The sequence below is a fragment of the Pasteurella sp. XG20 genome, from assembly GCF_018968665.1.
GTDB classification, from domain to species: domain Bacteria; phylum Pseudomonadota; class Gammaproteobacteria; order Enterobacterales; family Pasteurellaceae; genus Pasteurella; species Pasteurella multocida.
Window position 1 is genome coordinate 1,614,801 of the sequence record NZ_CP076656.1, and the last position, 115,343, is coordinate 1,730,143.

General features: G+C 39.5%; 120 protein-coding genes, 1 tRNA gene and 1 other annotated feature (2 of these 122 cut by a window edge). Of the genes, 72 read left to right on the top strand and 49 right to left on the bottom strand.

All coding sequences use genetic code 11. The features are described from left to right. Both rpmB and radC read right to left on the bottom strand, forming a co-directional pair. On the bottom strand, positions 1-189 hold the 5' portion of the coding sequence (gene rpmB / locus KPF51_RS07425) for a 50S ribosomal protein L28 (protein ID WP_005717521.1). It extends 48 nt beyond the left edge of the window; the window shows 189 of its 237 coding nt (coding positions 1-189); the start codon lies at positions 187-189; the stop codon falls past the left edge of the window. A 241-nt stretch (positions 190-430) separates the two neighbouring features. Further along, positions 431-1,105: a DNA repair protein RadC gene (gene radC / locus KPF51_RS07430; RefSeq protein ID WP_010907047.1), complete on the bottom strand. Its 675-nt coding sequence runs from the start codon at positions 1,103-1,105 to the stop codon at positions 431-433. 177 nt (positions 1,106-1,282) lie between these two features. On the opposite strand from radC, the gene coaBC reads away from it, so the two are divergent. The 6 genes from coaBC (at position 1,283) to KPF51_RS07460 (ending at position 5,368) form a co-directional block, all read left to right on the top strand. Then, the gene (gene coaBC / locus KPF51_RS07435) at positions 1,283-2,485 is read left to right on the top strand and encodes a bifunctional phosphopantothenoylcysteine decarboxylase/phosphopantothenate--cysteine ligase CoaBC (protein WP_010907048.1); all 1,203 of its coding nucleotides are present in this window, start codon (positions 1,283-1,285) and stop codon (positions 2,483-2,485) included. A gap of 15 nt (positions 2,486-2,500) precedes the next feature. Beyond that, complete coding sequence (gene dut / locus KPF51_RS07440; RefSeq protein WP_061405867.1) at positions 2,501-2,956, top strand: dUTP diphosphatase; 456 nt, start codon at positions 2,501-2,503, stop codon at positions 2,954-2,956. Positions 2,957-2,959: 3 nt separating this feature from the next. Further along, complete coding sequence (gene slmA / locus KPF51_RS07445; RefSeq protein ID WP_005723548.1) at positions 2,960-3,559, top strand: nucleoid occlusion factor SlmA; 600 nt, start codon at positions 2,960-2,962, stop codon at positions 3,557-3,559. 21 nt (positions 3,560-3,580) lie between these two features. Continuing rightward, positions 3,581-3,799 carry a YheU family protein gene (locus KPF51_RS07450; RefSeq protein WP_005733942.1) on the top strand — a complete coding sequence of 73 codons (219 nt, stop codon included), beginning with the start codon at positions 3,581-3,583 and terminating at the stop codon, positions 3,797-3,799. Between the two features lie 39 nt (positions 3,800-3,838). Further along, positions 3,839-4,480 (top strand): cAMP-activated global transcriptional regulator CRP, encoded by a 642-nt coding sequence (gene crp, locus KPF51_RS07455; RefSeq protein ID WP_005723550.1) that lies wholly within the window; start codon positions 3,839-3,841, stop codon positions 4,478-4,480. Between the two features lie 132 nt (positions 4,481-4,612). Then, a complete protein-coding gene (locus tag KPF51_RS07460; protein ID WP_005754684.1) occupies positions 4,613-5,368 on the top strand; it encodes a class I SAM-dependent methyltransferase in 756 nt (251 codons plus the stop codon). Between the two features lie 5 nt (positions 5,369-5,373). Here KPF51_RS07460 and recF read toward each other — a convergent pair whose 3' ends face one another. Genes recF through dnaA form a run of 3 tightly spaced genes read right to left on the bottom strand, consistent with a single transcriptional unit; the run spans position 5,374 to position 8,937 of the window. Then, entirely contained in the window at positions 5,374-6,450 is a 1,077-nt protein-coding gene (gene recF, locus KPF51_RS07465; protein ID WP_005751857.1) for a DNA replication/repair protein RecF, read from the bottom strand. A gap of 17 nt (positions 6,451-6,467) precedes the next feature. Further along, complete coding sequence (dnaN, locus tag KPF51_RS07470; RefSeq protein ID WP_005723553.1) at positions 6,468-7,568, bottom strand: DNA polymerase III subunit beta; 1,101 nt, start codon at positions 7,566-7,568, stop codon at positions 6,468-6,470. Positions 7,569-7,581: 13 nt separating this feature from the next. Next, a complete protein-coding gene (gene dnaA, locus KPF51_RS07475) occupies positions 7,582-8,937 on the bottom strand; it encodes a chromosomal replication initiator protein DnaA (RefSeq protein WP_005717536.1) in 1,356 nt (451 codons plus the stop codon). A gap of 324 nt (positions 8,938-9,261) precedes the next feature. Between dnaA and rpmH the strand changes: the two genes are divergently transcribed. From rpmH to mnmE, 5 genes are all read left to right on the top strand, one after another. Next, positions 9,262-9,396 (top strand): 50S ribosomal protein L34, encoded by a 135-nt coding sequence (gene rpmH, locus KPF51_RS07480; RefSeq protein ID WP_005539760.1) that lies wholly within the window; start codon positions 9,262-9,264, stop codon positions 9,394-9,396. Positions 9,397-9,413: 17 nt separating this feature from the next. Continuing rightward, positions 9,414-9,773 carry a ribonuclease P protein component gene (gene rnpA / locus KPF51_RS07485; protein WP_005717538.1) on the top strand — a complete coding sequence of 120 codons (360 nt, stop codon included), beginning with the start codon at positions 9,414-9,416 and terminating at the stop codon, positions 9,771-9,773. Next, positions 9,737-9,997 (top strand): membrane protein insertion efficiency factor YidD, encoded by a 261-nt coding sequence (gene yidD / locus KPF51_RS07490; RefSeq protein WP_005717539.1) that lies wholly within the window; start codon positions 9,737-9,739, stop codon positions 9,995-9,997. Before rnpA ends, yidD begins: the two co-directional genes overlap by 37 nt. Then, positions 9,997-11,622: a membrane protein insertase YidC gene (yidC, locus tag KPF51_RS07495; protein WP_064661144.1), complete on the top strand. Its 1,626-nt coding sequence runs from the start codon at positions 9,997-9,999 to the stop codon at positions 11,620-11,622. The genes yidD and yidC overlap by 1 nt, the downstream gene beginning before the upstream one ends. Before the next feature lie 79 nt (positions 11,623-11,701). Beyond that, positions 11,702-13,060, top strand: a complete 1,359-nt coding sequence (gene mnmE / locus KPF51_RS07500; protein ID WP_064661143.1) for a tRNA uridine-5-carboxymethylaminomethyl(34) synthesis GTPase MnmE — start codon at positions 11,702-11,704, stop codon at positions 13,058-13,060. 96 nt (positions 13,061-13,156) lie between these two features. On the opposite strand, the gene KPF51_RS07505 is transcribed toward mnmE, so the two are convergent. From KPF51_RS07505 to KPF51_RS07515, 3 genes are all read right to left on the bottom strand, one after another. Next, positions 13,157-14,548, bottom strand: a complete 1,392-nt coding sequence (locus KPF51_RS07505; protein ID WP_005751863.1) for a DASS family sodium-coupled anion symporter — start codon at positions 14,546-14,548, stop codon at positions 13,157-13,159. Positions 14,549-14,765: 217 nt separating this feature from the next. Continuing rightward, the gene (rraA, locus tag KPF51_RS07510; protein WP_005717542.1) at positions 14,766-15,266 is read right to left on the bottom strand and encodes a ribonuclease E activity regulator RraA; all 501 of its coding nucleotides are present in this window, start codon (positions 15,264-15,266) and stop codon (positions 14,766-14,768) included. A 50-nt stretch (positions 15,267-15,316) separates the two neighbouring features. Beyond that, positions 15,317-16,222: a 1,4-dihydroxy-2-naphthoate polyprenyltransferase gene (locus KPF51_RS07515; RefSeq protein WP_005717543.1), complete on the bottom strand. Its 906-nt coding sequence runs from the start codon at positions 16,220-16,222 to the stop codon at positions 15,317-15,319. Between the two features lie 101 nt (positions 16,223-16,323). Here KPF51_RS07515 and tsaA point away from each other — a divergent pair, with 101 nt between their 5' ends. Then, entirely contained in the window at positions 16,324-17,064 is a 741-nt protein-coding gene (gene tsaA / locus KPF51_RS07520; protein ID WP_061406421.1) for a tRNA (N6-threonylcarbamoyladenosine(37)-N6)-methyltransferase TrmO, read from the top strand. A 24-nt stretch (positions 17,065-17,088) separates the two neighbouring features. On the opposite strand, the gene KPF51_RS07525 is transcribed toward tsaA, so the two are convergent. Then, positions 17,089-17,460, bottom strand: a complete 372-nt coding sequence (locus tag KPF51_RS07525) for a YgiW/YdeI family stress tolerance OB fold protein (protein WP_005717547.1) — start codon at positions 17,458-17,460, stop codon at positions 17,089-17,091. A 196-nt stretch (positions 17,461-17,656) separates the two neighbouring features. Here KPF51_RS07525 and KPF51_RS07530 point away from each other — a divergent pair, with 196 nt between their 5' ends. Further along, the gene (locus tag KPF51_RS07530) at positions 17,657-18,502 is read left to right on the top strand and encodes a DUF817 domain-containing protein (protein ID WP_061406420.1); all 846 of its coding nucleotides are present in this window, start codon (positions 17,657-17,659) and stop codon (positions 18,500-18,502) included. A 57-nt stretch (positions 18,503-18,559) separates the two neighbouring features. On the opposite strand, the gene typA is transcribed toward KPF51_RS07530, so the two are convergent. After that, entirely contained in the window at positions 18,560-20,410 is a 1,851-nt protein-coding gene (gene typA / locus KPF51_RS07535; protein ID WP_005754702.1) for a translational GTPase TypA, read from the bottom strand. A gap of 213 nt (positions 20,411-20,623) precedes the next feature. Here typA and glnA point away from each other — a divergent pair, with 213 nt between their 5' ends. Together glnA and KPF51_RS07545 are read left to right on the top strand one after the other, a co-directional pair. Beyond that, positions 20,624-22,042, top strand: coding sequence for a glutamate--ammonia ligase (glnA, locus tag KPF51_RS07540; protein ID WP_005723562.1), 1,419 nt, complete (start codon positions 20,624-20,626; stop codon positions 22,040-22,042). A gap of 101 nt (positions 22,043-22,143) precedes the next feature. Then, positions 22,144-22,518, top strand: a complete 375-nt coding sequence (locus tag KPF51_RS07545) for an MliC family protein (RefSeq protein ID WP_061406419.1) — start codon at positions 22,144-22,146, stop codon at positions 22,516-22,518. Between the two features lie 141 nt (positions 22,519-22,659). On the opposite strand, the gene rplI is transcribed toward KPF51_RS07545, so the two are convergent. The 5 genes from rplI to lexA form a co-directional block, all read right to left on the bottom strand. Beyond that, positions 22,660-23,109 carry a 50S ribosomal protein L9 gene (gene rplI / locus KPF51_RS07550; RefSeq protein WP_005723564.1) on the bottom strand — a complete coding sequence of 150 codons (450 nt, stop codon included), beginning with the start codon at positions 23,107-23,109 and terminating at the stop codon, positions 22,660-22,662. A gap of 19 nt (positions 23,110-23,128) precedes the next feature. After that, positions 23,129-23,356: a 30S ribosomal protein S18 gene (rpsR, locus tag KPF51_RS07555; protein ID WP_005717555.1), complete on the bottom strand. Its 228-nt coding sequence runs from the start codon at positions 23,354-23,356 to the stop codon at positions 23,129-23,131. A 12-nt stretch (positions 23,357-23,368) separates the two neighbouring features. Continuing rightward, a complete protein-coding gene (priB, locus tag KPF51_RS07560; RefSeq protein ID WP_005717556.1) occupies positions 23,369-23,695 on the bottom strand; it encodes a primosomal replication protein N in 327 nt (108 codons plus the stop codon). Then, positions 23,682-24,059: a 30S ribosomal protein S6 gene (gene rpsF / locus KPF51_RS07565; protein WP_005717557.1), complete on the bottom strand. Its 378-nt coding sequence runs from the start codon at positions 24,057-24,059 to the stop codon at positions 23,682-23,684. The genes priB and rpsF overlap by 14 nt, the downstream gene beginning before the upstream one ends. A gap of 321 nt (positions 24,060-24,380) precedes the next feature. Next, positions 24,381-25,016, bottom strand: coding sequence for a transcriptional repressor LexA (lexA, locus tag KPF51_RS07570; RefSeq protein WP_010907058.1), 636 nt, complete (start codon positions 25,014-25,016; stop codon positions 24,381-24,383). A 453-nt stretch (positions 25,017-25,469) separates the two neighbouring features. Here lexA and plsB point away from each other — a divergent pair, with 453 nt between their 5' ends. Next, entirely contained in the window at positions 25,470-27,899 is a 2,430-nt protein-coding gene (gene plsB / locus KPF51_RS07575) for a glycerol-3-phosphate 1-O-acyltransferase PlsB (RefSeq protein WP_005723565.1), read from the top strand. A gap of 150 nt (positions 27,900-28,049) precedes the next feature. Here the strand turns inward: plsB and ffh are convergent, their stop codons facing one another. Next, the gene (ffh, locus tag KPF51_RS07580) at positions 28,050-29,426 is read right to left on the bottom strand and encodes a signal recognition particle protein (protein ID WP_005751874.1); all 1,377 of its coding nucleotides are present in this window, start codon (positions 29,424-29,426) and stop codon (positions 28,050-28,052) included. Positions 29,427-29,565: 139 nt separating this feature from the next. Here ffh and KPF51_RS07585 point away from each other — a divergent pair, with 139 nt between their 5' ends. The 6 genes from KPF51_RS07585 (at position 29,566) to KPF51_RS07610 (ending at position 34,203) form a co-directional block, all read left to right on the top strand. Continuing rightward, positions 29,566-30,369, top strand: coding sequence for an inner membrane protein YpjD (locus KPF51_RS07585; protein WP_005723566.1), 804 nt, complete (start codon positions 29,566-29,568; stop codon positions 30,367-30,369). Positions 30,370-30,470: 101 nt separating this feature from the next. Then, positions 30,471-31,730 (top strand): HlyC/CorC family transporter, encoded by a 1,260-nt coding sequence (locus KPF51_RS07590; protein ID WP_005717561.1) that lies wholly within the window; start codon positions 30,471-30,473, stop codon positions 31,728-31,730. Between the two features lie 230 nt (positions 31,731-31,960). Beyond that, positions 31,961-32,419: a TonB-system energizer ExbB gene (gene exbB / locus KPF51_RS07595; RefSeq protein ID WP_005717562.1), complete on the top strand. Its 459-nt coding sequence runs from the start codon at positions 31,961-31,963 to the stop codon at positions 32,417-32,419. A gap of 9 nt (positions 32,420-32,428) precedes the next feature. Further along, positions 32,429-32,818 carry a TonB system transport protein ExbD gene (exbD, locus tag KPF51_RS07600; RefSeq protein ID WP_005717563.1) on the top strand — a complete coding sequence of 130 codons (390 nt, stop codon included), beginning with the start codon at positions 32,429-32,431 and terminating at the stop codon, positions 32,816-32,818. Next, positions 32,815-33,573: an energy transducer TonB gene (locus KPF51_RS07605; protein WP_211599567.1), complete on the top strand. Its 759-nt coding sequence runs from the start codon at positions 32,815-32,817 to the stop codon at positions 33,571-33,573. Before exbD ends, KPF51_RS07605 begins: the two co-directional genes overlap by 4 nt. 159 nt (positions 33,574-33,732) lie before the next feature. Continuing rightward, positions 33,733-34,203 carry a hypothetical protein gene (locus KPF51_RS07610; RefSeq protein WP_005723572.1) on the top strand — a complete coding sequence of 157 codons (471 nt, stop codon included), beginning with the start codon at positions 33,733-33,735 and terminating at the stop codon, positions 34,201-34,203. A gap of 94 nt (positions 34,204-34,297) precedes the next feature. Here the strand turns inward: KPF51_RS07610 and KPF51_RS07615 are convergent, their stop codons facing one another. Further along, positions 34,298-35,068: a M48 family metallopeptidase gene (locus tag KPF51_RS07615; protein WP_005723574.1), complete on the bottom strand. Its 771-nt coding sequence runs from the start codon at positions 35,066-35,068 to the stop codon at positions 34,298-34,300. A 66-nt stretch (positions 35,069-35,134) separates the two neighbouring features. After that, positions 35,135-35,662: an inorganic diphosphatase gene (ppa, locus tag KPF51_RS07620; protein WP_005717569.1), complete on the bottom strand. Its 528-nt coding sequence runs from the start codon at positions 35,660-35,662 to the stop codon at positions 35,135-35,137. A 210-nt stretch (positions 35,663-35,872) separates the two neighbouring features. On the opposite strand from ppa, the gene mtr reads away from it, so the two are divergent. From mtr to KPF51_RS07770, 30 genes are all read left to right on the top strand, one after another. Continuing rightward, positions 35,873-37,129: a tryptophan permease gene (mtr, locus tag KPF51_RS07625; protein WP_005723575.1), complete on the top strand. Its 1,257-nt coding sequence runs from the start codon at positions 35,873-35,875 to the stop codon at positions 37,127-37,129. Positions 37,130-37,216: 87 nt separating this feature from the next. Continuing rightward, positions 37,217-38,866, top strand: a complete 1,650-nt coding sequence (gene ushA, locus KPF51_RS07630) for a bifunctional UDP-sugar hydrolase/5'-nucleotidase UshA (RefSeq protein WP_061406418.1) — start codon at positions 37,217-37,219, stop codon at positions 38,864-38,866. 1 nt (position 38,867) lies between these two features. Next, positions 38,868-39,623 carry a class I SAM-dependent methyltransferase gene (locus KPF51_RS07635; RefSeq protein ID WP_005723576.1) on the top strand — a complete coding sequence of 252 codons (756 nt, stop codon included), beginning with the start codon at positions 38,868-38,870 and terminating at the stop codon, positions 39,621-39,623. Between the two features lie 99 nt (positions 39,624-39,722). Beyond that, positions 39,723-39,852 (top strand) — a sequence feature (His leader region). 34 nt (positions 39,853-39,886) lie between these two features. Next, positions 39,887-40,786, top strand: coding sequence for an ATP phosphoribosyltransferase (hisG, locus tag KPF51_RS07640; RefSeq protein ID WP_005717575.1), 900 nt, complete (start codon positions 39,887-39,889; stop codon positions 40,784-40,786). Positions 40,787-40,790: 4 nt separating this feature from the next. After that, entirely contained in the window at positions 40,791-41,045 is a 255-nt protein-coding gene (locus KPF51_RS07645) for a hypothetical protein (protein ID WP_005717576.1), read from the top strand. Positions 41,046-41,069: 24 nt separating this feature from the next. After that, positions 41,070-41,693: a Vat family streptogramin A O-acetyltransferase gene (locus KPF51_RS07650; RefSeq protein WP_005723578.1), complete on the top strand. Its 624-nt coding sequence runs from the start codon at positions 41,070-41,072 to the stop codon at positions 41,691-41,693. Positions 41,694-41,706: 13 nt separating this feature from the next. Next, positions 41,707-42,987 carry a histidinol dehydrogenase gene (gene hisD, locus KPF51_RS07655; protein WP_061406417.1) on the top strand — a complete coding sequence of 427 codons (1,281 nt, stop codon included), beginning with the start codon at positions 41,707-41,709 and terminating at the stop codon, positions 42,985-42,987. Between the two features lie 28 nt (positions 42,988-43,015). Beyond that, positions 43,016-43,423, top strand: coding sequence for a GFA family protein (locus tag KPF51_RS07660; RefSeq protein WP_005725768.1), 408 nt, complete (start codon positions 43,016-43,018; stop codon positions 43,421-43,423). Positions 43,424-43,430: 7 nt separating this feature from the next. Continuing rightward, positions 43,431-43,982 (top strand): histidine phosphatase family protein, encoded by a 552-nt coding sequence (locus tag KPF51_RS07665; RefSeq protein WP_061406416.1) that lies wholly within the window; start codon positions 43,431-43,433, stop codon positions 43,980-43,982. Continuing rightward, positions 43,982-44,980, top strand: coding sequence for a virulence protein RhuM/Fic/DOC family protein (gene rhuM, locus KPF51_RS07670; RefSeq protein WP_005725622.1), 999 nt, complete (start codon positions 43,982-43,984; stop codon positions 44,978-44,980). The genes KPF51_RS07665 and rhuM overlap by 1 nt, the downstream gene beginning before the upstream one ends. Positions 44,981-44,993: 13 nt before the next feature. Further along, positions 44,994-46,049, top strand: a complete 1,056-nt coding sequence (gene hisC / locus KPF51_RS07675; RefSeq protein WP_061406415.1) for a histidinol-phosphate transaminase — start codon at positions 44,994-44,996, stop codon at positions 46,047-46,049. Positions 46,050-46,098: 49 nt separating this feature from the next. Further along, positions 46,099-47,190 carry a bifunctional histidinol-phosphatase/imidazoleglycerol-phosphate dehydratase HisB gene (hisB, locus tag KPF51_RS07680; protein WP_061406414.1) on the top strand — a complete coding sequence of 364 codons (1,092 nt, stop codon included), beginning with the start codon at positions 46,099-46,101 and terminating at the stop codon, positions 47,188-47,190. Positions 47,191-47,327: 137 nt separating this feature from the next. Beyond that, entirely contained in the window at positions 47,328-48,293 is a 966-nt protein-coding gene (locus KPF51_RS07685) for an HNH endonuclease (RefSeq protein ID WP_061406413.1), read from the top strand. Positions 48,294-48,316: 23 nt separating this feature from the next. Then, positions 48,317-48,913, top strand: coding sequence for an imidazole glycerol phosphate synthase subunit HisH (gene hisH / locus KPF51_RS07690; RefSeq protein ID WP_061406441.1), 597 nt, complete (start codon positions 48,317-48,319; stop codon positions 48,911-48,913). Between the two features lie 45 nt (positions 48,914-48,958). Beyond that, positions 48,959-49,708, top strand: a complete 750-nt coding sequence (hisA, locus tag KPF51_RS07695; RefSeq protein ID WP_005723659.1) for a 1-(5-phosphoribosyl)-5-[(5-phosphoribosylamino)methylideneamino]imidazole-4-carboxamide isomerase — start codon at positions 48,959-48,961, stop codon at positions 49,706-49,708. Next, the gene (gene hisF / locus KPF51_RS07700; protein WP_061406412.1) at positions 49,690-50,463 is read left to right on the top strand and encodes an imidazole glycerol phosphate synthase subunit HisF; all 774 of its coding nucleotides are present in this window, start codon (positions 49,690-49,692) and stop codon (positions 50,461-50,463) included. Before hisA ends, hisF begins: the two co-directional genes overlap by 19 nt. Positions 50,464-50,466: 3 nt before the next feature. Beyond that, positions 50,467-51,120, top strand: a complete 654-nt coding sequence (locus KPF51_RS07705) for a hypothetical protein (RefSeq protein WP_061406411.1) — start codon at positions 50,467-50,469, stop codon at positions 51,118-51,120. 3 nt (positions 51,121-51,123) lie between these two features. After that, the gene (locus KPF51_RS07710) at positions 51,124-51,768 is read left to right on the top strand and encodes a DUF2726 domain-containing protein (protein ID WP_231102467.1); all 645 of its coding nucleotides are present in this window, start codon (positions 51,124-51,126) and stop codon (positions 51,766-51,768) included. Further along, a complete protein-coding gene (gene hisIE / locus KPF51_RS07715) occupies positions 51,728-52,345 on the top strand; it encodes a bifunctional phosphoribosyl-AMP cyclohydrolase/phosphoribosyl-ATP diphosphatase HisIE (RefSeq protein WP_061406410.1) in 618 nt (205 codons plus the stop codon). The genes KPF51_RS07710 and hisIE overlap by 41 nt, the downstream gene beginning before the upstream one ends. 148 nt (positions 52,346-52,493) lie before the next feature. After that, positions 52,494-53,039, top strand: a complete 546-nt coding sequence (gene pyrR, locus KPF51_RS07720) for a bifunctional pyr operon transcriptional regulator/uracil phosphoribosyltransferase PyrR (RefSeq protein ID WP_005717592.1) — start codon at positions 52,494-52,496, stop codon at positions 53,037-53,039. Between the two features lie 70 nt (positions 53,040-53,109). Continuing rightward, positions 53,110-54,042 carry a peptidylprolyl isomerase gene (locus tag KPF51_RS07725; protein ID WP_005717593.1) on the top strand — a complete coding sequence of 311 codons (933 nt, stop codon included), beginning with the start codon at positions 53,110-53,112 and terminating at the stop codon, positions 54,040-54,042. Positions 54,043-54,144: 102 nt separating this feature from the next. Further along, positions 54,145-55,011, top strand: coding sequence for a 16S rRNA (adenine(1518)-N(6)/adenine(1519)-N(6))-dimethyltransferase RsmA (gene rsmA, locus KPF51_RS07730; RefSeq protein ID WP_005717594.1), 867 nt, complete (start codon positions 54,145-54,147; stop codon positions 55,009-55,011). A gap of 21 nt (positions 55,012-55,032) precedes the next feature. Further along, positions 55,033-55,860, top strand: a complete 828-nt coding sequence (gene apaH / locus KPF51_RS07735) for a bis(5'-nucleosyl)-tetraphosphatase (symmetrical) ApaH (protein WP_061406409.1) — start codon at positions 55,033-55,035, stop codon at positions 55,858-55,860. A gap of 120 nt (positions 55,861-55,980) precedes the next feature. Then, entirely contained in the window at positions 55,981-57,087 is a 1,107-nt protein-coding gene (locus tag KPF51_RS07740; RefSeq protein ID WP_061406408.1) for a transglutaminase-like domain-containing protein, read from the top strand. Further along, positions 57,059-57,412, top strand: coding sequence for a mercuric transporter MerT family protein (locus KPF51_RS07745; RefSeq protein WP_005751896.1), 354 nt, complete (start codon positions 57,059-57,061; stop codon positions 57,410-57,412). The genes KPF51_RS07740 and KPF51_RS07745 overlap by 29 nt, the downstream gene beginning before the upstream one ends. Before the next feature lie 9 nt (positions 57,413-57,421). Further along, positions 57,422-57,727 (top strand): heavy-metal-associated domain-containing protein, encoded by a 306-nt coding sequence (locus tag KPF51_RS07750; RefSeq protein WP_005723677.1) that lies wholly within the window; start codon positions 57,422-57,424, stop codon positions 57,725-57,727. A 254-nt stretch (positions 57,728-57,981) separates the two neighbouring features. After that, positions 57,982-60,564, top strand: coding sequence for a leucine--tRNA ligase (gene leuS / locus KPF51_RS07755; protein ID WP_061406407.1), 2,583 nt, complete (start codon positions 57,982-57,984; stop codon positions 60,562-60,564). 55 nt (positions 60,565-60,619) lie between these two features. Then, a complete protein-coding gene (gene lptE / locus KPF51_RS07760; RefSeq protein ID WP_005723681.1) occupies positions 60,620-61,123 on the top strand; it encodes an LPS assembly lipoprotein LptE in 504 nt (167 codons plus the stop codon). Further along, complete coding sequence (gene holA / locus KPF51_RS07765; RefSeq protein ID WP_025248564.1) at positions 61,123-62,202, top strand: DNA polymerase III subunit delta; 1,080 nt, start codon at positions 61,123-61,125, stop codon at positions 62,200-62,202. The genes lptE and holA overlap by 1 nt, the downstream gene beginning before the upstream one ends. A 128-nt stretch (positions 62,203-62,330) precedes the next feature. Continuing rightward, positions 62,331-62,597 (top strand): DUF5339 domain-containing protein, encoded by a 267-nt coding sequence (locus KPF51_RS07770; RefSeq protein WP_005717609.1) that lies wholly within the window; start codon positions 62,331-62,333, stop codon positions 62,595-62,597. A gap of 65 nt (positions 62,598-62,662) precedes the next feature. Here KPF51_RS07770 and mutT read toward each other — a convergent pair whose 3' ends face one another. The 3 genes from mutT to secM all read right to left on the bottom strand — a co-directional run bounded on the left by mutT (position 62,663) and on the right by secM (position 66,239). After that, positions 62,663-63,064 (bottom strand): 8-oxo-dGTP diphosphatase MutT, encoded by a 402-nt coding sequence (gene mutT / locus KPF51_RS07775; protein ID WP_005717611.1) that lies wholly within the window; start codon positions 63,062-63,064, stop codon positions 62,663-62,665. A gap of 92 nt (positions 63,065-63,156) precedes the next feature. Next, positions 63,157-65,844: a preprotein translocase subunit SecA gene (secA, locus tag KPF51_RS07780; protein ID WP_061406406.1), complete on the bottom strand. Its 2,688-nt coding sequence runs from the start codon at positions 65,842-65,844 to the stop codon at positions 63,157-63,159. 83 nt (positions 65,845-65,927) lie between these two features. Beyond that, entirely contained in the window at positions 65,928-66,239 is a 312-nt protein-coding gene (secM, locus tag KPF51_RS07785) for a secA translation cis-regulator SecM (protein ID WP_005723689.1), read from the bottom strand. A 92-nt stretch (positions 66,240-66,331) separates the two neighbouring features. Here secM and KPF51_RS07790 point away from each other — a divergent pair, with 92 nt between their 5' ends. Continuing rightward, a complete protein-coding gene (locus KPF51_RS07790; protein ID WP_005723691.1) occupies positions 66,332-66,637 on the top strand; it encodes a DUF721 domain-containing protein in 306 nt (101 codons plus the stop codon). 47 nt (positions 66,638-66,684) lie between these two features. Here KPF51_RS07790 and KPF51_RS07795 read toward each other — a convergent pair whose 3' ends face one another. The 8 genes from KPF51_RS07795 to KPF51_RS07830 form a co-directional block, all read right to left on the bottom strand. Continuing rightward, complete coding sequence (locus tag KPF51_RS07795; protein ID WP_005723696.1) at positions 66,685-67,590, bottom strand: Dam family site-specific DNA-(adenine-N6)-methyltransferase; 906 nt, start codon at positions 67,588-67,590, stop codon at positions 66,685-66,687. 3 nt (positions 67,591-67,593) lie between these two features. Beyond that, positions 67,594-68,682 carry a 3-dehydroquinate synthase gene (aroB, locus tag KPF51_RS07800; RefSeq protein WP_061406405.1) on the bottom strand — a complete coding sequence of 363 codons (1,089 nt, stop codon included), beginning with the start codon at positions 68,680-68,682 and terminating at the stop codon, positions 67,594-67,596. A gap of 16 nt (positions 68,683-68,698) precedes the next feature. After that, the gene (gene aroK, locus KPF51_RS07805) at positions 68,699-69,226 is read right to left on the bottom strand and encodes a shikimate kinase AroK (RefSeq protein ID WP_005717623.1); all 528 of its coding nucleotides are present in this window, start codon (positions 69,224-69,226) and stop codon (positions 68,699-68,701) included. A gap of 182 nt (positions 69,227-69,408) precedes the next feature. Beyond that, a complete protein-coding gene (gene pilQ / locus KPF51_RS07810; RefSeq protein WP_061406404.1) occupies positions 69,409-70,743 on the bottom strand; it encodes a type IV pilus secretin PilQ in 1,335 nt (444 codons plus the stop codon). Between the two features lie 9 nt (positions 70,744-70,752). Beyond that, positions 70,753-71,115, bottom strand: a complete 363-nt coding sequence (locus tag KPF51_RS07815) for a pilus assembly protein PilP (RefSeq protein ID WP_014668625.1) — start codon at positions 71,113-71,115, stop codon at positions 70,753-70,755. Between the two features lie 2 nt (positions 71,116-71,117). Continuing rightward, positions 71,118-71,642, bottom strand: a complete 525-nt coding sequence (locus tag KPF51_RS07820; RefSeq protein ID WP_061406403.1) for a hypothetical protein — start codon at positions 71,640-71,642, stop codon at positions 71,118-71,120. Further along, positions 71,642-72,157 carry a competence protein ComB gene (locus KPF51_RS07825; protein WP_064972571.1) on the bottom strand — a complete coding sequence of 172 codons (516 nt, stop codon included), beginning with the start codon at positions 72,155-72,157 and terminating at the stop codon, positions 71,642-71,644. The genes KPF51_RS07820 and KPF51_RS07825 overlap by 1 nt, the downstream gene beginning before the upstream one ends. A gap of 39 nt (positions 72,158-72,196) precedes the next feature. Next, positions 72,197-72,970, bottom strand: coding sequence for a pilus assembly protein PilM (locus KPF51_RS07830; protein WP_061406402.1), 774 nt, complete (start codon positions 72,968-72,970; stop codon positions 72,197-72,199). Positions 72,971-73,105: 135 nt separating this feature from the next. On the opposite strand from KPF51_RS07830, the gene KPF51_RS07835 reads away from it, so the two are divergent. Beyond that, positions 73,106-75,667 (top strand): penicillin-binding protein 1A, encoded by a 2,562-nt coding sequence (locus KPF51_RS07835; RefSeq protein WP_061406401.1) that lies wholly within the window; start codon positions 73,106-73,108, stop codon positions 75,665-75,667. A gap of 31 nt (positions 75,668-75,698) precedes the next feature. On the opposite strand, the gene KPF51_RS07840 is transcribed toward KPF51_RS07835, so the two are convergent. Continuing rightward, positions 75,699-77,111, bottom strand: coding sequence for a PLP-dependent aminotransferase family protein (locus tag KPF51_RS07840; protein ID WP_211599566.1), 1,413 nt, complete (start codon positions 77,109-77,111; stop codon positions 75,699-75,701). A gap of 110 nt (positions 77,112-77,221) precedes the next feature. Between KPF51_RS07840 and pdxS the strand changes: the two genes are divergently transcribed. The 6 genes from pdxS to KPF51_RS07870 all read left to right on the top strand — a co-directional run bounded on the left by pdxS (position 77,222) and on the right by KPF51_RS07870 (position 85,051). Further along, positions 77,222-78,109 carry a pyridoxal 5'-phosphate synthase lyase subunit PdxS gene (gene pdxS / locus KPF51_RS07845; protein WP_005717649.1) on the top strand — a complete coding sequence of 296 codons (888 nt, stop codon included), beginning with the start codon at positions 77,222-77,224 and terminating at the stop codon, positions 78,107-78,109. A 2-nt stretch (positions 78,110-78,111) separates the two neighbouring features. Then, on the top strand, positions 78,112-78,693 hold the full coding sequence (pdxT, locus tag KPF51_RS07850; RefSeq protein WP_005717651.1) for a pyridoxal 5'-phosphate synthase glutaminase subunit PdxT: 582 nt from the start codon (positions 78,112-78,114) through the stop codon (positions 78,691-78,693). Between the two features lie 160 nt (positions 78,694-78,853). Continuing rightward, the gene (locus tag KPF51_RS07855; protein ID WP_005723717.1) at positions 78,854-79,699 is read left to right on the top strand and encodes a 23S rRNA (adenine(2030)-N(6))-methyltransferase RlmJ; all 846 of its coding nucleotides are present in this window, start codon (positions 78,854-78,856) and stop codon (positions 79,697-79,699) included. 96 nt (positions 79,700-79,795) lie between these two features. Next, the gene (gene gorA, locus KPF51_RS07860; protein WP_061406399.1) at positions 79,796-81,151 is read left to right on the top strand and encodes a glutathione-disulfide reductase; all 1,356 of its coding nucleotides are present in this window, start codon (positions 79,796-79,798) and stop codon (positions 81,149-81,151) included. Positions 81,152-81,426: 275 nt separating this feature from the next. Continuing rightward, positions 81,427-81,786 (top strand): hypothetical protein, encoded by a 360-nt coding sequence (locus KPF51_RS07865; protein WP_061406398.1) that lies wholly within the window; start codon positions 81,427-81,429, stop codon positions 81,784-81,786. Positions 81,787-81,790: 4 nt separating this feature from the next. Continuing rightward, on the top strand, positions 81,791-85,051 hold the full coding sequence (locus KPF51_RS07870; RefSeq protein WP_130555679.1) for a hypothetical protein: 3,261 nt from the start codon (positions 81,791-81,793) through the stop codon (positions 85,049-85,051). A 234-nt stretch (positions 85,052-85,285) separates the two neighbouring features. Here the strand turns inward: KPF51_RS07870 and KPF51_RS07875 are convergent, their stop codons facing one another. Genes KPF51_RS07875 through tsaD form a run of 3 tightly spaced genes read right to left on the bottom strand, consistent with a single transcriptional unit; the run spans position 85,286 to position 87,154 of the window. Beyond that, a complete protein-coding gene (locus KPF51_RS07875) occupies positions 85,286-85,864 on the bottom strand; it encodes a thymidine kinase (protein WP_005717659.1) in 579 nt (192 codons plus the stop codon). Position 85,865: 1 nt separating this feature from the next. Beyond that, the gene (locus KPF51_RS07880; protein ID WP_005717662.1) at positions 85,866-86,102 is read right to left on the bottom strand and encodes a hypothetical protein; all 237 of its coding nucleotides are present in this window, start codon (positions 86,100-86,102) and stop codon (positions 85,866-85,868) included. A gap of 20 nt (positions 86,103-86,122) precedes the next feature. Beyond that, complete coding sequence (gene tsaD / locus KPF51_RS07885) at positions 86,123-87,154, bottom strand: tRNA (adenosine(37)-N6)-threonylcarbamoyltransferase complex transferase subunit TsaD (RefSeq protein WP_005723723.1); 1,032 nt, start codon at positions 87,152-87,154, stop codon at positions 86,123-86,125. 218 nt (positions 87,155-87,372) lie between these two features. On the opposite strand from tsaD, the gene rpsU reads away from it, so the two are divergent. The 3 genes from rpsU (at position 87,373) to rpoD (ending at position 91,396) form a co-directional block, all read left to right on the top strand. Then, positions 87,373-87,588: a 30S ribosomal protein S21 gene (gene rpsU / locus KPF51_RS07890; protein WP_005717672.1), complete on the top strand. Its 216-nt coding sequence runs from the start codon at positions 87,373-87,375 to the stop codon at positions 87,586-87,588. A gap of 115 nt (positions 87,589-87,703) precedes the next feature. Then, on the top strand, positions 87,704-89,452 hold the full coding sequence (gene dnaG / locus KPF51_RS07895; protein WP_005723726.1) for a DNA primase: 1,749 nt from the start codon (positions 87,704-87,706) through the stop codon (positions 89,450-89,452). Positions 89,453-89,527: 75 nt separating this feature from the next. Next, a complete protein-coding gene (gene rpoD / locus KPF51_RS07900; protein ID WP_064702832.1) occupies positions 89,528-91,396 on the top strand; it encodes an RNA polymerase sigma factor RpoD in 1,869 nt (622 codons plus the stop codon). Between the two features lie 95 nt (positions 91,397-91,491). Here the strand turns inward: rpoD and tkt are convergent, their stop codons facing one another. The 13 genes from tkt to KPF51_RS07965 all read right to left on the bottom strand — a co-directional run bounded on the left by tkt (position 91,492) and on the right by KPF51_RS07965 (position 104,214). Beyond that, entirely contained in the window at positions 91,492-93,498 is a 2,007-nt protein-coding gene (gene tkt, locus KPF51_RS07905; protein WP_015702702.1) for a transketolase, read from the bottom strand. A 27-nt stretch (positions 93,499-93,525) separates the two neighbouring features. After that, a complete protein-coding gene (gene tal / locus KPF51_RS07910) occupies positions 93,526-94,476 on the bottom strand; it encodes a transaldolase (protein WP_005724498.1) in 951 nt (316 codons plus the stop codon). A gap of 17 nt (positions 94,477-94,493) precedes the next feature. Beyond that, positions 94,494-95,543 carry a triose-phosphate isomerase gene (tpiA, locus tag KPF51_RS07915; protein WP_064661089.1) on the bottom strand — a complete coding sequence of 350 codons (1,050 nt, stop codon included), beginning with the start codon at positions 95,541-95,543 and terminating at the stop codon, positions 94,494-94,496. A 12-nt stretch (positions 95,544-95,555) separates the two neighbouring features. Then, the gene (locus tag KPF51_RS07920) at positions 95,556-96,227 is read right to left on the bottom strand and encodes a cyclase family protein (RefSeq protein WP_064661090.1); all 672 of its coding nucleotides are present in this window, start codon (positions 96,225-96,227) and stop codon (positions 95,556-95,558) included. A 10-nt stretch (positions 96,228-96,237) separates the two neighbouring features. Beyond that, on the bottom strand, positions 96,238-97,530 hold the full coding sequence (locus KPF51_RS07925) for a TRAP transporter large permease (RefSeq protein WP_005752182.1): 1,293 nt from the start codon (positions 97,528-97,530) through the stop codon (positions 96,238-96,240). Beyond that, positions 97,530-98,006 (bottom strand): TRAP transporter small permease, encoded by a 477-nt coding sequence (locus KPF51_RS07930; protein ID WP_005718519.1) that lies wholly within the window; start codon positions 98,004-98,006, stop codon positions 97,530-97,532. The genes KPF51_RS07925 and KPF51_RS07930 overlap by 1 nt, the downstream gene beginning before the upstream one ends. A gap of 53 nt (positions 98,007-98,059) precedes the next feature. After that, entirely contained in the window at positions 98,060-99,037 is a 978-nt protein-coding gene (locus tag KPF51_RS07935) for a TRAP transporter substrate-binding protein (RefSeq protein WP_005718520.1), read from the bottom strand. A gap of 48 nt (positions 99,038-99,085) precedes the next feature. Beyond that, entirely contained in the window at positions 99,086-99,541 is a 456-nt protein-coding gene (gene rpiB, locus KPF51_RS07940; RefSeq protein WP_005718521.1) for a ribose 5-phosphate isomerase B, read from the bottom strand. 21 nt (positions 99,542-99,562) lie between these two features. After that, positions 99,563-100,516, bottom strand: a complete 954-nt coding sequence (locus tag KPF51_RS07945) for a sugar-binding transcriptional regulator (RefSeq protein ID WP_005718523.1) — start codon at positions 100,514-100,516, stop codon at positions 99,563-99,565. Next, a complete protein-coding gene (locus tag KPF51_RS07950; RefSeq protein ID WP_005752183.1) occupies positions 100,509-101,369 on the bottom strand; it encodes a sugar phosphate isomerase/epimerase in 861 nt (286 codons plus the stop codon). Before KPF51_RS07950 ends, KPF51_RS07945 begins: the two co-directional genes overlap by 8 nt. A gap of 178 nt (positions 101,370-101,547) precedes the next feature. Continuing rightward, positions 101,548-102,174, bottom strand: coding sequence for a dihydroxyacetone kinase subunit DhaL (dhaL, locus tag KPF51_RS07955; RefSeq protein ID WP_005757839.1), 627 nt, complete (start codon positions 102,172-102,174; stop codon positions 101,548-101,550). Between the two features lies 1 nt (position 102,175). Continuing rightward, positions 102,176-103,180, bottom strand: a complete 1,005-nt coding sequence (locus KPF51_RS07960) for a dihydroxyacetone kinase subunit DhaK (RefSeq protein ID WP_005718532.1) — start codon at positions 103,178-103,180, stop codon at positions 102,176-102,178. 20 nt (positions 103,181-103,200) lie between these two features. Further along, entirely contained in the window at positions 103,201-104,214 is a 1,014-nt protein-coding gene (locus KPF51_RS07965; protein WP_005718533.1) for a 4-hydroxythreonine-4-phosphate dehydrogenase PdxA, read from the bottom strand. Positions 104,215-104,566: 352 nt separating this feature from the next. Here KPF51_RS07965 and KPF51_RS07970 point away from each other — a divergent pair, with 352 nt between their 5' ends. The 5 genes from KPF51_RS07970 to KPF51_RS07990 all read left to right on the top strand — a co-directional run bounded on the left by KPF51_RS07970 (position 104,567) and on the right by KPF51_RS07990 (position 108,533). After that, positions 104,567-105,556, top strand: coding sequence for a TRAP transporter substrate-binding protein (locus tag KPF51_RS07970; protein ID WP_211599565.1), 990 nt, complete (start codon positions 104,567-104,569; stop codon positions 105,554-105,556). Positions 105,557-105,579: 23 nt separating this feature from the next. Next, positions 105,580-106,140, top strand: a complete 561-nt coding sequence (locus KPF51_RS07975; RefSeq protein ID WP_005724517.1) for a TRAP transporter small permease — start codon at positions 105,580-105,582, stop codon at positions 106,138-106,140. Then, complete coding sequence (locus tag KPF51_RS07980) at positions 106,137-107,417, top strand: TRAP transporter large permease (RefSeq protein WP_005752188.1); 1,281 nt, start codon at positions 106,137-106,139, stop codon at positions 107,415-107,417. The genes KPF51_RS07975 and KPF51_RS07980 overlap by 4 nt, the downstream gene beginning before the upstream one ends. A gap of 300 nt (positions 107,418-107,717) precedes the next feature. Next, positions 107,718-107,794, top strand: a tRNA-Ile gene (locus KPF51_RS07985). A gap of 475 nt (positions 107,795-108,269) precedes the next feature. Next, the gene (locus tag KPF51_RS07990) at positions 108,270-108,533 is read left to right on the top strand and encodes a GlsB/YeaQ/YmgE family stress response membrane protein (protein ID WP_005718542.1); all 264 of its coding nucleotides are present in this window, start codon (positions 108,270-108,272) and stop codon (positions 108,531-108,533) included. A gap of 83 nt (positions 108,534-108,616) precedes the next feature. On the opposite strand, the gene KPF51_RS07995 is transcribed toward KPF51_RS07990, so the two are convergent. Both KPF51_RS07995 and serB read right to left on the bottom strand, forming a co-directional pair. Next, positions 108,617-109,108: a YajQ family cyclic di-GMP-binding protein gene (locus tag KPF51_RS07995; protein ID WP_005718544.1), complete on the bottom strand. Its 492-nt coding sequence runs from the start codon at positions 109,106-109,108 to the stop codon at positions 108,617-108,619. A 6-nt stretch (positions 109,109-109,114) separates the two neighbouring features. After that, on the bottom strand, positions 109,115-110,077 hold the full coding sequence (gene serB, locus KPF51_RS08000; RefSeq protein ID WP_005724518.1) for a phosphoserine phosphatase: 963 nt from the start codon (positions 110,075-110,077) through the stop codon (positions 109,115-109,117). 79 nt (positions 110,078-110,156) lie between these two features. Here serB and KPF51_RS08005 point away from each other — a divergent pair, with 79 nt between their 5' ends. After that, positions 110,157-110,837 (top strand): YtjB family periplasmic protein, encoded by a 681-nt coding sequence (locus KPF51_RS08005; protein ID WP_005755258.1) that lies wholly within the window; start codon positions 110,157-110,159, stop codon positions 110,835-110,837. Between the two features lie 56 nt (positions 110,838-110,893). Here the strand turns inward: KPF51_RS08005 and rpsT are convergent, their stop codons facing one another. Continuing rightward, positions 110,894-111,157, bottom strand: a complete 264-nt coding sequence (rpsT, locus tag KPF51_RS08010) for a 30S ribosomal protein S20 (RefSeq protein WP_005718552.1) — start codon at positions 111,155-111,157, stop codon at positions 110,894-110,896. A gap of 311 nt (positions 111,158-111,468) precedes the next feature. Here rpsT and murJ point away from each other — a divergent pair, with 311 nt between their 5' ends. The 3 genes from murJ to ileS form a co-directional block, all read left to right on the top strand. Beyond that, entirely contained in the window at positions 111,469-113,043 is a 1,575-nt protein-coding gene (murJ, locus tag KPF51_RS08015; RefSeq protein ID WP_005757846.1) for a murein biosynthesis integral membrane protein MurJ, read from the top strand. Positions 113,044-113,131: 88 nt separating this feature from the next. Next, on the top strand, positions 113,132-114,067 hold the full coding sequence (gene ribF / locus KPF51_RS08020; protein WP_010907278.1) for a bifunctional riboflavin kinase/FAD synthetase: 936 nt from the start codon (positions 113,132-113,134) through the stop codon (positions 114,065-114,067). A 33-nt stretch (positions 114,068-114,100) separates the two neighbouring features. Continuing rightward, positions 114,101-115,343: the beginning of an isoleucine--tRNA ligase gene (gene ileS, locus KPF51_RS08025; protein ID WP_061406390.1), read on the top strand. Its footprint extends 1,556 nt past the window's final position; the window shows 1,243 of its 2,799 coding nt (coding positions 1-1,243); the start codon lies at positions 114,101-114,103; its stop codon lies beyond the right edge, outside the window.

The window sequence follows — 115,343 nt, forward strand, 5'->3', positions numbered from 1 at the left end:
GCCTTTTTTATCGATAATACGCATACCTTTCGCTGTTAAGCGTAAAGTTACGAAACGTTTTTCGCTCTCAACCCAGAAACGGTGAGTGTGAAGGTTTGGTAGAAAACGACGCTTAGTCGCGTTCATTGCGTGCGAACGGTTGTTACCAACTGCTGGACGCTTGCCTGTTACTTGACAGACTCTAGACATATTAATCTCCAATAAATCAAATATAAGCTCGAGCTTAGGGTTCGGATTACATTAAAACGGTGTCAATATCGACTTTATGCGTTTTAAACGCAACCTCGTCAGGTCGCTGTAACCGACCCGCATACTATATTAAAGGTGGTGAATTATACTCACTTTATCTTTTATTCTCAAGCCTAAATACCACATTTCAACAAATAAATGTAAAAATTTTCGCCAAGGAATTGAATGGTAACAAAAAACCTTATAGGAGTCTATTTTCTGCAAACGAATAGTAACAGCCTTTCCCTATAACAAAATGATCCAAAATTCGGATTTCAACTAACTCAGCAGCTGCTTGGATTTTTGTGGTAACCATTTTATCCGAGGCACTTGGTTCGGGGTTTCCAGAAGGGTGATTGTGAGCTAAAATTAACGCCGCCGCATTACAAAAAAGTGCACTTTTTATAATTTCTCTCGGGTGAATCGTTGTACAATTAATCGTCCCTAAAAACATTTCTTCTTGTTTAATCAAGCGATGCTGATTATCTAAAAAAAGGACCTGAAAAATTTCTCGTTCCTTATTTTCCAATGTCGCTTGTAAGTAAAATCGCACATTTTCAGAATTCTTAAATGCTTGTGTTAATTTTAATTCTTCTTGTAGATAGCGTTTACTCATTTCAGTACAGGCTTGTAATTGAATAAATTGCGTTATCCCTAATCCTTTCAGCTGACAAAACTCAGTTTGTGTGGCTGACATTAATCCTCTTAATGAATGGAAATGCTGTAAAACGTGTCGCGAAAGTTGCATAACGGAGCAGCCTTTTATCCCTGTTCTTAAAAAAATCGCTAGCAATTCTTCATCAGTTAAAGCCGGTGCACCAAAACGCAATAATTTTTCACGTGGCATCAAACTCAGGCTTTCTACTTGATTCTGCATGATATCATCCTCTTAGTTATCACATAACGCATTAAATTACTGATATCGCTTATCAAGGAAAACGATCACACACGACTCTGGAAATAAGATCGCAAAAATACCATTCTTTCTTGGCAAAAATTACAGTAAAATAAGGCTTTTGTTGGTTTGAATAAAAATTAAGCGCGAGGATTCATCATGCACCCCCTTCAATCAAAACGTATCGTTGTCGGTATTACTGGTGGCATTGCTGCTTATAAATCCATCGAATTAATCCGCTTATTACGCAAAAATCAGGCTGATGTACGCGTAGTGCTCACTCCGGCTGCTGCAGAATTCGTTACTCCTTTAACGTTACAAGCCATCTCAGGCAATGCCGTGGCTCAGTCTCTCTTGGATCCCCAAGCTGAATTAGCGATGGGACACATTGAATTAGCCAAATGGGCAGAAGCCATTGTGATTGCACCAGCAAGTGCAGATTTTCTCGCCCGTTTAACCGTTGGTATGGCAAATGATCTGCTTTCTACTCTTTGTTTAGCAACCAAAGCCCCCCTTTTACTCGCTCCGGCGATGAATCAGCAAATGTTTGCTCAAGCGATAACGCAGAAAAATCTGAGTGCTCTAGTTCAACGTGGTTACCATGTTGTCGGTCCTAATGCAGGTGAGCAAGCTTGTGGGGATGTTGGTTTAGGACGTATGTCTGAACCTTCTGAAATTTATACCGCACTTTGTGAGTTATTCCATACTCAACAAGATTTAGTGGGATTAAAAGTGGCGATTACCGCAGGTCCAACGCAAGAAGCCATTGATCCAGTTCGTTATATTAGTAATCACAGTTCTGGAAAAATGGGCTTTGCGATTGCCGAAGCCTTTGCTGAACGTGGAGCAACAGTCACATTAATCTCAGGTCCGGTCAATTTAGCAACACCCGAGAAAGTCCAGCGCATCAATGTCATTTCTGCTCAAGACATGCATCAGCAAGCGCTCAAAAGTGCGGTCGAAAATCAGATATTTATTGGCTGTGCTGCCGTAGCAGATTATCGTGTTGCTGAGATCGCGACGCAAAAAATCAAAAAAGCAGGAGATGAAATCAACCTGACATTAGTTAAAAATCCTGACATTATTGCAGATGTTGGGCATTTAGCGGTACAACGTCCATTTACGGTAGGTTTCGCAGCGGAAACTCAACATGTTGAGCAGTACGCACAAGACAAACTACAACGTAAAAAGCTGGATATGATTTGTGCGAATGATGTATCAGGTGGACAAGTCTTCGGGCAAGATCAAAATAGCCTGCATCTCTTTTGGCACAATGGCAGCACAAAATTAGCATTAGAGAGTAAAAAAACATTAGCCAAACAATTAGTTAATCAAATTATTGCGCGTTACCGCCAATCTTAAACAATAGGACAAAGAATGAAAAAAATTGATGTCAAAATTCTCGATCAACGTATTGGAACAGAATTCCCTTTGCCAACATATGCAACCGAAGGGTCCGCGGGCTTAGATTTAAGAGCATTAATTGATGCGCCAATGACTGTAGAAGCGGGACAAACCGTGTTAATTCCAACAGGTTTATCTCTTTATATTGCCGATCCTACGCTGGCGGCCGTTATTTTGCCTCGTTCAGGTTTAGGTCATAAACATGGCATCGTTTTAGGTAATTTAGTCGGTTTAATTGACTCGGATTATCAAGGTCCATTAATGGTTTCGCTGTGGAACCGTAGCACTGAGCCATTTAAAGTGGAAGTAGGTGATCGTATTGCCCAATTAGTGTTTGTGCCTGTCGTGCAAACTGAGTTTAATATCGTCAGTGATTTTGCACAAACTGAGCGTGGTGAAGGTGGATTTGGACATTCGGGTAAACAATAAGCTATGCAAAAACCAGTAAAACGCAGTCTGAAAGAACGCCGTCAGCAAGTGCTGACCGTTCTGACACATATGTTGCATTCGGAACGGGGAATGGAACGTATGACAACAGCTCGCATTGCTGCCGAAGTAGGTGTTTCAGAAGCCGCGCTTTATCGTTACTATCCAAGTAAAACCAAAATGTTTGAAGCCTTGATTGATAATCTGGAAGCACATTTATTCACACGTATTACGCAATCCGTTAAAAATGAGACCCATACTGCCGCGCGTGTTCATAATATTATGCAAATGGTGTTAGATTTTGCACGCAAAAATCCCGGCTTAACTCGTATTTTAACGGGACACGCCTTAATGTTTGAAGAACCGCAATTACAAGCACGCGTCGCCCAATTTTTTGATCGCCTTGAGTTACAATTCATCAACATCTTACAAATGCGAAAATTACGTGAAGGAAAAGGTTTTGACTATGAAGAGCGCGTTATCGCGGCACATCTGGTGAACCTGTGTGAAGGGCACTTTATGCGTTATGTCCGTTCCAATTTCCGCCATTCCACACAACAAAGTTTTGAGCAACAATGGCGATTGCTTGAAAGGTTATTTGCATAAAATCTGAATTTAGGTAAGAATATGATCATTCCTTGGCAAGAATTGGAAGAAGAAACGTTAAACAATATTGTGGAGAGTTTCATTTTAAGAGAAGGGACAGACTATGGTCAATGTGAGCTTTCCTTAGAACAAAAAAAACAAGCTTTACTTTCTCAAATTCAACAAGGTACTGTCGTGATAGTTTGGTCTGAACTGCACGAATCAATTGATATAAAAGACAAAATGGACTTGTTAAAATGATTCTACTTTGTCGGAAAAATTAGTTTATGGAGGTCTTCCGTGCAAGAACAAATGCAAACTACACCATCGATAGATCCTACGTTAGAGTGGTTTCTATCTCACTGCCATATTCACAAATATCCTTCCAAAAGTACATTGATTCATGCAGGTGAAAAAGCCGAGACGCTGTATTATCTGATTAAAGGTTCCGTTGCTGTCTTAGTCAAAGATGAAGATGGCAAAGAAATGATTTTGACTTATTTAAGTCAAGGTGATTTTTTTGGTGAGGCTGGTCTTTTCGAAGAGGGACAATTACGTTCAGCTTGGATTAAGGCAAAAAGCCCATGTGAAATTGCCGAAATTTCTTATAAAAAATTTCGTCAATTAATTCAGGTCAACCCAGATATTTTAATGCATTTATCAGCTCAGCTAGCACGTCGCTTACAAAATACGTCAAGACAAGTAAGTAATCTAGCCTTTTTAGATGTGACGGGGCGTATCGCACAAACCTTATTAAATCTGGCTAAAATGCCAGAAGCCATGACCCATCCAGATGGGATGCAAATTAAAATCACGCGCCAAGAAATTGGGCAAATGGTGGGATGTTCGCGTGAAACGGTTGGACGAATCCTCAAAATGTTAGAAGATCAGCATTTAATCTCTGCACATGGTAAAACCATTGTCGTTTACGGTACAAGATAATCCCCCGGTTCTCTGCTAAAATGCGATCCATTTGATCGCATTTTTTATATTCAAATGACCTGTTAATTCTCATTCTTATTTTGATTTGAACATGGTAAGCTAAAATCAATTCAACACATTGAGGAGTACATGATGGGTAAAACAGAAGTTGGACACAATTTTTTAGCACGTTTAGGCAAAACACGCTTACGCCCGGGTGGTAAAATCGCGACAGATTGGTTAATTGCCAATGGTGATTTTCATGCGAATAAAAAGGTACTTGAGGTTGCCTGTAATATGGGAACGACGGCTATTGCCTTAGCCAAACAATACGGTTGCCAGATTGAAGGGGTTGACTTAGATGAAAGCGCACTAGAGAAAGCAAAGCAAAATATCTGTAATGAAGGTTTACAAGATTTGATTCATGTGCAACGTGCCAATGCGATGAAATTACCTTTTGCAGATAACAGCTTTGATATTGTGATTAATGAAGCCATGTTAACCATGTTGCCAATTGAAGCGAAAAAGAAAGCTATTACAGAATATTGGCGTGTGTTAAAGCCCAACGGCTTTCTACTCACACATGATGTGATGTTAGTCGGAGAAGATCATCAACAGATCTTGGAAAAATTACGCGATGTCATTAATGTTACAGTTACACCATTAACGAAAGACGGCTGGAAACGTTTATTTAGTGAATGTGGTTTCCGTAATATTGATGCTTATTCAGGTGAAATGACCTTACTTTCCCCTAAAGGACTCTTTTATGACGAAGGTGTTCTAGGCACTTTTAGAATCATTAAAAATGCCCTTAAGTCAGAAAATCGAGAACAATTTAAACAAATGTTCAAAACCTTTAATGACCCACAAAATAAGCTCAATTTTATTGCGGTTTGTAGTCAAAAATAAGGCATTTAAAGCGGTGCAATGCAACCTTCTTCAACCCGAAAAGTGCGGTGTTGCTGTGGTTGCATTTGCTTTAGTTGTGTTTCTGTAATCGCGCTGACAAACACTTGTGAGCCACTTTGTTTCAAACGTTCAGCTAATAAAGCGCGTTTATATTGATCCAGTTCCGAAGCAAAATCATCAATCAGAAAAATACAATGTCGTTCTTTCTGCTTCATTAAATGTTCACCTTGCGCAAGGCGTAGTGCACACATCAATAACTTCAACTGCCCACGAGAAAGCACATCTTCCACCGGCAAGCCATTGGCTTTAAAGCGAAAGTCTGCTTTTTGTGGTCCCGACACGGTATAACCTATCGCACGATCGCGTTCAAAATGGCGCACTAACAAGTCAGCATAGTCACTGTCTTTTTCCCAACCTTGATGAAAGCTCACACTGATCTCTAATTCAGGTAAAAATAAGCGGCAAGTCTGTTCAATTTCAGGACGCAATGCTTCTGCATATTGTGCACGCCATTCACTGACTTGATGCGCAAGTTTCACTAGTTCACGATCCCAGATTTCAAGCGCCTGATAATGAGTGGCTTGTTGTAACGCCGCATTACGTTGTTTTAATAAACGATTTAAATTTACCCAAGCTAAATGAAAGTGATTATGATGATGAAAAAGTCCCCAGTCCAAAAAAGCACGACGGTAAACGGGACCACCATTTAACAAGGTTAAGCCTTCAGGGGTAATTAATTGCATAGGAAGCAAATGGGCAAGATCAGCAATTTTATTGCCATCTTCACCATTAATTTTTACAACTGAATTTCCTTGCCGTAATTTCTGTAAACCAACAGACCATTGATGGGCTTGTTCTTGAATTTTGGCGTGTAAAATAAAATGCGGTTGTTCGTAAGAAATAATGCGATTACTGACCGCACTTTTGAAGGAGCGACCATGCCCGAGATAAAAGATCGCTTCTAATAGGCTGGTTTTGCCACTACCATTGTTACCCACTAAAAAGTTAAAGCCGTGATCAAATTCGAGATCCACGGCTGTTAAGTTACGAAAGTTTTCAATCAGTAAACGTGAAATTGCCATACGGTGTGCAAAGAAAACTATAAACGCATTGGCATAATGACATATTCCGCGCTAGCATCGTCACAATCTTCAATTAAGCAACTTGACGAGGCATCGGTCAGACGCATACGCACTCGCTGACATTTTAACGCATTTAATACATCTAAAATGTAGCTTACATTAAAGCCGACTTCCATTTCTTCACCCACATAAGAAACATCGATAATTTCTTCTGCCACTTCTTGTTCTGGATTGGTTGCCGTAATTTTTAATTGATTTTCACTTAACTGTAAACGAACACTACGGAAACGCTCATTAGATAAAATCGCCGCGCGCACAAACGCCTGTTTTAACACATCCCATTCCGCTTCTAAAATACGTGTTGCATTGCGTGGTAAGACACGACGATAATCTGGGAATCGACCATCGATCAGTTTTGAAGTGAAAATAATATTGCCTAAATCAATACGCAAGTTATTCGTACCAATTTGTAAACGGGCGGGCAAATCCGTGTTTTCGAGTAAACGGACTAACTCTAATACCCCTTTGCGCGGTAGTATCACTGAATGGGTTTGTAAGTCTTGTTCTAATGCAATGGTACAAACGGCTAAACGGTGACCATCCGTTGCCACAGTACGCAATAAATTCCCTTCTGTTTCAAATTTCATGCCGTTTAAGAAATAGCGTGCGTCTTGGTTCGCCATGGAAAATTGCGTGGCTTCAATCAGGCGACGCAATGTGCTTTGTTCAAGAGTAAAATCAACCTCTGATTGCCAATCAGTTAAATTTGGGTACTCTTCTGCTGGTAAAGTCGACAAGTTAAATTTACTGCGACCAGATTTCACAATGGCACGATCTTCTTCGAAACTGACTGAGATCTCCGCCTCTTCGGGTAAACTGCGGCAAATATCTAAAAATTTCTTGGCAGGAATAGTAAAACTACCTTGCACATCTGTACGTAATAGTGCAGTTTCAGTGGAGAGCTCAACTTCTAAGTCCGTGCCGGTAATCACTAAACGCTCACCACGAATTTGTAGTAATACATTATTTAATACGGGAATATTTGGGCGGCTACTTAGCACCCCACACACTTGTTGTAATGGCTTTAATAAATTTTCTCTTGAAACAATAAACTGCATATTTTTCCCCTTTTTACACAGAGAGTGTACGGATTAAATTTGACCAATCCTCTTCTAAAGAATGTTCTTGTTCTCTCAATTCTGCAATTTTACGACAGGCATGCAAGACCGTTGTATGATCTTTATCACCAAAGTTTTTCCCGATTTCTGGCAGACTGCGATTTGTCAATTCTTTCGACAACGCCATCGCGAGTTGGCGTGGACGTGCAATCGATCGCGAGCGACTCTTGCCTTTCAAATCCGACACTTTAATCCGATAATATTCAGCCACCACTTTTTGAATATTCTCTACTGTGACCAATTTATCCTGTAATGCCAACATGTCTTTTAAGGTTTCGCGTACAAAATCAATTGTAATCGCCGCCCCCATAAACTCCGCATTCGCACTTACTCGATTAAGTGCGCCCTCAAGATCACGTACGTTAGTACGTAATTTTTGTCCGATAAAAAACGCCACTTCTTCAGGTAAATAAATGTTCTTTTCTTCGGCTTTCTTTAATAAAATCGCTACGCGCGTTTCCAGTTCAGGCGGCTCAATCGCGGTAGTTAATCCCCAACCGAAACGCGATTTCAGACGCTCTTCCAGTTTTTCAATTTCTTTTGGATACCGATCCGATGTCAGGATAATTTGACGTCCCGTATCAAATAAATTATTGAAAATATGGAAAAACTCTTCTTGGGTTTTTTCTTTTTCTGCAAAGAATTGAATATCATCCACTAACAGCGCATCTAAAGAGCGGTAGAATTTTTTAAATTCATCCATTTTGTTATCACGTACCGCATTCACCATTTGTTGCATAAAATTATTAGCATGAATATACAGGACTCTCGCATTTGTATTACGAGATAAAATACCATTGCCAATGGCATGCAATAAATGGGTTTTCCCTAAACCTGTACCACCATACAGAAAAAGCGGATTGGAACTCGGTTCACCAGGATTATCTGCCACTTTTTGTGCAACAGCACGAGCAAGTTGATTCGATTTACCTTCCACAAAATTTTCAAACACATGCTTGGGATTTAAATAAGAACGAATAACCGTTTGCGGTTTATTTTCTTCTTTATTGTGATGTGTTGGCAAAGCAGAAGGTTGCGCGGGCTTCGGTTCAGGTTTCACCCCAACTTTGACCTGTACCACTAACTCAGCATTGCCACTGAGCTCTTGTGCAACTTTAGTCAATTGTGCCAAATAACTTTCGTCCACTTTTTGTTTAATAAACACATTAGAGGCATACAAAACAATCGTATTTTGTACGCTAAAATCGGCCTGTAAAGGACGTAACCAGGTGCTAAAATCCGTTAGTGAAATCTGGTCTTGAAGCTGTAAAAGGCATTCTTGCCAAAGAGAAGATAGGTCTGGTTTCATATTCTATTATCGTTATAGTTAAGGTATTTGAAAAAATTCCGCTAAACGCGCGGTCTTTAAGAAAATTAATTCTACAATAAACTCCCGTAAAGATCTTCAATAAAGGCAGAAAAAAATCTAAAAAGGTTGCTTGAGATTTTTAACAAAAAACGTATAATCCGAGGCGCACTTTTGCTTTTTATTAGGAAAACTGAGATTTATTTGCTCATTTTGCCTATTCTAATTTGACGAACGTTGAATTTATGATTACAATTCCGTTCCTTATTTGATTAATCCTTGTTTTCAAGATTACTGAACAATTTTTGATTTAGGTAAATTACAGTTATGAAACGTACATTTCAACCATCAGTGTTAAAACGTAGTCGTACACACGGTTTCCGTGCTCGTATGGCAACTAAAAACGGCCGCCAAGTTTTAGCTCGTCGTCGTGCTAAAGGTCGTAAATCGTTATCAGCATAATCTTAATCCCTATTGGTGTGATTAAGCTGAATTTTTCGAGGGAGTTACGTTTGTTAACTCCCCTTCATTTTAAATACGTCTTCGAACAGCCGTTCCGTGCTAGTACACCTGAACTTACCATTCTTGCTCGTCCCAATAATCTCGCTCATCCTCGCTTAGGGTTAACTGTCGCGAAAAAGCATTTAAAAAAAGCACATGATCGCAATCGCATCAAACGCTTATGCCGAGAAAGTTTCCGCCTAGCACAGTATAAACTCCCCAATTGCGATTTTGTTATTGTGGCGAAACAGGGAATTGGTAAATTAGACAACAGGACACTCACACAAACATTGGATAAATTATGGCAAAGACACATTCGCTTAGCTCAAAAATCTTGATTGGGTTAATTCGTGTCTATCAAGTTGTCATTAGCCCACTCATTGGCCCCCGTTGTCGTTTCACACCGACATGTTCTTGCTATGGGATTGAAGCAGTAAAAACCCATGGTGCGATAAAAGGGAGTTGGCTTACGCTAAAACGTATATTAAAATGTCATCCTTTAAACGCGGGTGGATACGATCCTGTTCCACCAAAGATCAATAACAAAAAAGAGAAAAAATAATGGACTCAAGACGTAGCCTGTTAGTCATCGCACTACTCTTCATTTCTTTTCTTGTTTATCAGCAATGGCAACTTGACTACCATACGCCAAAACCTGTTGCAACTGAACAAGTAAAAGTATCTTCTGATGTACCTGCAAGTTCTGCTTCTTCATCTTCGGATATTGCAACAACAGCACAAGCACAAGGTCGTATTATCACATTAGAAAATGATGTATTCCGTTTGGAAGTGGATACCTTAGGGGGCGATGTTGTTCATTCTGAATTATTAAAATACGATGCAGAATTAAATTCCAATACCCCGTTTACGTTGTTAACCAACAAAGCAAATCATGTCTATATCGCACAAAGTGGTCTTGTTGGTAAAGACGGTATTGATACCAAAGCGGGACGTGCTAACTATCAGGTTGATGGCGATACGTTTAAATTAACAGATGGGCAAAATGAACTTGCCGTGCCATTCGTGTTTGAGAAAGACGGCGTGACTTTCCGTAAAATCTTTGTGTTAAAACGTGGTGCTTATGACATTGCGGTAAACTTTGAAATTGATAACCAAAGTGATAAAACTATCGAAGTTGAGCCTTATGGGCAATTACGTCATACTTTAGTTGAAGATACTGGTAACGTCGCGATGCCAACCTATACGGGTGGCGCTTATTCCTCGTCTGAAACCAACTATAAAAAATACAGTTTTGCAGACATGGAAAAAGCCAACTTGTCTATCTCAACCAAAGCTGGCTGGGTCGCTGTATTACAGCACTATTTCGTTTCGGCGTGGATCCCAAATCAAGATGCGGATAATCAGCTTTATAGCTTAACCGATAAAGCTAATAATTTGGCTTCGATTGGTTATCGTGGTCCAGTAACTGCAATTCCTGCTGGTGCCAAAGAAATGATTCGCAGCTCCCTTTGGACTGGACCTAAGTTACAAGATCAAATGGCAACTGTCGCAAACCATTTAGACTTAAGTGTGGACTATGGGTGGGCATGGTTTATTGCTAAACCGCTATTCTGGCTCTTAACCTTTATTCAAAGTATTGTACAAAACTGGGGGCTTGCGATTATTGGTGTGACTTTAGTGGTCAAAGCGATTTTATACCCACTTACTAAAGCACAATACACCTCCATGGCAAAAATGCGTATGTTACAGCCGAAACTGCAAGAAATGCGTGAACGTTTTGGTGAAGATCGTCAACGTATGAGCCAAGAAATGATGAAACTTTATAAAGAAGAGAAAGTCAATCCATTAGGTGGCTGTTTACCTATTCTTCTGCAAATGCCAATTTTCATCGCATTATACTGGACGTTCTTAGAAGCCGTTGAATTACGTCATGCACCGTTCTTTGGTTGGATCCAAGACTTATCGGCACAAGACCCGTATTATATCCTGCCGATCTTAATGGGTGCATCGATGTTCTTATTACAGAAAATGTCACCAACGCCAGTGGCAGATCCAACACAACAGAAGATCATGAACTTCATGCCATTAATCTTTATGGTGTTCTTCTTGTGGTTCCCATCAGGCTTGGTATTATACTGGTTAGTGTCTAACTTGATCACTATCGCTCAACAGCAATTGATTTATCGTGGCTTAGAGAAAAAAGGGTTACACTCTCGCCATAAATAATTCAGTTGAATGAACATAAAAGGCATCAAGTTGGTGCCTTTTGTTTTATCAAAGTGCGGTCATTTTTAAGAGAGTTTTTATGAAAGAAACCATTGTTGCACAAGCTACTGCACCGGGACGCGGTGGAATTGGGATTTTACGTGTGTCAGGTCCGAAAGCAGTTGAGGTTGCCCATGCGGTATTAGGCAAATGCCCCAAACCACGTATGGCAGATTATTTGCCCTTTAAAGATAGTGATGGAAATGTGCTCGATCAAGGCATTGCGCTGTACTTCAAAGCCCCTCACTCCTTTACAGGCGAAGATGTGTTGGAATTACAAGGACATGGCGGTCAGGTTGTACTCGATCTGCTATTAAAACACATTTTACAGTTAGAGGGGCTCCGTTTAGCCCGTCCTGGTGAATTTTCAGAACAAGCTTTCTTAAACGATAAATTGGATTTGGCGCAAGCCGAAGCGATTGCTGATTTAATTGATGCCAGTTCAGAGCAAGCCGCTCGCTCAGCATTAAAATCCCTACAAGGTGAATTTTCTAATAAAGTGAATCAGCTCGTTGATAGTGTGATTTACTTACGGACCTATGTGGAAGCGGCAATTGATTTCCCAGATGAAGAAATTGATTTTCTAGCAGACGGTAAAATTGAAGCCCACCTGAATGATATCATTACACAGCTAGACCATGTCCGTTCAGAGGCGAAACAAGGTTCGATTTTGCGTGAAGGGATGAAAGTGGTGATTGCTGGGCGACCAAATGCAGGGAAATCGAGCCTTCTCAATGCGCTAGCTGGGCGTGAAGCGGCAATTGTCACGGATATTGCGGGAACAACCCGTGATGTGCTACGTGAACATATTCATATTGATGGTATGCCACTGCACATTATTGATACAGCCGGTCTGCGAGAGGCTACGGATGAAGTCGAGCGTATTGGAATCGTGCGTGCTTGGAGTGAAATCGAACAAGCTGATCGCATTTTGTTAATGTTAGATAGCACAGAAGCCGATAACCAAGATTTAGAAAAAGTGCGGTCAGAATTTTTAACCAAATTGCCAAGCAATATTCCCGTCACGATTGTACGTAATAAAGCGGATTTAAGTGGTGAAAATGAAGGCATAGTGGAGCAAAATGGTTATACTGTCATTACTCTTTCCGCTAAAACGCAACAAGGGGTTGCGCTATTGCGTGAACATCTCAAACAATCCATGGGTTATCAAACCAATATGGAAGGAGGATTCCTCGCTCGCCGTCGCCATCTTGAAGCACTAGAACAAGCAGCAACGCATTTACAACAAGGTCATGTGCAATTAACGCAATTCTATGCTGGCGAATTATTGGCAGAAGAATTACGTCGAGTTCAGAATCATTTAAGTGAAATTACTGGGCAATTTACTTCCGATGATTTACTCGGCAATATTTTCAGTTCTTTCTGTATTGGTAAATAAACAATCCATCACAAAAAAGTGCGGTGATTTTTTAGAAATCAACCGCACTTTGTTTAATACCTGATTGTTTGTTTCAATTACATCACAAGCGATGTTTTATAGCCAAAATAAATAGCCTACTGTCGCAATTACAAAGATACAGACAATATTTAATAACACACCTACTCTCACCATTTCACTTTGTCTAATCTCACCTGTACCAAAGACAATCGCATTCGGTGGTGTCGCCACCGGTAGCATAAAGGCACAAGATGCCCCTAAACCGATAATTAACGCAAGTCCAAGTTCTGGCATGCCTAAAGACTGGGCAATGGAAATGAAGATAGGGACTAACAACGCTGCACTGGCTGTATTGGAGGTAAATTCAGTTAAGAAAATAATAAATGCGGCAACCAATAAACCAATCAAATAAAAGTGTCCTCCTTCAATTAAGAAGACAATACCGTCAGCTAAAATCTTACTGGCACCAGAATCGCGTAACACGGCACTTAAAGTCAAGCCACCACCAAACAACATTAAAACGCCCCAATCTGTGTTATCTTGAATTTGTTTCCAGGTTGCCACGCCAGTAGAACAAATCACCACAGCTGCTAATAAGGCGACTACGCTATCAAAGCTCGCCATTTTCTTTTCTAAGCCTAATAAATTCGATAACATCGGATTAATCTGACTACTAAACACCCAACACAATGCAATTGTGACAAAAATACATAATGTAATAATGCGTGATTTATTCATTTCAATGACTTCAAAATGCTTTTCAAAACGCACATTCAATTTTGGTTTAAAGACCAAATACAATGTCCCAATCATGAGCGGCATTAAAATCAACATGATAGGTAAACCATATTGTAACCAATCCGAGAAAGTCAATTTTAATTGTGAAGCAACAATAGCATTCGGCGGGCTGCCCACTAATGTACCCATTCCCCCGATGTTGGCACTATAGGCGATACCTAACAAAATGAACACATAAGTATTATGATTTGCTTCTCTGTCCATTTGGCTTAATACCCCCATGGCTAATGGCAACATCATTGCTGCTGTCGCGGTATTACTCATCCACATAGACAAAAACGCAGTAATAGAAAACAAGTAAATACTGGCCACAAATAATTTGCCTCTCGCTAATGCCATAATTTTATTGGCTATCATGCGATCCAACTTTTGAATATGTAATGCAGTCGCTAATGCAAAACCACCAAAGAAGAGGAAAATCGTTGGATCAGCAAAGGCAGCTAATGCATTCTTCGTGGCGACTAAACCTAATCCAATCGCCAGTAAAGGCACTAATAATGCCGTCACTGTCACATGTAATGCTTCCGTCAACCAGAGCACCGCAATAAAGACTAATAAGGCTAAACCTTTATTGGCTTTAGCATCGAAAGGTAACACATTCAATAAAATAAAAAAGATGACAATATCGAATAAAAAAATAATGGCATTACGATTAAAACCACTTTTTGTTGGTGTTTCGGCGAGATTCATAATGTTATCCTTCTAAATAAACCACGATAAAAAAGGGAAAAATAGCTGTTCAACGTGTGAACAAAACTTTTAGAAAAATTACCATTGTGTTAATAAAAAGCAACACATTTTATATGGATTTGTGAACAAGCGCATAAAAACAATCGCGCAACAAAAAAGTGCAGCGAAAATTTGACTTTTTCAGCTGCACTTTTATGCAATGTCATATCAGCGCAAATTACGCGTCATTAAATTCATCTAGCTCTAAAGGCTCTTGCGATAAAATAATACCTGTTAAATCAGCATACACATAATCTTCAGGGAAAAATGTTACACCACCAAAATTGACTGGTACATCAATTTCACCGATGTTCTGTTTATCTGCGCCCACAGGAATAGGAGCTAAGGCGTGTATACCAATGTCCATCTCTTCGAGTTGTTGAATTTGACGAACAGCACCATAAACAATAATACCTTCCCAACCATTATCGACTGCTAATTGTGCGAGCTCTGCATCGACTAAAGCACGACGTACTGCACCACCACCATCAATCAATAAAACACGACCTTCGCCGTTCTCTTCTAAAATATCTGTAATTAAGCCATTATTTTCAAAGCATTTTACGGTAGTGACTTTGCCATAAAAACGATTTACGCCACCAAAACTTGAAAAAATAGGTTCAACTACATCCACTTGATCAAGATAAATATCACAAAGCTCAGAAGTATCAATGTACATAACATTACCTTATTTTGAAGAAAATTCATTTCGTTAGTATATGCCTATTGCTAGCTGATAAGCAAGCCTAAACTAAATAACAGATTGATAAGTAACGCCAATAAGGACATTTGTGCCAACATCGGGCGTAACTGGAGTGGTGACTTATTTTGATACACAAACAACGCATGTTTGACAAACAAAGGGAGCGCGAAAAGAAAAATAAAGCCTGTCAGTTTTTGCACATAACACAAAGTAAAAATCAAATAACAAAGGATAGCCACTAATAATAAACATGCATGATAAATCCGACCTTTTTCACTGCCTAAACGTACCGCTAAAGTATTTTTACCGACTTGACTATCTTGTTCAATATCTCGTAAATTATTGATATTTAATACTGCACTGGCTAATAAGCCTGAAGCAAACGCCGGTAATAAAATAGCTAAATTGAGCTGCTGGGTTTGTAGGTAATAACTTCCACCAACCCCAAGTAAACCAAAAAATAGCAAGACCGATAAATCGCCCAATCCCATATAGCCATAAGGTTTCGCCCCTACGGTGTAAGTAATTGCAGCAACTACTGCCAATAGCCCCAGTAAACTAAACGCCAATAAATCCGCTAAGGATTGATATGCCACAATAATTAAAATTGCACCAGAACATAGACTCGCCAAGGCGACAACAATTAACCCTTTTTTCAGTTGACTCGCGCTGATCTCGCCCTGTTGAATTGCGCGTAAGGGACCAATTCGATCTGCCGTATCCGAGCCTTTTTGGTGATCACCATAATCGTTGGCAAAATTCGAGAGAATTTGTAGCAACACCGTCGTGATTAAACACCATACCGTAATTGTCCAACTGAATTTGCCAGACCAAAAAGCCAATGAAGCACCAGTGATAATAGATGCGATTGCCAATGGCAAGGTTTTTGGTCTTGCTGTTTCCACCCACTTTTTTAATACATTATTTGTCATAAACATCACTTGTTAAAAGAAAAAGCACGATTTTTCACGTACTTTTACGTAAAATACTGAAATCAGTTTATTCTACACGAAATCTTCATACGAAGGAAAATATGTCTGACTTATCACTCCAGTTACACGCGATTGGTATTATTCATACCCCTTATAAAGAAAAATTTTCGGTACCGCGTCAGCCCAACTTAGTCCAAGATGGCACTGGGATCCTAGAATTACTCCCCCCTTATAATCAAGCAGAAACGGTCAGAGGATTAGCACAATTTAGTCACCTATGGTTGATTTTTCAATTTGATCGAGTCGCTACAGGAAAATGGCGTCCAACCGTTAGACCACCACGTTTAGGTGGTAATCAACGTGTGGGGGTGTTTGCCTCCCGTTCAACCCATAGACCTAATCCCTTAGGTTTATCGAAAGTGGAATTACGCCGAGTGGAATGTCAAAATGGCAAGGTTCGCCTTCATTTAGGGGCTGTAGATTTAGTCGATGGTACGCCGATTTTTGATATTAAGCCTTATCTTGCTTACGCTGACAGTGAAGCTGAGGCAAAATCGGGTTTTGCTCAAGAAAAACCAGAATGTACATTGCAAGTCATATTTAGCGAACAAGCACAGAACGCACTACAAAAAATCGAAAAAAAACGACCGCACTTTAAGCGCTTTATCACAGAGGTAATCGCCCAAGATCCGCGCCCAGCCTATCAAAAGATGCAATCATTAGAACGAGTTTATGGTATTAGACTACATGAATTTAATATTCGCTGGAAAATGGAAACAACAGAGGAACAGCAAGCACGCATTTTAGATATAGAAGAGGTAGAAAAGAAAAAGTGCGACTAATATGACATTGTCGCACTGCACAGATTATTTCTTAATGATATTTTTTACATCGATATCGGTTTTATTCCACTCTTTATCGACTTTGCCTTGAATAATGATCAAATCATTCGGTTGAATAGTTTGCCCATTCCAAGCACGATCACTGACATCAATACGGATTTCTGAACCTGCTACATCACGGAAAATAAATTCATCACCATCAATTTGTCTAACAATATAGCCTTCGATAGAAACTGGCATATCATCTTGTGCATTTAGTGCAGCTCTCACGCTATTGATACCAGCATTTGGTCCAAAACCACCACCGGCATTATTCGTATTGTTTTGGAAACCACCTTTTGCGACGGCCATACCTGAAATAGCTAAAATTGAGGCCAATGCGATTAATTTTTTCATCATCTGTTCCTATATAAATGTTAATAAAAAATGAAGGTTCAAAAAGCTACTTGCCTTTTGATGAGTGTATTAAACAATACAAATATTAAGAAAAACTTAACAACCGTTCAATCGGTTGTTTTTTAATCAAAAAAGAACAATTCATTGATTTTTTCTTTTATAATAAACGTCTCTCGCAATATAAATTCAGATAAAAATGCTAAATAAAATAGATAGTTGGCTCATTCAACATCCCCAAACTCAGCATCTCACAGGTATAAAACGATTCAATATAGAATTTTTATTTTTTGGCTTAAAAGAAATTCGCGCCTGCTTATTTGCAGGTTTATTCTTTATCGCCATGTTTATCACACCAAAAGCAGGTTTCTTAGGGCTACCTCGTTATGATGTACTTCTAATTTTTGCGATTTTACTACAAGTTATCATGTTTTATACAAAATTTGAAACACTAGATGAAATCAAATCCATTACACTATTTCATCTTATTGGCTTCGCACTAGAATTGTTTAAAACCTCAAGCAGTATCCAATCTTGGTCCTATCCTGATTTTGCTTACAGTAAAATCTATGGCGTCCCCTTATTTACAGGTTTTATGTATGCTGCAGTGGGTAGTTATATCATCCAAGCTTGGCGTTTATTTGACCTCAAAATTAAAAGTCACCCACCGTATTTTTTATCCACATTAACTGCAATTCTTATTTACCTAAATTTTTTCACTCATCATTATATTGGTGATTATCGCTGGTATTTAGCCGTTTTTGCGTTAGGGTTATATGCGCGTACCATCGTATATTTCACCCCTTACGATAAACCACGGAAAATGCCATTATTGTTTGCATTTATGCTAATAGGTTTCTTTATTTGGCTAGCTGAAAATATGGGAACATTTATTGGCATCTGGCGCTACCCTAATCAAATTGGAGCATGGTCAATGGTACACGTCAGTAAATGGAGTGCGTGGGCGCTATTAGTTATCATGACCTTTACTATCGTAGCGAACTTAAAACACATCAAAAAAAGTATTCGCGTTTCACGAGACTAATGCGACTAAAAAAAGACCGCGCTTAATCGCACGGTCTTTAAAAATAAGCATGTTCAGCTAGTGAGTGCTAGTACTGGTTGTCGTACGACTTGCACGCTTACGATCAGTTTCCGTTAACAATTTTTTACGGATACGAATCGAGCTTGGTGTCACTTCCACCAACTCATCATCATCAATAAACTCAATCGCTTGTTCTAAGCTAAAGCGTACAGGTGGCACTAACACAACGGCTTCATCTTTACCTGAGGCACGCATGTTAGTTAATTTTTTACCTTGTAAACAGTTCACAGTTAAGTCATTTGAACGGCTATGAATACCGATGATTTGCCCTTCATACACTTCGGTACCATGTTCAATCATTAATTTACCACGCTCCTGTAAACTAAATAAGGCGTAAGCCAATGCCTTCCCAGTCGCATTAGAAATTAAGACACCATTTTTACGTTGTCCAATTTCACCTGGTTTAATATCATCATAGTGACTAAAACTTGAATAAAGTAAACCGGTACCGGAGGTCATCGTCATAAATTCGCCGCGGAAACCAATTAAGCCACGGCTTGGAATGTTATATTCCAAACGGGTACGTCCTTTACCATCTGGCACCATATCACGTACTTCACCTTTACGAATACCGAGTGCTTCCATGACTGAACCTTGATGCTGTTCTTCAATATCAATCGTCACTTGCTCAAATGGCTCCTGCTTACGTCCATCTACTTCTTTATAGATAACACGTGGGCGTGACACAGCCAATTCATAGCCTTCACGACGCATATTCTCGATTAAAACAGAAAGGTGTAATTCACCACGACCCGAAACACGGAAAGCATCTGGATCTTCTGTTTCTTCTACTCGTAATGCCACGTTGTGTACCAATTCTTTATTTAAGCGCTCAAGAATTTGGCGAGACGTCACATATTTCCCTTCTTTACCACAGAAAGGTGAAGTATTAACACAGAAGAACATAGTCACCGTAGGTTCATCAACGCTTAATGCGGGTAAGGCTTCAACATGGTTAATATCGCAAATGGTATCAGAAATATTTAACTCACCTAATCCCGTGATCGCAATAATATCCCCGGCATAAGCACGCTCTGTTTCATAACGTTGCAAACCTAAATGACCGAGTACTTGACCGATTTTACCGGTACGGGTTTTACCTTCGCTATCAATAATGCTCACGGTTTGGTTAGGTTTAACTGAACCACGTTTAATACGTCCGATCCCGATTACCCCAACATAGCTGTTGTAATCTAATTGGGAGATTTGCATTTGGAAAGGTTGCTCAAGTTCCACTTTTGGTGGCTCAACATGTTTCACAATCGCTTCAAATAATGGGGTCATATCTTCTGCTAAATCATCGTGTTCAAGACCCGCAACACCATTTAATGCGGAAGCATAAATAATTGGAAAATCTAACTGCTCATCGGTTGCACCTAAGTTGACAAAAAGATCAAAAACTTGATCCACTACCCAGTCAGGACGCGCGCCAGGACGGTCAACTTTGTTAATCACCACAATTGGTTTTAAACCGTGGGCAAACGCTTTTTGAGTCACAAAACGCGTTTGTGGCATTGGACCATCAAAAGCATCTACAATTAAAAGTACACAATCTACCATTGACATCACACGTTCTACTTCACCACCGAAGTCTGCGTGTCCTGGGGTGTCTACGATATTAATGCGATAGTCATTCCAATTAATGGCGGTATTCTTAGCTAAAATGGTAATACCACGTTCTTTTTCGATGTCATTAGAGTCCATGACACGCTCATCACTTTCATTACGTGATGCCTCTAATGTGCCGGATTGTTGTAAAAGTTTATCAACGAGGGTAGTTTTACCGTGGTCAACGTGGGCGATAATTGCGATATTACGCAATTTATTGATATCTATTTTATCTGTCATTGAGAAAATCTTATATATTGAAATAGGAAAAAGTTCTTTTTCTGACCGCACTTTTAGCGAAAAAGTGTGTGAAAGGGGCAAGATTATACAACTTTTTACGCCAAGGAGCCATTAAATAATCACTGAAAAAACACATAAAAATTCTGTCATTTCCCAACGACTGTTTTATAATACTTTTTTATTCTACTCCCCCGAACTAAGAGGATTTCTTATATGCCAAACACAGTTGCTATCGCCAACGTATTCAAGCTGATTGAAGAATACGATATCAAATTTGTTTTACTTCGCTTTACCGATATTAAGGGGAAAGAACACGGTGTTTCGCTTCCTGTTAATCTTGTTGATGAAGATTTATTTGAAGACGGTAAAATGTTCGACGGTTCTTCCGTTGAAGGATGGAAGGCAATCAATAAAGCAGATATGCTCTTGATGCCGATGCCAGAAACAGCTGTGGTTGATCCTTTTGCTCAAATTCCTACCCTTTCCCTCCGTTGCAGTATCTACGAACCTTCTACTATGCAAAGCTACGATCGTGATCCACGTTCTATTGCGATTCGTGCAGAAAACTATATGCGTTCAACGGGAATAGCCGATGAAGCCCTCTTTGGGCCTGAACCAGAATTTTTCTTATTTGATGATGTTCGTTTCGATGTCTCGATGAACCGTAGCAGTTATTCTGTTGATGATATTGAGGCTGCGTGGAATACGAATAAAAAATATGAAGACGGTAACAACGCTTATCGTCCACTCAAAAAAGGCGGTTATTGTGCGGTCGCCCCGATTGATAGCGCACATGATATCCGCTCTGAAATGTGCTTAATCTTAGAAGAAATGGGCTTAGTGATTGAAGCACACCACCATGAAGTCGCCACAGCAGGACAAAATGAAATTGCAACGCGCTTTAATACCTTAACCACTAAAGCCGACGAGACCCAAATTTATAAATATGTAGTACAAAACGTCGCCTACGAGCACAGTAAAACTGCCTGCTTTATGCCAAAACCCATCACTGGCGATAATGGCTCCGGTATGCATTGTAATATGTCATTAAGCAAAGACGGCAAAAACGTTTTCCAAGGGGATAAATACGCTGGACTGTCTGAAACCGCACTTTATTATATTGGTGGGATTATTAAACATGCAAAAGCGTTAAATGCGTTCACTAATCCTTCAACCAACTCTTATAAACGCTTAGTGCCGGGCTTTGAAGCACCTGTCCTATTAGCGTATTCTGCAAGTAACCGTTCAGCCTCAATTCGTATCCCTGCGGTCACCAATCCAAAAGCGATTCGTATTGAAGCGCGTTTCCCAGATCCATTGGCTAATCCTTATCTTGCGTTTGCTGCATTATTAATGGCGGGTCTAGACGGGATTATCAATAAAATTCACCCTGGCGATGCAATGGACAAAAACCTGTATGATCTGCCACCAGAAGAACTACAAAATATCCCTGCGGTAGCAAGCTCATTAGAAGAAGCTTTAAATGCATTAGAACAAGATTATGAATTTTTAACCAAAGGAAATGTGTTTACTCAAGCTTTTATTGATGCGTTTATTACAATTAAGCGGAAAGAAGTAGAACGTTTAAATATGACCCCACACCCCGTGGAATTCGAAATGTACTATGCCTAACAAGGCAAAGGCGGATTTTTTATTTTAATCTGAATACAAGGTACCCATTGTATATTCTCTGATTATCCCAGTGGGTTTCCAATTTAATGACAGGAGCGTTTATGCATATAATCAAAACCTTAATCTCTGTTGGCGTAGCATTTTCACTCAGTGCTTGCCTGAGTCTGGAAGGCGTTGAAATAACGGGCTTAGAAAGAAAATCCTCTGGCACATTAACCAAATATCGTTGTGAAAATGGCTATAAAGCCTCTATAAAACAACGCGATAATGGTGTGGTAAGTATCGCTTTCAATGATGGCAAAGACAGCTATGTCAGCTACTTAAATCATGTGCCTTCCGCTTCGGGAACGCTGTATGTCAATGATAAAAATACTTTAAAATGGCATCAGAAAAATAATATTGCAGTATTTACCTACCCAGATCGCCACTATGCAAAAACGGGGCAATTAGTGACAACAAACTGTCATAAGTATTAATCTTATTCACTTATCATTAAAAAAACCAGCAAACGCTGGTTTTTTATCTATGAATCGTCTTTGAATACAGCAGAGACTTTTTCAACAAAACAAAAAACCCAACGTAAGCCGTTGGGTTTTTTCATTCAACTGGATTGTGAATTATTCAGCAACAACAATCACATTGATTGTTGCAAATACTTCACCGTGAAGTTGGAATTTCACTTCGTGATCACCTAAAGTGCGAATCGGGCCTGTAGATAAGCGAACTTCACTTTTTGCTACTTCAACACCTGCAGCTGTTACTGCATCTGCCACATCACGCGTTGTGATTGAACCGAATAAACGACCTTCATCACCTGCTTTAGATGCGATAGTTACAGAACCTAATTCTGCTAATTTCGCAGCACGTGCTTGTGCCGCAGCTAACACTTCAGCAGCTTTCGCTTCTAACTCAGCACGACGAGCTTCAAAGTACTCGATGTTTGCTTTAGTTGCCATAACTGCTTTACCTTGTGGGATTAAGAAGTTACGTGCGAAACCTGATTTCACATTCACTTGATCACCAATGTTACCAAGGTGAACCACTTTATCTAAAAGAATTACTTGCATTACCGTATCCTCTCTTTAATTACTGATGATTGTCAGTGTACGGAAGTAACGCTAAATAACGTGCACGTTTGATCGCACGCGCTAATTGACGTTGATACTTCGCACGAGTACCGGTAATACGGCTTGGAACAATTTTGCCGCTCTCTGTGATATAGTTCTTTAATGTAGCCACATCTTTATAATCGATTTCTACTACATTTTCCGCTGTGAAACGGCAGAACTTACGACGACGGAAATAACGTGCCATTTGGCTAGTCTCCTAATCTATAAATTCGATTTGCTCGGCATGTAATACTAATTGGCTTAAACCATTTGCGGTTTTGTGAGAACTAATAAATCCCACCACCAAAAGCTGACTGCCGACCGTAATGCTTTGAGTTTTTTCTCTAAATTGATTGCCACTCATTTGAACTGGCATTTTACACCACGCCTGACGGCTTAATCCGGCTTCTTCTTGTATAGAACGATGTTCTAATACAAATTGGCAATGATAAATGCCATTCGGACTTTGGTGTCGTTTTGGTTGACTCGCGACGATGCCTATCAACGAAAAACGATTATCAATATTTAAATTACTCTTCAGCATCCTCAAAATCGTTGTTTTCAACTTCAGCTAAAGCTTTACGATCGTCTTTTGCTTTAACCATTGGGGACGCTTCTGTTACGGCGTGCTTAGTACGAATGATTACGTTACGAAGAACTGCGTCGTTGTAACGGAAAGTTGTTTCTAGCTCGTCGATGACTTCTTGAGGCGCTTCTACATTCATTAACACATAGTGTGCTTTGTGTAATTTGTTGATTGGGTACGCTAATTGACGACGACCCCAATCTTCTAAGCGATGAACTTGACCGCCAGCTTCTTTTACAGAACCTGTATAACGTTCAATCATGCCTGGTACTTGTTCGCTTTGGTCCGGATGAACCATAAACACGATTTCGTAGTGTCGCATTACTGCTCCTTACGGGTTAATCAGCCTCCGACTGTTAGACCAGCTACCCATCTGCGGAAGCAAGGAACGAAAATTAAATGTAGCTGTAAGGTGGTGAATTATACAGATAATTAGACGTTTTGCAAGACAAAGTGCGGCGTGTTTTTTGAATATTTTTGTTTGTTATTTTTTCAGTAAGCTGAAGTCCAAATACAACGATTTACTGGCACATTGATAGGGAATGAATCAAACAAATATCGGCAATATTTGGTAAAAAATCACCGCACTTTTCAATAAGATGAAAAGTGCGGCGTCAGTTTAAAATAGCAGAAAAAAGTGAGCTTACATCCAAGCATTATTGCGGATAATCCCTACAGCAATTCCTTCAATTTCAAAATTAGGTTGCTGATTTAAATCCACCACAATTGGCGCAAACTCTTCATTTTCCGCATGCAGATAAATTACCGAGCCTTTACGTTCCAAACGCTTGACTGTCACTTCATCCTCAATGCGTGCAACCACAATCTGTCCATTACGGACATCTTTGGTACTATGTACAGCTAACAGATCACCATCTAAAATCCCAATGTTTTTCATCGATTGTCCGTAGACTTTCAACAAAAAGTTGGCTTGCGGTTTAAACATATTGGCATCGACTTGATACGTTCCTTCAATATGTTGTTCCGCTAAAATCGGCTCACCTGCGGCAACACGCCCGACTAAAGGTAAGCCTTGGTTTTCATCACTCTCGCTCTCTTCAAGCAATAAACGAATACCACGGGATGTCCCGGAAATAATCTCAATCACGCCTTTACGCGCTAAAGCTTTTAAATGTTCTTCTGCCGCATTCGGTGAGCGAAAACCTAATTCTTTTGAAATTTCTGCCCTTGTTGGTGGCATACCTGTATTTTCTAAATGACGTTTTAACAAGTCATAGACTTCTTGTTGACGCGCGGTCAATGCTTTAAATGGCTTCATGCTTACCCCTGTTTTTTTATACAGAATAACTGTTATTATATACAGAAATACGTTTGTTGCAATCTTTTCTTCGTAATAGTCAGCCTATCCCGTAAATAACACATTCACATCAATCAATATCTCCCCTCTGATAAGCAAGGACAATCTCGCCATTTCAGCTTTCCTGCATCCAAAAAAGAACACAAGCCCGACTTTATTAACATCTAATTTCGTTATTGACGATCAACTAAACATTAGCACACAAGTCACTTCGGACTGATGAGCGTTTTTCCCCTCTCCTGACTTTTTTATCAGGTTGGCTTCTCTTCATTTCACTTATCGCGCCTGATTATTTTTATCTTTCTGATATAAAAAGACGATGCGCTTCTTTTAGACAACGACTAACGATTTTTCATTTTTATGGTAAACTAACGTAAATTTTTCTAATAAACCTATAAAGAACGGAACTTCATTATGTTTAGTTTGCTAAATATGTACCGCAAAGTATTGGAATTACCTTTATCCTTTTTAGTCAAAAACAACCCGATTCCACATCATCCTATCGAAGAATTAAAATTAGACCCAACTCAACCGATGGTGTATGTGCTCCCTTATACTTCACAAACAGACTTAGTGATTTTTCGTAAAAACTGTTTAAGTGTCGGCTTGCCTGATCCTTTAGAAAAAAATGAAATTGAAGGAAAATCCCTTCCTCGCTTTGTCTTCTTAGATGAAGGTCGCCGTTTTTTTAAATCAAAAGGGGCAAAAGAAGAAACCATTCAAGTGTTTAATCAATATCTTGAATTACATCACCAACGTTCTGACTTAGATGTCCAAATTATTCCAGTTTCAGTACTTTGGGGACGTTCACCTGGTCACGAAAAACAATCAGGCTTACCTCAATTACGTTTATTAAGTGGTCTGCAAAAATTTATCGCCGCCGTGTGGTTTGGACGCGATACCTTCGTTCGTTTTTCACAAGCCGTTTCCTTACGTTACATGGTGAATGAACATGGTTCAGACCAAGCCATTTCACATAAATTAGCGCGTGTGGCGAAAATTCACTTTTCTAAACAGCGCATTTCTGCAACAGGTCCTCGCCTACCAAATCGTGAAGCGATGTTTAACAAATTATTGACCTCACCAACAATTTTAGATGCGATTCAAGACGAAGCCAAAGCAAAGAACATTAGCGAAGAAAAGGCAACCCAAGAAGCGAAAAAGATTCTTGATGAAATTGCTGCCAATGTGAATTATGAAGGCTTACGCGTCGCAGACCGTTTCTTACGTTGGTTATGGAATAAACTCTATCAAGGTATTGATGTACAAAATGCAGATCGTGTACGCAAACTGGCATTAGACGGTCATGAAATTGTTTACGTACCTTGTCATCGTAGCCATATTGACTATTTATTACTGTCCTATGTGTTATACCACCAAGGTTTAGTGCCACCACATATTGCCGCTGGGATTAACTTAAATTTCTGGCCAGTGGGCGGTATGTTCCGTCGTGGTGGTGCCTTCTTTATTCGCCGTACATTCAAAGGTAACCGCTTATATTCCACCATTTTCCGTGAATATTTAGCCGAATTATTCCATCGTGGCTATTCAGTGGAATACTTCATTGAGGGGGGACGTTCGCGTACGGGACGTTTACTCGCACCTAAAACAGGCATGATGTCGATGACCCTACAAGCCCTGTTACAAGGGCAAACCCGTCCGATTTCAGTGGTTCCCGTGTATGTCGGTTATGAACACGTCCTAGAAGTGGACACCTACGCTAAAGAATTACGTGGTGCCGCGAAAGAAAAAGAAAATGCCGGACTGGTTTTACGCGTGATTAAGAAACTCCGTAATTTGGGTAAAGGTTATGTGAACTTTGGCGAACCTATCACCTTAAGTAACTACCTCAATCAACACTATCCCGAGTGGAAAGAAAATACCCAAGTAGAGGAGCGTGCGAAGTGGTTTAATCAAGCCGTTGATAGCATATCTCATCAAGTGATGGTGAATATTAATAAAGCGGCTGCTGTCAATGCGATGAACTTGACAGGTACTGCGTTACTTTCTTCACGTCAACGTGCTCTTTCGCGTGAACAATTGCTTGAACAGTTAGAAAGTTATCAACAATTCTTACAAAATGTGCCTTATTCACAAGATATTGTGGTGCCAACGGAATCACCAGAAAAAATGTTAGAACATATTCTGCAATTAGAGCGAGTAGGCATTATTGTTGAAAAAGATAACTTTGGTGAAATTGTTCGCTTAGAACGAAATTCTGCGGTGTTAATGACCTATTATCGAAATAACATTCAGCATCTGTTTGTACTACCGTCATTGGTCGCCAGTATTGTGTTGCATTATGAAGCCATTCAAAAACCACTGGTACTCGAAGCGGTAAGTAAGATTTATCCGTTCTTAAAAAGTGAACTTTTCCTGTCTTTCTCTTATGAAGAATTACAAGATCGAGTGAATCACATTATTACTGAATTTGAACGTCAAGAAGTGATTAAATGTAACGCGAATATGTTATCAATTAATAAACCGCGTGTTCGCATGTTACAACTCTGGTCATCCGGTGTCAGAGAGATTTTACAGCGCTATTACATCACCGTCAGTATTTTAGAAAAAGATCCTGCCACACCACGTGCAAGCCTAGAAAAAGACAGTCAATCTGTGGCACAACGTCTATCTGTGTTACATGGCATCAACGCGCCGGAGTTTTTTGATAAAGCCGTATTTTCTGCCTTTATCGCGAGCTTAAAACAAGAAGGCTATTTCAATGAGGAAGGTATTGCCAATACAGAAAAACTCAATGAAATCACAGAGATCTTAAATCAAGTGATCTCCACTGAAGTTTGCTTAACGATTAAAGGGGCGATTGCCAAAATTGAAGAAGAATAATCTGTGATAGCCATCTGATAAAAAATAAGTGCGGTCAAAAAAATCTAAATTTTGACCGCACTTTAGTATTCCTCTCATGCCCGCCCATGAAACCGCGGGTTTCTGATAAAAAGGGAAAATACACATTTTCCCTTTTTCTATACTTTTACATTAGCGTCTAAACATCCCGCCTAAACCGCCGAGTCCGCCCATCATGCCTTGCATGCCGCGCATCATTTTTGCCATGCCACCTTTGCGCATTTTTTTCATCATACGTTGCATTTCATCGAACTGTTTGAGTAATTTATTCACATCTTGCACTTGCGTACCTGAACCCATTGCAATACGACGACGGCGAGAACCTTTGATAATTTCTGGATTTGCGCGCTCTTTCAACGTCATGGAATTAATCATGGCTTCCATTTTACTGAACATTTTGTCATCTACTTTATTCTTGATGTGATCCGGTAGATTTTTGGCACCAGGCAATTTATCTAACATCGACATCATCCCACCCATGTTTTTCATTTGGATAAGCTGCTCACGGAAATCCTCAAGGGTAAAATTATCACCTTTTTTGAACTTCTGCGCCATTTTCTCCGCTTTTTCGCGATCGACAGAACGTTCAAGATCTTCAATTAACGACAGCACATCACCCATGCCTAAGATACGTGATGCCACACGTTCTGGATGGAAGGGTTCTAGTGCATCGGTTTTTTCGCCCACCCCTAAGAATTTAATCGGTTTACCAGTAATCTGACGAATTGATAAGGCAGCACCACCACGCGCGTCACCATCCACTTTCGTTAATACCACCCCTGTTAAAGGCAACGCTTCATTAAAGGCTTTTGCCGTATTTGCAGCATCTTGCCCCGTCATCGCATCCACAGTAAAGAGTGTTTCAATTGGGTTAAGTGCGGCATGAATTTGCTTAATTTCGTCCATCATTTCGCCGTCGACGTGTAGGCGACCTGCGGTATCCACAATTAACACATCGTAGAATTTTAATTTTGCTTCACTTAATGCCGCTTGGGCAATTTGCACTGGGTTTTGTGAGACATCGGAAGGAAAGAAATCGGCACCGACGGCTTGTGCAAGCGTTTCTAATTGCTTGATCGCAGCAGGGCGATATACGTCAGCAGACACCACTAACACTTTTTTCTTATGCCGCTCTTTTAAAAATTTTGCCAGTTTCCCCACACTGGTGGTTTTACCCGCCCCTTGTAAACCCGCCATTAAAATCACTGCAGGTGGTTGGGTCGAAAGATGTAAACTTTCATTCGCCTCTCCCATTGCTGCTTCAAGTTCTGCTTGCACGATCTTAACGAATTCTTGACCTGGTGTGAGGCTTTTATTGACTTCCACCCCAATTGCGCGTTCTTTCACTTTATTAATAAAGTCACGTACCACTGGTAACGCCACATCCGCTTCTAATAATGCCATGCGGACTTCACGTAGCGTTTCCTTAATATTGTCCTCAGTTAAACGTCCACGCCCACTAATGTTACGTAGCGTTTTTGACAAGCGATCCGACAAATTCTCAAACATGCAATCTTCCTATTTAATCTCGAAAAAATTGCCCTAATTATACTGAAATCCCATAGATTTTCATCCTTTGTAATAAATTTATAGCGATTTCACAGTGAGAAAGTTAGAATGAACGGAGAACAAAGGTGAGGGAATTTCAATGTGGCTTTCAATTTTTTCCGTGTTTTTTTATCTATTGAGTGTCTTACTCATTACCCCTATGTTGTTAAAAATTCAAGCGGGCGAACCCGCATCGGTTCCCAATAGAATGCCTTTTTTAACGGCAGCATTACTCGCCATTCTTCTGCACTTTATCAATCTTATTCCTCTTTTTACCGATTTAACCAGCGGTCAAAATTTCTCGGTTATCGAAATCAGTTCCTTAATCAGTGTTATGACAGCAACGATCGCCACATTAGCGTTTTTATTTCGCATACACACTTTATGGTTTTTATTACCGATTATTTATTCTTTCGCCATCATTAATCTGGTCCTCAGTACCTTAATGCCGGCGCATTTTTTATATCATCTTAATCAAGATATGGGCTTATTTATTCATGTAGGCTTATCACTGTTGACTTATTCGGTCTGTTCGATTGTCGCGTTATATTCCATTCAGTTAGTTTGGATCGATCGCGCCTTAAAAAATAAAAAACTGCCTTTTTCACCAATGATTCCACCGTTAATGACCGTAGAGCGCCATTTTTTTCGTTTAATGCTGATAGGTGAAATATTACTCACAATTGTCCTCATTTCAGGGAGCTACCATTTATCGAAAACCTTTGCCCCACAAGACATTCAGAAAGCTGTTTTTTCTTTCTTGGCTTGGATAGTCTTTGGGAGTGCACTGGTTGGTCATTGGAAACTCCATTGGCGTGGAAAAAAAGTGGTGTATTATGCGCTTTTAGGTATCATTCTCCTGACTATCGCCTATTTTGGTAGTCGTGTAATGCTTGAAATATAAACAAGATTTATTTATGCTACGCCATAGTAAAAGTGCGGTTCAAAAAACGAAAAAAATGACCGCACTTTTCGATTTTTGATTAACTCGCAAAAGGATGCATTTTGGACAGTATTCCCCTTAGTACCCTCTTTATTACACTCATCATCTTATTGATCATCTCTGCTTATTTTTCAGGCTCTGAAACCGGTTTGTTGTCTGCCAATCGTTATCGACTACGCCATTTAGCCGAAAAAGGGCATCGAGGTGCGAAAAAAGCGGAAAAATTACTGAAAAAAACAGATGTTTTGCTTAGCCTGATTTTAATTTGTAATAACTTAGTCAATATTACTGCTTCTGCCATTACCACGATTATCGGCATGCGCTTATATGGGGATGCGGGAGTCGCCATTGCAACTGGGGCATTAACCTTTGTGATGCTTATTTTTGCCGAAATTTTGCCGAAAACTATCGCCGCCCGTTATCCAGAAAAAGTGGCATTCACGTCCAGTCATTTGTTGTCCGTTTTTCTGCGACTTTTTACCCCGCTGGTCTATTTAATGAATTTAATTATTCAGGGGATTTTGGCACTATTACGTCTAAAATCAGATAATAAATCAACTTCATTAAGCCCAGAAGAATTACGTTCCATCGTAAATGAATCAGGTAAATTTATTCCTTCCGCCCACCAAGAAATGCTGTTATCTATTTTGGATTTAGAAGGGGTCACCGTAGATGACATTATGGTGCCACGTAATGACATTGGGGGTATTGATATTGACGATGATTGGAAAGCCATTATGCGTCAACTTAACCATGCAGCGCACGGGCGTGTTGTACTGTATAAAGGAAATATGGATGAAAATATTTTGGGGATGTTACGTGTACGTGAAGCCTATCGCTTAATGCTCGATAAAAATGAATTTAACAAAGAAACTTTAATCCGTGCCGCCGATGAAGTGTATTTTATTCCTGAAGGTACGCCACTGAATAGCCAATTATTAAATTTCCGCAACAATAAAGAAAGGATTGGTTTAGTTGTAGATGAATATGGTGATATTAAAGGCTTAGTCACCTTAGAAGATATCTTAGAAGAGATTGTCGGTGAATTTACCACTTCAACAGCCCCATCAATTAACGATGAAGTTATCCCACAATCAGACGGTTCTCTTATCATTGAGGGATCCGCCAATTTACGTGATTTGAATAAATTATTTGACTGGAATCTCGATACCGAAGATGCACGTACCTTCAACGGCTTAATTTTAGAGCATTTAGAAGAAATTCCAGAAGAAGGAACGGTATGTGAAATTAATGGGCTACAAATCACGATTCTAGAAGTGAATGACAACATGATTAAACAAGCCAAAGTCATTAAACTTTAATTCAACATCTGGCTAAGCGATGTCATCAAGACATCGCTTTTTTATTCCGTACATGAATGTTTGATCCAACACAACATTTATTCAACATTGGATAAATAATCATCCTAAATCGCACGAATTTCTTATTTACCCCGTTTTTGGCTTTTGCTAGAATCTTGCAATTGAAATTAATTCTCAATACCGTATAATGTTCAACCTTATTTTGCGATACAAATTAAAGGATTATTAAAATGCCACAATTATTCCAATTCTTACAACAATATATTGATTACATTATTCTAGGCTTACTTGCCTTCATGAGCTTTATTATGGTTTGGCTTGTGATTGAACGCTTTCTTTTCTTAAGTCGCGTCAACGTGGCATCTTATGAAAGCATACATGAATTAGACATTGACTTACAACGCCACCTCACAGCTATCTCTACAATCGGTTCTAATGCACCTTATGTAGGTTTACTTGGTACCGTCATTGGTATTCTCTTAACTTTCTATGAATTAGGTCACTCTGGTGGCGATATTGATGCGGCGGCTATTATGGTGCACTTATCATTAGCCTTAAAAGCCACAGCAGTAGGTATTTTAGTCGCCATTCCTGCAATGGTGTGTTACAACGGTTTAGGACGTAAAGTCGAAGTTAATCGTTTGAAATGGTTTGCCTTAAATGAGAAAAAAGCCAAACAACAAGCATAGGGAGCCGTCATGAAAAAATTTGATGAAATCAACATTATCCCTTTTATTGACATCATGTTGGTACTATTGGCTATCGTTCTGATTACAGCCTCTTTTATTTCACAAGGTAAAATCCAAGTGAATGTACCAAAAGCAAGTTCAACAGTTGCGTTTCGTTCAGATGATTTAGCCAAATTGCTGACTATTACGGAAAGCGGTGAAATTTTTTATCACGATAAACCGATTACGATAGAGGCATTGGAACAAGAAATCAGTAATTGGGAAAAAGATCAAAAAGTCACCTTGAAGGTAGATGCAAAATCCAGTTTCCAAGATTTCGTTTCTATCACCGATATTATGGCTAAAAATGAAATTAAAAATGTCGCTATCGTGACGGTTAAAGAAAAGGCACCTCAATGATAGATAAAAGTCGTTCTTGCATCGGGTTTGCAATTTCATTGCTTTTTCACGCAAGTTTTGTCTCTTTCCTGTATTGGATTGTACAAAAAGACGATGACAGCGCGAATGGATTTGCTGCCGATATCATCTCAACTCATATTTCCATGGAAATGCTGGCGGCTACCGTTTTAGAAGAACCAGAGCCTGCACCTCCGGTAGTAGAACCTGAACTGCCAAAAGAAGAAGTCGCAGATCCGACGGTGAAACCTGAGCCACCAAAAGAACCCGAAAAACCAAAAGAGCCTGAAAAGCCAAAAGAGAAACCGAAGGAAAAACCAAAAGAAAAGCCGAAAAAACCGAAGAAAGAACAACGTGATTTACCAAAGTCAGATCGCCAAATTGATTCTAATTCATCGATCAATCAACAAGCGACCACAACAGGTAACATCACAACCAATAATCCGAATCTGGTCGGTAAAGGTAATAGCACAGATGAAGTCAATGCTTATCGCTCGGCTTTACGCAGAGAAATTGAAAAACATAAACGCTATCCAAACCGTGCACGCATGATGCGCAAACAAGGTGTGGTAACAATCACGTTCCATCTTAATAATGCAGGCGTAATTAGTAATGCGCGAATCAGCAAATCTTCTGGCTCAGAAGAATTAGATAACGCTGCACTGGTAGCTGTCAATAATGCCCGTCCAATTGGTCCACTGCCTGCAGGTATGCCAAATGAAGTGAGCGTTCCTGTCAGTTTCAGAATCACAAATTAAAAAAGTGCGGTAAATTTTACCGCACTTTTTTCTCTCTATTAGAATTCCTCTCATTTGTGTACTTATCTAGGACATCTTTCATAAAAACTTGTGCATTTTTTATCTTCCTATTAGGATATCTAACGATTATCTTCTGCTCATCAATAAGGTAAATAAAAAATGACTGAAAAACGGCTTGCCCAAATCAGTGTTGTACTGAGTACAATCATCATCATGACTTATGCTTTTCTCAGTAGCTATTTTTTAAATAAGCCACTCAATTTGTCTTCTGCTGACTTAATGTACTTTGCGCTATCCAATCTTCTCTCTCTTAGCTTGCCTTTCGTTTGCGCTTGGTTCCCCTATCTTTTTGTCCGTCCTGCCGCGGTAACAGGAAGCGCCCTATCTGCGTTTGGATTGTTTCTTTTCTTCGCGATAACAAGCAGTACTATGGATGATCCTAAAGGCGCTGCCGCAATATGGGTGATTTATTTTTTCTGGCTTATTGGTGCTGCACTGGCTGGAGTTTATCCTGCATTATTTAAACCTCACTTTTTTACTAAGACCGCTACTCGTGCACTGGTATTAAGTGCCTTATTTACTGTCGTTGTCAGTTTTATCATTGGTTTTTTGATTAGTCGGATCGCCTAGCAAGGATTTATCGATAGCTTATAATAAAAATGGGTTAATCCATAAAATTTGGATTAACCCATTTTCTTTTATTTATCAAAGCGAAGCGAAATAATTATTTTGCTGCGTTCTGGTAGAGTGCCATGGCTTTTGGCATGAGGCGTAATAAATTTTGCTGGCGTTCTGCATCGTTTGGGTGGGTAGAAGATAACGCAGCTAATACACCACGACTGCCTGATGATGCCCGTTGCATTTTTTCCCACACACGAGGAGCAGCCTGTGGATTAAAGCCGGATTTTGCCATCAACATAAGTCCAACCTCATCCGCTTCGGTTTCATTGCTACGTGAATAAGGTTTATCTAACGCCCAATCTTTGGTCAAACCAACCACCATCGCACTGCCATCACTACCAATTGCACTAGAAAGTGCAATATGACTGACTTGTGCTAACACATCCGTAAATTGCCCCATATTGACTTTTTTCTTACCATGCTCTTTCAGCGCATGTGCCATTTCATGACCAATCACCGTCGCAATTTCATCATTAGTTAATTGCAATGTATCCACTAATCCCGTATAGAATGCCATTTTGCCGCCCGGCATCGCCCAAGCATTTAATTCTTTTGATTTGATTACACTCATCTGCCAATGGAAAGGTTGCCCTGTCTGATTTTCTGCATTCGCATAAGGCACCATTTTATTGAATATCGCATGGATACGTTTGGCCGTAGCAGAGGACGTATCTAACACACCTTTACTACGAGCCTCATTAATCGTTTGTCGATAAGAAGACGCAGAGTATTGATTAATGCTGGCAGAATCCGCACAAGCATGCAATATCAAGGCGAAAGCAGGCACCCATAGTAACCTTTTAGTCAATTTCATCATAAAGTCCTCACTCAATTTAGATAAAAAAATACCGCTCTTTCAAGCGGTATTAAAACAAAAATGTTATTTTTTTGCACGTTCAAATGAATCTAAAATTTCTTGACGGGCGGCATCAACACCTTCCCAACCATCTACTTTCACCCATTTACCCGCTTCTAATGCTTTGTAGCTTTCGAAGAAGTGTTGGATTTGTGCTTTTAATAATGCCGGTAAATCATTCACATCTTTAATATGATCGTATTCTTTGGTTAATTTGCTGTGTGGTACTGCCACCACTTTCGCATCACTTCCAGCTTCATCTGTCATTTTTAATACCCCAACTGGACGACAACGAATCACTGAGCCCGGTTGTAATGGATATGGTGTCGGGACTAATACATCAACAGGGTCACCATCTAAAGACAATGTGTTATTCACATAACCATAGTTCGCTGGATAGAACATCGCTGTCGCCATAAAACGGTCAACAAACAACGCGCCACTTTCTTTATCCACTTCATATTTAATTGGATCTGAATTAGCAGGAATTTCAATCACAACATAAATATCATCTGGCAATGCTTTACCTGCCGGTACGGTTTCTAAACCCATTTTCGTATTCCTTATTTCAAGTTAATTATAAATAAAAGCACTCAATTATAGCGTTATTCGCACAAACTTGTCGAGATATCGCCCTATTCATCTCAACAGACGCCCAAAATAATTGCGTTGTTTAGCAAAAATCCATTGCTTTTTATTTTTGCACTATTAAAATAGTGCAAATTATTTTTTATAAACTCATAACAACACAGTGGTACTTTTATGACAACAAAACAATTGCCTTCTCTTTTAGGTGGCGCCATGATTATTGCCGGTACAGCGATCGGTGCTGGTATGTTAGCCAATCCAACTGCTACAGCAGGCGTTTGGTTTATCGGTTCTCTTCTTCTATTAGCCTACACTTGGTTTTGCATGACCACGTCAGGCTTAATGATCCTTGAAGCCAATTTACACTACCCAACAGGGGCGAGTTTTGACACCATCGTGAAAGATTTACTCGGCAAACGCTGGAATCTCATCAATGGCTTATCTATCGCTTTTGTATTATATATTTTAACGTATGCTTATATCACATCTGGTGGTGGCATTACCCAACATCTCTTAAATCAAGTTCTCAGCCGCCCTGACAATACGGTGGAAATTGGACGCGGCTTGGGGTCTTTACTTTTTTGTTGCGTGCTCGCTGGATTTGTCTGGTTATCGACTAAAGCCGTGGATCGTTTTACCACTGTACTGATCGGTGGCATGATCATCGCCTTTCTTCTTTCCACGAGTGGACTCATGGCTTCTGTCAGAAGTGATGTGCTTTTCAATAATCTTGCGCAAGGAGAAACACACTATTTACCTTATCTTCTCACTGCACTTCCTGTTTGCTTAGTCTCCTTTGGCTTTCATGGTAATGTACCAAGCTTAGTAAAATACTACGATCGTCATGCTCAATCTGTGGTCAAAGCAATCTTCCTCGGTACCGGTATCGCCTTCGTGATCTATGCATTTTGGCAGCTTGCGGTACAAGGGAATTTACCTCGCCATCAATTTGCACCAGTCATTGAAAAAGGGGGTGATATTGCTGCCTTACTAAAAGCCTTATCGCAATATATCCAAACCGATTACATGGGCGTCGTGCTTAATTTCTTTGCTTATATGGCGATTGCAAGCTCATTTTTAGGCGTCAGTTTGGGCTTATTTGATTACCTTGCGGACTTATTAAAATTTGATGACAGTAGCTTAGGGCGAACTAAAACCACGTTAGTGACCTTTCTGCCACCGCTCTTGCTCAGCTTACAATTCCCTTATGGGTTTGTCGTGGCAATTGGATATGCTGGCTTAGCCGCCACCATTTGGGCAGCGATTGTCCCAGCCCTATTAGCGAAAGCCACACGCCAGCGTTTCACGGAGTCCCACTATACTGTTTATGGTGGTAACTTCATGATTTATTTTGTGATTTTATTTGGTTTGTTAAATATTTTGGCACAAATTGCTGCTCAATTTGGTGTTTTACCGACATTTTTAGGTTAAAGCTCACAAATTTAATGCAAAGTACTTGGCTTGACACAAAATTTTAAGTATATAGTTAGCGGATTTTTTTCTCTTAAGAGGTTTACCATGAAAAAATTAACAAAATTGAGTGCAATCGCCCTGTCATTAGGGTTAATCAGTCAAGCTTACGCTTATACCCAAGACAAAACCTACAATATTACGGTATTACATGCCAACGACACACACGGTCATTTCTGGAAAAACAGTCACGGCGAGTATGGTTTTGCTGCACATAAAACTTTAATTGATAACATTCGTAAAGAAGTCGAAGGCAAAGGTGGCTCAGTGATTTTGCTGCATGCAGGTGATTTCAACACAGGCGTGCCTGAATCTGATATGCAAAATGCGAAACCTGATATCGAGGGTATGAACATGATTGGTTATGACGTAGCAGTACTCGGTAACCATGAATTCGATTTCCCGATGCAATTGCTTGAAATGCAAGAAAAATGGGCGAAGTTCCCCCTCATTTCAGCTAACGTCATCAATAAAAAAACCAACAAACCTTTAGTCAAACCTTATGTGATACTAAACAAAGAGGATGTCAAAATTGCTGTCGTTGGTTTGACCACAGAAGATACCGCTAAATTAGGTAACCCTGATGTGGTTGACCACGTGATCTTTAACAACCCAATTGAAACTGCCAAAAACACCTTGGCTGAAATTAACCAAACCGAAAAACCGGATATCCGTATTGCGTTAACCCACATGGGCTACTATTTTGATGGTAAACACGGACATAATGCGCCGGGCGATGTCACCATGGCACGTACTCTAGATAAAGGCGCGTTTGATTTAATTATCGGTGGTCATACACACGACACGGTGTGTATTGATGAACAAGGTCAATTCAAACTGAAATACACGCCGGGTGAAGCATGTAAACCTGATTTCCAAAACGGCACTTGGATTGTCCAAGCGGGCGAATGGGGAAAATACATTGGTCGTGCAGATTTTGAATTCAAAAATGGCGAAACCAAATTGGTGAAATACGAGTTAATTCCAATTAACTTAAAACAAAAAATCAAATTGGAAGACGGCAAATCCGAATACAAACTGTATCAGCCTGAAATTGCTGAAGATCCAGCCGTCTTTGCCCATTTGAAGAAATACCAAGATGAAGGCGATCGTTTATTAGGCGTGAAAGTGGGGGAAGTAAAAGGGAAATTTATCGGTGATCGTAAAATTATCCGTTTCCACCAAACTAACTTAGGACGTTTAATTGCTCAGTCACAAATGGAGCGTGTGAAAGCGGATGTGGGGATCATGAACTCAGGCGGGATTCGTACCGACATCAACGAAGGGGAAACGACATATAAAGATCTCCTTACTGTACAACCTTTCGGTAATATGATTGCCACTGTCGATTTTACAGGGCAAGAGCTATTAGACTACCTCAATGTGGTGGCATTAAAACAAGTAGATAGTAGTGCTTACCCACAATTTGCTGGGCTTTCTATGGTAGTTGACCGCACCGCACAAAAAGTATCGGATGTCAAAGTCGGTGGCAAAGCACTGGATTTAAACAAAACCTATAAAGTATCTGTACCAGACTATTGCGCCGGTGGTGGTGATGGCTATCCTGTCTTGAAAAAACACCCAAGTTATGTCAATACGGGTTTTATCGATGCGGAGATGCTGAAAAAATACTTTGAAGAAAACAAAGTGTTAGATGCGTCTAAATACGATCCAAAAGATGACATCATCTTCAAATAAGATGACGAAAAAAAGCGTCTATGATGCCCCGCAATTTTTCGAGTTGTATCAAAAATTGCGGGAAAATCCCCTCAGCTTAAATGAAGTGGTAGAAAAACCGACCATGTTGTCTTTGCTCCCCGATCTGACCAATAAAAAATTGCTCGATCTGGGGTGTGGCACCGGTAGTCATCTACTGCTGTATTTACAGCGTCATGCCCGCTTTGTCGTGGGTATTGACCTTTCTCACAACATGTTGAAGCAAGCTGAGCATGACCTATCAAAACATTTTCAAAATGGACCGCACTTTGCCCTCCACCCATTGTCCATGGAGCAACTGGCAGATTTACCAGAAAGTAATTTTGATGTCATCACCAGCTCTTTTGCTTTTCATTATGTGCAAGATTTTGCTAAGTTACTGCAAGATATTCGCCAAAAACTCACCCCCAATGGTTATCTGATTTTCTCGCAAGAACATCCGATCGTCACCTGCTATCAAGAAGGAGATCGTTGGGAAAAAGATCAACACAAACGCCAAGTGGCATATCGGTTGAACTATTATCGTGATGAAGGTGAACGTGAGCGTAATTGGTTTAAACAACCGTTTAAAACCTATCATCGCACTACGGCAACGATTGTCAATCAACTGATTCAAGCCGGTTTTCAGATTGAGCAGATGGCAGAACCCATGCTTGCCGATCAACCAGAATGGCAACAGGAATTTAAAGATTTACAGCACCGCCCTGTGCTGTTATTTATTAAAGCAAAAAAAATATAAATTTTTTGTAAAAAATCCTTGTCAGTTTATTTTTTTTACAGTAATTTGAATAGCAATTGACCAATAAGGAAACACTATGAATTTTACTCGCATGACTCATCATCACCATCTACCCTGATTATCTTTCGGGTATTTTGTGATGCTTGGAAGATAACAAATCTTCCGAGTGTGCGATAAAATGACGAACAATATAAACCTCTCGGAAGCCATTTCGAGAGGTTTTTTTATCACTAAAATTAACAACATCTACTAGGATAAGAATTATGATTGAAAGTAAAAGACTACGCATTGCGATGCAAAAATCAGGACGCTTAAGCCAAGAATCACAAGCCTTATTGAAACAATGCGGTGTAAAAATAAATTTACAGGAACAGCGTCTAATTGCTTACGCTGAAAATATGCCGATTGATATTTTACGGGTGCGTGACGATGATATTCCCGGTCTCGTCTTTGATGGTGTGGTTGATCTCGGAATCATTGGTGAAAACGTCTTAGAAGAGGAAGAACTCACTCGTCAAGCTGCGGGTGAAACAGTCAATTACAAAAAATTACGCCGTTTAGATTTTGGCGGTTGCCGTTTATCAATCGCCATACCGCAAGACGAAGCTTACAATGGCATAAGTGATCTCAAAAATGCGCGTATTGCCACCTCTTACCCGAATTTACTCAAACGTTATATGCAACAACAAGGTGTGGATTTTAAAACCTGTTCACTCACAGGATCGGTGGAAGTCGCGCCCCGTGCCGGACTTGCCGATGCGATTTGTGATTTAGTGTCTTCTGGTGCCACACTTGAAGCTAATGGTTTAAAGGAAGTGGAAATCATTTACCGCTCAAAATCCTGCCTCATTCAACGTGCCGCTGAACTTAGCCCAGAAAAACAAGCCTTAGTGGATAAGTTACTCACACGCATCCAAGGTGTACAACAAGCAGCAGAATCAAAATACATCATGCTTCACGCCCCAAAAGAAAAACTGGAAGAAATCACCGCACTTTTACCCGGCGTGGAAAACCCCACTATTTTGCCATTAGCACACGACAATTCGAAAGTCGCTATGCATGTCGTCAGTCAAGAAAATCTGTTCTGGGAAACCATGGAACAGCTGAAAGATGCTGGCGCCAGTTCGATTTTAGTGCTACCAATTGAGAAAATGATGGGGTAACTTGATGCCATTTACACTTTCACAACAACAATCGCTGTTAGCACAAAAAGGCATCGGCACCACCATTCTCAAACGCTTGCAAGAGATGGGGCTAGATGATGTCAAACAGCTTGCAAAGACAGATCCTGCATTTATTTTAGAACGTGGGGCGGAACTCACTGGGTCCACTTGCTGGCGTAATAGCCCGCAGGCGCGTAAAGCAATAGAAACGGCAGTGAATTGGGCAAAAACACAATGCGATGTAACAACAGAAAAATAACAACACAACAAGGTTAGGTATGCTATGCGATTTCCTGATAAAGATCAGATTTTCCCTATCAAACATTATCACCGACTGTGCTTTTTAAAAAACTTAGTTCGTCATCCTAATATTATTGTGGGGGATTTTACCTACTACGATGATGCCGAGAATGTGGAAAATTTTGAGAAAAATGTGAAATACCATTTTGACTTTTTAGGTGATAAATTGATCATCGGTAAATTTTGCATGATTGGATCGGATGTGAAATTTATTATGAATGGCGCCAATCATCAAATGAATGCCATCTCCACTTACCCATTTGGGATTTTTGGTTATGAATGGGCAAAAGCGTTACCGGAGAAAGCCGAATTATCGAGCAAAGGGGATACGGTTATTGGGAATGACGTTTGGATTGGCTATAACGCCACGATTATGCCAGGCGTAAAAATTGGCGATGGCGCGATTATTGGCACAAATTCGGTTGTCACCAAGAATGTGCCACCTTATGCGATTGTCGCAGGAAATCCCGCTCGCATGATTAGAAAACGTTTCTCACCTGAAAAAATTGAACAATTATTAGCATTAAAATGGTGGGATTGGGAGATTGAGAAAATCACGCGTAATCTTGACTTTTTAACTGGCAAAATCAGTGAACCGATTGAATAATCAAGGAAACAATATGCAAACACTTATTTGGAATACGTTAAATTCAGCACAAAAACAAGCTGCACTTTCTCGCCCAGCTCAAGCCGTTGGTGAACAAATTACGCAAGCCGTGAATGCGATCAAAAGCAATGTCATCAACAATGGGGATAAGGCATTATTTGAACTTGCGGAAAAATTCGATAAGACCACATTAGAAAGCCTTGTCATCTCAAAAGCCCAAATTGAGCAAGCGAGCCAGCGTATTGCGACGGAATTAAAACAAGCGATTCAAACCGCCAAAGGCAATATTGAACGTTTCCACCAAGCACAAAAAAACCAAACGGTGGATCTGGAAACCCAAGCCGGTGTGCGTTGCCAAGTCGTTACTCGCCCCATTCAAAACGTCGGTTTATATATCCCCGGTGGCTCTGCTCCACTGTTTTCCACAGTGTTAATGCTTGCCGTCCCTGCCAAAATTGCTGGCTGTAAAACCATTGTGCTGTGTTCCCCACCACCTATTGCCGATGAAATTCTTTATACCGCCAATTTATGTGGTGTTGAAACCATTTATGCCATTGGAGGTGCTCAAGCCATTTTTGCCATGGCAAACGGCACGGAAAGCGTGCAGAAAGTGGATAAAATTTTCGGTCCGGGCAATGCCTTTGTCACCGAAGCCAAACGTCAAGTATTACAACAAGGCACTGCGATTGATATGCCAGCCGGTCCCTCTGAAGTGTTAGTGATTGCTGATGAATTTGCCGATCCAGATTTTGTCGCCAGCGATTTACTTTCCCAAGCGGAACATGGCGCAGACAGCCAAGTGATTTTAGTCACTAACTGTGAAACGTTGGCAAAACAGACCGCACTTTCCATTGAGCAACAACTGGCTCGTTTACCAAGAGCAGAAACGGCTCGTAAGGCACTTGCTCACAGTCGCACCTTTATCGCCGAAGATCTGCAACAATGTGTAGAAATTAGTAATGCTTATGCGCCTGAACACTTGGTCGTACAGGTGGAAAATGCGCGTAACTTACTGCCGTTTTTAGATAACGCCGGCTCGATTTTCTTAGGTGCCTATTCACCTGAAAGTATGGGCGATTATGCTAGTGGTACCAATCACGTTCTACCGACCTACGGCTATACTCGCACCCATTCAAGTTTAGGTTTAGCCGATTTTAGCAAGCGGATGACAGTACAAGAACTCACCTCACAAGGCTTTACCGACCTTGCAGAAACCGTGATGTTAATGGCGACGGCGGAACAGTTAGAAGCACATAAGCAAGCAGTAGCAATTCGCTTGAATAAATTGAAATAACAGCTTATGACGATAGAAGGAAAATAACATGAATTATCCAATTAATGGACAATGTCAATATGGGAAAGTGCACTACACTCTACACAAAGCGCCTATTGCGATTGCAGCTTGTCATTGTAAACAATGCCCAAAATTATCCACTAGCGCATTTAGTCTGACGGCAATGATTGATAAAGATGCGTTGGAGTTAATGGGTGAACTAAAAGCCTTTCGTCGTCAGGCAGACAGCGGTAACCAAACCATTGTAATGTTCTGCCCCACTTGTGCAAACCATATTTACCATTACAGCCCAAGTTACCCTGATAAATTAATGCTCAAACCTTCCACATTGGACAATACAGAGATCATCACACCCACGATCCATGTTTGGACGAAGGAAAAACAGACGTGGTATCAAATCCCTGATAATGTGATGGTGTTTGAAACACAGCCTTGATGCCATTATGAATAAAATTATCTTGATTCGACATGTAACGCCTGTAGTCAGCGATATCCCTTGTTCTTATCTGGAGGCTAAACAACGTTTAGTGGAATATAACAACACTGAAAAGTTGAATTTTGCTGAAATCAATTTGCTAGGTGTAAACCAAGATAATCTGGATACAGACACTATTTATAGTTCATCATTAATTCGAGCAATAAAAACAGCTGACTACCTGTTTCCTAAGAAAAAGATTATCACTACAGACAAACTTGTTGAGTTTAATTTAGATATTTTTCCAATCCCTATTTTAAATTTATCATTTAAAAATTGGTTATTTGTTTCTCGAGTTTTATGGCTGATAGGTATCAATAAAAGTCAAAAAAATTTACGACAAGAAAAGCAAAGAGTAGCAAATTTTATTCACGAAAATGTAAACAAAGATTGTACTATCGTCGCTCATGGTTTTGTATTAAATGAAATACAATCATATTTAATAAAAAATGGGTTCAACATTACAATAGCTAAAAAACAAGGATGTTTTAGTATCACTATACTGGAAAGGAAAACATGATGAACAATCAAATCCAGCTCTACACTAGCGAAGATGGCAAAATTGCCTTACAGGTTTCTTTTGAGCAAGAAACGGTGTGGTTAACTCAAGCACAGATGGCGGACTTATTTGAAGTTAAGCCGCAAAATATCACTATGCACTTACAGCATATTTATGCTGAAGGTGAATTGGATGAAATTTCAACTTGTAAGAATTTCTTACAAGTTCAAAAAGAGGGAAATCGTCAAGTTAAACGGCAAAGAAAACTGTACAACTTAGATGCCATTATTTCTGTGGGCTATCGTATTAGTTCTAAACGAGCAACCCAATTCCGCCAATGGGCAACGCAAACCTTAAAACAATTTTTAGTGCAGGGTTATGCGATAAATGAACGTCGTTTACAAGAAAAAGGGATTGAATTTAGCCAAGCGGTCGCCTTATTAAGCCGCACACTAACGAACCAAGCCTTAGTCAATGACAACGGGCAGGCAGTCATTAGCGTAGTGCAAGACTATGCTCGCACTTGGAGTTTATTACAGGCTTATGATGAACAAAGTTTGGTTGAAAATCGAGTCAAACAGCCCGCCATGAAAGCCTTAGTTTTTGATGAGGTGTTACAAGCCATTGAGCAATTAAAACAAACCTTGATTGAAAAAGGGGAAGCCACCGCATTGTTTGGGCAACAGCGTTCTGATGGTTTAGCTTCTGCGATTGCGACTATTGAGCAGGGATTTGGTGAGGAATGGTTTTATCCAAATATTGCCAGTCGCGCCGCGCACTTACTGTATTTTGTGATTAAAAACCATCCATTTGCAGATGGTAACAAACGGACTGGGTCTTTTTTATTTTTATGGTACTTACGCCTCAATCAAGGCTTGTTAGCAAAACCTGTCGAGCAACTAATTAATGATAATACATTAGTCGCCTTAGCTCTGTTAGTGGCAGAAAGTCTGCCAGAGCAAAAAGCGCTGATGATTAAACTTATCGAACACTTTATTTTATTAAAAACACACAATTAAGCAGGAACACAACATGTCAATTTCACCACTTTCACGCAAAAATATTCAGACCTTAACGCCGTATCAATCTGCACGTCGTTTAGGCGGTAAAGGCGATATTTGGTTAAATGCGAACGAATACCCGACTTCGCCTGATTTTAATTTAACCAATCACACCTTTAACCGTTATCCCGAGCCACAACCACAAGCCGTGATTGAAGGCTATGCCAATTATGCGGGGGTAACGCCTGAAAATGTCTTGGTCAGCCGTGGTGGCGATGAAAGTATTGAGCTGATTATCCGTGCCTTTTGTGAAGCGGAAGACAGCGTACTTTATTGCCCACCAACCTATGGGATGTATTCGGTCAGTGCCGAAACTTGTGGGATTGCCCTCAAAACGGTGCCGTTAACCGCAGATTTCCAACTGAATTTACCTGAAATTGAACGTCAGATTTCTGGTGTCAAAGTGGTGTTTGTGTGTAGCCCGAATAACCCAACAGGGACGTTAGTCAATCGCACGGACTTGCTCGCGTTATTAAAAATGACCAGAGACAAAGCCATTGTCGTGGTGGATGAAGCCTACATTGAGTTTTGTCCACAAGCAACGATGGTTACAGAACTAAAAAACTACCCGCACTTAGCCATTATCCGCACACTCTCCAAAGCCTTTGCCTTAGCGGGGCTACGTTGTGGTTTTACCTTGGCGAATAAAGACTTAATCGAGGTGCTACAAAAAGTGATTGCGCCTTATCCTTTGCCAGTGCCTGTGGCGGATCTTGCTGCGCAAGCCTTACAACCTGCGGGTTTACAAGCAATGCAACAACGGGTACAAGAAATTCTGCAAAATCGCACCGCACTTGAGGCAGATTTACGCAGCTTGCCTTGTGTAGAAAACGTCTTTCAAAGCGACGGCAACTATCTTTTAGTGAAATTCAAAGACGGACAAAAAATCTTCAAAACCCTTTGGGATCAAGGCATCATCTTGCGTAATCAACACAGCGCATTGATGTTAGAAAACTGTATTCGTATTACCATTGGCACGGCAGAGGAAAATCGTCGTGTCATTGAAGCGATCCGCAAAATTGCCTAAGATACTAACAAAAAACCAACAGATTAAAATGAAAAAACAGGATAACTCTATGACACAACAATCTATTCTTTTTATCGACCGTGACGGTACCTTAATTGATGAACCAAAAACCGATTTTCAAATCGACAGTTTAGAAAAATTACAATTTGAGCCGAATGTCATTCCAGCATTATTAAAACTCAAACCCTTTTACCGTTTTGTGATGGTCAGCAACCAAGACGGGCTAGGTACGGCATCTTTCCCACAGGAAAATTTTGATAAACCGCACAATGCGATGATGGCGTTGTTTAAATCGCAAGGGATTGAATTTGATGAGGTGCTAATTTGCCCACACAAACCTGAAGACGAGTGCGATTGCCGTAAGCCGAAAATTAAATTATTGAAAAAATACATTGATAAAAAATTGTTCGACCCTACCACCAGCTTTGTGATTGGCGATCGTGCTACCGATGTGCAACTGGCAGAAAATCTCGGTATTCGCGCCTTGCAATATGATCGTGAGAAGCTCAATTGGGATCTGATTGTGGAAAAATTGTTGCCAAAACAGACCGCACTTATTGATCATAAACCACGCTATGCCGAAGTGGTACGCACAACCAAAGAAACCGATATTAAAGTGCAAGTTTGGTTAGATGAAACTGGCGTAAACGAGATTAAAACTGGTGTCGGCTTTTTCGACCATATGCTCGACCAAATCGCTACCCACGGTGGTTTCCGCATGAACGTGCAATGCAAAGGCGATCTTTGGATTGACGAACATCACACCGTGGAAGACACTGCCCTCGCCCTCGGCACCGCACTCAAACAAGCTCTCGGCGACAAACGTGGCATCGCCCGCTTCGGCTTTGTGCTGCCGATGGACGAATGCAAAGCGGAGTGTACGATGGACTTATCGGGTCGCCCGTATTTTAAATTCAACGCCAAATTCAAACGTGACAAAGTGGGCGATTTCAGCACCGAAATGACCGAGCATTTCTTCCAATCCCTCGCCTACACCCTAATGGCAACCTTGCACTTAAAAACCAAAGGCGACAACGACCACCACAAAATCGAAAGCCTATTTAAAGTGTTCGGACGCACGTTAAGGCAGTGTATTAAGGTGGAAGGGACGGAATTACCGAGTTCGAAGGGGGTTTTGTGATTTGATAGAAATGGTAAACCGTCATGTACAATATTATACCACAATGCGATTTATCTTATCACTAAGTAAAAAGTGTGCTCTAACCTTATAAAACTTTGAAAATCTACCAATTTTTATTTTAGAAAGGAATACACAAAATGAAAATTTGTATTATTTGTAGAAAAGAATTTACAACAACAAGGCCTGCAACTAAGGAACATATTATTCCCGAATCTATTGGAGGTAATTATATTATTGAGACAGTTTGTAAAGATTGTAATAGTAAAATGGGAACTAAAATTGATGCTCCATTTGTAAAAAATTTAATTAGTCGTTTACATATTGAAGAAAACCAAATTAAAGGAAAAAAAGGGATTGTTGATTTCCCTTTAAAAGGAAATTATCAGAGTAAATCAGGCAAGAAATATCAAGTTAATAATTTCGATTCTAATCCAATATTATTGGATGATAGACCCATATTAAATATAGAACAATTAGATAAAAATACTACTTTAGTATCAATTTCATTTGAAAAATATGGCTCCTTTTCTCAAGAAGAACTAATAAATTTACTTCAAAAGCACAAATCATTTCTAGAAAATGAGTATAAAAAAAATGGGCTAGAATTTAACTTAGAACAACTAATTAATTCTGATTTTACTCGCCAAATACAAGAGCATTCTCCATTAAGAAGAAGTGAATTGATTGACTTTAATCCATTCTTCTTAGAAGCACTAAAAATTGCGTATGAATTTTTTGTAACAGCCTGCCCAGAATTTTTAGATCACCCAGATATCAAAAATATAGCCAAAACATTAGAAAATACAGATCTTGAAACAGCAAAGAAATATGTAGCACTACACATAGCTAATGAACAAATAGAATACATGCGTTTAGTCAAATGCCTAAAAGATAAATTTGGTAGTATTTTTATAGTTCAGCCATTAAAAATACCAAATGGTGGAAGTGGATGCTTTATTTCTTTATATGAAAAATTTATATGTTTAGTACAACTTTCGGAGGATGATTTGTTTGGGAATATTATCCATGTACCATATATTTATATAGTAAATCAAAAAAAAGCGTTACATGAACTACCACAAGATGAATCAATAAAGTTTTAAGAGTGTTTAGAATTATGCAAAAAATGACTAAACTTACTATCATCAACACCCGCTGCGCCAACCTTTCTTCGGTTAAATTTGCCTTTGACCGTTTAGGTTATCATGCAGAAATTACCGATAATATCGAAAAAATTAAATCAGCAGATAAATTGATTTTGCCTGGTGTAGGCACGGCAAAAGCTGCGATGCAAAATCTGGCGGATTTAGGCTTAATTGAGGTTATCCAAAACCTCTCTCAACCTGTTTTGGGGATTTGTTTAGGGATGCAATTAATGACCGACTATTCCGAAGAAGGCAATTTGGACTTATTAAAATTGATGTCAGGCAAAACCAAAAAATTGCCAGATTGTCAGTTGCCGTTACCGCATATGGGCTGGAATAAGGTGCATTATGCCGCCGATCACCCGCTCTTTGCAGAGATTGCTCAAGACAGCTATTTCTATTTTGTGCACAGCTACGGCGTGTTGCCCAATCCACACACTGTCGCCACCTGCGACTATGGCGTGCCATTTTCTGCAGTAATCCAACATAACAATTTTTATGGTGCACAATTCCACCCTGAGCGTTCTGGCAAGGCAGGCGCGTTATTTTTGCGTAATTTTGTGGAATACATTAAATAAAGTGCGGTCGATTTTTTAAAAATTTTGCAAACACAGGACAACACAATGAAAACATCACAAATTATCCCCGCTCTTGATCTGATTGATGGTCAAGTGGTGCGCCTTTATCAAGGTGATTATGGACAGAAAACCCTTTATTCCGATAACCCGATAGCCCAATTCCAAGATTATGTGACACAAGGGGCAAAGTACTTACATTTGGTGGATCTAACTGGTGCGAAAGAGCCCAATAAACGCCAAACGCAGCTCATTGGTGAAATCATCAACGCAGTGAATTGCCCGATTCAAGTGGGTGGTGGTATTCGCACCGAGCAAGATGTGGCAGATTTACTGGCGGTGGGCGCAAATCGTGTAGTGATTGGATCAACTGCAGTCAAGCAACCCGAAATGGTCAAACAATGGTTTAAAAAATACGGGGCAGAAAAATTTGTCTTAGCGTTAGATGTCAACATTAACGCACAAGGCGAAAAACAGATCGCAGTGAGCGGTTGGCAAGAAAACAGCGGCGTGTCTTTAGAAGCCTTAATTGCCGATTTCCGTGAAGTCGGTTTGCAACACGTGTTATGCACCGATATTTCCAAAGATGGTACTTTGCAAGGATCTAATGTAGCGCTATATCAAGAAATCTGTGCCCAATTCCCGACGATTCAATTCCAATCATCAGGCGGGATCGGTTCCCTTGCGGATATTGACGCCTTAAAAGGCACGGGGGTCGCTGGTGTGATTGTGGGACGTGCTTTATTGGAAGGCAAGTTTAACGTGCAGGAGGCGATCGCATGTTGGCAAAACGCATAATTCCTTGCTTAGACGTACGTGATGGGCAGGTGGTCAAAGGTGTACAATTTCGCAATCACGAGATTATTGGCGATATCGTGCCGCTGGCGCAACGCTATGCGGAAGAAGGCGCAGATGAATTAGTGTTCTATGATATTACCGCCTCCTCTGACGGCAGAACTATTGATAAAAGCTGGGTGGAACGTGTGGCACAAGTGATTGATATTCCATTCTGTGTCGCCGGTGGGATTAAAAGCGTGGAAGATGCCGAAAAACTATTCGCCTTTGGCGCAGATAAAATTTCCATAAATTCACCCGCACTTGCCGATCCCGATTTAATTAATCGCTTAGCGGATCGTTTTGGTGTGCAAGCCATTGTGGTGGGGATCGATAGCTGGTTTGAAAAAGAAACCGGCAAATATTGGGTTAATCAATATACTGGCGATGAAAGTCGCACACGCCAAACCCATTGGCAATTACTCGACTGGGTCAAGGAAGTACAACAACGTGGCGCGGGCGAAATTGTGTTAAATATGATGAACCAAGACGGTGTTCGTCAAGGTTATGACATCGCCCAATTAAAACTCGTGCGTAACCTCTGTCATATTCCCCTGATTGCCTCAGGTGGTGCAGGTGAAATGGCGCATTTCCGTGATGCCTTTATTGAAGCCAATGTGGATGGTGCGCTCGCTGCCAGCGTGTTCCATAAACGGATTATTGATATTGGCGAGTTGAAGGATTATTTGAGAAAGGAAATGATTAATATTCGAGTATAAATAATGGAAATGAAGAATAAAAAAATAAGATTTAAGAAAATTAGAGGAATTAATAGAAGGTTAAATGCAATAAAAAAGTGGAAGAATGAGAACATTTACTTTGATCAAGAAACACTTTTTAATCAAGATTGTCTGTATGTAAAATTCTGGGTTGACCCTTGGTCTAGATTAGCTTTAAAAAATATCCAATATTGTATTCCAGCAGGAAAAATCAGAGAAATATTCATTCAATCCTTAATTGAAATCTATGATGAGTGGAAGATTGAACTAGAAAAATTACAAATTAAATATTATCTGAAAATATGGATAGATACGACAAGTCTAAAAAACAGCCAAGTAGTCTGTGCAATTAACGATAAAATTGATTGGTATCAAAATCTATTTTTTAAAGGGAATAATACTTCCTTTCCTATAGATAAATTTCCAGGAGAAATAAAAAAAACACTAAAATCATTTAACTGGGCTCATTATTCGTATGAAGAATTAATCGATGAAGATTATATAGGTAATGAAAAAGATTACTCTAATAAAAAAGACTATCTTTCAAACAAGAAATGGTATGAACAATTTTTAGCATCAAAACACCGGATAATTCATACAGACAACCAATCTCTACATTTTTTGAAAATAAGTGATATTTGGGTAGGTGAAAAATAAAATATGGAACAAAAAATCATGTGGCAAGGCATTTTCAGCCAACTTAGTGCACTTTACCCTCTGATTGGATTAGCCATCTTCGTTTTTACCTTTAAAGTCATAATGATCATATTGACCAAAAAGCGGAAAAACAAAAAGAAATATGCTTATTCCGATCTTAGACAACCAAGTAAGCTGGAAATATTGTCAAAAGCTGAATTTAAAAAGTCCAGTTTAATGAATAAAAGTGAATACGCCCTTTTTACTCAGTTAAAAACACTATTGGATACACAACAAAACGGGAAATATTTTCAATTATTTAGTCAAGTCGCCATGGGTGAATTTATCCAATCAGATGATTACCATGCTTTTCACCTGATCAACAACAAAAGAGTAGATTTCTTAATCATTGATAAAGATTGTCAACCAATTGTCGCGATTGAATACCAAGGCAACGGACATTACCAAAATAACGCAGTTGAACGTGATGCAATAAAAAAGGAATCCTGTCGTAAGGCGAATATTGATTATATTGAATTTACCCCCGACTACGATGAGCTTGATTTTCAACGCGTTTTAAAAATAGTAAATGCATACGCACATCGTTTTATAAAAAATGAGGAAATTTATGTTAAACCCAACTCAAATCAACTGGCAAAAAGTCGATAATTTATTGCCCGTCATTATCCAAAACGTGGCGACTTGTGAAGTGTTAATGCTTGGTTATATGAATCAAGAGGCATTAGAAAAAACGCTGGCGGAAAAACGGGTGACCTTTTTTTCACGTACCAAAAACCGTTTATGGACAAAAGGTGAAACTTCTGGACATTTTTTAAACGTAGTGGATATGAGTTTAGATTGTGATAATGATACCCTACTGATTCTAGTCAATCCGATTGGTGAAACCTGTCATACTGGGGCGGAAAGCTGTTTTTATCAGTTTGAAAAAACAACACCGCCGGATTGGATTTTTTTGAGCAAATTAGAACGTTTAATTGCCAGTCGTAAAGGTGCCGATCCTGCAAGTTCTTATACCGCACAACTGTATGCTAAAGGTACTAAACGCATTGCACAAAAAGTCGGTGAAGAAGGGGTGGAAACCGCTCTTGCCGCAACTGTGAAAGACAAAGCAGAAACCATTTGTGAGGCTGCGGATCTCGTTTATCATTTAACGGTCTTGTTGCAAGATGCCGATTTAAGCTGGTCAGATGTGATTCATAAATTAAAAGAACGTCACACAAAATAACAAAAAGCACCGCACTTTTTCTTCGCCTACCGAAAGTGCGGTTTATTTTTTATGAGGTTGTTTCCCGCACCTGATTTCACTCTAGGAGATTATTGGCTTTTATGCTATTTTAACGCCAACATTTCTTCACTATATGTAGGTCAATATTATGGAAAAAATCATTATTGATGAAAACCAATTTCTCCGCACCATTTCCCGTATTTCACACGAGATTATCGAAAAACACCAACGTTTAGACAATATTGTCATTGTAGGCATTAAACGACGTGGTGCGGAAATTGCGGAGTTAATTAAGAAAAAAATTGCTGACCTCGCAAACGTTGAGTTACCCTCAATTGATCTGGATATCACCTTTTACCGTGATGATTTAGAATATGCTGAACCTGACTCCAAATCGCCTACCTATAGCGGTGCCTCCAGTTTTATTAGTATCCACAATAAAGAAGTGATTTTAGTCGATGACGTACTTTATACCGGCAGAACCATTCGTGCAGCACTCGATGCATTAGTGGATTTCGGTCGTGCCGCAAAAATTGAGCTTGTTATTTTTGTGGACAGAGGGCACCGTGAACTGCCAATTCGCGCGGATTATGTCGGTAAAAACGTTCCAACCAGTCGCAGTGAAGAAGTGCAAGTGCGCACCCTGAAGTTCGACAATTGTTATGAAGTTGCACTACTTTCGCCGACAAAATAAAGTTTGTGAACCTTTTGTAAAATTGATACTCTAACAAATGTAATTTTTAACCAACATAATGGAATAGATGATGAAAATGATTAATGTAAAATCTATTTTCTGGGCAATACTAGGGCTTTTTATCTATGTTTCTACTGCGCAGGCCGCAGAACGCGTTGTTGCCACCGTTAATGGTGTGCCGGTGTTAGAAAGCCAAGTCAAAAAAAATATGGGGAAAAAAGGTCAATATCAAGTTGCTTTGGATAAAGTGATTGATGATATTTTAGTGCAACAAGCCATTCAAAATTCAGGCATTAAAGTCAATTATGCACAAGTCGATCAAATCATTGAAGGCATTGCTGCACAAAATGGCTTGACTTATGGACAATTATTGGATGCCTTAGATTATCAAGGCATTAGCTACAATGCTTATCGTCAACAAATTGCTAATCAAATCTTAATGGGAGAAATCCGTAACCAAGCGATTGGACAAAGTATTGATGTGACTCGAGAGCAAGTTGAAGCCTTGAGTAAACAACTGCTAAATCAAGCAAAACAAGCAGGAACAGAAAAGAAAATTTCTGCCCCACAATATGAAGTAAGACATATTCTGTTAAAATTAAACCCGTTATTAAATGATGCACAAGCAAAAGCACAATTAACCCAAATTCGTGCCGATATTATTGCGGGTAAAATGAGCTTTGCCGATGCGGCGTTACACTATTCGAAAGATTACCTTTCTGGTGCCAATGGCGGTAGCCTAGGCTTTGCCTTCCCTGAGGCCTATGTGGGCGCATTCCAAAAAGCGATTCTGACGACGAAAAAAGGTGTGATTTCTGCCCCATTTAAAACCGAATTTGGTTGGCATATTTTAGAAGTGACCAACACTCGTGAAGGGGATAAAACGATTGATGTCTATCGCCAAAAAGCCTATGAACAGTTAGTAAATCAACAAGTTAAAGATGTGGAAAAAGATTGGGTCAAGGCATTACGTAAAAACGCAGAAATTCGTTATCTAAAATAGCAAATCAATAAAACTTAAAATCCCAGCCCAAATGCTGGGATTTTGCTTTATAATAGACCGCACTTTTGATATCGCATCGTGCGAACCATTAATCGAGAAAATATGAATTCAAAAAAACATTTAGGTCATACCGCCCGTAAACGTTTCGGGCAAAACTTTTTACATGATAATAATGTCATTCATGGCATTGTTTCCGCGATTTATCCCCAAAAAGATCAATTTTTAGTGGAGATCGGTCCCGGTTTAGGGGCATTAACTGAGCCAGTGGGCGAATTGGTCGATCATTTAACCGTAGTGGAATTAGACCGTGATTTAGCTGAGCGTTTACGCCATCACCCGTTCTTGCACCATAAAATCACCGTGATTGAAACGGATGCGATGCAGTTTGATTTTGGTCAGCTTTATCGTGATGCGAATTTAGCAGAAAAAAAGCAAAAAATGCGGGTGTTTGGTAACTTACCGTACAACATTTCGACCCCATTAATGTTCCACTTATTTAAATATCACGATTGCATTCAGGACATGCACTTTATGTTGCAAAAAGAAGTGGTAAAACGTTTATGTGCTGGTCCAAACAGCAAAGCTTATGGGCGCTTAACCATTATGGCGCAATATTTCTGCCAAGTGATGCCGGTACTTGAAGTACCGCCGACGGCATTTAAACCCGCGCCGAAAGTGGATTCTGCTGTTGTACGCTTAGTACCACACAAAGTATTACCGCATCCCGTAAAAGACTTATATTGGTTAAACCGAGTATGTAGCCAAGCTTTTAATCAACGCCGTAAAACTTTACGCAATGCGTTATCAACTTTATTTAGTGCGGATCAATTAACGGAATTGGGTATCGATCTCACCGCACGCGCGGAAAACTTATCGATCGCCGATTATGCACGCTTAGCTAACTGGTTAACAGACAATCCACCAGCCGATGTTAACAAAGACGAAATGATTGAACATCTAGACGATTAATGGCATAAGTGCGGTGTAAAAATGGCAACATATTTAGTAGGCGATTTACAAGGTTGTTACGATGAATTGCAACGTTTACTGGAAAAAGTGCAGTTCGATTCAACGCAAGATCAACTTTATTTAGTTGGGGATTTAGTGGCACGCGGGGATAAATCTCTCGAATGCTTGCGCTTTGTCAAATCTCTGGGTAAATCTGCCAAAACGGTGTTAGGCAACCATGATTTACACTTGATTTCCACTGCACTGGGTATTAAAAAAGTGAAAGTGAGAGATCGAGTGGATGCCATTTTTCATGCTCCCGATTTTGAAGAATTAATTGATTGGCTACGTCATCAACCTTTACTTGTACACAATGAGCAACAGAACTTTTTAATGACCCATGCCGGCATTTCGCCGGATTGGGATCTTGCCACGGCGAAACAATGTGCGCATGAAGTGGAAAACGTGCTACGTCATGGTGATTACCACAATTTAATTGAAAATATGTATGAAAATCGCCCTGATCGTTGGCATGATGATTTACAAGGTTTAGATCGTTTACGGTACAGCATTAATGTCTTTACCCGTATGCGTTTTTGCTATTGGGATCACCGCTTAGATTTCGACTGTAAGTTGCCACCAGAATCCGCCCCAGAAGAGCTCACGCCTTGGTTTAATTTAGCCAACCCACTTTATCAAACAATCCCTATTGTGTTTGGACATTGGGCAAGTCTAGTCAATACGACAACACCGAATAATATCTATGCGTTGGATACAGGTTGTGTCTGGGGTAATCACATGACTATGCTACGTTGGGAAGACAAACAATACTTTAGCCAATGTGCGGTAAAAAATTATCGCGATTTTTAATTAATCTGTTTATTTCCTATTCGTTTTCAGGTAACCTGTGCCACGTTTATTCATTGTTAAAACTGAATAAGCAAGATGCATATAACATGTTATGTTTATCTATCTACACAGGACAATTCCATGAAAAAACAACTTACCGCACTCATTGCGGGCTACTCTACCGTTGCCTTCGCAACAACAATCCCAAATACCTTGACTGAAACCCATACTTACGAACTGACTAAATCCTTTGATTTGGTTGTGCCGAAAGGCTCGCACGGTGAAACCAATTTATGGGTACCTTTACCTTTTAATGCGGATTACCAAACCGTCAAATCCATCCAATTTGAAGGCAACTACAACACCGCCTATATCACGGAAAATAACCGTTATGGTGCAAAAACCTTGTTTGCCAATTGGGATGAAAATGCCAACAAACGTGCTTTAACCATCAAATTAGTGCTGGAAACCCAAGATCGTGAACCGATGCAACAAGGGGTATTACAAGGCTATCAACCACCTGAAAAAATTCACTATTCCGTTGATGTATTGGAATACTTAAAACCTACTGCCCATATCAAAACAGACGGTATCGTAAAAGACTATGCCGATAAAATCGTAGGTCAAGAAAGTAATCCACTGAAAAAAGCAGAACGTATCCACCAATGGATCGTCAACAATATGGAACGGGACAATTCTGTTCTAGGTTGTGGTGACGGGGATGTGGAAAAAATCTTAACAACCGGCGTGTTAAAAGGAAAATGTACCGACATTAACTCCGTCTTTGTCGCCTTGGCACGTGCATCAGGTATTCCTGCCCGTGAGATTTTTGGTGTACGCTTAGGACAAGCGGTGAAAATGGGCAAATATTCTAAAGGGGCTTTTGGTAGTGCTGATGAAAACAAACTGGCGAATGTCAGTGGCGGACAACATTGCCGTGCAGAATTTTATTTAGCCGGCTTTGGTTGGGTACCTGTGGATTCTGCTGATGTGACCAAGATGCGTTTAGCCGAAAACAAAGCCGTTAATGCTCCCGATACGCAAGCGGTATCAAATTACTTATTTGGTAACTGGGAAATGAATTGGATTGGTTATAATCACGCACGTGATTTTGATCTGTATCCAATGCCAGAAATCGCGCCTCTGAATAACTTTGGTTATCCGTATGCAGAAGTGGGCGGTGATCCATTAAACTCTTTTGATCCAAAAGCATTCGGCTATGAATTCAAAGCACAACAACGCCAGTAAAAGCTTGATTGCCAGTGGCGTCACGGCAGTGATTGCTGCCGTGACCTCGACACTCTGCTGCATTGCACCATTGATGTATCTGGTGTTTGGTGTGTCATCTTCTTGGTTAGTGAGCCTCAATGAGCTGGAATATTTACGCTTACCGATGTTAATCATCGCCTTGATCTCGTTTGGCTATGGTTTCTGGTTGCTCACCTTTTCCAAGAAAATGCTCTGCACTAAATACTTCTCACGTAAAGGCTTGATTGGGTTATACAGCGTTATGTTTGTACTCATGCTGTTTTTCTTATTTTATCCCACGTTGTTGCCTTACTTTTTAGCATAAGGAACTGTGATGAAAAACATTCTCGGTCTATTTTTATTTCTATTCTCACTGTTTAATTTGAGTTATGCCGCAACACCGAGCCTGAATCCAGACGAGAAACAGGTTTCCATTCAGATTAAAGAGATGACTTGCCAGCTTTGTGTGTATTTAGTCAATAAAGAATTACGAGAGATTGAAGGCGTGATGTCCACTAAAGCCAATTTTAAAGATCGCGTAGTCAATATTGTGGCAAAACAGTCTGTGGATAATCAGCACTTTATTGACGCCATTCATAAGCTGAAATACACCCCTGAAATTCTCAACCAACATCCTTAAAAAATGACATAAAAATCCACCGCACTTTAGGTGGATTTTTATGAGAAAACAAAACGCACACAGTTATGTTTACTTCCCTCCAAACTGGTGTGATGTTAACCAGTATACTCTCTTTATTTCCAATAAAATAAGCGACTTTTCCCTAACTTTATCATGCTTTTCACTGTCAATTTTTGCGATTTTAGGCTATCCTATATCACATTTTCTTAAGTAAATTCGTCCCGCAAAGTGCGGTTAAAATCAAAGGTAACATTATGCAAGAACAATACCGTCCCGATTTGATTGAAGCGGAAGTTCAACAATACTGGGCTGAAAATAAAACATTTAAAGCAATTAAAGATACTAATAAACCAAAATATTACTGCCTCTCAATGTTCCCTTACCCCTCTGGTCGTCTGCACATGGGACATGTGCGTAACTACACCATTGGTGATGTGGTGTCACGTTATCAACGTATGAACGGCAAAAATGTGTTACAACCGATGGGCTGGGACGCTTTTGGTTTGCCCGCAGAAGGCGCAGCGATCAAAAACAAAACGGCACCCGCAAAATGGACCTACGAGAATATTGATTATATGAAAAATCAGCTCAAAATTTTGGGCTTTGGTTTTGACTGGGATCGTGAAGTGACCACTTGTAAACCCGACTACTACAAATGGGAACAATGGTTCTTCACTAAGTTATATAAAAAAGGATTAGTGTACAAAAAAACCTCAACAGTAAACTGGTGTCCGAATGATGAAACTGTCTTAGCCAACGAACAAGTGCATGAAGGTTGCTGCTGGCGTTGTGATACCCCAGTAGAACAAAAAGAAATTCCACAATGGTTTATCAAAATCACAGATTATGCCGAACAATTATTAGGCGGGTTAGATCACCTTCCATTATGGCCAGATCAAGTAAAAACCATGCAACGTAACTGGATCGGGCGTTCTGAAGGGGTGGAAATCACCTTCCAGTTAGCCAATTCAGAAGACAATTTAACCGTTTATACGACACGTCCAGATACCTTCTTTGGCGTCTCTTATGTGGCCGTGGCAGCTGCACATCCTTTAGCAGAAAAAGCGGCAGAAAATAATCCTGAATTAGCTCAATTTATTCAAGAATGCAAAAATACCAAAGTGGCTGAAGCTGAGCTTGCCACAATGGAGAAAAAAGGCATGGCGACTGGTGTGTATGCCATTCATCCATTAACAGGGGAAAAAGTGCCGGTCTGGGTGGCTAACTTTGTGTTAATGCACTACGGTACAGGGGCAGTAATGGCTGTGCCTGGACACGATGAACGTGATGCTGAGTTCGCTCGTAAATATGGTTTACCACTGCTTAATGTCATTAAGCCGATTAATGGTGAGCCTTTACCTGAACATGAATTACCTTATTGTGAGCATGGTATTTTGTTTAATTCAGGTGAATTTAATGGTCTAGACTTTGATGCCGCATTTAATGCGATCGCAGACAAATTAGAAGCGCTTGGCAAAGGAAAACGTCAAGTGAATTACCGCTTACGTGACTGGGGTGTTTCTCGTCAACGTTACTGGGGAGCGCCAATTCCAATGCTTACCTTAGAAAATGGTGAGGTGGTGCCTGCGCCATTGCAAGATCTGCCAATCGAATTACCAGAAGATGTGGTGATGGACGGCGTGAAAAGTCCAATTAAAGCCGATCCAGAATGGGCAAAAACTACTTACAACGGTCAGCCAGCACTGAAAGAAACGGATACCTTTGATACTTTCATGGAATCCTCATGGTATTACGCCCGTTATACCTCACCAAAATTTGCGGAAGCCATGTTAGATGCGGACGAAGCAAACTATTGGTTACCCGTGGATCAATATATCGGCGGGATTGAACACGCCACCATGCACTTGTTGTACTTCCGTTTCTTCCACAAATTATTGCGTGATGCAGGTTTTGTCACGAGCGATGAGCCCGCAGATAAATTATTGTGCCAAGGCATGGTATTAGCCGATGCATTCTACTACACTTCACCAACCAATGAGCGTATTTGGGTTTCCCCAACAGAAGTCACTCTTGAGCGTGATGAGAAAGGGCGCATCCTGAAAGCCTTTGATAAAGAAGGACGAGAACTAGTGCATTCTGGTATGACCAAAATGTCTAAATCCAAAAATAACGGGATTGACCCACAAGAAATGGTGGAAAAATACGGTGCGGATACCGTGCGTTTATTCATGATGTTCGCGTCACCAGCAGAAATGACCCTTGAATGGCAAGAATCAGGCGTCGAAGGGGCAAAACGTTTCTTAGGACGTTTATGGAATCTCGTGTTTGAATATAACAAACATCCCGCAGAAACTGCCGTAGAACCGACCGCACTTTCAAGCGCACAAAAAGCTTTACGTCGTGATGTACACAAAACGATTGCTAAAGTGAGTGATGATATCGGTCGTCGTCAAACCTTCAATACTGCCATTGCCGCGATTATGGAATTAATGAATAAATTAACTAAAGCGCCATTAGTGGAAGTACAAGATCGCGCGATTATGGCAGAAGCATTAAGTGCCGTCGTACGTATGCTTTACCCAATCACACCACATATTTGTTTCCAATTATGGAAAGACTTAGGTAATACAGAAGCGATCGACTTTGCCCCTTGGGTAGAAGCCGATGCAGCCGCGATGGTTGACGATGAAAAATTGGTTGTGGTACAAGTGAATGGTAAAGTGCGTGCCAAAGTGACCGTCCCTGCAGAAATGTCAGAAGACGATATCAAGCAAGTCGCATTAGCAGATGGTAATGTAGCCAAACACTTAGAAGGTTTAAACATTGTGAAAACCATCTATGTACCGGGAAAATTATTTAGCTTTGTGGCAAAATAATTCCTAATTTTCTTTGATATTTCCCTCTTCCTAGAGGGAAATTAAGGATCACAATATGTTGAAACAACTCAAAACAATTTTGCTCACAGCAGTTTTTACTTTCCTGACAGCATGTGGCTTTCAATTTCAAAATGGTGGACTCATTCCGCCTGCGTTGCAAACCCTTACGCTTGAAAGTAGCGATCCTTACAGTGAAATGACGTTGACCTTAAGAAAAGAGTTACAGCTCAATAATATTCATTTGGTCGAGGGACAAGCAAATATTCCCGTATTACGTTTAAATAAAATCACTATGCATGATCAAGTTGCGTCGATTTTCAAACAAGGTCGTGAAGCAGAAAAAATGCTGATTTTAGAAGTAGAGGCAATGGTAAAATTGCCTAATCAAGCTGCGTTCCCGATTTCAACTAAAGTGAATCGCACGTTCTTCGATAACTCACGCGCAGCCTTAGCAAAATCTGCCGAAAAAGAAGTGATTTGGCATGATATGCGCGAGCAAGCTGCACGTCAGTTAATTAATAAAATGGTTGCTCTTCAACATCAAGTTCAGACAAAATAATGCAACGGATTTTCACAGAACAATTAGGATCTGCTCTACAAAACAAACTAGCCAAGCTCTATTATTTCGTAGGGCAAGATCCGTTACTGTTAAGTGAAAATCAAGATCGCATAAATCAATATGCATTCAAGCAAGGTTTTGACGAAAAAAATGTCATCACAATTGATCAGAATACTAATTGGTCTGATCTCTTTGAACGCTGCCAATCCATTGGCTTGTTTTTCAATAAACAGATTTTGTTTCTTAATTTACCGGAAAACCTCAGTGCAAGTTTACAAACTCGTTTACAAGAACTGATCTCACTCCTCAACGATGACATCCTGTTAATACTACAATTGCCTAAACTGAACAAAGCGACTGAAAAACAAACATGGTTTATCCAAGCTAATCAGTATGAACCGGAAGCCGTACTCGTGCATTGCCAAACCCCAACTATTGAGCAATTGCCTCGTTGGATCGCGTTGCGTGCGAAAAGTATGGGACTACAGATTGAAGAGCAAGCAATCCAACTTCTTTGTTATAGCCATGAAAATAACTTATTAGCCTTAAAACAAAGTTTGCAGCTCCTTGCTTTACTCTATCCTGACAACAAAATCAGTTATGCACGAGTACAATCCACTATCGCTCAGACCTCAGTGTTCACACCATTTCAATGGGTCGATGCGCTGTTAGAAGGCAAAAGTAAACGCGCCCAACGTATTTTAGAAGGATTAAAAGCAGAGGAAATGGAGCCCATTATTTTATTGCGGACGTTACAACGAGATTTGCTCACCTTATTAGGATTGGCGAAGCCATCACATCCTGTCACCCTTGCCACGCCCCTCCCAGCTCATCAACTGCGTGAACAATTTGATCAATTAAAAGTGTGGCAAAATCGACGCCCTTTCTTTACTCAAGCCTTTAAACGCTTGAATTACAAACAGCTTTATTTGATTATTCAAGCGCTAGCAGAGATCGAACGTTTAGCGAAACACACATTTAGCCAAGATATTTGGGATCGTTTAGCCGAACTTTCTGCTTTCATTTGTTTACCAGATGATCCCAATCACCTACTATCTCTACCAACTTTCTCTCGTTGATAAGCTAAATCTGCCTATTCTTACTCTCGCATTGGCATATTTTGTTTTTTACATTGCTTAATTATCCGTTATAATGCCTTGCCTTTAGGCGATTTTTTATACATAAAACACGTTATTAAGGACTTACTATGAAAAAATTAGTTGCAATCATGACCTTCTCTGCGTTTTCTATGACAGTTTCCGCAGCAGAACTTGCACCAGCTTGTGAAAAATATTTCGCTGATTACGAGACTTTTCTTAAAAATGTCCCTGCAGAACAAGCGACTATGATCAAACAACAGTATGACAGCGCCAAACAACAGTTCTTAGCTTTACCGAAAGACATGCAAGAACAAACCTGTAATCAGGCTGCTGAGCAATTGAAACAAATGCAAAGTATGATGGGTAAAAAATAATTACTCAACGCAAACACAAAACCCCTGTATTAACAGGGGTTTTGTTGATATAAGGCAACCTATTACTAACGATTCTCGGCCAGTAACCGTTGGATTAATTTTACATTCGCAGGTGGAAATTGCCCAGCATCCAGTTCGTTTTGTGCGACCCAAAATCCAGCTTGTCCTTCACGCCCAAAAGGTTCACCAACCCATTCATCAACGAGATAGAAATAAAAAGAAATCATTTTAGTTGGATATTCAAACTGAAAACGCTCATAAAGTGTCGCATTTAAAATATGTATGCCAATTTCCTCTTCTAACTCACGTCTTAACGCTTGTTCCGGACTTTCACCATCGTCCACTTTTCCACCGGGAAACTCCAATGCTTGGGCAAAATCTTGCCCTTCTAAACGCTGCGTGACATAGATCTGACCAAACTCATTACGAATAATGCCTGCTGCAACGTGAACTAAAGGTTTTGTCATGATGTATCCTTAAAAAAAGTGCGGTCAGTTTTAAAAATTTTTTAAAAACATACCGCACTTTTATATCTACTTAAATCGTCTTATACACAAGATTAATATTTAGCTTTACTGCCATGGCAATGTTTATATTTCTTGCCAGACCCACAAGGACATGGCTCATTTCGTCCCACACGACGTGTGCTCTCTTCGCCACTGTCTTCATCTGCATTATATTGTATACTGGCCGTTTCGCGTTTTGCCATCTCTTGACGCTGACGCTCCGCTTGTTCAACTTCTTCTTGTGTACGTACTTGTACACGACTTAACGTCGTCACAACACTCAACTTCAAGGCATCAAGCATATCCGTAAACATTTGGAAACATTCTTTTTTGTATTCCTGTTTTGGATCTTTTTGTGCATAACCACGCAAATGAATACCACGACGTAAATGATCCATTGCTGATAAATGTTCTTTCCACAATTCATCAAGAGTTTGTAACATCACGCCTTTTTCAAAGCTACGCATGGTTTGTTCACCCACAATGCTTTCTTTTTGCTTGTATTCCTCAATCGCTGCATCTAATACACGCTGACGTAATGCATCTTCATCAAAATGATTATCTTCTTCTAACCATTTTTCAAGCGGTAAATCTAAGGCAAAGTCATGTTTCAAACGTTGCTCTAGTGCAGGTACATCCCACATTTCTTCTAAAGATTGTGGTGGAATATATTGATCAATCACTTGATTAAAGACATCCGCGCGAATCACATCAATCGTGTCAGAAATATCCTCATTATCTAACAACGTATTACGTTGTGCATAAATAGCATGACGTTGGTCATTAGCAACATCATCAAACTCAAGTAAGTTTTTACGACCATCAAAGTTATGCGCTTCCACTTTAGCTTGTGCGGAGGCAATCACTTTGGTCAACATTTTTGACTCCATCGCTTCGCCTGCGGTGCTAAAGGCTTTGCGCATTAAGTTTAACTTACCTTCATTTAGATAAATACGCATCAGCGCATCATCTAACGATAAATAGAAACGTGAAGATCCTGGGTCACCTTGACGACCAGAACGACCGCGCAACTGATTATCAATACGACGTGACTCATGACGTTCCGTTCCAATAATATGCAATCCCCCCGCGGCTTTCACGATCTCATGACGCGCTTTCCAAGCAGTATGAATTGCCTCAATTTGTGATTCTGTCGGATTGTCCAACTTCGCAATTTCGGCTTTCCAGTTACCACCTAGTACAATATCTGTACCACGACCTGCCATATTGGTGGCAATCGTCACCGTACCTGGATACCCAGCGTTTGCCACGATTTCGGCTTCCTGTGCGTGGAATTTCGCATTTAGCACATTGTGTTTAATGCCGGCTTTTTTCAATGCATGAGAGAGTAATTCTGATTTTTCAATGGAGATTGTCCCGACTAACACCGGTTGATTACGTGCCACACAATCTTTGATGTCCTCAATAATCGCATTAAATTTATACTCTTCATTCTCGAACATGACGTCAGTACGATCATCACGAATCATCGGACGATTGGTTGGCACGACAATAGTTTCTAACCCATAAATTTGTTGGAACTCAAAGGCTTCAGTGTCCGCAGTACCGGTCATCCCTGCTAGTTTTTCATACAAGCGGAAATAGTTTTGGTAGGTGATTGAGGCAACGGTCTGGTTCTCGCTTTGAATGCGCACACCTTCTTTGGCTTCAATCGCTTGGTGTAAGCCGTCTGACCAACGACGACCCGCCATAGTACGACCAGTGTGCTCGTCAACAATCACGATTTCACCGTCTTTCACGATGTAATCCACATCACGCTCAAATAAAGTATGGGCACGTAATGCCGCGTACACATGATGTAACAATGAAATTTTTGACGGCGAATACAAAGATTCCTCCGCACTCATTAACCCTTGTTCAGTCAGCCATTGTTCGACTTTCTCTTGACCTCGCTCAGTTAAATGCGCTTGCTTGGTTTTTAAGTCTAAAGTGAAGTCTCCTTCACCTTGATATTCTTCTGAGTCTTCTTTATCTTGTTTGATTAAATTCGGAATCAATTTATCAACCGTCATATACAATTCTGAGCTGTCTTCAGCTTGCCCTGAAATAATCAACGGCGTTCTGGCTTCATCAATTAAAATAGAATCCACCTCATCCACTAACGCATAATGTAAATAACGTTGAAAACGTTCTTGTGCAGTATGGGCTAAATTATCACGTAAATAATCAAAGCCTAATTCACTATTGGTTGCATATGTTACATCTGCCGCATAAGCTTCACGTTTTTGCTCTGGTGATAAACCAGGAACATTCACGCCCACCGTCATACCTAAAAATTCAAAAAGTGGGCGATTCGTTTCCGCATCTCGACGAGCTAAATAGTCATTCACCGTCACAACATGCACACCTTTCCCCGTTAGCGCATTTAAATAGCAAGGTAAGGTCGCGGTTAATGTTTTCCCTTCCCCTGTACGCATCTCCGCAATACAACGGTTAGTCAGTACCATTCCCCCCAACAATTGCACATCAAAATGACGCATGCCTAATACACGTTTGCTTGCTTCACGCACTGTGGCAAATGCTTCAGGTAAAAGTTGCTCTAATGTTTCGCCCTGTGCTAAACGTGCTTTAAAGGCATCAGTCTTCGCTTTTAAATCATCATCGCTTAAGGCTTCAAACTCAGGCTCTAACTGATTAATCTTAATAACAATTTTATTCAATCGACGTAAAATCCGATCATTACGGCTGCCAAAAATTTTGGTGAGAATACTTCTAAACATAATTTTTTTCTTTCTTATAAAATGAATAACGGATCTGCTTTGCCGTTCAATACAAAACAGAGTAAATAAGTCAACGAGTTAAGTTAGACGCTAATCGGACCCGCACGAATAGGTGGCAGTGAATAAGTAAGGATTGACGCAAAAAATGCCTGATTTTGCCTTACATAAGGCTTATTTTGAGGTGGAACAATCAGATGATATGACTGTTGTTGAACATGTTGCGCAATCGCAATCGTATGTGAAATTTGCTGTTGAATCAGCTGAGATGAACGATGATTCTCATGAGGTAAGCCTGTTGGTGTGCTCAATTCTTGTGACTGCGGTAATGCAAAAATCGCAATCATACTCAAGAGTAATCGCGACCAAAAATTATGCTTACCTTTCGTTAGAACCATCATCTCGCCTACTGTAAAAAAATCTCTCGTATTGTAGCGGAAATTCGCTACAATGTCATAAATATTGAGGTAAAAAGTGAGAAAACAAGCCCATGCGATATGAAAAACCGGTTAACGTTATCGAGCTGTTAGAAAATTCCAGTTTAGCGAAGATCATGAAAAAAGGTCTGTTTTTAAATGCCTTAAATTTGCATTTACAACAACGTATTCCTCAACAATATCAAGGCTTGTATAACGTCGCGAATTTAGAACAGGATACGCTTTATTTAGATGTTGCCAATGCCAGTGTACGGCAAGCTTTATTGTTTGAACAAAAAACGATATTAGCACGCATTCATCAAGACTATCCTGAAGTGAAAAAAATAAAATTCACTATCACGCCTAATCTCTTTTGCTAACGTCTCTTTTCACATCAAAGCCTGCTCAAAGCGATCGTCCTTCTTGATTACTTAGCAAGAGGTGTTCCTTTGAATACTGCAATTAATTCTGCCACTTTAATCCGGCGTGCCGATTGATGACTAATTGAACGCTGTACTTTCAGAGCTTTAATTTTAGCATTCTGGTAAATCTGTCGCGTAAACGGCGTATCATGATTCGAAATTACTACCGAAATCTGGCGCTCTTCGGCTGTTTTTCGAGCTAACTCAGCAAGCATTTGTTGGTGCAGTGAAGAGAATTCATTGCCAGCGTAACTGGTAAAATTACTGTCCTGAATTAATGGTGCATAAGGTGGATCACAATAAATAATCGATTTTTCATCAGCCAAAGAAAAGGTTTGTTGGAAATCCGCACAAATAAACTCTGCATTTTGTGCTTTTTCCGCAAAATAACGGAGCTCATTTTCTGGAAAGTAATGTCTTTTATAAGTACCAAACGGCACATTAAATTCATTTTTAGAATTGTAGCGACAAAGTCCATTAAAACCAAAACGATTCAAGTATAAAAAAATCACTGATCGTTCAAATGGATCTTTGGAAAGATTAAACTGTGTACGCTTTGCATAATAAAAAGTACTGGTATTGGCTTCAGGGTGGAAGAAAAGTGGCTTGCTCGCATTAATATAATGCTCAACGTCGTTTTTGACAAAATTAAACAGGTTAATCAAGTCTGGATTAATATCCGCCAAAATATAACGTTCAAAATTGGTATTCAAAAAGACCGCACCCGCTCCAACAAAGGGCTCAATTAAGCATTGATTCGTTTTGGGCAACAGTTTATTGATTTCATCAGACAGGCGAAATTTACCACCTGCCCACTTCAAAAAGGGGCGGTGTTTAATAGGGATTAATTTTGCTTTTTTCTTACCAACAATAGCGGGGCGCTTAACCGGGCATTTTCGACGAGGTGGCATGAATCAATTAACCTGCGTGCAACAACGAATAGCATCTAGCACTAACACTGGATCGGTATCTGTTGCGACATAAGCCTGACCTAAAGACGCTAATAAGACGAGACGCAATTTTCCAGCGAGCACTTTTTTATCGCGTAGCATATGTGGTAAATAATCTTCAGGTTGCATAGTATCTGGTGAGACTGTCGGTAAGTTGGCTCGAGCTAGCAATCTTTCAAGACGTGCCACATCAGTCTTCGTCAAATTCCCCAGTTTTTCTGAAAGTACCGCAGCCATTAGCATCCCAACCGCCACCGCTTCACCGTGTAACCAATGCCCATACCCTAAGTGGGTTTCAATCGCATGACCAAATGTATGCCCTAAATTTAATAAAGCGCGATCGCCTTTTTCCGTTTCATCGCGCGCGACAACATCTGCCTTAATTTGACAACAACGTGCAATACAGGTTTGTAAATTGTCTGGATCTCGTGCCACTAGACTATCAATATTTTGTTCCAACCAACTAAAGAACGGCAGATCTAAAATCGCGCCATACTTAATCACTTCAGCTAAGCCTGCATTGATTTCTCGTTTTGGTAAACTGTTTAAGGTTAATGTATCGATGATCACCGTACAAGGTTGATAGAACGCACCGATCATATTTTTACCAAGCGCATGATTGACCGCGGTTTTTCCCCCTACGGACGAATCAACTTGCGCTAATAAGGTCGTTGGAATTTGAATAAAACGCACACCTCGTTGATAACTCGCCGCCGCATAACCTGCAACATCGCCGATCACACCACCACCGAGAGCAATAATCGTCGTATCTCTACCATGATTTCCTTGCAACAGTGCTGTAAAAATAAGATTTAACGAGTCTAGTGTTTTATATTGTTCACCATCTGATAAGAGTACATGTTCAACCAAACAGCCTTTTTTCACCAAGGTGTCTGTCACTTGAGAAAGATAATATTGTGCAATCGTTGGGTTCGTCACAATCATGACTTTGTCGCCAGATTTTAAAGGATAGCATTTTTCATCCGAAAGTAATCCCGAACCAATATAAATTGGATAACGGCGCTCTTTTAACTCAACATTTACACACAACATGCTTTACCCTACTTATCTAACCGTGAAGATTATCAATTAAATCGACAATTTGCGTTGCCATTACCTTAGCGCTTTGTTCATCAGTAGGTAAGGTGATATCGGCAATTTCTTCATACAAAGGATTACGAATTTTTGCTAAATCCTCAAGGACTTGACGGGGATCCTCAACCTCTTGCAAAAGAGGGCGTTTTTTATCACGCTGTGTACGCTGATATTGTTTCTCTACCGTCGTTTCTAAATAAATCACGATACCCCGTGCTGATAAGTGATTACGATTTTCTTTCGATAACACCGCGCCACCACCTGTAGATAACACGATCCCTTGTCTTTGTGTTAATTCATTAATAATGCGTTCTTCACGCTTACGAAAACCATCTTCACCTTCAACATCAAAAATCCAACTAATATCAGCACCCGCTCGTTGTTCAATTTCATTATCCGAATCCACAAAGTCCATACTTAATAGCTGTGCTAATTGGCGGCCAATCGTACTTTTACCCGCGCCCATTGGTCCAATTAAGAAAATATTACGCTTTTCTGCCATCTCTAATTTTTCTTCTTTTCATTAATACATTGATAATTATGATCTTTTACAAAATAGAGAAGCGACCCTTATCGGCCGCAGAAAGATCACCCAAAAAATAATTGAGATTATCGCAATAAATTGCCCTCTTTTTCAACCTCAATGCTTATTTATTTCTGATATTTACTTAATATGAACAAAAGTCACCTCGATTTTGCAGATTTTTTAACTCTTGTTGTTTTTTGTTCAGGCGAACCTTGGCTAGGTTTGATAATATGAGGAGTGACAAAAATCACTAATTCCCGCTTTTGATGACGTTCAGTTTTTTGGCTAAACACATGTTTAAGCAAAGGCAAATCCCCTAGTAATGGTACTTTATTGACTCCCTTTGTCATCGTATCATGAAACACCCCACCTAAAACGATGGTTTCACCATCTTGAGCGACGACTTGAGTATTGATTTCCTGTTTATCGATCGAAACAATTTCGCCTTTATCATACACTACCGGTGCACCTAATGTATTTTGTGTAATCAATAAATCTAATAAAATCGTGTTGTCTTTTGAGATATGCGGTGTCACATCTAAACCTAATACAGCTTCTCGAAATTCCACCGATTCGCTTTTATCTTTTCCCCGTTTCATCACATAAGGAATTTCTGTCCCTTGTTTGATACTGGCACTTTTTTTATTCGTTGTTAATAAACGAGGACTCGCAATAATCTCAATATGCTTTTCTCGCTCCAAGGCAGTTAATTCCAAGTCTAATAATCGACCATTTATTTTCGCCAACTGTAAGGCGATGGAACCAACAGGTGCACTATTGGTCGAGAAATTCACATTTAATTGGTTTTCTATATTCGAAAAGCCGTTCGCGGCTAAACTCCCCGCAATAGTATGTGCCTGTTCTGTTGCTTGAAATAGCCCCCATCTTACACCAAGTTCCTGCAAACTTTCGTCTGTCATCGTCACAATCCTAGCTTCGATCGCAATTTGTTCAATGGGTTTATCCATTTCTGCTACTAATGCTTTAATACGCTGTATTGATTGCGGTTCATCCTGAATCAGCAGTAAATTAGTCCGCTCATCAAAACTCAAACTCCCCCCGACAGAAAGTAAACTTCCCTGCCCTGAAGTTAAAGATTTCACCACCTCTGCAGCTTTGGCAAAATGCAATTTTATTGAAGATGTCATCAATGACGTAGGATGATGAGTATCGTTTGCTGCAACACCTGAAGGGGAAGTTAAATAATAGGATTTTCCTTCTTGATGTAACTCAAGTTGTTTCATTCTTGCAATCGACTGTAAACATTTCTCAAAGGTTGTCTTTTTCATCTGTAATGATAATGTGCCCTCTAAATGATCATCGATTAACAAATCCTGATGTTGTTGCAATGCTAAATACTGTAACATTTCAACTAAAGGCGCTTGTTTTAAACGTAAATAAAAATGTTCTGCGTCTTGTGCTTGACTACTTCCAACATAAGCAACCCCACATAAAAAGTACACAAAAGATATTTTTCTGAATGCTCGCCACATAATCTTTCCTTAAAATTTGAGTGATAGTATCCCTTCATCCGTGCAAGTTTGCTTATTCTTCCAATAAGATAACTCAACGCCAAATTGACTTATCTGTTTGACTTTCAAGGCTTCGGCGGTTAAAAACTGTCCTACAGTAACCATTTCGATCTGGGCTTTATCATCCATAAAGAAGGCTTGCCATACATTGTTTTGTTGTAACACACCAATTAACTTCAATGCCGACAAAGGATATTGCGCAAAGACTGTCGTCGCCACGGTATGACAAACTGAAGCCTTAGACGCATGCTGCTCTCTTTTATTTTTATCAAAAGGATCAGCACAGACCGTGAAGCTAAGTCCACATAAAAGAAAGATGATCTTGATGTTCATCGTTAACTATCCTGTTTTAACTGTAATTGAAAGGAAACCTCAGTTTGAATTGTGCTTTCTTCACCCTCTTCATTTTTCATGATTTGTAATGAAAGTAAGAATAATTGTGGATATTGTGTTAACAATTGCGTGAAAAAAGCCTGACATTGTTCAAAATCACTCTTAAAATGCAACACTAACTGAGGAAAGGGTTGAAATGTCCATTGAGTCGCTTGCTCAGGCAAATGAGCAAGTTGGACTTCAAGAAATTGATTAATTTCTGTAAGTCGATGTGTAACATCGAGGGGCATTAGCTGGCGCAGATTATTTCGCTCTAAACTGGCTAAAATGTGTTTTTGATGTTGCAATGCCTGCTTTTGCGCCTTCTCTTCTAACACGAATTGATTTAACGTTTGTCGTACTTGCCAATAATTTGAAAGCGGAAACATCAGCAATAGACCGAACACCACGAAAAATAACCCTATTTGTTGAAAGAGCGAAAACCTAAACCAACGATCTAATTTTGCCTGTAATACTTTACTCAACATCATTGTGCCTTTTTTATCGTTAATGCTATTTCAAAAACAATATGCTCTAATTCTGACTTCATTTCCGCTAATACCACGTTTGTAAAAAGAGGTTGTGCTAAGAAATATTGGTGTACTTGCTCAAACTCTTGCTGTTTTTCAACTTGCCCTCGTACGGTCAAAACCTCGTTATCTAAATGTAGGTAAGTCAATTCACCTTTACCTAAGGGGAAGACTGATAAACAGGCTAATAAAGCTAAAAAGTCAGGCGGTGCTAACCATACCGTATCAGATAAAACAATCTGTTGTTTTAAACGTTGAATCTGTTGACTCACTGTCTGTTGCTCAGTATGCATTTGTGCTTGGATGTTTTGCTGTATTGAAATCTGCTGCTTGAATAATGCGGTTTGCTCAAAACAATAAAAATAACCAAAACTACTCAACAAAATGAGTATTGCGAATTGTGCGCTAGCTGTCTTGATACGCTGTTTTGTTCTTTTTTCTCGCCAAGGCAACAAATTGATTGTGTGTTTCATGTGTTTGTTTTCACTCCATGTAATAAATCTCAACCTGAATTAATCACTTTTTCCATGCCATAAAGCATTCCCTAGTGCGATCAAAGGGACTTCTGTTTGTAACATCGTCCAGTCTGTTGGAAGTAGCGCGCTTATTCTTTCTGTTTGATACACAACCACAGACTCGATCTCTGTCGGATAGCGTTGGCAAAATTGTGTATAAGTGCTATTCAAATCTGCCATCGCCTGTTGTATATACACGACTTGATGGTCTCTTTTTTGCATTGCGATACAACCTTGTGTATCTTGATACAGTAGTAATGTTTTTAAATAGTTTGTATCTGGTAATAGAAATTGAAACGCACGCAATAAGGCATACACAACGTTATCCAACACACGAACATCCACATGAGATAAAGGGGCTAAATACTGTTCAGCGATACTACGTTGCAAAGCAAAAACTGTGAGTCTAAAGCCTTGTTGTCGTTGTTCTGCGCAATAATCAAACCATAGCTGAGATAAAGCAATTGGTAATTCTTGCGTTAACAATAAACCACATTGTGCTTCACATTCGCTTTCCGAAAGAGGATGAGGAAATAAAATTGTTTTACTCCAAATCTGGTGGGGTGAGATCGCTGCCACAAAATAGTGTTTTCGTCGCTGAAGTTTATGCTGAGCTAAATTCGCTCTAACGCATTGATCAAGCGTGGAAAGGTGAGGAAGCGCACAAAATAAGACGTGCGGTTGACGTTGCTCATCTAACCAAACCAACTCGAGTTTTTCTTGTGTTTGCCATAGACCAATTTGAATAAAATCTGATGATAATTTAATCATTTTTCTGTACTTCTTTACTGAGTATTTACATTTTTACTGCACTTTTAGCTTTGGATTTAGTCTTGTTGTCTTTATACTGTGTACAATTTTTTCGAGTTTTGAATAAACAAACATTAAACTAAAGAGAATTTCCCGATGCGGATCGCAAAACTAATACTCAGTACCCTGCTCACGCTCATCGTACTAGGCTGTCTCGCGCTAGGTGCGATCTATGTTTATTTAAAGGCGGACTTACCGGATGTAGAAAGCCTAAAAACAGTCGAATTACAACAGCCAATGCAAATTTATACGGCTGATGGCAAACTGATTGGCGAAGTGGGAGAACAACGTCGGATTCCAGTGCCACTGGATAAAATTCCAAAACAACTGATTCATGCTGTTTTAGCAACAGAAGATAACCGTTTCTATGAACATCATGGGCTCGATCCTATTGGCATTGCGCGTGCTATTATGGTCGCGGTTACGAAGAAAGGCGTTTCACAAGGTGCCAGTACAATTACTCAACAATTAGCACGAAATTTTTTCTTAACCCCTGAAAAATCGCTTGAACGCAAAGCTAAAGAAGCCGTTTTAGCCATTGATATCGAAAATACACTAAGTAAAAATGAGATTTTAGAACTCTATCTGAACAAAATTTATTTAGGCTATCGTTCTTATGGCGTTGCCGCTGCAGCCAAAACCTATTTTGGCAAAGAGCTCGATCAACTAAGCTTGTCCGAAATTGCGATTATCGCTGGCTTACCTAAAGCACCTTCCACAATGAACCCGATTTATTCATTAAAACGGGCGCAAGAACGCCGTAATATTGTCTTAGGACGGATGTTAACCACTAAATACATCACACAAGAAGAATATGACGCGGCAATCAAAGAACCTATCGTCGCGCGCTACCATGGTGCACAAATTGATTTCCGTGCAGACTATGTCACTGAAATGGCACGTCAAGAAATGGTCAGACGTTTTGGTGAAGAAAAAGCCTACACTAGCGGTTTTAAAGTTTATACTACGGTGCTTTCGAAGGATCAGGCTGAAGCGCAAAAAGCCTTACGTAATAACTTAATTGATTACGATATGCGCCATGGTTATCGTGGCGGTGCGCCACTTTGGCAAAAAGACGAAACGGTGTGGGACAATGATCGTATCATAGGTTTCTTAAAAAAATTACCACATTCTGAACCGCTCTTACCGGCTGCCGTCATGAATATCAGCAAAACCGGAGCAGAACTTCTTCTAGCCTCAGGTGAACGCATGACTTTATCACACAATGCTATGCGTTGGGCGGGTAAAAAAACACCAAAAGTAGGCGAACAAATTTGGATTCGTCAAAAAGAGAAAGGGGAATGGATTCTGGCTCAAGTGCCGGAAGTCAACTCTGCCTTAGTATCCTTAAATAGTGATAATGGTGCAATTGAAGCCTTAGTTGGTGGATTTAGTTTCGAACAAAGCAAATTTAACCGTGCTACACAATCTTTAGTCCAAGTGGGCTCTTCAATTAAGCCATTTATTTATGCGGCCGCATTAGAAAAAGGGTTAACACTTTCAAGCGTCTTACAAGACTCGCCTCTTGTCATACAAAAAGCAGGACAAAAACCTTGGCAGCCAAAAAACTCACCAAATCGATTTGATGGACCAATGCGCTTGCGGGTTGGCTTAGGATTATCAAAAAATATGATTGCGATTCGTGCGATGCAAATGGCGGGCATTGATTTTACAGCAGAATTCTTACAACGCTTTGGTTTTAAACGCGATCAATACTTAGCCAGTGAAGCCCTTGCCTTAGGTGCAGCCTCTTTTACTCCACTTGAAATGGCAAGAGGCTACGCGGTCTTTGACAATGGCGGTTTCTTAGTTGATCCCTTTATTATTAATCGTATTTTAGACAATACGGGCAAAGAGATTTTCTTAGCCAATCCGAAAATTGCCTGTATTAGCTGTCATGATATTCCTGTGCTCTATGGTGAAACTGAAAAACTGGATGCATTTAAAAACTACGACTTAAGCTTAACAGAGAATTTCGATACCAATATCAATGGGGAAGAAGAAAACGATGTCGGTGATTTGATCCCTGACTTGCCAGAACTTCAACCAACGGCACAAACACAATTAGATGAAAATAATCTTAGCTTTATGGCTGCGGCTAAAACAGATAATGCGGAAACCCAATATGCACCACGCGTGATTAGCGGTGAATTGGCCTTTTTAGTTCGCAGTGCTTTAACCTCCGCTATTTATGGCGAGCCGGGTAAAAGCTGGGTGGGGACTAGCTGGCGCTTATCTAAAGCCTTTAAACGTCAAGATATCGGTGGAAAAACCGGTACTACGAATAATTCGAAAGTTGCTTGGTACGCTGGCTTTGGCGCACATTTAACCACCGCTGTGTATGTTGGCTTCGACGACAATAAGCGCAATTTAGGGCGCGGTGAAGCAGGGGCAAAAACGGCTTTACCTGCGTGGCAAGCCTATATGCAAGTAAGCTTAGAAAATATTCCAGAACGTAAATTGAGTCCACCACCCAATATTATTGAAAAACGCATTGATACGGGTTCTGGCTTACTCACGGAGTCTGGTGGACGAATAGAATATTTTATCAATGGTACAGAACCTAAACGGAGTTATGTAGAAGAACAAGGCTACTACATCCCATCTGATGAGATAAACGAAAATTCCCCAATCCAAGAACGGGAAGAACTTTTCTAAAACAGACCGCACTTTTAAGACGTTATTTCTTTCAAATAGCGTCTTGTGCAAACCACGCATTCAATAAACAGCTGACGCCTTCCACTAATTGTGTTTCGCTTAAATCGCCAAAGCCTAAAGAAAATAACCTACGCGCCGCACAATCTACGGGATACACTTTAACCCCCTTGTCATAAGCCAATTGTGTTAAGGTGTCCAAACTTCTTGACTCCGCAATAAGTTCAATCAGTAAATAAAATCCCGAATGTTCACCATAGTATCTTATTTGAGTTGCATAAGGTGCAAGCAAACTACACAGCAGTGCCATTTTTCGTCGATATATTTTACGCATACGATTAATGTGTTTTTCAAATTCACCTTGCTGCATAAAATAAGCCAAACGCTGCTGTTCAAAGCGAGAAACCGCACAATTAATAAACCCACAATGTTGTTGATATGCTGCCAGTAATGACGTGGGCAGTACCATAAACGAAACCCGCAAAGAAGGCATCAATAACTTCGAAAAAGAACCTAGATAAATCACACTGTCATTCTTATCTAAACTCTGTAACGCAGGGATTGGTTTACCTTGGTAACGAAATTCACTGTCATAATCATCTTCAATAATGTAACGCTGTGGCTGTGCTTTTGCCCAAGCTAGTAATTGTTGACGTTGTGTAATAGAAAGCACATGACCAAAGGGATACAAATGCGACGGCGTTACACACGCAATATTCACTGAACTTTGCGCTAAAAAATCAAGATCAAGCTGTTGGTCATCTGCATTCAGAGGCAACTTGATCACTTTCTGGTGGGCTAATGTTAATAGCTTTTCTAAAGTCTGATAACCATAAAATTCCATACCATAGTGCACAACAGGCGTTTGATAAAGGTGCGTAAACAACAACATCAGTTGCTGAATCGCGTTTTCCAAACCACCACAAATGATAATTTGATCAATATGACATTTCACACCGCGCGATGAAAAAAGGTAATCGCAAATCTGCTGTCTAAGGTTACTCTCCCCTTGTTTATCACCAAGACCTAATAAGCTTGAATGGCGTGCTTGGAATAACGCTTTACCCGCCTTACGCCAGTTTTTTAACGGAAAATGTTTACTATCAATATAGTGGGGATTAAAGTCAAAGGCTATCGTACTATGGCGAGGTGCTACAGTATGGGGTTGTGTTTGCTTTGGTGCTGAAAAAAACAAAGAAGGTTGAAAGCACACAAAAAAACCACGTCGTGCAATGGATTCAATATAACCTTCTGCGAGTAGCTGCGCATAGGCAGCTTCCACAGTATTTTGACTGATCTGCAAATAATCACATAAGGCTCTTTTTGAAGGTAATTGCTCTTCAAATGCAAGCTGCTGTGTATAAATTAAATCACGGAGCTGTTGATAAAGTTGTAAATACAAGGGCTCTTTTTTCCCCTTATCAAGCTGATAATTCAATTTACGCATCACTCTGACCTCATTAAATTTCTCTTTTTTGACACTTTTAATCATACCTAAATAAGCGCAAAAATAGCAGCAGTTTATACACAACAATACATGATAAAAGGAGACAAAATATGAATACGATTTTAGGTTCTGATACCGTCAAAAGAGGTATGGCACAAATGCAAAAAGGCGGTGTGATTATGGATGTGGTGAATGCCGAACAAGCACGCATTGCCGAAGCGGCTGGTGCGGTTGCTGTCATGGCGTTAGAGCGAGTGCCTTCTGATATTCGCGCGGCGGGTGGTGTCGCACGCATGGCAAATCCGAAAATTGTCAAAGAGGTGATGAATGCGGTATCAATTCCAGTCATGGCGAAAGCTCGAATTGGGCATATCACCGAAGCCCGCGTGTTAGAGGCAATGGGTGTCGATTACATTGACGAGAGCGAAGTATTAACTCCTGCTGACGATGAATTTCATCTGTTAAAACGTGAATTTACTGTGCCGTTCGTATGTGGTTGCCGTGATTTAGGCGAAGCATTACGCCGTATCGGTGAAGGTGCCTCAATGCTGCGCACCAAAGGTGAACCGGGCACAGGTAATATTGTGGAAGCGGTACGTCATATGCGTAAAGTCAATGCACAAATCCGCAAAGTCGTCGCCATGAACCACGATGAGCTCATGACCGAGGCCAAAAATCTTGGCGCACCTTTTGAATTACTATTACAAATCAAAGCATTAGGTAAATTACCGGTAGTAAATTTTGCCGCAGGTGGGGTGGCAACGCCAGCCGATGCTGCTTTGATGATGGAATTAGGTGCTGATGGCGTCTTTGTTGGTTCAGGAATTTTTAAATCTGAACATCCTGAAAAATTCGCCAAAGCCATTGTACAGGCGACCACTCATTATCAAGATTATGATTTGATCGCCCGTTTATCGGAAGAATTAGGCGAACCGATGAAAGGCATTGAGATTTCCCGCCTGCAACAACATGAAAGAATGCAAGAGCGTGGCTGGTAAGTATGAAAGACTATTCACATTTACACATTGGCGTGTTAGCTCTGCAGGGAGCAGTAAGCGAACATTTGCGCCAAATTGAACAACTTGGTGCCAACGCCAGTGCAATCAAAACCGTCTCAGAATTGACCGCACTTGATGGTTTAGTGCTCCCGGGCGGTGAAAGCACGACCATTGGCAGATTAATGCGTCAATATGGGTTTATTGAGGCAATTCAAGATGTTGCCAAACAAGGTAAAGGTATTTTCGGCACCTGTGCCGGCATGATTTTACTCGCAAAGCAATTAGAAAATGATCCTACGGTGCATTTAGGTTTAATGGACATCTGTGTGCAACGCAACGCCTTTGGGCGACAAGTGGATAGCTTTCAAACCGCCCTTGAAATTGAAGGCTTTGCTACAACGTTTCCTGCAGTTTTTATCCGTGCACCACATATTGCTCAAGTCAATCATGAAAAAGTGCAATGTCTAGCGACTTTTCAGGGGCATGTTGTCCTCGCGAAACAACAAAATTTGTTGGCTTGTGCCTTTCACCCAGAACTGACGACAGATCTGCGCGTCATGCAACACTTTTTAGAAATGTGTTAGTCTGTTTGAGGATGTGAGCACTCGCACATCCTCTTTTAAAAAATCTCATAATTTGACCGCACTTTTTCATCTCATCTTGCATGTTTCACAACTTTAATAGCGCTTCATGAAAAAATCTTTATAATACCGATTTACTTACTTGTATTTGAAAGGCGCTATTATGCTGAGTTATCGTCACAGTTTCCATGCGGGCAACCATGCTGATGTGTTAAAACACCTTGTTTTAATGCTAATTATCGAAAATCTTCAACAAAAAGAAAAAGGCTTTTACTATTTAGATACTCATGCCGGCGTTGGACGCTATCGTTTATTTAGTGAAGAGGCGGAAAAAACCGCAGAATTTGAACAAGGCATTGCTCGCCTTTGGCAACGCGATGATCTACCTGAGGAAGTGGCTCGCTATATCAAATTAATTAAACAAGTCAATTATGGCGGCAAAGCATTACGTTATTACGCGGGTTCTCCGCTGATTGCGGCTAAGATGTTACGTCCACAAGATCGTGCTTTACTCACAGAGTTGCACCCTAGCGATTACCCACTCTTACGGAATAATTTTAAAGAATTTGACAATGTCACCACGAAACGCGATAACGGTTTTCAACAACTGAAAGCGACCTTACCTCCCAAAGAGCGACGTGGCTTGGTGCTTATCGATCCCCCTTATGAATTGAAAGAGGATTATGACTTGGTGGTCAATGCGATTGAAGAAGGCTACAAACGTTTTGCCACTGGCATTTATGCCATTTGGTACCCTGTGGTGCTGCGTCAACAAACAAAACGTATCCTTAAAGGATTGGAAAAGACTGGGATCCGTAAGATCTTACAAATTGAACTTGCCGTACGTCCAGACAGTGATCAACGTGGCATGACGGCAAGTGGAATGATTGTGATCAATCCACCTTGGACATTAACACAGCAAATGCAAAACATCCTACCTTATTTAACTAATGTCCTGGTTCCAGAAGGAACGGGAAGCTGGACAGTAAAATGGGTTACCCCAGAGTAAAATAAAAGCGACAACATAAAACGTGTATTTGATAGGTAGCGTTGGAAAAGAGTACAGATTTTTATCATCCTCCCCTGAATGAAAAGGAACAAGACAATGACAAAACATTATGATTATCTGGCGATTGGTGGTGGCAGTGGCGGAATTGCTTCTATTAACCGTGCAGCAAGCTACGGCAAGAAATGTGCCATTATTGAAGCAAAAGCGTTAGGTGGCACCTGTGTGAATGTCGGGTGTGTACCAAAAAAAGTCATGTGGTATGGCGCACAAATTGCCGAAGCCATTCATCAGTATGCGCCAGATTATGGTTTTGATCTGCAAGTGAATAAATTTGATTTCGCCAAACTGGTAGAAAGTCGTCAAGCCTATATTAGCCGCATTCACACCTCTTATCACAACGTGTTAGCCAAAAATAATGTGGATGTTATTCAAGGCTTTGCAAAATTTGTGAATGCCAATACCGTTGAAGTCAATGGTGAACACATTACCGCCGATCATATTCTGATTGCCACTGGTGGACGCCCAAGTCGTCCTGCCATTCCTGGCGCAGAATATGGCATTGATTCAGATGGCGTCTTTGCTTTATCCGAATTACCAAAACGGGTTGCAGTAGTCGGTGCCGGCTACATTGCGGTTGAACTTGCTGGAGTGATGAATAGCTTTGGTGTAAAAACCCATTTATTTGTGCGTCAACACGCCCCATTGCGTCACTTCGATCCCTTAATCGTAGATACCCTATTAGAAGTGATTCAGCAAGATGGCATTCAATTACATACTCGAGCGATCCCACAAGAAGTGGTGAAAAATGCGGATGGTTCACTCACGATTAAACTCGAAGATGGACGTAGCCAAGAGGTGGATTGTTTGATCTGGGCAATCGGTCGCCATCCAGCTACCGATACCATTAACCTTGAAGCAAGCGGAGTGGAAACCAACGCACGTGGTTTTGTTAAAGTGGATAAATACCAAAACACTAATGTGGAAGGTATCTATGCGGTGGGTGACATTATTGAAGGGGGAATTGAACTCACTCCAGTTGCTGTGGCTGCTGGACGTCGTTTATCTGAGCGTTTATTTAACAACAAGCCCAATGAGCATTTAGATTACAATCTGGTGCCAACCGTAGTATTCAGCCACCCTCCTATCGGCACCATTGGTTTAACTGAACCCAAAGCGATTGAGCAATACGGTGAAGAAAATGTGAAAGTGTATAAATCCTCTTTCACGCCAATGTACAGTGCCGTGACGCAACACCGTCAGCCTTGTCGCATGAAATTAGTTTGTGTGGGCAAAGAAGAGAAAATCGTCGGCTTGCATGGTATCGGTTTTGGTGTCGATGAAATGATCCAAGGTTTTGCTGTGGCAATCAAAATGGGCGCCACTAAAGCAGATTTCGATAATACCGTGGCAATTCACCCAACAGGGTCAGAAGAATTTGTGACGATGCGTTAATCCTATAAATTCTCTACACTAGAGTTACCATAAAAAATACTATAGGTCAGATATATATCTGACCTTTTTAGGTCAAGTATACTAATATATCAATATGTCTAATCTTCACATCACTCGAAATAAAAGAAGTATTTCTCATTTTAAAATAATTTTGCTAAATTAGTTACCAAAACATACAGAAATAACAAATGTTTTAATTCTATATTACTACCTAACGATCTTTCCTGATTACAGATAGTTAGAAATATCTAAATATTTAAGACTAAAGAGATGCTATGGAATATCTAACTGCTACAATACTTGCTGGTCTCCTCTATGACGGATTCAAAAATGGAAGCTCTATATGTTACAAACTTCTAAAGTCCAAGCTACAAGGATGGATAATTGACGATAACCAATTGAATAAACTTGTTAGTGAGCTAAAAAAAGCTGGTGTTAACGAGGATCTTGCCTCTCATGTAATAGAGAGAAAGATTAATGAGCACCCACAACTAACTGAAATATTGAAGAATCTTAAACCTTCCAATAACAATACTGGAACTCATCAAATTTCCAATATTGGTCACAACATTAATAATCATGGTAATTCTTCTATTTTTATTGGTAATATCACGATAAATAAAGACAATGACTAAAAATATGAGAAATAATTCAATAATACAAAGCACTAAGATTGGGCATAATATTAATATGGGTGCTCACTCAAATGTAGAAATTGGAAATATTATCATATCTAGTCTATCCTCCAACGATTTATCTATATGCATAAAAAAATTTTTTTATGCAATAACTCACAGGGATTGGAAGAAGGCAAATATACTTTTAACAACCCTCAATAATCTAAATTCTCTTGATTGTGAATGTAAAAATTTACTCAGAATACTCCAATATAAATTGCATCTATCCCAAAAAGAAAATGCAAAAATCGATCTAAATTTGTTTATAGAACTGCTACGTAGTGAAGAGGCAAACCGTGTAATCAAAGATGCTGTAGAATCGATTTATCTTCATCACTTATCACTTTCATCTATAATTGATGCTAAAAAACGATATGAAAATTCTGAGTACAGGGGAAGTTTTTGTACAGAAGTATTTTATGAAACTCTTGCAAATGAAAAAGATCTAAGTCAAGCTCTGGAAACTAGAAATAACTTATTTGAGCATGAATTATGCTCATTAGTTAGATGTGCAATCAGAAATGAACATTTCGAAATAGCTGTAACTCTTTCAGAGGATCTAAATTATCGGTTTCCCAATAGAAATAGTACAATTCTCTGTGCTCTATCTAAATCTTATATGCTCAACAAAATTATAGATAGTAAGCATATATGGATAATTGATAGTAAATTAATGAAAGAGCTTAAAGAGCAAATCGAATTATCATTAAAATTAATAGAAAATTGTGATGACCCTAGAATAATACATATAGCAACTATATTACTTGCTATAACAAAATTTCAAGAACCTGATCTAATTGATATTTGTAAGAATAACATTCAAGAAGCTGAAAAAATAATTCCAAAAATATCTATTTTACTAACTAACAATGAGAATTCCTCAATCACAGCGAAAGAAATTCTCAAAAAAGAAGAATTAAACATTAATAAAGAGGATTCTTATCAAATATTATCTGCTATGATGGATGGTAGTATCACAAGTCGTGAACTACAACAATGGTTAAATAAAGGTGGAGATATAATAGAACAGGATAACGCAATCAAAGAATTCATAAAAATATTCTTACAGGCAATAGTTTGTGAACCTAAAAATACACAAAAAATAATAAAATTATCTCAAAAAATAGAAGATTTCTTGACAAATTATTTTAGTGAATTAAATCGATTTAATATACAAGCAATACATAAACTATGCGAAATCCTAATGACACTCAATTTACCTACATTTGTAATTAGTCTGATAAAACCTTTTTTACCAAATTCTCCTTGGTGTTCCCCAATATTAGAGGTGTATGCGCAAGCACTGTTAGATGCGGATCAGCTTAGCCTTTTAGATGAATTATTAGAAAAAATGGAAGGAATAAACGAAAACTATAGATTTATGTCCATTCAGATTGAGAAAGTTATACTATCAGAAAATATTCCCAAAGCCACACAGCTATTAGAAATCGCTTTAACTAAATTTAAATATTCATGCTACTACTGGAAATTACAGCTATACCTTTCTAATTTAGCTAAACGCCCTCATAAAGAATTAAAATTTACTATATCGAAAATTCCCAAAGATATACTTAAAAAATACAGCATTGAAGGGCTAAGACTTCTCTATTTAATAGCAAAAACTGATATACATTTAGCTGAATCTTTCATTTTAGAATGGTTTATTGACAATCCTACAGAAATGGCTATTAACGTTACTAATTTTCATATTAACAATATAGAGCACTACAAAAATACCTTAGACATAGCATATCCCTCAGAACGTTGTGCCATCGCTGTTAAATATAGTTTAGGAAAAGATATTTTTCAAAAACTAATAGTTGATGATTGTAGTACCAACGAATATCTCTTAGATTCTAATAGTCCTTTAGGTAAACTGCTAAAAAATGCTAATGTTGGTGATACTCTTGAATTAGGAATGGTTTCCTACAAAGTAATAGAAAAACTTCCACCTATAGTTGCTGCTTTTCAAATATCACTAAAAATTAGGAATGATATAAATCCTGGTACTGATTGTTTTTATCAATTTCCAATTGAGGACAATAGTGTCGAGGGTATGTTAAAGCAGATAGACCCCATATATAACCACAAAAAATTGTGCGATCCAGAAATTAATGGGCAAGTAATCCCAATTCTAATGCGATTAAATAAAACTCATAAATATGACTTAGTTAAAGGTTCACTACTATATCTTTGTGATAAAAATAGCAATTTAAGTTTCAATCTATATTCTGGTGGAAAAACTATCAAAGATGCAGTAATCCTTGATGTACTTTCCCTATCTTATTTATCACTAACTGGTTTTTGTCACGGACTAATTCGAAATGGAATTAAAATTTATATAACCAGAGAAACTAAAGAAATTGTTTCAAAGTGGTTAAAACAAACAGGTAGTCCAGATTACTTCTCAATTACAAAATCTCAAAATCATTTTGTAAAGATAACTGCTGATGATATTGCTAAAGATACGACTTTTAACAATCTAAATTCTTTATTTCGTATGTGTGATTTGATCCATCCTGAAATTGGCAATATGCCGGAAGAGATCATTAAAATACGAGACAATATCGATATATCTCATTACAGCAGCATAAGAGCTTCAATATCACATAGTATCCCATTACTTTGTTTAGATATAGAGTTTTGCTCTTTATATAATCAACTAGACATACTATTAGCTAATGCAGCACAATTTATAAACGATTGTAAACTTTCTACACTAACAGAGAAATCTAAGCATGTAGAATGCCATATCCAATATGGTTTGAATGTTCCTATTTCGTATGAAGATTTAGTCCAACTATGTGGGAAAGAAGAAAAAGGGCAATATCTTGCAACACAATTACTTAAAATGTATCCAAATAATTATCCATCGACAAATACAGCTCTATATGTATTGACCCGATGTTGCCTATTAGCAATCTGCAATGCATATATTAATGAGCAGACGGACTATAAGTTAGACTTTTCTGAATGGCGCTACACCCAACATATAGTGTATGCATGCAGTCAATCTGCAATGCTTAGTCTTCAAGGTAATACTAGCGAGCAAAGGCTTGCTCGTTTAATCTCGCAAGTTATCAATAAATTAAGGATAGTAAATGGTGCTAGAAAACTTGCTCTTATTTTATTCAGTCAATTTGCACACGGGCATTTTCTGGATGTAAAACAGATAGAGATAGAATTAAAAGAATTATTGACAATAGAAAATTGCACAGAATAATAAAACATACATTCATGTTTAAAAATATTTTAAGAAATGCTAGAACTATATCATCCTCTGTAATCAAAACATTTTGATGAAAACTTCTGAAAAATCTTGCTGGGTTAAATAAATGTATATACGTTCTGATAATAAACAATGGATAGCTAGTCAATGAAAAAGGCTGTTTCAAACATCACTTCCTCTTTGATAAAACCGAGTCAAAAATGACCGCACTTTTCAGCGTCAATACGCTTAAAGAGCAATCTTCTCTTTGTAATGTAAACGACAAACCGACAGATAACTGTCATTCCCACCGATTTGAATTTGCGCACCGTCACGTACAACCTCCCCTTTGTCATTTAAACGTAATACAAAGTTTGCTTTACGTCCGCAATAACAAATGGTTTTGAGCTCTTCTAATTGATCTGCCCACGCTAAAAGATACTTACTTCCCTCGAACAATTCTGCTTGGAAATCTGTGCGTAAACCGTAACACAGCACAGGAATCTTTAATTTATCCACCACTTCGCTAAGCTGATACACTTGTGTTTTGGTTAAAAATTGCGCCTCATCGACTAAAATACAATGTAAAGGTTGTTGTTGAAGATGTTGTGCAATTTCAACAAAAAGATCACTTTCTTTATGAAACAGTTGTGCCTCTTGGCTAATCCCAATACGTGAGGTTACTTTTCCCACACCAAACCGATCATCAATGGCTGCCGTATAGACTAAGGTATTCATGTCGCGTTCTTGGTAGTTATAGGACGATTGTAATAAAGTGGTGGATTTCCCCGCATTCATCGTTGAATAATAAAAATAAAGTTTTGCCATCTTACTTTAATACCCATTTCCAAAAATAATAAAAAATAGCGCCTGTCAGAGGGGGTAAGGCTGCCAACATTAAAATACCAAAAGTGGTTCCACCACCGACCCAAGATCCCGCTAGCGTTAAATAATCAATTAATATGCCCGTTGGGAGCATAAACACCACTAAGGCAATTATCATTAACATTAAGACACAACCCACACCTGCTGCACGCATGGCTTTTATTTTTAGCTGTTCACTCATGGTGATTTCCTTGTTAAATATTAATCAATCGCAGAAAGCTCAGTCATCGCCCAACGCGGTTTTACCTGAATCGCAAGCGGTTGTGACTCCCCTTGTTTTAAACGTAAAAAACCAGTATAGGCAATCATGGCTCCATTATCGGTACAAAATTGTGGTTGTGGATAAAATACTTCCCCTTTTAACTGTTGCATTAATTGTGCTAAATCCTGACGAAGTTGCTTATTTGCGCTTACGCCCCCCGCAATCACGAGGCGGTTAAATCCCGTTTCCTTTAACGCACGGCGGCATTTAATCACTAAGGTTTCAACCACAGCTTGTTGGAAAGCATAGGCAATATCTGCTTTGGTTTGTTCGGTTAATTCCCCTTCTTCTTTTATCGCTTGCTGCAGTGTATTGGCAGCAAAGGTTTTTAAACCGGAGAAACTAAAATCCAAACCTGGACGATCCGTCATCGGACGTGGAAACTTAAAGCGTTTAGGATCACCTTTTTCCGCCAAACGCGCCAACGCGGCACCACCCGGATAATCTAAGCCTAATAATTTCGCTGTTTTATCAAAGGCTTCGCCTGCCGCATCATCAATTGATTCACCCAGTAACTGATAACGTCCTACGCCATCAACACGGACTAATTGCGTGTGTCCCCCTGAGACTAATAACGCAACAAAAGGAAATGTCGGTGGATTATCTTCCAACATTGGTGCTAGCAAATGCCCTTCCATATGGTGTACACCAATAGCTGGCACATTCCAAGCATAAGCTAAAGAGCGTGCAATAGTGGATCCCACTAATAATGCACCGACTAAGCCTGGACCAGAGGTATACGCGATCCCATCGATCTCGTCGGGCGTTAAATTAGCTTGTGCTAACGCCGCTTGGATCAAAGGAGCGGTTTTTCGAATATGATCGCGTGATGCTAATTCGGGCACGACCCCGCCGTAATCAGCATGTAAGGCAATTTGTGTGTATAACTGGTTTGCCACTAAACCTTTTTCTTCATCATAAATCGCGACCCCTGTTTCATCACAGGAGGTTTCAATGCCTAACACGCGCATTTTGCTCTTCCTTTGTCATTATTATTGGGGCAGAATTTTACCTTGTTTAACACGCTTTCACCAGTTTGACAGCGCATTTTTACACAAAAGATCAAACTTCCCTTTGCTTTTCCGTGAAAAGTAGATTAAAATTGCGACCTTTATTGAATAAGCCGTTTATTCCAAACGGTAAAATAAATTAGCAATTGCAAAATTAATTCCATTGAGGTGATTGGCTTATGCCTGTAATTAAAGTACGTGAAAACGAATCATTTGACGTTGCATTACGTCGTTTTAAACGCTCTTGCGAAAAAGCTGGTATCTTAGCAGAAGTTCGCAGCCGTGAGTTCTACGAAAAACCAACTACAATCCGTAAACGTGAAAACGCGACTCGTGCTAAACGTCACGCAAAACGTGTTGCACGTGAAAACGCACGTAATACACGCTTATACTAATACGAAATACGTATTTAAAAACTCGAGTTATACAAACCGTGAAGCCGATAGGTATCACGGTTTTGTTTCATTCAATCGCGCCATATTTTTATGTTAAAGCAGGGGCATATACTTGATGAAAGGCTCAATTCCACGCACATTTATTGATGATCTGTTAGCCAAGACAGATATTGTGGAGCTTGTCAATTCAAGAGTGAAGCTCAAAAAAGCAGGGCGAGATTACCAAGCTTGCTGTCCATTCCATCACGAAAAGACGCCTTCTTTTACGGTTAGTCAAAAAAAACAGTTTTATCATTGCTTTGGCTGTGGTGCACACGGTAATGCAATCTCATTTTTAATGGAATATGACAAACTTGAATTCGTCGAAGCCATTGAAGAATTAGCAGGCATGCTCAGTTTAGAGATTCCGCGTGAAAATAAACCGCACTTTCATGGCAAACAAATTAATCTGCAAACTAAGCGTAATTTATATGAATTGATGCAAGAAATTGCCCAATTCTATCAACAACAACTCGCACAACATATTCCTGCACAAAGTTATTTACAACAACGCGGTTTGTCTCCTGAGGTGATTTCTCGTTTTCAAATTGGTTTCGTACCGAATAGTTTTGATGCAGTTTTACAACGTTTTGGGCAACAGAAAGAAGATCAACAAAAACTCTTCGATCTTGGTATGCTTTCCCGTAGCGAGCAAGGCAAGATCTACGATCGCTTCCGTCATCGGATCATGTTCCCGATTCGCGATCGACGTGGCAGAACCATTGCGTTTGGCGGACGCGTGCTTGGTGATGAAAAACCTAAATATTTAAACTCACCAGAAAGCGCGACCTACCATAAAGGAAATGAACTATATGGTTTATATGAAGCCTTACAAGCCAATGAATCACCAGAGATGTTACTGGTTGTGGAAGGCTACATGGATGTGGTGGCATTAGCACAATTTGGTGTTGATTATGCCGTTGCCTCACTCGGAACAGCGACTACCGCAGAACAAATTCAACTCCTGTTTCGTTCTACGGAACAAGCAATTTGTTGTTATGATGGGGATCGCGCGGGACGAGAAGCAGCTTGGCGAGCGTTTGAAAATGCCCTTCCTTATTTAGAAGACGGGCGTCAATTAAAATTTGTTTTTCTGCCTGATGGTGAAGACCCTGATTCATTTATTCGTCAGCATGGAAAAGCCGGCTTTGAACAATATATGCAAAAAGCCCTCTCGCTGAGTGAGTTTTTATTCACTAGCCTCGCGCCACAAGTGGATTTTTCCAGTAAAGAAGGGAAAACAAAATTAGCCGCATTGGCGGTGCCATTAATCAAAAAAATCCCTGGCGATATGTTACGCTTATCTCTACGCAACACGCTCGCGCAAAAACTCGGCATTTTAGACCAAGCCCAATTGGAAAGTCTGATTCCAAGCTATTCTGAAATGAAAATAACAGCCTCGCCTCAACCGGTCAAAAGAACGCCAATGCGTGTATTAATTGGTCTGTTATTGCAAAATCCAGAATTAGCCCAATTGGTACCAGACTTATCTCCCTTACGAACACTGAATGAACCAGGGCTGGATTTATTGGAAAAACTGACCGCACTTTGTCAAGAAAAAGTGGGCATTACTACCGGTCAAATACTTGAATATTGGCGTGATACTGAACACAGCAAAGCCCTTGAAATTTTAGCAAGTTGGAATCATTTAGTAGAAGACACACAAATTGAAGAAACGTTCAAAAGCACGCTACGCTATTTGTACTTTCAACTTATTGAACATGAAATCGATTTACTGATTGCCAAAGATCGCTCAGAAGGGCTAAATATGAATGAGCGGAAAAAGTTGACACAATTATTAGTGAAAAAACAACAAAAGGCATAGTTAATCTAGCATAACAGTGATAAAATCAGGCGTATTTTATCTTCATAACTACTCAAGCAAGGCGGATATTACATTATGGATCAAAATCCACAATCTCAATTGAAATTGTTAATCGCACAAGGCAAAGAACAAGGTTATCTTACTTACGCAGAGGTCAATGACCACTTGCCAGAAGAACTTGTTGATGCTGAACAAATTGAAGATATTATTCAGATGATCAATGACATGGGGATTCAAGTACTTGAAAGTGCACCTGATGCTGATGATCTGATGTTAAATGAAACGATTGCTGATGAAGATGCGGTTGAAGAAGCGACGCAAGTATTATCAAGCGTTGAAGCAGAAATTGGACGTACAACTGATCCTGTGCGCATGTATATGCGTGAAATGGGCAGTGTTGAACTACTTACCCGCGAAGGCGAAATCGACATTGCAAAACGCATTGAAGAAGGGATTAATGAAGTTCAAAGTGCGATTGCCTTTTACCCAGAAGCAATTTCTTATCTACTTGATCAATACGCATTAGTCGAAGAAGGTGGCGTCCGTTTAGCTGACTTAATCACTGGCTTTGTTGATCCAAATGCGATGACAGAAGGCGATGTTGCAGAAATTGAAGACACTTTTGCTGAAGACGAAGACAGCGATTCTGTAAGTGCTACGCTCAATGAAGAAGAGGAAGAGGAAGAAGAAAGCGAAGAAGAAAGCACGACAGACGATAGCGATTCAGACAATTCCATCGATCCAGAAGTGGCGCGTGAGAAGTTTCTAGAACTCAAGACACAACACGCAAAAGTGGTTGCGATGATCGAAAAACACGGTCGCACCAGCAAAAAATCAAAAGATCAAATCCAAGCCTTAGCAGATGTCTTTACCCAATTCCGTTTGGTGCCAAAACAATTTGATACGCTAGTCAATTTAATGAGCAATATGATGAAATCGGTTCGTTTACAAGAGCGTAGCATTCAAAAAATTGTGGTAGATAAGGCCAAAATGCCAAAAGAGCAATTCCAAAAAGTCTTTATTGGGCATGAAAACAAAGATACTTGGTTAGTTAAAGCACTATCATCAGGCAAAACTTGGTCTGAAAAATTAGCGAAACATGAAGAAGAAATTCGTTATTACATTGATAATATTCTGGAAATTGAACGTCAAACCAATTTAACCGTTTCGCAAATCCGCGAAGTCTGTGAACGGATTTCTGCCGGCGAACTCAAAGCACGCCGTGCGAAAAAAGAAATGGTGGAAGCCAACTTACGTCTTGTGATTTCTATCGCTAAAAAATACACGAACCGAGGTTTACAATTCTTAGACTTAATCCAAGAAGGAAACATTGGTCTTATGAAAGCAGTGGATAAGTTTGAATACCGTCGTGGTTACAAATTCTCCACTTATGCGACTTGGTGGATCCGCCAAGCGATCACGCGTTCTATTGCAGACCAAGCAAGAACGATTCGTATCCCTGTACATATGATTGAAACGATTAATAAATTAAATCGTATTTCACGTCAAATGCTACAAGAAATGGGGCGTGAGGCATCTCCAGAAGAGTTAGCAGAACGTATGGGAATGCCAGAAGATAAAATCCGTAAGGTCTTGAAAATTGCCAAAGAGCCGATTTCTATGGAAACGCCTATTGGTGATGACGATGATTCACATTTAGGTGATTTTATCGAAGACTCAACTCTTGAGTTACCATTAGACTCTGCCACAGCACAAAGCTTGAAAGTGGCGACACACGAAGTATTAGAAGGGCTAACCCCACGTGAAGCGAAAGTACTCCGTATGCGCTTTGGTATTGATATGAACACAGATCATACTTTAGAAGAAGTAGGCAAACAATTTGATGTCACACGTGAGCGTATTCGTCAAATCGAAGCGAAAGCCTTACGTAAATTACGTCACCCTAGCCGCTCTGAAACTTTACGTAGTTTCTTAGACGAATAATGGAAACCAAGAGAAACGCATCTCATTTATTCCCAGTCTATTTAATCAAAGCCACTCGTCAGCGAGTGGCTTTTCATTTAAGCACATAATGTGAATTATAAAATCGCTTTTGCTTTTTCGACTATATTCTCGACTGTAAAACCAAAGAGTTTGAACAATTGGTCAGCTGGTGCGGATTCACCAAAACTGTTCATCCCCACAACACGCCCCTCAAAGCCCACATATTTGTACCAGAAATCCGCAATACCCGCTTCAATCGCAACACGTTTTGTTATGTGGCTTGGTAACACGCTTTCACGGTAAGCCGCATCCTGTTTATCAAACACATTGGTGCTCGGCATAGAGACAACACGTACTTTTACCCCTTCTGCATCTAAAACATCCGCCGCTTTCATCGCCAATTCCACCTCGGAACCCGTCGCAATCAAGATTAAATCTGGGCAAGTTTGGTTTTCACAGCAATGACGTAAAACATAACCACCACGTGCCACATTGGCTAACTGCTCAGCAGTGCGGTCCATTTGCGCAAGATTTTGACGAGTAAAAATTAACGCACTAGGTCCCTCTTTACGTTCCACTGCCGCTTTCCACGCCACCGCCGATTCCACTTGGTCACATGGACGCCATGTTTCCAAATTTGGAATTAAACGTAAAGCAGACGTTTGTTCAACCGGTTGGTGAGTTGGACCGTCTTCACCAAGCCCAATAGAGTCGTGGGTGTAAACAAATAATGAGCGTTGTTTCATTAATGCCGCCATACGCACCGCATTATGTGCATATTCCATAAACATCAAGAAAGTAGCACCATAAGGAATGAAACCACCATGTAACGCGATACCGTTCATAATCGCCGACATACCAAACTCACGCACACCGTAGTTGATGTAGTTACCATCGGCATTTTCTACTGCACGGATTGGTTTGGAACCTGACCAGAGGGTTAAGTTTGAGCTGGCTAAATCCGCTGACCCGCCTAAAAACTCCGGTAATAATTTAGCATAGGCTTCAATCGCATTTTGTGACGCTTTACGGCTGGCAATGCTCGCCGGATTCGCTTGTAAATGTTCAATAAAGGCTTGCGATTCTGCCGCCCAGTTTGCCGGGAGTTCCGCATTCACACGACGAGTAAATTCTGCCGCTAATTCTGGGTAAGCTTTGGCATAAGCTGCCAATTTTTCTTCCCACGCTTTTTCAGCAACTTGACCTTTTTCTTTCGCATCCCATTGTGCATAAATCTCCGCAGGAATTTCAAACGGGGCATGCTCCCATTTTAAGAATTCACGTGCTGCCGCAATTTCATCATCACCTAATGGAGCACCATGACAATCGTGTGAGTTGGCTTTATTCGGTGAACCATAACCGATAATGGTTTTACAAATAATTAAGGTTGGTTTGGTTGTCTCCGCTTGGGCTTGTTTCACCGCCTCAAGAATCTGCTCTGGGTTATGACCATCCACCGCAGGAATCACATGCCAACCATAGGCCTCAAACCGTTTTTGCGTATCATCAGTGAACCAACCATCCACATGACCATCAATTGAGATATTGTTGTCATCATAGAAGGCAATTAGTTTACCTAACCCTAGAGTACCCGCTAAAGAACAGGCTTCATGAGAAATCCCTTCCATTAAACAACCATCACCTAAGAACACATAGGTGTGGTGGTCAACAATTTCATGACCTGGACGGTTAAATTGATGGGCAAGGGTTTTCTCCGCAATCGCAAAACCCACTGCGTTCGTAATCCCTTGACCTAATGGTCCTGTTGTGGTTTCAACACCCGGCGCATAACCGTATTCTGGGTGTCCCGGTGTTTTGGAATGTAATTGACGGAATTGTTTTAAATCTTCAATAGAAAGGTCATAACCACTTAAATGTAATAAACTGTAAATCAGCATTGAACCATGACCATTGGATAAAATGAAACGGTCGCGATCGGCCCAGTGTGGATTGCTTGGGTTATGTTTTAAAAAGTCACGCCATAAGACTTCTGCAATATCTGCCATCCCCATCGGTGCACCTGGATGCCCTGATTTTGCTTTTTGCACTGCATCCATACTTAAAAAACGAATGGCATTGGCCAGTTCTCTACGTGTTGCCATAGTGATTACTCCCTCTTATTCAACATGTTATAGTCTTTCCAAGAGCATTTTTTCTAGTTTTTCTTGATCTTCTGCAAATTTACAAATGCCTTCTGCTAATTTTGCAACAGCCATTGGATCGCTGTTATGTTGCCAATAAAACTCGCTCTCTGTTAAAGGTTGAGGTCTGTCTTTTAACTCGCCGCTGAATGCTAACTTACGAACAAGTTCCCCTTCTCTTGCTTGTAAATGACTCAATAAAGTAGGTGAAATCGTCAAACGATCACATCCTGCTAACTCAATAATTTCATCTACATTTCGGAAACTTGCGCCCATGACAACCGTCTTATAATTATGTTGTTTATAATAATTATAAATTTGAGTCACGGAAATCACACCTGGATCTTCCGCAGCCGGATAATCTTGTCTGCCCGTATTTGCTTTATACCAATCTAAAATTCGCCCTACAAACGGCGAAATTAAATACACACCGGCTTCAGCACAAGCTCTCGCTTGTGCTTCAGAAAATAACAACGTCAAGTTACAATTAATTCCTTCTTTCTCAAGCACTTCTGCAGCTCGAATACCTTGCCAAGTTGAAGCAATTTTGATGAGGATCCGATGATTCTCTATTCCCGCTTCATTATAAAGCTTGATCAATTTACGCGCTTTCTCAATAGTCGCTTGTGTATCATACGAAAGCCTTGCATCGACTTCCGTAGAAATCCGTCCAGGGATAATTTTGAGTATTTCTAAGCCGATATTAACGGCCAGTTTATCTTCAGCATCAACCAACTGCTGGCGTGGACAATCACTTTTTGTTTTCGCATAAGCAATGGCGTCATCAATTAATGGCGCATACTGGGGCAATGCAGAAGCACTTAAAATCAAAGAAGGATTTGTTGTTGCATCTTGTGGCTGATATTGCTTAATTGCTTCAATATCACCAGTATCTGCGACAACAACCGTCATACTGCGTAATGAATCTAATTGTGTCATGCTCTTCTCCCTATCATCTATTCTGTTTCTAATAACGCTTTCATTTCGCTATAAATTTTTTCTACCCATTTAGGACCTACAATAATTTGATATTGATTAGCGATCGAAAATAACCCGCTCACCCCATTTATTTTTTCTATTGCTACTTTATTTATATGATTTTCATTCCGCGTCATCACTCTAATCCGACTCGCACAATGCGTTAACGCACTGATATTTTCTTTTCCTCCTAAGTGTTTAATGAGCTGAGTAGCAATAGGGCTAAATTGATGTATTGTACCCGCCAAGGCTTTTAACGCACCGTCTATTAAAGTATAAAAACATTGTGCATCCCAGGCGCTACGCCCAACAAACAATCCGTCAATATGAGGCTGCATAATTAATTCATTTGCATTTTCTAAATTCACACTTCCCCCATACAATACCGGTATCTTTTTACTTTCCTCACCAAACATTTCAAATAAACATTGTTTAATGATCTTCTGTTTCTCATCTGCATATTGCGCCGTTGCAGGAATACCACCTTCACCAATTGCCCAAACGGGTTCATATGCGATGAATAAATGAGGTAATTGCTTCACTGATACACCGTGCAAACCGATCTTTAATTGTGTCCGGAGTACTTCATCGGAAATCTGATAATTTTTCTGTTCTAACGTTTCACCAACACAGAGTAATGTTTTAAAGCCATGCTTCAACGCTGACAATACTTTCTCATTCTCTTCCTGATCGGTTTCCTTCAAAACATGGCGACGTTCAGAATGCCCAATCATGACCAACTGAACCCCTAACTCTTTCAACATGAGTGGTGAAATTTCGCCAGTAAACTGCCCTTTATCCTTAGCATTCATGTTCTGTGCACCAATAAGAATTTTATGCGTTGTCTCTGATGCCGCTGCATGTACAGCATCTTTTAAGGCGATATAAGAAGGAATGACAAATAATTCAATATCATAATCAGATTGAAGTTTTTCTCTGAGGGCAAGTAACTGAGTAAGGTAATCGACTGTTTCACAATTACCTTTATACATTTTTAAATTTGTACCAAAGTAAATTTTTTTTTCCATAACATTTACCTTTTAAAGATTTTTGACCAAAACGCGACAAGGCGCGCCATCTGTATGTTCAATAGCAATAGGTATCATTAACCCTTCCACACAGTGACTTGTAATTTTATGTGTATTACAAATGTATTCGACCAAGGTCACGCCTTGCATTAATAAGTGCTGGTGAGTGACATGTTTTGACAAAGGTTTTTCTATGATGCCATCAACCCATCTTCGAATAGGATAATCTTGAGGAAAATCGAAAGTAATGAGTTTCAGTTTCTTTTCCGCTAAATACTTAGCACCATCTTCAGTAATATAGGGAGACTTGGTCCAAAAACAAACCGTGTTATAATGGTGGTGTTGATCCCAACAAGTTTTAAAAATAATTCTCTCTACATCACCTTCAGGCCAAATCGCATCAAGTACGTCTGCTGTAATCGCCAAGTTTTCTGTCACTTGTTTAGATAAATCCAATACATGAAACTTGCCAATATATACATCTGGAGAAATATCTAAAATATTATAAGCGCCTTTCTGAATGTGACTGAGTGCATCCATGTGTGTGAATGCATGGCAAGAGACTTGGAGCTGTGTCGCTTCAAATAAATCCCCCGAATCAAAATTACCTTTTTTCTCAATATGGGTTTGCCAACGCACATGGTTGTTAGCAATCGGCATTGATAAATCAATCCAGTTACTCATGATTTACTCCTTATTTAAATAATAAATCGGGTAAGAATGTACTAAATTCAGGTACTAAAATGAGTAAAATAAGTAAACCTAGTAATGACAGTAAAAAAGGTAAACTTTCTTTCAATACCTTAATGGGTTCACACTCTGCGATATTTGCTGACAAGAATATTAAATAACCGACAGGCGGGGTAATGAGACCTATCATCAGATTTAAAATAACAACTAATCCAAAATGAATAGGTGAAATACCAAATTGATTAACGATCGGCATAAATACAGGAACTAAAATGGTTAATGCCGCGGTAGGATCCATTATCATGCCAATAAAAAGAACAATCACATTAATAAGAATAAGCGCCTCTAATGGGCTACTGCACACAGAAGATACCCAACTTGCGACTTGATGGCTGATTTGCAAACGCGCAATCATCCACGCAAAAATAGAAGACGCGCCAACAATTAACATTACTGTAATGGTACCTTTTAAAGAAGAAATAAAAGCTTTCTTTAATCGTTCCAGATTTAATTCTTTATAAACAAACGTACCAATTAAATAGGCATAAACGACCGAAACTGCGCCTGCTTCTGTTGCCGTAAAAATACCTGAAATAATGCCATAGAGAATGATAATCGGACAGAGTAACGCCCATACTGCATCTTTCGCGCTTTCTTTAACTTCTTTGAGGCTAAATTCTACTGAATGATTACCATAGCCTTTAATTTTTGAAATGATGAACGTAATTAAGATTAATGTTAATGCGATCATAAGCCCAGGAATAATCCCAGACATAAACATCTTCCCAACGGAAACACCTGCTCCTGCTAATGCAGCAAATACAATCATCGGCACACTAGGCGGAATAATGGGACCAATGATAGAAGCCGACTGCGTTAATGCAGCAGAAAAAGGGGCGGGATAACCTCTTTTTTTCATTTCAGGGATTAATGAGCTTCCAATCGCGGCAGTAGATGCCACAGCGGAGCCACTGATAGAACCAAAAAATAAACTGGAGAAAATATTGATATATGCCAGAGAACCTTTCCAACGACCAATTATCGAGGTGACAAATCGAATAATACGATTAGTTATGCCACCCACACTCATCAGTTCACCGGCTAAAAAGAAAAATGCGAGTGCTTGTAATGCATTGGTGTCTAACCCTTGCATCACTTGTTGTGCAACAATCGTAACAGGGATATTAGGTAAGAAATAAAACAATGTCACAATTGAAGCAAAAATAATACTATAAAATAATGGCAAGCCAAAAACTGTTAATAAAAACATTGTCCCTAATAAAAGAATGAATGACATTATAGATCCCTCACTTTTTTAGTTTGAATTAACGCAATTAAAGCCAATACAATTCTGAATGCTTCTAGAGATAAACAAATAATAAATGGCACATAAACCCAAGAAATAGAAATTTTGAATGCAGAGTAATAGCTATTTACATTCATTGTATAAAGCTTTATTCCACCTTTAACTAATAGGAATAAACAAAACAACATAATGCAATAAAGTAAAGAGGATAAAACCCAACCAAATTTAAACTTCTCAAAAATCATGATTCTGAGTAAGGGCACTTGGATCTGTGTGGTTGTCAAAATGCCAAAGATAATCATCCATGTATAACAAAATCGCAAAAATTCCTCTGCCCAAGGGAAAGAGATATTCACAACATATCTTGTAATCACTTGAATAAAGGTCATAATGACGAGGATTGAAAAGAATACACATCCTAAAGAAAGGAAAGTATTACTAATAAATTTATTATAACGTTCAATCATAATTCCCTCTTGAATGTAAAAATGGCTACTATTTACTAGTAGCCTTTTACTTATTATTGAGTTTCAACCACTTTATTAATTAATTTGTCACCAAATTTTTTCGCATAATCATGCCATGCTTTTTTAGCACCTTCTTGGAATGACGCCGTATCTGGGGAATACTCAATTTCCATTCCTTGCTCTTTCAATTTACCAAGATAAATTTTATTCTCTTCAATGTTGAGTTGTTTTTCTAACTCTGCCCCTTCTTTAGCCACTTGTAATAAAATACGCTGTGTTTCTTTATCCAAAGAATTAAAGGTATCTAAATTCATGGTCATTGGCGCGGCTGTATAGGCATGGTGAGTCAGAGAAAGATATTTTTGAACTTCTTGTAAGTTATTGTTATAAATATGATGAACTGGGTTCTCTTGACCATCGATGACCCCTGTTTTTAAAGAAAAATAGACTTCATTAAATGGCATTGGTGTTGGATTCACGCCCCATTCTTTAAATGCAGAAATATGTGCTGGATTTGGTGTTGTTCTTAATTTCAAATGGGATAAATCTTTGACTGTGCTGATAGGGCGTTTATTATTGGTAATATCTCTAAAGCCGACTTCATAAAACGCTAGACCTTTAAGCCCCACTTTTTCAAAAGAAGCTAACAAATGCTCACCAACATCGCCTGCTAAAACTTTTTCAACATGTGCTTCATCACGGAATAAGAAAGGTAAATCAAGTAAATTTAGCTCTTCATTGAAAGTGGTATAATATGGATTTCCCACAACCACAATATCAATTGTCCCCATACGCACACCATCAATTTGTGCACCTGAATTACCTAATTCACTATTCGGATGTAATTTTATGGTAATGCGACCATTAGATAATTCATGCGCTCTTTTTGCCATTAACTCTGTCGCTTTTGTCACCGTATCACTTGGTGAACCATAATGACTCAAAGCAAATGTGTAGTTGCTGGCCGCAATAGACGCACTAGAAAACATTGTTAATACTATCGCAGAAGAAATAAGATTAAGTTTTTTCATAAGTCACACCCTATTGTTAAAATAAGAACACATTCAATTCTAATATCGCTATAAAGAGCGATGATATTTAGAATCAATTTCATTAATTTGCGCAACTTTAGGTGTAGAACCACCACCTGCGAAGTCACACGCTAACCACGTTTTTAATAATGCTTTGGCCAATTCGACACCGATAACCCTTTCACCAAAACAAATAATCTGCGCATCATTACTCTTTCTTGCTCGCTCTGCAGAAAAAACATCATGACACACAGCAGCACGAATCCCAGGAATCTTATTCGCAGTAATGCACATACCAATTCCTGTTCCACAGGTTAAAATGCCTCTGTCATATTCTCCTTTTGCGACAGCGATTGCGACTTTCTCAGCAACATTCGGATACAGTGTTGTATCACCAGCACCCGCACCAAAATCATCACATTCAATGCCAAGGGAAGTTAAAAACTTAATTAATTCCACCTTCAAATTATAAGCCGCATCATCACAGCCAATGGCGATTTTCATTTTTAGCTCCTTATCAGTATCTTAACTTTTCGTTAAACTCAAAATTGTGTTAATGTTGCTGGCGGTTGTAGCAATAATATTAATAATTCCTGTTCTTAAAGCGCCCAAAATTGCTGTCGCTTTTGTATTTTCAGAAGCGATGCCTATCACGCAAGGTATCTTTCTTAAATCCTCAAGACTTAAACCAATCACTCGGTTATTCATCACGGTATCCGCAGGCTCTCCTTGAAAGTTAAAAAAGCCATAGCCTGCAATCTCACCTACCACACCTAAATTCATCCGTGCATGCGTAATTTCCTGAGGAGTAAACCATCCCAACTGAACCATATAGCTATTCTCATTCATATCACCGATGCCAACCAAAGCAATATCCGCTTTGCGAGCTTTATCAAGCGTTTCTTTTATTACCCCATTTTGTAAAAAAATATCTCTAAATTCGGGCTTTTCTAAATAAGCAGGGGAATACAACGTTTCGTTAGTGCCATTAAATTTACGCGCTAAGTTACGGCAAATATGGTCAGCATCTATTGGTGGACCTATTCGATGTGTACCACCGATACCACAAATGAACTTACAATTTCGCTCAGGAAAAACGCCCACATATTCTCCAACGGCGGCTACATTTCGTCCTTGCCCAACTGCTACTGTCATACCGTCTTTTAACGTACTGGATAAATAGGCATTTACTAACGCAGCGACTTGTTTGCGCTGTTCTACTTCATTCTGAGTATCAATAGCAATTAAGGCGCGATGAATACCAAACTGTTCTATCAAACGCTGTTCTAATTTTGATGTGAAAATCGGGTGATATTTCACATTAATTTCAACAATCCCTTCCTGACGGGCTTTCTTTAATAACCGACCAATCTTAACTCGAGAGATATTAAATCGGTTTGCAATTTCCTCTTGCGTTAACTCATGTTCATAGTAAGAAACTGCAATCTCGGTTAATAAATCCATTTCTTCTTCACTCATTTTTATTCACTAATCCTTTATAAATATCATCAATGTATTTTTTTGATTCAATCAATGTCGTTTCAATTAACGGCAAAGGAATCAAACCTTCTATTTTCTTCGGTGTAGAATCAAGCTCTCTATATATACGCAATGGAATTTCAAAACTAAAAGGGATATCGCTTTCAATTAACTTATTCACAATAAGTGAATAATCTATTTCACCTTGTCCAATAGTCACAAAATTAAATTTATCTTTTTGAAAAACCACATCTTTAACATGAAAATATCTGCAGTACTGCATGGAATCCAATGCTTGTTGGACAATATCCAGATGAGGTTGATAAGTCATCATATTGCCGGGATCAAAATTTAAGGCATAACGTTCATCACCTAATAAATGTAATAATTCAATACCATCCTCTAACGTCGTAAACGCATTAAAATTATAATCGCCCGCATTTTCTAAGCATAAAATACAATCAAAACGCGCTAACAAAGGCTTGAGCGAAATAAGATTTTGAATAAGCTTATTTTTATTAACTAATTGTGTCGTACAGACATTGATATATTTTGCACCAATTAAATGAGCAAACTGGAGACGAGGTAAAAAAATTGAAGATAAATCATCTGTTGCTAAATCCATTGTACAGCCAAGCGCCAACGTATTTAATTGATATTTATCTTTTAAGAGATTAATTTCACCCGCATGTTTTTCGCTAAAGCGGTCTTCTTTAAAATCACTGACATAACCCTGATTATATGCTAATTCGAAAAACTGGAAACCGCACTTTCTTATTGACGAAAAGATCGTTTCTAAATCATAGCCGTCATAGATTGACGTGTTGACCGCGAGTTTTATTTTACTTTCCATTCTGTATTCCAATGATAAAATTTAACGCTAACTTGACTTTCTAGGTTATTTATTTCTCGAATAGAAACAGTGCAATAGTCATCAAGAGATAGAGCAGAAAATGTATAAAAGGCATATTTATATGATGCTTTTTTAGTACACGACTTTCTTCTGCTCTTATCTTCTATACTTAAAAATATTATTGGTTAACAAATTCAGCCATATACTTAATGATGAATGACATTGAAACAGCACCGGGATCAACATAACCTAATGAACGCTCCCCCAAACTTTTGGCACGACCAAAAACAGCAACTTGGTGACGGGTATTTTCAGCGCCTTCTTCTGCAGCTTTTGCAATACTTAATAAAGCAACATTAAGTGGCTCATGACTAACTTCCTCCGCTTTTTTCTCTGCGGCAACAAGAGCATCAACCATTGTTTTATCACCCGGCTTAGCACCACCTCTCGCAAATACAGCACTTGAACCCGCTACAAGAAATTTAGCAAAAACCGAAGTATCGAATTCATTCTCTCCAATAATCGCCTTACCTCCAGCACGAAAGAGGGTGCCAAATATCGCGCCAGAAGCGCCTCCCATACTTGACATCATTTTCGTCCCAACTGTCACAAATAACTCGCCAATGTCTTTAGGTTGAAAATTCTCTTGCTGTAACAGATCTCTTACTGCCGTAAATCCACGTAACATGCCTAAACCATGATCACCATCACCGATCTTGAGATCAAGTTCAGTAAGTGTTGGCTCGCTTTCCATCATTTTCTCTGCGGTATATAGCAATAATGCTTTTGTTTCAATTACATTCATTTTATTTTCTCCATGCAAAACCATCACAAGGCAAGTCATATAATTTTTGTAATTCATCATCTAAGCGGAAAAGTGTCACAGAATACCCCGCCATTTCCTGAGACGTACAATAAGAACCAATCAAAGTGTCATGCACCTGAATACCACGTTTTGCTAATTCTTGATGGACTTTGCGGTTTGAAATCAATAACTCAGTATAAGTTGCCGCACCTAAATTATTGATTGTGACACACACCCTATCTCCTGCTTGCAACCCGATATCCGCACAAATCCGATCAACAATTTCTTGGTTAATTTCATCCGCACTTGTTAATTTCTGACGTCTTACGCCCGTTTCACCATGAATCCCCATACCGAGCTCTAATTCGTCATCTGCAAGCTCAAAGTTAAATTTTCCTGTCTGAGGAATAGAACATGCCGCTAAAGCAACCCCCATAGTTCGAGTATTAAAATTCGCTTTACTCGTCACTTCATGTAAGGCGTCAAGGTCATAACCGGACTGAACGGCTGCACCTGCAATTTTAAGGACATACATATCACCAGCAACACCACGACGTTCTTGCATTCTTTCTGGTGGTGCCGCAGAAATATCGTCTGTCACACGTACAGTTTTGACAGTGATACCTTCTTCTTCTAATAATTCTGCCGCAATATCAAAATTCATATTATCGCCAGCATAATTACCATAGACGAAAAGAACACCTTGACCTTTTTGTGCGGCTTTAGTCGTTTCGATAATAATATCTGGAGAAGGTGAAGTAAAAATTTCACCCAGTGCCGCAGCGTCTGCTAATCCTTTCCCCACAAAGCCCGCAAACATCGGTTCATGTCCACTACCACCACCAGTAACCACGACGACTTGCTGATCTGCAATATCTGTACGAATCACTCCACTATAACCCTCTACTTTTGAAAGTTTCCCATGGCATGCATAGAGCAACCCTTCTAATTGCTCCGCAGGCACATCATTTGGATGATTAAGGAGTTTTTTTGGTTTTCTAGTCATTTTTGAGTCCTCAGCAAAGATTACTTTTGATTTAAAACACCCTGTCCCATTCTAACTGCAATGTTAAACGCTGCTTCAAATGCAGTCGGAATAGCAATATTTTTACCATGTAAATCAAATGCGGTACCGTGGTTAGCTGTTGTGATAGGAATCGGAATGCCACCTTGTACTGTCACACCACGTTCAAAACCTAAAATCTTCAACGCAGTAGAAAATTGATCATGGTACATGGAAACAACACCATTAATTTTTAAACGTTCAACTTCACGCATTGTGGTATCACCAGGAAATGGGCCATAAACATCAATTCCTGCTTTACGAGCTTGTTCCATTCCTGGTTGAATAATCGTCATTTCTTCATCACCAAAAACACCACCTTCCCCGCCATGAGGATTTAATGCCTGAACAGCGATTTTAGGATTTTCAACACCAGCTTGAACTAACGAGCGATAGAGAAGATGAATACAATCAAATACACCCTTAATCGATAGATTAGGCACAATATCTTTAAATGGAATATGAGAAGTCACCCGTGCAGCCCAAATATCATCAACTACATTTAACTCACAAACAAATTCATTGAAATCTGTTTGCTCGGCAAACCAATGCAATTCATCTCGATAACGCAGTCCACCTTTATGCATCGCTTGTTTATTTAATGGTGCAAAACAAATCGCTTGCACATACCCCATTTTTGCTAAATTTAATGCGACTTTTAGCGTTTCTAAAATATAGACACCACTTTGTTCAGTAACTTTACCGTACTCAAAAGGCTTGGGATGTGAAGATTTATGAGAAATTAAAACGGGTACACCTGTTTTGAATTCATATTGACCTAATTGATGAAAAGATACTTCTTCATATACAAACTGTGCTTTAGCGATCTCCATCCCTTTTTCTAATTCATCTTTATCTGCCACTAGCACAATGTTCGCTTTCTCTCTGATATTTTGTTTTGCTAGTAATTTAGCAACTAACTCTGGACCAATACCGGCAGGATCACCTAACGTCAATGCCACTGTAGATTTCGTCATGATAACTCTCCTAATAACAAATAAACGAAATGATCAAAAGATCAATGCTTTAACTTTTGTTAAATGTATTAAAACAAATTTCATACCTTTATAGTGTGATGAATATCACATAATTGAATTTCTTTTTTAAAACTTTTTCAAATAAAAACCCCGTTCTTTAAAAGGTTTTGTGTTAATAGTACATCAAAAACGTGAATACGATCACATATTCAAAATTACATAGATTGAACAAACGATAACCTTTGGTTATATTGAACAATATTCGCATATCCCAATCACTTTTCAACACTGAGGATTTATTAGGCTGTTTTATCCTTCCACAAACATAAAACTACTAATGGAGACTTTCACTATGAGTACATCATTATTAAAAAGATTAACCATTGTGGCATCTTTATCATTCTTATTTGCGAATAGTATTCTGGCTAAAGATCTCGTTGTATCCACAACGGCTAGTCTAGGTTCTTTACAATATGACACGACAAAATATTTTGTGGATGTCACAAACCAAAAACTTTCGGAAGCTAAATTAGACTACCGTTTAAATTTCTTTGGTTCTGGTCAACTAGGGAACGATAAAGACACGCAGCAAAAATTAAAACTAGGGACGATTGATATAGCCCTTCTCTCTTCAACACTCGCTACGAACATTCCTCAAATGGCGACTTTTGAATTACCTTTCTTAATCACAAACCGTCAACAGCTGAATAAAATTGAGCAACAAGTCTTCTATCCTTTCGTTGCACCAGAAGTAGAGAAAAAAGGATATAAAATCATTGGGTTATGGGAGAATGGATTTAGAAGTATTACTAACAATACACGCCCAATCAACCGCCCTGAAGACTTGAAAGGATTAAAAATTCGTACCCCAAGTAGCTCTTGGCGTTTAAAAATGTTTAAAGCATGGGGTGCTAACCCAACACCAATTCCTTTCGGAGACGTGTTTATTGGTTTAAGAACCGGCGTCATAGACGGTCAAGAAAACCCACTAACAAACATCTATGCAGCAAAACTCCAAGAGGTTCAAAAATATCTCAGTATCACTAACCATGTTTATTCTCCTGCTTACCTTACGGTAGGCAAAAACACATATCAAAAATTACCTGAAAATGTTCGGAAAATTATTGAAGCTGGGGCAAAAGAAACACAAACATGGGGATATCAGGAAGCCGAAAAACGAGAAAGTGAACTGGAAAAGAAATTAGTAGAAAGTGGCATGACACTTAATAATGCAAATATTCAAGCATTTATCGAAGCGAGCCAACCTATCTACGATGAATTCATTTCTGAAGTTCCAAATGGAAAAGAATTATTAGAGAAAATGAAGGATACGCTTAAGTAAAAAGAAACCGGGGGTAAGTTTTTATGGACGCACTCTTTAACCTAACGAAAAGAATTCTAACGCTGATTTCAGTACTTATTTTAAGTGCATTGGCCATTATTATCATTATTTCTATATTTACCCGATTCTTAGGCAAATCATTATATTGGTATGATGAAATCTCGGCGATATTACTCGCTTGGCTCACTTTTTATGGTGCGGCACTAAGTGCGTTAAATCGTTGTCATATGGGATTCGGGAATTTTATCGCTTCGTTACCGCTCACCACAAGAAAGGTTCTTTTCTGCATTACGGAAGTATTAATTATTAGTTTCTTTATTTTATTAACTTGGGCTGGTTTTTATGTGCTTTCTATTTTCGGTGATGAAACACTCACCAGCCTCGATTTTATTCCGTTATCTGTTGCACAATCTGCTTTGCCTATAGGTTGTGTGTTATTCATCATTGCAGAACTTTTATCCATACCGAAAGCGTTTAATTCTCTCAGCAAAGGAAAAACCCAAGATGATGAGGAAATAGAACAAGCATTACGAGATGTGGACAGTAATGAAGGTATGAAGATAGCAAGGGAGAAATTACAATGATTGCATTCTTAGTTTTAATTGCACTTGTTCTACTTGTTATGATTAATGTGCCTATCGCAGTAGCAATTGGTATTGTTTCACTCATAGGTATGTTAATTACAAATAGTTTTGATGCAATATATAACGTCGCACTGTCTGTTTTTGATGGAGCCTCTAATTTTTCATTACTTGCTATTCCGCTTTTCATTTTAGCAGGAGCATTAATGAATACAGGGGGAATATCGGTTAGGCTGATTAATTTTGTTAATGCTTTAATCGGCTTCGTCCGAGGTGGGCTTGCAATGGTCAATGTGGGTGTTTCCATGATCTTTGCTGAAATTTCCGGATCTTCTGTAGCGGATGTCGCCGCACTGGGTTCTATCCTCATTCCTGCAATGAAAAAAAGAGGTTATAAATCAAGCTTTTCTGCTGCTGTTACTTCATCATCGGCTTCCTTAGCGGTGATTATCCCACCCTCACTCCCCATGATTATTTATGGTGCGATGGCAGATGTTTCTATTTCTAAGCTTTTTGTGGCAGGACTTGCCGCAGGTGGTGTAGCTTCGTTAGGTATGTTTGCTGTATGTTATTATTATGCGGTTAAATATAATTTACCGAGGGAAGAACACTTCAGCTTGTCCAAATTATGCACAGCATTCAAAAATGCGTTCTGGGCGTTAACGTTACCTGTTCTGATTTTAGGTGGGATTATTTCAGGTTTTACCACTGCAACAGAAGCGGCCGGCTTAGCTGTACTTTTAGCATTAATCATTGGTTTTTTCATTTACAAAGAGCTCACACTCAATGCAGTATATAAAGCATTGGTAGAAAGTGTAAATGGAACATCCGTTGTCATGCTACTGGTTGCGACGTCAGCTGTTTTGGGATTGTTTTTAACAGAACAGAAAGTACCTCAACAAATGGCTGCAGCAATTTTAAATATCTCGGACAATAAATATATCGTTTTAATGATGCTAAATGTCATGTTATTTATTGTTGGTATGTTTTTACATGGCGCGGCGGCCATTATTTTAGTCGTCCCTATTGTTATGCCTCTGATTACACAATTGGGCATTGATCCGATTCATTTTGGTATCATCTTAACGTTAAACATTGCAGTGGGTCAGCAAACACCACCGGTGGCAAGTGTATTAATCACAGCCTCATCTATCGCGAAAAAAGATATTTGGAGTGTCACTAAGGATAATGTTTGGTTTATTGTTGTATTATTAATTTCTTTAATGATGGTCACTTATATTCCTGCATTGACGGTTGGTATGGTGGACCTATTCTATTAATGATGAAACAAAATAAAGCCTGCCATCAGAGGAAGTTGATCGCAGGCTTTATTATTTTCAACCCAATTTGAACACAACACACCGCAGAATGTGTTACAGGCATAAGCGTAAATAAAACAACACCACACTATCTTGTTCCTGTCGTAATAAGGAAAAAATACGCGTAGTAAACTTGAATTTAAGAAAACAGATATGCAATATGCGCCCTCTCTCTTGCTTAAATTTAAAACAGATAAAAGTCACTCCCTAGACTTTACAACAAGATTTCTCTATAATCGTCGAGCTTTCATATTTCATATAGCCCCCATAGCTCAGTCGGTCAGAGCAGTCGACTCATAATCGATTGGTCACAGGTTCAAGTCCTGTTGGGGGCACCAAAGCCCTTATCCTAAACCTCATCCAACAGCCCCCTCTCAAATCCGTTAATGTTTTCGAATTGAGTACAACGACTCGAGTTTAATTACCCTGTATTCACTGATAGCTAAGTTGCTGATTCTCGTCGTGCCTCAAAATAGAGTAATACCAGATAAAATCTCAAATGTACTGTAAAATACCAGAAGGGCGAAGAGACTCACTAATAATATCCATCATCTCTTTATAACAAAAAGCACTGAACAAACGTTTTCAACCCATCGAAATTGATTAAATAAACATCATCAAGCATGATTATTGTACATAAATACGTCATTTTGTTGAAATAATGTAAATTTCTGTTATGTTATTTTTATATAAGAAATGGTGTGATTGATGTATAACATACTCCACTATCTTTTATATATCATTTTTCTTTTTTTAAAATCATAAATCGATTTTAATTTTTTTGTATATAAACTACTCATAGAGGAGAAAAATATGGGTTGGATTTCAGCTATTATTGTTGGGGCTTTAATCGGTTGGATTGCAGAGCAAGTCATGAAAAGTGACATGGGTCTGTTAATGAATATCATCATCGGGATTATCGGTTCATCACTTGGTCGTTGGTTATTTGGTGATGTTCTTGAAATTGGCTCAGCACAGGCAGCAGGCAGTTTCTCATTTGCAGGCTTACTCTTTGGTGTATTAGGTGCAAGTGTTCTGATCTTTATCTTAAGATTCTTTAAAATCATGAGTAAATAATGAAGAGCAATCACACGAGATTGCGTATCATGACACAAAAAAGCCGAGTTCTTACTCGGCTTTCTAGATCACAGCATCACACGCTAATCTCTAAAATTATTAAATTGGAATGGCTGCCCTAATTCTGCGCCTTTCACCAATTGAATCACCGCTTGCAAGTCATCCCTTGATTTTCCAGTCACGCGAACTTGTTCACCTTGAATCTGAGTCTGTACTTTCAGTTTGGAATCCTTAATTAACTTGGTGATTTTCTTCGCCATTTCTGACGCAATCCCTTGTTTTAATTTAATCTCTTTACTATAGGTTTTCCCACTATGCTCATATTCTGTTGGAATATCTAAGGAACCTGAATCAATGCCACGCTTAATACAAGCGTTGCGTAAAATATCCACTAATTGCTCAACTTGAAAATCAGACTCACTAGATACTTTAATACTTTCATTTTTTTCATTCAATTCAATCGCGGCTTGTACATTGCGAAAATCCCAGCGATTCGTCAAATCACGATTGGCATTTTCGACGGCATTGCGCACTTCATGTAAGGTAATTTCAGATACGATATCAAAAGAAGGCATAAATCATTACTCCTTATTTGCTTTAACCAATTTATCATTTGCACTCAGTAAACATAACAGTGCGCTAAAGTCTGCAAAGTTTACCACAACTTTGGCTTGTTGTTGTACCTTCGGCTTGGCATGTAATGCCACGCCCATACCTGCTACACTTAGCATAGCCAGATCATTTGCGCCGTCGCCAATCGCCACCGTGTGTTGTAAAGCAATGTTAAATTTTTCTGCTAACTCGCCTAAAGTACGTGCTTTATACTGTGCATCAACCACGTCACCCGCGACTTCACCAGTCAGTATCCCTTCTTCAATAGCAAACTGATTTGCAACGGTATAATCTAACTTCAAACGCTGTTTGAGATAATCAGTAAAATACGTAAAACCACCTGAAGCAATCGCCGTTTTCCAACCATATTGTTGTAATACTGCTAATGTGTCTTCTAAACCGGGCGTTAAAGGTAAGTTATCACGTACTGTCTTCAAAATCGTTTCAGGCGCCCCTTTTAAAGTACTCACACGACGACGTAAACTTTGTTCAAAGTCTAACTCGCCACGCATGGCTTGTGCCGTAATGGAAGAAACCAACTCCCCGGTTCCAGCTAATTTTGCAATCTCATCAATACATTCAATTTGAATTGCTGTGGAATCCATATCCATCACTAACAACCCGGCTTGTGCTAAACGAGGACTAAAATCCAATAATGCACAATCAAGGCCCAATTCATGTGCATAATCGAGCCATTGTGTGTGCCAATCCCCTCGTAATAATACGACTGTATTGTGTAATACATTCCAAGCTTCTAAAATAATGAAATTTTCACCGCACTTTTGTTGAAATTGACGAAGCTTGAGCAGATTTAAGGTTTCTCCATAGACAACCATGTGTGTTTTCCCTTCCGTTACTGGCTCACTACTCGTAATCGAACAAGGGAAAGAAGAAAAAAATTGCGTAATCGTCGCAAGATTTTGTGTTTGCATAGAAAATCCTGTAAATTGTCGAGCTGAAAATAACGTGTTGGTATTCTAGCCCATTTACTTATCTTTAGGAAAAAATAACTTGCATTTAACCAAAGAAAAATTCATTAAATTAAGCATGATTTCATCGATCATCATCTTATGTATTGCGATTGTTTCGGTGATCTTATTTGGTGTTCAGCAATTCAAAATTGGTTCACAGTTAGCCAGTGTTAACCAAGTGTCTAATTTGTCACATTTATTAATCCGTCAACAGGCTAATTTACTTTCTATGCTATTAGTAAATAATGCGAGTACAGAACAATTAACGGAAAGTTTAGATGCGTTCGCAAAAGAGGAATTTGTGTTGGATGCCTCAATTTATTCTAATAGAGGCGAACTTTTAGCGCACACCAGTCATTTTCAAAATTTGCGCCTCACACTTGGCTTAAATAGTCCCACTCAACCTGATGAAGAAAATACGCAACAAATTGTAGAACCTATTTATTCGCTAAATGGGATTGAAGGCTTTTTGCGGGTGACCTTTGACTCCAAATATGGCAAAACGACACAAAGCAAAATTGATCATTTATTTCATCAGTTATATGGCGAATTAATTATTATTTTTCTGGCTGGGGTATTATTGGCAAGCTCTATACATTATTTCCTGAGCCATTACCGAAGAACTTACCGTAAAGTCACTGAAAATAAAGCGGTTAAGGTGTTAAAAACCAAGCAAAATGTAGGAAACTACCACCGACGTCGCAGACGTTTGAATAAATAGAAATAAAAAAACCGCACGTGATAATGCGGTTTTTTAATTTGCTTAGAATCGAAAAATTACGCTAATTTTTTGATTTGTGCAGATAAGTTTGCTTTGTGATTCGCCGCTTTATTTGCGTGGATTAAGCCTTTAGAAGCCATTCTGTCCACCACTTTTTGCATTTCAACAAATGCTTTCTCTGCGACTGATTTATCACCTGCTGCGACTGCTGCGTAAACTTTTTTAATGTAAGTACGCATCATTGAGCGTTGACTTGCATTGTGCTGACGGCGTTTTTCTGATTGAATCGCACGTTTTTTAGCTGACTTGATATTAGCCAAGGTCAAACTCCTAAAATTATTTGTTAGTAAACGAGATAAATTAAAGGCGTAAAATATGCCTATTTTCTATGCTTTTGTCAATGACTAATTGCGTTTAGTCACTGAAAATTTGTTATTGATTTCGGTGAGACACAACCGAAAGTTAAGCATCGTTATATCAATCAAGCGCTTTCAAGATAGGCTCACCAAACGATGTGGGCGAGATTTTAGCAGTTTTTTCACGTAGAATATAGCGTAAAAACAAAATTTCTATACAATTAAGCAAATTTTCCTCACTAATTATCCAAACAAAACCTGACGAGTATATTATTTTGAGCAAAGGATTATTAAAATCGGGCATTGTCGTCAGTACAATGACGTTGTTATCACGCATTCTAGGCTTAGTCAGAGATGTCGTTATTGCAAATTTACTGGGGGCGGGTGTGGCAGCAGATGTCTTTTTATTTGCCAACAAAATCCCTAACTTTTTACGACGTTTATTTGCCGAAGGCGCATTTTCACAAGCCTTTGTTCCTGTTTTGGCAGAATATCGAAAAAGCGGTGATCTGGATAAGACTCGCGAATTTATCGGCAAAGTCTCTGGCACATTAGGCGGGTTAGTTTCCATTGTCACCATTTTGGCGATGGTCTTTTCCCCGTTGATTGCTGCCCTGTTTGGCACGGGTTGGTTCATTGATTGGGTTAATGAAGGACCCAATGCGGAAAAATTTGAGCAAGCCTCTTTCCTGCTCAAAATCACCTTTCCTTATCTTTGGTTTGTTACCTTTGTCGCCCTTTCTGGCGCAATCTTAAATACGATTGGGAAATTTGGGGTGATGTCATTTTCTCCCGTCTTACTGAATATTGCGATGATTGCTACCGCTTTGTTCCTCGCCCCCCATATGGATAGCCCCGATTTAGCGTTAGCGATCGGTATTTTCACTGGCGGGTTATTACAATTTCTGTTTCAAATTCCTTTTTTAAAACAAGCCGGGTTACTCGTCAAACCCAAATGGGCATGGCACGATGAAGGGGTAAAAAAAATCCGCACGCTCATGATCCCTGCGTTATTTGGTGTGTCTGTCAGTCAGATTAATTTATTATTAGACACCTTAATTGCGAGCTTTTTAATGACGGGTTCAATCAGTTGGTTATATTATTCCGACCGCCTACTGGAATTCCCATTAGGGCTCTTTGGGATTGCGATTTCCACCGTTATCCTTCCCACTCTCGCACGCCACCATGTCAATCGTCATGATCATTCAAGCCAAAGTGCTATTGATTTCCGTCATACTCTAGATTGGGGCATTCGCATGATTCTGCTTTTAGGTGTGCCTGCGATGGTCGGCATTGCAATTTTAGCCCAGCCGTTACTGTTAGTGTTATTTATGCGTGGCAACTTTGGCTTAAATGATGTACAAGCCGCTTCGCTTTCACTCTGGGCATTTAATGCCGGGTTACTCAGTTTTATGCTCATTAAAATTTTAGCTAACGGCTATTACGCCCGTCAGGACACTAAAACCCCTGTCAAAATTGGGATCATTGCTATGGTCAGTAACATGGGCTTTAATTTACTGGCAATTCCCTTTAGCTATGTAGGATTAGCGATGGCTTCCGCCATGTCTGCCACCCTTAACGCTTATCTACTCTATCGTGGCTTAGTAAAAGAGGAGGTTTACCATTTTAGTCGTCAAAGTGCGGTGTTTTTTGGCAAAGTTTTATTGTCCGCAAGTGTCATGGGCGGATTAGTTTGGTATAACACGCCCACTTTACTTGAATGGCATGCAATGACCTTCTTAACACGCCTACATTGGCTGATTTGGCTGATTGGTTTTGCCGTGGTGATTTACTTCTCAATGCTAGCCTTGGTCGGTATTCGTAAACATCATTTAACCACTAAAGGATAAGCTAAAAAAATATCGCCTATTTGCTTGATTTATGCTTATAATGTCCGAATTATTTTTGCTTATAAATTTCGAACGGATAACGATTTCAATGCGACTGATTCGTGGCATTCACAATTTACCCCCAAATTTATCTGGTTGTGCGCTGACTATTGGCAATTTTGATGGTGTGCATTTAGGTCATCAAGCCATTTTGCGCCATTTACGTCAAAAAGCCGATGCGTTGAATTTGCCGGTGGTCGTGATGTTATTTGAACCACAACCGCGCGAATACTTTACTGGCGACGCCATTCCCGCACGCCTGATGCGCCTACGCGATAAATTACATTATCTCGCTCAAGCAAAAGTAGATTATGTGCTTTGTATTCGTTTTAATGAAAATTTTGCTAGCCAAACCGCCGAAGAATTTATTGAAGATTGGCTCGTCAAAAAGTTGAATGTCCGCTTTTTAAGTATTGGTGATGATTTCCGTTTTGGGGCGAAACGACAAGGTGACTTTGCCCTGTTACAGAAGTCAGGCGAGGCATTTGGCTTTTTCGTGGAAGATAACCACAGTTTTTGCTGTGACGAGTTACGTATTAGTAGCACTGCGATCCGAGAAGCCTTAGCCGAGGATGATTTAGCCTATGCTGAAAAAATGTTAGGTAAACCTTATCGCATCTTAGGGCGTGTTGCACACGGCAATAAATTAGGTCGAACTATCGGTTTTCCGACAGCCAACATTCCATTACATCGGCAAGTGAACCCCGTTAAAGGGGTTTACGCGGTAAAAGTGCGGTTAAAAAATCAAGAGATTTATCACGGTGTTGCGAATATTGGTAAACGTCCTACGATTAATGGCGTTGTACAGCTGTTAGAGGTGCATATTTTTGATTTTCATTCAACTATTTATGGACAGTGCTTAGAAGTCGAATTTTGCCACAAAATCCGTAACGAATTTAAGTTTCCCTCTTTTGAGGCATTAAAAGAGCAAATCGCCCAAGATGTGGAAACCGCAAAGCATTTTTTCAGAACACAACAAATTTAAAAATTAATTTATTTTATTCATTAGGATATCAAGATGACAGTTGATTATAAAAACACTCTTAACCTGCCAGAAACAGGCTTTCCTATGCGTGGGGATTTGGCTAAACGTGAGCCAAATATGTTAAAAAGCTGGTACGAGAAAGATCTTTACCAAAAAATCCGTCAAGCGTCCAAAGGTAAAAAATCATTTATTCTGCATGACGGCCCTCCTTATGCAAACGGCACTATCCATATTGGTCACGCCGTCAATAAAATCCTGAAAGATATTATTGTGAAATCCAAAACGGCATTAGGTTATGACTCTCCTTATATTCCGGGTTGGGACTGCCACGGCTTGCCGATTGAATTAAAAGTTGAAGGTTTAGTGGGTAAACCAAACCAAAATATCAGTGCAGCACAATTTCGTGAGGCATGCCGTCAATATGCGGCAGAACAAGTTGAAGGTCAGAAAAAAGATTTTATCCGTCTTGGCGTATTAGGTGACTGGGACAATCCCTACTTAACCATGAATTATCACACTGAAGCGAATATCATTCGCGCCTTTGGTAAAGCCGTGGAAAATGGGCATCTATACAAAGGTTCAAAACCGGTTCACTGGTGTTTAGACTGTGCCTCTTCATTGGCTGAAGCCGAAGTCGAATACGAAGACAAAGTCTCCCCTTCTATCTATGTACGTTTTAGTGCGGTGGATTCTGACGCTGTTTTAGCGAAATTCAATGCGACAGATAAAGGTACAGGTAACATTTCAGCGGTTATTTGGACGACTACGCCTTGGACCATTCCGTCTAACCGCGCTATCGCTATTCATGAAAATTTGGATTACCAACTCGTTCAATTCAATGATGAGCGTGTGATTTTAGCCAAAGACTTAGTGGAAGAAGTGGCAAAAGCGGCAGGTGTAGAACAAGTTATCATCTTAGGCGAAAGCAAAGGGAAAGATCTTGAATGGTTACGTTTCCAACATCCGTTTTATGATTTTAGCGTGCCCTTTATTTTAGGCGATCACGTTACCACTGATGGCGGTACCGGTTTAGTACACACCGCACCAGATCATGGTCATGACGACTACATTATTGCGCAAAAAAATGGCATCGAAATGGCGGGCTTAATTGGTAACGATGGCTTGTTTAAAGCTGATGTGCCGTTCTTTGCGGGCAAAGGCGTGTTTGAATCGAATGATTTAGTGGTCGCCAAATTACAAGAAGTGGGTGCAATGCTGAAATTCAGCAAAATCAAACACAGTTACCCACACTGCTGGCGCCATAAAACCCCAATTA

Excerpts from the sequence above, each read along its gene's own strand:
- yidD (WP_005717539.1), top strand. The coding sequence starts at position 9,737 with ATGGCAAAGACACATTCGCTTAGCTCAAAAATCTTGATTGGGTTAATT.
- exbB (WP_005717562.1), top strand. The coding sequence starts at position 31,961 with ATGCCACAATTATTCCAATTCTTACAACAATATATTGATTACATTATT.
- lexA (WP_010907058.1), bottom strand. The coding sequence starts at position 25,016 with ATGAAGCCATTTAAAGCATTGACCGCGCGTCAACAAGAAGTCTATGAC.
- KPF51_RS07980 (WP_005752188.1), top strand. The coding sequence starts at position 106,137 with ATGATTGCATTCTTAGTTTTAATTGCACTTGTTCTACTTGTTATGATT.
- KPF51_RS07745 (WP_005751896.1), top strand. The coding sequence starts at position 57,059 with ATGAATTCAAAGCACAACAACGCCAGTAAAAGCTTGATTGCCAGTGGC.
- hisD (WP_061406417.1), top strand. The coding sequence starts at position 41,707 with ATGCAAACACTTATTTGGAATACGTTAAATTCAGCACAAAAACAAGCT.
- glnA (WP_005723562.1), top strand. The coding sequence starts at position 20,624 with ATGCCAAACACAGTTGCTATCGCCAACGTATTCAAGCTGATTGAAGAA.
- rhuM (WP_005725622.1), top strand. The coding sequence starts at position 43,982 with ATGAACAATCAAATCCAGCTCTACACTAGCGAAGATGGCAAAATTGCC.
- KPF51_RS07875 (WP_005717659.1), bottom strand. The coding sequence starts at position 85,864 with ATGGCAAAACTTTATTTTTATTATTCAACGATGAATGCGGGGAAATCC.
- yidC (WP_064661144.1), top strand. The coding sequence starts at position 9,997 with ATGGACTCAAGACGTAGCCTGTTAGTCATCGCACTACTCTTCATTTCT.
- KPF51_RS07835 (WP_061406401.1), top strand. The coding sequence starts at position 73,106 with ATGCGGATCGCAAAACTAATACTCAGTACCCTGCTCACGCTCATCGTA.
- holA (WP_025248564.1), top strand. The coding sequence starts at position 61,123 with ATGCAACGGATTTTCACAGAACAATTAGGATCTGCTCTACAAAACAAA.
- plsB (WP_005723565.1), top strand. The coding sequence starts at position 25,470 with ATGTTTAGTTTGCTAAATATGTACCGCAAAGTATTGGAATTACCTTTA.
- KPF51_RS07650 (WP_005723578.1), top strand. The coding sequence starts at position 41,070 with ATGCGATTTCCTGATAAAGATCAGATTTTCCCTATCAAACATTATCAC.
- aroK (WP_005717623.1), bottom strand. The coding sequence starts at position 69,226 with ATGGCAGAAAAGCGTAATATTTTCTTAATTGGACCAATGGGCGCGGGT.
- KPF51_RS07880 (WP_005717662.1), bottom strand. The coding sequence starts at position 86,102 with ATGAGTGAACAGCTAAAAATAAAAGCCATGCGTGCAGCAGGTGTGGGT.
- rpsF (WP_005717557.1), bottom strand. The coding sequence starts at position 24,059 with ATGCGACACTACGAAATCGTGTTTATGGTTCATCCGGACCAAAGCGAA.
- rplI (WP_005723564.1), bottom strand. The coding sequence starts at position 23,109 with ATGCAAGTAATTCTTTTAGATAAAGTGGTTCACCTTGGTAACATTGGT.
- KPF51_RS07750 (WP_005723677.1), top strand. The coding sequence starts at position 57,422 with ATGAAAAACATTCTCGGTCTATTTTTATTTCTATTCTCACTGTTTAAT.
- KPF51_RS07830 (WP_061406402.1), bottom strand. The coding sequence starts at position 72,970 with ATGATTAAATTATCATCAGATTTTATTCAAATTGGTCTATGGCAAACA.
- rsmA (WP_005717594.1), top strand. The coding sequence starts at position 54,145 with ATGAATTCAAAAAAACATTTAGGTCATACCGCCCGTAAACGTTTCGGG.
- hisG (WP_005717575.1), top strand. The coding sequence starts at position 39,887 with ATGATTGAAAGTAAAAGACTACGCATTGCGATGCAAAAATCAGGACGC.
- KPF51_RS07970 (WP_211599565.1), top strand. The coding sequence starts at position 104,567 with ATGAGTACATCATTATTAAAAAGATTAACCATTGTGGCATCTTTATCA.
- rraA (WP_005717542.1), bottom strand. The coding sequence starts at position 15,266 with ATGTACATTGATACTTCTGAGCTTTGTGATATTTATCTTGATCAAGTG.
- KPF51_RS07585 (WP_005723566.1), top strand. The coding sequence starts at position 29,566 with ATGTGGCTTTCAATTTTTTCCGTGTTTTTTTATCTATTGAGTGTCTTA.
- priB (WP_005717556.1), bottom strand. The coding sequence starts at position 23,695 with ATGCTGAAGAGTAATTTAAATATTGATAATCGTTTTTCGTTGATAGGC.
- KPF51_RS07685 (WP_061406413.1), top strand. The coding sequence starts at position 47,328 with ATGAAAATTTGTATTATTTGTAGAAAAGAATTTACAACAACAAGGCCT.
- tkt (WP_015702702.1), bottom strand. The coding sequence starts at position 93,498 with ATGGCAACACGTAGAGAACTGGCCAATGCCATTCGTTTTTTAAGTATG.
- KPF51_RS07795 (WP_005723696.1), bottom strand. The coding sequence starts at position 67,590 with ATGCCACCTCGTCGAAAATGCCCGGTTAAGCGCCCCGCTATTGTTGGT.
- pyrR (WP_005717592.1), top strand. The coding sequence starts at position 52,494 with ATGGAAAAAATCATTATTGATGAAAACCAATTTCTCCGCACCATTTCC.
- tsaA (WP_061406421.1), top strand. The coding sequence starts at position 16,324 with ATGTCTGACTTATCACTCCAGTTACACGCGATTGGTATTATTCATACC.
- secM (WP_005723689.1), bottom strand. The coding sequence starts at position 66,239 with ATGGTTCTAACGAAAGGTAAGCATAATTTTTGGTCGCGATTACTCTTG.
- KPF51_RS07995 (WP_005718544.1), bottom strand. The coding sequence starts at position 109,108 with ATGCCTTCTTTTGATATCGTATCTGAAATTACCTTACATGAAGTGCGC.
- KPF51_RS07990 (WP_005718542.1), top strand. The coding sequence starts at position 108,270 with ATGGGTTGGATTTCAGCTATTATTGTTGGGGCTTTAATCGGTTGGATT.
- hisIE (WP_061406410.1), top strand. The coding sequence starts at position 51,728 with ATGTTAAACCCAACTCAAATCAACTGGCAAAAAGTCGATAATTTATTG.
- KPF51_RS07920 (WP_064661090.1), bottom strand. The coding sequence starts at position 96,227 with ATGAGTAACTGGATTGATTTATCAATGCCGATTGCTAACAACCATGTG.
- typA (WP_005754702.1), bottom strand. The coding sequence starts at position 20,410 with ATGACAGATAAAATAGATATCAATAAATTGCGTAATATCGCAATTATC.
- KPF51_RS07945 (WP_005718523.1), bottom strand. The coding sequence starts at position 100,516 with ATGAGTGAAGAAGAAATGGATTTATTAACCGAGATTGCAGTTTCTTAC.
- KPF51_RS07790 (WP_005723691.1), top strand. The coding sequence starts at position 66,332 with ATGCGATATGAAAAACCGGTTAACGTTATCGAGCTGTTAGAAAATTCC.
- KPF51_RS07935 (WP_005718520.1), bottom strand. The coding sequence starts at position 99,037 with ATGAAAAAACTTAATCTTATTTCTTCTGCGATAGTATTAACAATGTTT.
- dhaL (WP_005757839.1), bottom strand. The coding sequence starts at position 102,174 with ATGAATGTAATTGAAACAAAAGCATTATTGCTATATACCGCAGAGAAA.
- ppa (WP_005717569.1), bottom strand. The coding sequence starts at position 35,662 with ATGGGTTTAGAAACCGTACCGGCAGGTAAAGCATTGCCAGATGATATT.
- KPF51_RS07615 (WP_005723574.1), bottom strand. The coding sequence starts at position 35,068 with ATGAAATTGACTAAAAGGTTACTATGGGTGCCTGCTTTCGCCTTGATA.
- rpsU (WP_005717672.1), top strand. The coding sequence starts at position 87,373 with ATGCCTGTAATTAAAGTACGTGAAAACGAATCATTTGACGTTGCATTA.
- KPF51_RS07635 (WP_005723576.1), top strand. The coding sequence starts at position 38,868 with ATGACGAAAAAAAGCGTCTATGATGCCCCGCAATTTTTCGAGTTGTAT.
- radC (WP_010907047.1), bottom strand. The coding sequence starts at position 1,105 with ATGCAGAATCAAGTAGAAAGCCTGAGTTTGATGCCACGTGAAAAATTA.
- KPF51_RS07960 (WP_005718532.1), bottom strand. The coding sequence starts at position 103,180 with ATGACTAGAAAACCAAAAAAACTCCTTAATCATCCAAATGATGTGCCT.
- tpiA (WP_064661089.1), bottom strand. The coding sequence starts at position 95,543 with ATGGAAAAAAAAATTTACTTTGGTACAAATTTAAAAATGTATAAAGGT.
- dnaA (WP_005717536.1), bottom strand. The coding sequence starts at position 8,937 with ATGAAACCAGACCTATCTTCTCTTTGGCAAGAATGCCTTTTACAGCTT.
- KPF51_RS07725 (WP_005717593.1), top strand. The coding sequence starts at position 53,110 with ATGAAAATGATTAATGTAAAATCTATTTTCTGGGCAATACTAGGGCTT.
- KPF51_RS07820 (WP_061406403.1), bottom strand. The coding sequence starts at position 71,642 with ATGTTGAGTAAAGTATTACAGGCAAAATTAGATCGTTGGTTTAGGTTT.
- hisF (WP_061406412.1), top strand. The coding sequence starts at position 49,690 with ATGTTGGCAAAACGCATAATTCCTTGCTTAGACGTACGTGATGGGCAG.
- pdxT (WP_005717651.1), top strand. The coding sequence starts at position 78,112 with ATGAAAGACTATTCACATTTACACATTGGCGTGTTAGCTCTGCAGGGA.
- pdxS (WP_005717649.1), top strand. The coding sequence starts at position 77,222 with ATGAATACGATTTTAGGTTCTGATACCGTCAAAAGAGGTATGGCACAA.
- KPF51_RS07870 (WP_130555679.1), top strand. The coding sequence starts at position 81,791 with ATGAGAAATAATTCAATAATACAAAGCACTAAGATTGGGCATAATATT.
- ushA (WP_061406418.1), top strand. The coding sequence starts at position 37,217 with ATGAAAAAATTAACAAAATTGAGTGCAATCGCCCTGTCATTAGGGTTA.
- KPF51_RS07605 (WP_211599567.1), top strand. The coding sequence starts at position 32,815 with ATGATAGATAAAAGTCGTTCTTGCATCGGGTTTGCAATTTCATTGCTT.
- mnmE (WP_064661143.1), top strand. The coding sequence starts at position 11,702 with ATGAAAGAAACCATTGTTGCACAAGCTACTGCACCGGGACGCGGTGGA.
- KPF51_RS07515 (WP_005717543.1), bottom strand. The coding sequence starts at position 16,222 with ATGACAAATAATGTATTAAAAAAGTGGGTGGAAACAGCAAGACCAAAA.
- KPF51_RS07840 (WP_211599566.1), bottom strand. The coding sequence starts at position 77,111 with ATGCGTAAATTGAATTATCAGCTTGATAAGGGGAAAAAAGAGCCCTTG.
- tal (WP_005724498.1), bottom strand. The coding sequence starts at position 94,476 with ATGACACAATTAGATTCATTACGCAGTATGACGGTTGTTGTCGCAGAT.
- KPF51_RS07545 (WP_061406419.1), top strand. The coding sequence starts at position 22,144 with ATGCATATAATCAAAACCTTAATCTCTGTTGGCGTAGCATTTTCACTC.
- ribF (WP_010907278.1), top strand. The coding sequence starts at position 113,132 with ATGCGACTGATTCGTGGCATTCACAATTTACCCCCAAATTTATCTGGT.
- lptE (WP_005723681.1), top strand. The coding sequence starts at position 60,620 with ATGTTGAAACAACTCAAAACAATTTTGCTCACAGCAGTTTTTACTTTC.
- rpmH (WP_005539760.1), top strand. The coding sequence starts at position 9,262 with ATGAAACGTACATTTCAACCATCAGTGTTAAAACGTAGTCGTACACAC.
- KPF51_RS07965 (WP_005718533.1), bottom strand. The coding sequence starts at position 104,214 with ATGACGAAATCTACAGTGGCATTGACGTTAGGTGATCCTGCCGGTATT.
- hisC (WP_061406415.1), top strand. The coding sequence starts at position 44,994 with ATGTCAATTTCACCACTTTCACGCAAAAATATTCAGACCTTAACGCCG.
- KPF51_RS07645 (WP_005717576.1), top strand. The coding sequence starts at position 40,791 with ATGCCATTTACACTTTCACAACAACAATCGCTGTTAGCACAAAAAGGC.
- KPF51_RS07530 (WP_061406420.1), top strand. The coding sequence starts at position 17,657 with ATGCTAAATAAAATAGATAGTTGGCTCATTCAACATCCCCAAACTCAG.
- tsaD (WP_005723723.1), bottom strand. The coding sequence starts at position 87,154 with ATGCGCGTGTTAGGCATTGAAACCTCCTGTGATGAAACAGGGGTCGCG.
- dnaN (WP_005723553.1), bottom strand. The coding sequence starts at position 7,568 with ATGCAGTTTATTGTTTCAAGAGAAAATTTATTAAAGCCATTACAACAA.
- dut (WP_061405867.1), top strand. The coding sequence starts at position 2,501 with ATGAAAAAAATTGATGTCAAAATTCTCGATCAACGTATTGGAACAGAA.
- coaBC (WP_010907048.1), top strand. The coding sequence starts at position 1,283 with ATGCACCCCCTTCAATCAAAACGTATCGTTGTCGGTATTACTGGTGGC.
- dnaG (WP_005723726.1), top strand. The coding sequence starts at position 87,704 with ATGAAAGGCTCAATTCCACGCACATTTATTGATGATCTGTTAGCCAAG.
- rpiB (WP_005718521.1), bottom strand. The coding sequence starts at position 99,541 with ATGAAAATCGCCATTGGCTGTGATGATGCGGCTTATAATTTGAAGGTG.
- KPF51_RS07855 (WP_005723717.1), top strand. The coding sequence starts at position 78,854 with ATGCTGAGTTATCGTCACAGTTTCCATGCGGGCAACCATGCTGATGTG.
- apaH (WP_061406409.1), top strand. The coding sequence starts at position 55,033 with ATGGCAACATATTTAGTAGGCGATTTACAAGGTTGTTACGATGAATTG.
- KPF51_RS07450 (WP_005733942.1), top strand. The coding sequence starts at position 3,581 with ATGATCATTCCTTGGCAAGAATTGGAAGAAGAAACGTTAAACAATATT.
- exbD (WP_005717563.1), top strand. The coding sequence starts at position 32,429 with ATGAAAAAATTTGATGAAATCAACATTATCCCTTTTATTGACATCATG.
- rpsR (WP_005717555.1), bottom strand. The coding sequence starts at position 23,356 with ATGGCACGTTATTTCCGTCGTCGTAAGTTCTGCCGTTTCACAGCGGAA.
- gorA (WP_061406399.1), top strand. The coding sequence starts at position 79,796 with ATGACAAAACATTATGATTATCTGGCGATTGGTGGTGGCAGTGGCGGA.
- KPF51_RS07975 (WP_005724517.1), top strand. The coding sequence starts at position 105,580 with ATGGACGCACTCTTTAACCTAACGAAAAGAATTCTAACGCTGATTTCA.
- aroB (WP_061406405.1), bottom strand. The coding sequence starts at position 68,682 with ATGTTGTGTGTAAATGTTGAGTTAAAAGAGCGCCGTTATCCAATTTAT.
- slmA (WP_005723548.1), top strand. The coding sequence starts at position 2,960 with ATGCAAAAACCAGTAAAACGCAGTCTGAAAGAACGCCGTCAGCAAGTG.
- KPF51_RS07770 (WP_005717609.1), top strand. The coding sequence starts at position 62,331 with ATGAAAAAATTAGTTGCAATCATGACCTTCTCTGCGTTTTCTATGACA.
- KPF51_RS07460 (WP_005754684.1), top strand. The coding sequence starts at position 4,613 with ATGGGTAAAACAGAAGTTGGACACAATTTTTTAGCACGTTTAGGCAAA.
- KPF51_RS07740 (WP_061406408.1), top strand. The coding sequence starts at position 55,981 with ATGAAAAAACAACTTACCGCACTCATTGCGGGCTACTCTACCGTTGCC.
- mtr (WP_005723575.1), top strand. The coding sequence starts at position 35,873 with ATGACAACAAAACAATTGCCTTCTCTTTTAGGTGGCGCCATGATTATT.
- mutT (WP_005717611.1), bottom strand. The coding sequence starts at position 63,064 with ATGACAAAACCTTTAGTTCACGTTGCAGCAGGCATTATTCGTAATGAG.
- recF (WP_005751857.1), bottom strand. The coding sequence starts at position 6,450 with ATGGCAATTTCACGTTTACTGATTGAAAACTTTCGTAACTTAACAGCC.
- KPF51_RS07525 (WP_005717547.1), bottom strand. The coding sequence starts at position 17,460 with ATGAAAAAATTAATCGCATTGGCCTCAATTTTAGCTATTTCAGGTATG.
- KPF51_RS07815 (WP_014668625.1), bottom strand. The coding sequence starts at position 71,115 with ATGAACATCAAGATCATCTTTCTTTTATGTGGACTTAGCTTCACGGTC.
- hisA (WP_005723659.1), top strand. The coding sequence starts at position 48,959 with ATGAAAACATCACAAATTATCCCCGCTCTTGATCTGATTGATGGTCAA.
- KPF51_RS07610 (WP_005723572.1), top strand. The coding sequence starts at position 33,733 with ATGACTGAAAAACGGCTTGCCCAAATCAGTGTTGTACTGAGTACAATC.
- hisB (WP_061406414.1), top strand. The coding sequence starts at position 46,099 with ATGACACAACAATCTATTCTTTTTATCGACCGTGACGGTACCTTAATT.
- KPF51_RS07930 (WP_005718519.1), bottom strand. The coding sequence starts at position 98,006 with ATGATTGAACGTTATAATAAATTTATTAGTAATACTTTCCTTTCTTTA.
- hisH (WP_061406441.1), top strand. The coding sequence starts at position 48,317 with ATGACTAAACTTACTATCATCAACACCCGCTGCGCCAACCTTTCTTCG.
- KPF51_RS07705 (WP_061406411.1), top strand. The coding sequence starts at position 50,467 with ATGGAAATGAAGAATAAAAAAATAAGATTTAAGAAAATTAGAGGAATT.
- KPF51_RS07865 (WP_061406398.1), top strand. The coding sequence starts at position 81,427 with ATGGAATATCTAACTGCTACAATACTTGCTGGTCTCCTCTATGACGGA.
- KPF51_RS07665 (WP_061406416.1), top strand. The coding sequence starts at position 43,431 with ATGAATAAAATTATCTTGATTCGACATGTAACGCCTGTAGTCAGCGAT.
- KPF51_RS07710 (WP_231102467.1), top strand. The coding sequence starts at position 51,124 with ATGGAACAAAAAATCATGTGGCAAGGCATTTTCAGCCAACTTAGTGCA.
- secA (WP_061406406.1), bottom strand. The coding sequence starts at position 65,844 with ATGTTTAGAAGTATTCTCACCAAAATTTTTGGCAGCCGTAATGATCGG.
- serB (WP_005724518.1), bottom strand. The coding sequence starts at position 110,077 with ATGCAAACACAAAATCTTGCGACGATTACGCAATTTTTTTCTTCTTTC.
- leuS (WP_061406407.1), top strand. The coding sequence starts at position 57,982 with ATGCAAGAACAATACCGTCCCGATTTGATTGAAGCGGAAGTTCAACAA.
- KPF51_RS07505 (WP_005751863.1), bottom strand. The coding sequence starts at position 14,548 with ATGAATCTCGCCGAAACACCAACAAAAAGTGGTTTTAATCGTAATGCC.
- KPF51_RS07660 (WP_005725768.1), top strand. The coding sequence starts at position 43,016 with ATGAATTATCCAATTAATGGACAATGTCAATATGGGAAAGTGCACTAC.
- KPF51_RS07825 (WP_064972571.1), bottom strand. The coding sequence starts at position 72,157 with ATGAAACACACAATCAATTTGTTGCCTTGGCGAGAAAAAAGAACAAAA.
- KPF51_RS07925 (WP_005752182.1), bottom strand. The coding sequence starts at position 97,530 with ATGTCATTCATTCTTTTATTAGGGACAATGTTTTTATTAACAGTTTTT.
- pilQ (WP_061406404.1), bottom strand. The coding sequence starts at position 70,743 with ATGTGGCGAGCATTCAGAAAAATATCTTTTGTGTACTTTTTATGTGGG.
- KPF51_RS07950 (WP_005752183.1), bottom strand. The coding sequence starts at position 101,369 with ATGGAAAGTAAAATAAAACTCGCGGTCAACACGTCAATCTATGACGGC.
- ffh (WP_005751874.1), bottom strand. The coding sequence starts at position 29,426 with ATGTTTGAGAATTTGTCGGATCGCTTGTCAAAAACGCTACGTAACATT.
- rpoD (WP_064702832.1), top strand. The coding sequence starts at position 89,528 with ATGGATCAAAATCCACAATCTCAATTGAAATTGTTAATCGCACAAGGC.